Consider the following 115343-nt stretch of genomic DNA (forward strand, 5'->3'; position numbering starts at 1 on the left):
GAAAATTTTTGAGCTTTTGAGTTAGCTCAAATTTTCAGAATAACTTTTTAACTTACACACTTTATGAGATGGTACCTTGTTTTGTTTGGTTAATTACTATTGATGGTTATCACTTTTTATAAAGATGATAGCCATCAATTTTTTTAATAAAGGTTCTAAATTCTATATAGATGAATTTAAAATTTTCTGCTTTACATCATCGATGTAGGATCTACCGATAATGTATCTAAGCCCTTCAATCTCTATACTATTTCCTTCAAGAGTGTCAATTTTATGTATAGAAATAGTGAAAGAACGATGTATTCTTATAAAATCCCTTGCAGGTAATAAATTAGTGAAGTCAGTTAATGTGCTGTGAACTATATATTTACTGCTAATGGTATTTATTTTTAAGTAATCTTTTAGACTTTCAATTACTAAAATTTCATCTAGAAAGATCTTCTTCATTTTTTTCTTATCAATCTTAACAAAAATGAAGGGACGTTCCTTATTAGTTTCTATAGTATGTTTACCATTTATAGGATCCAGCCTTTTATCTACCTTGTTGATAGCTTTCATGAATCGAGGGAATTCAATAGGTTTAACGAGATAATCTAGAACATCTAGTTCATATGTTTCTAGTGCAAATTCATTGTAAGCAGTCGTCATTATGACAAGGGGAGGAGCTTCTAAACTTTTAATGAAATTTATTCCGTCCAGTACAGGCATGTTGATATCTAAAAAAATGACGTCAATACTATTGCTTTTTAAAAATTTCAAACCATCTATAGCATTATTAAATGTAGAAATTAATTCAAAATTCTCAAAATTATCTAAGTAATTTTTAATAATGTTAATTGCTAACGGCTCATCATCTATAATTAAACATCTTACTTTCATATCTTTATTATTTCTTAACTCTAGGTAGCTTTTAGAAGGAGCTTCTTTAAAGAAGTATTAATTTATTTAAGATTTAGCTAACTAACTCTTATTTTAAGCTTAACGACAAAACTATTGTTTTTATTTTTAATGGTTAGTTTATAATCATTCTTTTTATATCCTAATTCGAGCCTTTTTGTTACGTTAGCTAATCCAATACCATTTGTAGCATTAATATTTTCTTCAGAGATGATTGTATTAGGCATTGGATTTGAAATCGAAAAGTAAAGAAAATCTTCTTTTATTTTAAATTTAATATCGACTTTAACGTTTCCGATGTTTTTATTTACCCCGTGTTTAAAGGCATTCTCAATGAATGATAGTAATAATATAGGAGCAATTTTTTTGTCTTCAATGTCACCAGAAATAGCCATATTTACTTGAAGTCGATTATCGTGACGGATCCTTTCCAGATCTAAGTAGTTTTGAATACAAAGAATTTCATTTTCTAATGATTGTCTTCCATTTTTGGTTTCGTAAATCATATAGCGCATTAACTCAGATAACTTTAAGATGATTTTAGGGGTCTTATCAGACCTATCGACTGATAAGGAGTAGATATTATTTAAGGTGTTAAAGAAAAAATGAGGAGAGACTTGAGCCTTTAAAAATAGTAATTCAGTTTCTAATTGTATTTTGGTAAGATCAGCAGCTCTTTTATTTTCATTTAAAAAATCAAGCGTTATTTTTATAGCAGTAGCGAAAGTAATTACGTAAAGTTCACCTATCATAGTGTCAATAGCATATGTAAGATTTATTCGATCAATACTTTGCGGACCTTCTGGCCAAACCTTGTGACCTAATAAATAATAGGTAAGTTCAAACTTTACAACCATCATTATTAAAAGTGCCAATAGAATAGCAATAATATAGCTAAAATATTTTTTTTTGTAAACCAAGTAGGGCATTAATACAAAAATATTCAAATAACACAAAATCATATGGATAGGGAAACCCAATAAATTTGATTTAAAAGAATATAAAAAATCATTAAAATAACTGCCCCAGCGAAAAGTATTGAAAGAGAAGTAAATTAACCAAAAGATGACATGATGTGTAACTGAAATTTTGTAAAGTTTATTAGAGGTAAAATTCATTTGCTAAAATTGGATTTGTAACTGCTTTTTTGATGTTTAACATCGTTTAGATGTTGTCCGTCTAAATTTGTTTTAAGAGTGGTTAAATTTATGAAAATTTAAAGTTAAATTAAGATAGTTAACATATGAAGAGCAAGATTTTATTTATTTTAGTATCAGTGCTTATTTATAGTTGTAAAGATAATTCAACTAAAAGGGAGATTAAAAAAAACTTCACGGCTTTTGTAAATCCATTTATAGGGACGGGTGGCCACGGACATACGTATCCAGGGGCTACGGTACCTTTTGGGATGGTACAAGTGAGTCCTGATAATGGAAAGTCGGATTGGGACTGGTGTTCGGGTTATCATTATTCAGACTCTATTATTGTTGGGTTTAGTCATTTGCATTTGAGTGGAACAGGTATTGGAGACTTAGCTGATATTTTATTAATGCCAATTAATAAAAAAGTAGATTTAACTATCAAAGCTACTTCACGAGATGAAATTCCTTATCGATCATTTTACTCTCATTCTAATGAAAAGTCTAGTCCTGGTTATTACCAAGTGTTTTTACAAGATCCAAAAGTAAATGTTGAGTTAACGGCAACACAGCGTACCGCATATCAGAAATATACTTTTGCTAAAGGGGACGAGCAGTCTGTAGTAATTGATTTGGGTTATGCCATTAACTGGGATAAAGCAGTGAAAACGAGTTTGACTCTCGAAGATGAGTATACATTGAGCGGCTATCGTTTTAGTACAGGATGGGCCAAAAATCAAAAAGTGTTTTTTGTAGCCAAATTTTCTAAGCCTATAAAGAATCATATTCTTGCTAGCAATCACAAAATAATTGATGGAGCTGCTTCTGAAGGCGAAAAAACTTCAACTCAATTATTTTTCGATACTAATAATAATACCGAATTAGTAGTAAAAGTAGCAGTTTCATCAGTTAGTGTTGCTAATGCAAAAGATAATTTGGATTCAGAAACTTTTGATGTTGCTAGAACTGCAGCTGAAAATGTTTGGAATAGTTCTTTGGCTAAAATTGAAGTTGAAACTCCTATAGATTCACTTAAAACTATTTTTTACACGGCAATGTATCATGCTCAAATTGCTCCTGTAACTTACAGTGATAAAAACGGACAATATCGAAAAGAGAATGACAGCATCGTTACTGCTAAGAACTATACGGCTTACTCTACCTTATCACTGTGGGATACTTTTAGAGCTGAAAATCCTTTGTTAACATTAATCGCTCCGGATAAAGTTTCAGATATTGTAAACTCGATGTTGTCCTATTATGATACTAAAAAGATATTACCTGTTTGGACGCTTTATGCTAATGAAACTAATACTATGACAGGCTATCATTCTATTCCTGTAATAGTAGACGCGTACCAAAAAGGAATTAAAGGTTTTGATGCTGAGAAAGCATACGAAGCTATGAAAACCACAATGATGCAAAACGAGCGTGGTTTGGACTTTTATAAACAATTTGGATTTATTCCTTATAATTCGCTTGATGAGTCTGTCACTATTACTTTAGAATACGCTTATGATGATTGGTGTGTTGCTCAAATGGCAAAAGCGTTGGGTAAAGAAGCAGATTATGAATATTTCATGAATCGTTCTAAAGCATATCGCAATTTATTTGATCCAAAAACCGGTTTTATGAGAGGTAAATCTAAAGACGGAAAATCTTGGAATGAACCTTTCGACCCTAAACATTCAAACCACAGAGAACAAACAGATTATACTGAAGGAAACGCTTGGCAACACAGCTGGTTTGTGCCACAAGATGTTACAGATTTTATTTCACTACATGGAAGCAATGAAATCTTTGCTAGCCGCTTAGAAAAATTATTTACTGAAAGTTCTGAGATTACAGGTGATAATGTATCTGCGGATATTTCGGGATTAATAGGTCAATATGCACATGGTAACGAACCGAGTCATCATATTTCTTATTTATTTAATAGTGCAGGACAGCCCTGGAGAACACAGTATTGGGCACATTATATTTTAGAAACACAATACAATACAACGCCAAACGGATTAAGTGGAAATGAAGATTGTGGTCAAATGTCTGCTTGGTATATATTTAGTTCTATAGGTATATACCCTATGAATCCAGCATCTGGAGTGTATCAGATAGGAAGTCCAATTTTTGAGAAATCAACGATAACACTTGCCGATGGTAAAACATTCGTGATTGAAGCAGAAAATGTTTCTAAAGAGAATTTTTACATTCAGTCAGCTACACTAAATGGGAAGAGATTTGATCAAACGTCTATTTCTCACAAACAAATTACACAAGGTGGTGTTCTGCATTTTGAGATGGGGTCAGAGCCAAATAAAAAATGGGGTTTAACAAATAATAACAAAAGGGGATAATGGATATCATCGATTTAAGTATAATTATAATTTACATCCTGATAACTATTGGTATCGGTATTTGGATTTCTAGAAAAGCATCAAATGGCTTAGATGACTATTTCCTTGGTGGTAGATCTATAAAATGGTATTACTTAGGTTTAAGTAATGGATCAGGAATGTTTGATGTTTCAGGAACAGCCTGGATGGTAGGGATTTTGTTTTTGTATGGGGTTAAAAGTTTTATGCTAATGTGGCTTTGGCCAATATGGAATCAAATTTTTGTGATGATGTTCCTTGCAGTTTGGATAAGAAGATCTAATATAATGACAGGTTCTGAGTGGATTTTAACGCGTTTCGGAAACGATAGGGCAGGAAAGGCTTCTCATATTATTGTTGCTGTTTTTGCTATAATTTCAACGATAGGTTTTATAGCTTATTTCTTTGAAGGTATTGGTAAATTTTTGACTGTAATTTTACCTTGGGATTTAGCGGTTCATTTTAACGGATCGGTATTTTTAAATTCAGAACAGTCATATGCTTTAATAATTATCTTTTTAACGACACTTTATACCATAAAAGGAGGGATGTTCTCTGTTGTTGCGACAGAAGTGTTACAATATGGAATCATGGTGCTTTCAGGAGTACTTGTGGCAGGATATACTCTAATAAATTATACTGATATACAGATTAGTTCTGTTATTACAGAAGAATGGAAGAATGTTTTCTTTGATATGGAATTAGATAGTCATTGGTCAGGTAAATATGAAGTATTTGATAAATTAATCAATACCGAAGGCTATAAAATGTTTGGTGCATTAATAGGAATGTCATTATTTAAAGGCTTTTTTGCTAGTATTGCAGGACCTACCCCAAGCTATGATTTACAAAGGATCCTTTCTACTAAATCAGTTAAAGAAGCGGCTTATATGAGTGGTTTTACAAATTTAATTCTATTTATTCCAAGGTATTTATTGATTGGAGGAATTGTAGTGATAGCATTGATGACACTCGCTCCACAGATGAGTAATAATCCTGCATTGAGCGGAGGTGACTTAGAGATTTTGTTGCCAACAGTAATTAATTTTCATGTCCCGGTAGGGATTAAAGGATTGTTGTTAGCAGGATTATTAGCAGCTTTTATGTCTACTTTTTCAGCATTTGTAAATGCAGGGCCTGCTTATATAGTGAATGATATTTATAAAAAGTATTTTATACCAGTCGCTACAAGTGCGCATTACATAAAAGTTAGCCATATAGCTTCTTTTCTTATTGTAGGTTTAGGTGTTTTTATGGGTTTCTTTGCTGATTCTATTAACTCGTTGACTTTATGGATAACCAGCGCATTATTTGGTGGTTATGTGGCTGCTAATTTCTTAAAATGGGTGTGGTGGCGTTTTAATGGTTGGGGTTATTTCTGGGGAATGTTTGCAGGACTTGTTGTCGCTTCTTTACAATTTGTATTGGGTCAAAGTAAAGGTCATTTTACTGAAGGAACACTATTTTACGAACTGTCTGAATTAAAAGATATCTATATGTTCCCAATTATTTTTAGTTTTTCAACACTGGGTTGTTTATTAGGTACATTTTTGACAAAACCTACAGATAGTAAAGTTTTAAAATCATTTTATACAAATGTAAGACCTTGGGGTTGGTGGAAACCTGTGTATACCGAACTACAGATTGAAGATCATTCTTTTGAAAAAAACAATAATTTTTTAATGGATATGATGAACTGTGCCATCGGAATTGTATGGCAATCGAGTATGATTGTACTTCCTATATTTTTACTAATTAGAGATTATCCAAAAATGATCGTTTCCCTAGTTGTCTTTTTAATAACTTCGATAATTTTAAAGTATACTTGGCTAGATAAAGTTCGAAAAATTGAAGACTAAATATTTCTTTTTTGGAAAAAGACAAAAACAAAGATTACTAAAATAAAACAACAAAAATGAATAAAATTCCATGGCAAGATAAGCCAGAAAAGAGTACTGATGTAATGTGGAGATATTCAAATAACCCCATTATTGATCGAAATGCAATTCCGTCTTCTAATAGTATTTTTAATAGTGCTGTGGTTCCTTTTGGGGACGGATTTGCAGGAGTTTTTAGATGTGATAATAAAGCGGTGCAAATGAATATATTTGCAGGTTTTAGTAAAAATGGAATTGACTGGGATATCAATCACGAACCTATTGAAATGAAGGCGGGTAATACTGAAATGATTGAATCAGCATATAAATACGATCCACGGGTGGTATTTATTGAAGATCGTTATTGGATTACATGGTGCAACGGATATAACGGACCAACAATAGGTATTGGTTATACCTTTGATTTCAAAGAATTTTTTCAATGTGAGAATGCTTATTTGCCTTTTAATCGAAATGGTGTTTTGTTTCCACAAAAAATAGACGGTACATATGCTATGTTAAGCCGTCCAAGTGATAACGGACATACACCTTTTGGAGATATATGGATCAGTTATAGTCCAGATATGAAGTATTGGGGAGAACACAGATTAGTTATGAAACCGACTCCCTTTGAGGACAGTGCTTGGCAGTGCACCAAAGTTGGGGCAGGACCTATTCCTATTCTTACTGACGAAGGTTGGTTGATGTTGTACCACGGAGTTATCAATACTTGTAATGGTTTCCGTTATGCAATGGGTGCGGCTATTTTAGATACAGAAAAACCGGATAATGTGAAATATCGAACACAACCTTATTTGTTAGGACCAACGGTAAATTATGAACAAGTAGGTGATGTACCTAATGTGGTTTTTCCATGCGCAGCTTTACATGATTTAGAAGAGGATAAATTAGCGGTTTATTATGGTGCTGCAGATACTGTGGTAGCGCTGGCTTTTGGTAAATTAAGTGAAGTTGTTCAATTTACAAAAGATAATAGTTTATAAAATGATGCGAGATAAAAGTAAAATACTGTCATTAATTTTAGGTTGTTTTTCGTTGTTGAGTTATGCTCAATCAAAAAGCGAAATTATCCCCAAAAGCCACGTTGCTTATAAAACTCCAACTGCAATAGTTATCGATGGTGAAGCATCAGAAGCAGCTTGGGAAAAGGCAGAGTGGACGACTCCTTTTATAGATATTGAAGGTGTCAAAAAACCAAAGTATGATACTCAAATAAAAATGCTTTGGGATGACAATTATTATTATATACTTGCAAAAATGGAGGAACCTCATGTTTGGGCCAATTTAAAACAACGCGATACCATTATTTTTTACAATAATGATTTTGAAGTTTTTATTGACCCAGATGGAGACACTCAAAATTATTATGAATTAGAAATAAATGCTTTAAATACAGTATGGGACTTATTTATAAATAAACCTTATCGAGAAAAAAATGTCGTTTTAAATGATTGGGATATCAATGGTTTAAAGTCAGCGGTAAAAGTAAATGGAACGTTGAATAACCCATTAGATACAGATATTGGATTGGTTTTAGAAATGGCAATTCCTTGGGCTGCATTTAGAAAATCGTATGGAGAGGATAACGTGCCTAAAGATAATTTTTGGAGGGTGAATTTTTCTAGAGTAAACTGGCAGCATTCAATCATTGACGGTAAATACGAACGAAAAAAAGATCCGAAAGGAAAGTTCTTGCCAGAATACAACTGGGTTTGGTCTCCTATGGGAGTGATTAATATGCACGAACCAGAAAAGTGGGGCTATGTCTATTTTTCTTCTAAAGAGGTTGGGAATAAAGATTCTTTCACGGTTCCACAGGACGATAAAATAAAATGGGAATTGTTTAGTCTCTACAGAAAACAAAAAACATATCACAAAACACATAAATCTTGGGCTAAATCACTAGCTACGATTTCAAAAGGAAATATTACAGTTGATGGTAAAACTTTAAAACCAGTACTGGAAAATTGTTTGTCAGGCTATACTATTTCAATTATAAGTCCTTTTTCTAATAAAACCTTAGTTATAAAAGAAGATGGCCAATTTTTAGAAAAAAGCAATTAATTCGAATAAATCTATTTTAAATAAATCGTAATGATGACTCTTTTTAAACAATACAATACATTAATTAGATCAAGTTTTATAATCGTAATTATAAGCAGTTTTTTTGCTTGTTCTTCATTAGAAAAAAATCAGAAAAATAAAAACCAAGACTTAAAAATTATAGGTTACGTTGCGGGTTATGAAGATTTTGATCCAGCAAAAGTTGACGCCGCAAAGTTGACACATATTAATTATGCTTTCGCGAATATTGTTGATGGAGCTGTTCAATTTGAGTTAGCTACAGATAGTATAAAAATCAGTAGCTTGATGCATCTTAAAAAGAAAAACCCTAATTTGAAAGTATTATTTTCAATAGGCGGTTGGGTTTGGTCAGATCAATTTTCAGATATTGCTGCTTATAGTGATTCAAGAGAAAAATTTGCTAAAAGTGCGGTTAAATTAATGAAATCCTATGATTTTGATGGTATTGATGTTGACTGGGAATATCCAGGGCAACTTGGGGAGGATAATATTTTTAGAGCTGCTGATAAAGAAAATTTCACCTTATTATTGAGTGAATTACGAAAACAATTAGACATTCAGGATAAAGTTGCTAAAACACATTATTTATTAACTATAGCAGCGGGAGCAAATCAAAAGTACATTGATCATACTGATTTAAAAAAGGCGCATCAATATCTTGATTTTATAAATGTGATGTGCTACGATTTTTATAGTGGACCGTTTCATCAAACAGGACACCATGGTAATTTATACCCTTCTAGTGATGTGAAATTTGTTGGGAATAACGGAGCTAGTACAATTACTAGGTTACTAAAAGTGGGTATTCCTGCGAAAAAACTTATTCTAGGAATTCCTTTTTACGGTAGAAAATGGGAAAAGGTATCACCAGAAAACAATGGACTGTATCAGTCTGCCGAAACGGCAAATGATATTATCTCTTCTTGGAAAATAGCCGAAGAAATGCAGTCTGGAAAATTTAAAAAATTATATGATAAAGAGGCAAAAGCATCCTATTTATGGAACGCAGAAGACCGTGTTTTTATATCTTATGAAACACCAAAAGAAATAAAATTAAAATCAGAATTTATTAAACAGCAGGGACTTGGCGGTGTTATGTTTTGGGAATATAGCTTAGATAATAACAAAGAATTATTAGAGCAACTTTTTGAAAGTATTAAAAAATGATAAAATGAATTATAAACTAATTAATTACCATTGAAGATGAAATATACAGCAATATTTATAATTGGCTTACTTTTTATAGCGTGCAATAGTAAAATAGGAGGCGAAGATTCAAATCTAACCGAAGGCAAGGAAGAAACAAAAGAAGCTTTTCAGTTTGGTGCGTGGATAAGTGCAGATGCTAAAAAATCGGATGCTTTTTATGCAACTGAATTTAAAAAATACAAAGAGGGTGGAATTGACGCTCTTTTAATTAATACAAACACAGATGCTGAACTTCTAAGACGATTAGTTCCTGTAGCTAAAAAAGAAGGATTAAAAGTTCATGCCTGGATTATGGCAATGAATCGTCCTGGGGATTCTATTGCGCTCCAGCATCCAGAGTGGTATATGGTTAGTAAAGATGGGAAATCGTGTTTTGATACTCGTCCCTATGTGGACTATTACCAATGGCTTTGCCCTACAAGGAAAGAGTCTAGAAATCATGTACTAAGTCTAGTTGAAGGTTTGGCAAAAGTGGATGGAATTGAAAGTGTGCATTTAGATTATATTCGTTTTCCAGATATTTTTTTGCCAATAGGATTATTGCCTAAGTATAACTTAAAACAAGAGTTTGAAATGCCAGAATACGACTTCTGTTATTGTGATACTTGTATTGCTGCTTTTGAAAAATTACACCATAAAAATCCGAGAGAAAGTAAAAACACCTCAATCGATATGGAATGGAAAAACTTTAGATTAAATGCTATTAAAGCAGTGGTTGACGATGCGTACAAAATAGTACATAAACACAATAAAAAATTAACAGCTGCGGTATTTCCTTATCCAGAAATGGCAGACCACATGGTACGTCAACGCTGGGATAAATGGAATATTGATGAAGTTTACCCTATGATCTATCATAACTTTTATAATGAAGAAATTGATTGGATAGGATATGCAACAAAACAAGGTGTATCTGATTTAAAAGACACCAAAATTAGAATTAACACTGGAGTTTATATCCCTGGATTACAATCAGAGGAGGAACTGAAAGAAGCGATTGTTTTAGCTAAAGAAAATGGCGCTAAAGGAATTACATTTTTTGATGGTTCGGCTTTAACAGTGGCAAATCTAAAAACGATAAAAGAAACTAAGGCAAGCCTAAAATAAAAATAAAAAAATGAGAAAACTTGGTTTTATATTTTTAGTAGCATTCACATCTTTATTAATTTGTTGCAAGAAAAAAACAACATCTGAGCAAATTAAATTAACGAGTCTTGTTAACCCATTTATCGGTACAGACGGTCCTGGAAATACCTATCCAGGAGCTACAGTTCCATTTGGAATGGTTCAATTAAGTCCAGATATTGGTGTTCCAGGATGGGATAGGATTGCAGGTTATTTTTATAAAGATTCTATTATTACTGGTTTTTCACACACACATTTAACGGGTACAGGTGCAGGAGACTTATACGACATTCTAGTAATGCCTACAAATAGTCGATTCACTAAAAAAATTGCCGAAAATAATTATATGCCTTTTTCTAAGTTTTCTCATGATAAAGAGGAGGCTTCACCAGGATATTATACGGTAGATTTACTAGATTATGGTATTAAGGCAGAACTTACCACAACGGCTAGAACTGGAATTCATAAATATACATTCCCAAAAGACACTTTATCTCAAATTAATATTGACTTAGGATATGCGTTAAACTGGGATGCTCCTACTAAAACACATTTAAGTGTGGTTGACGATACAACTATTGAAGGATATAGAATGTCTACGGGTTGGGCAAAAGATCAGCGCCTTTATTTTGTTATAAAACTTTCAAAGCCTTTTAAGTCTTTTCAAATATTTAAAAGTGATACACTGGCAAGCAGTCCAGTAATTGCAACAAAATCAAAAATAATATTGAATTATTCGACTAAAGATAATGAAGCTATTGTTTTAAAAACAGGTTTGTCTACCGCTTCTATTAAAGGAGCATATAAATCTTTAGAGATTGAAGCTCCTGATTTTGATTTTGAAAAATATAGAGTTAAAGCAGATTCTATTTGGGAGAAGCAACTGCATAAGATAGAGGTTACAACATCTAATGAAAACGATAAGAAAATTTTCTATACAATGATGTATCAATCCATGCTAGCTCCCACACTTTTAAGTGATCATAACGGAGAATATAAAGGCGCTAATGGAAAAGTAATGAAGGCAGAAGGTTTTGATCGATATGATACGTTTTCATTATGGGATACCTACCGTGCGGCACATCCTTTGTATACAATCTTACATCCAGCGAGAGTTTCTGATATGATTAATTCCTTATTGGCACATTATAAAGAAACAGGATTGTTGCCTGTATGGTCATTGCAAGGAAACGAAACGAATATGATGATTGGTAATCATGCTATACCTGTAATTGTCGATGCCTACTTAAAAGGTATAAAGAATTTTGATGTTGACTTGGCGTATAAAGCGTGCAAAGAAAGTTCGATGGTTAATTCAAGAGAGTTAGATGCTTATAAGAAAATAGGATATGTTCCTGTAGGAGATCAAAACGAGAATTGGTCAGTATCAAAAACCTTAGAATATGCCTATGATGATTGGTGTTTAGCAGAGTTTGCCAAAGCACTGCATAAAACAGCTGATTATAATTATTTCTTAAAGCGTTCTGAAAACTGGAGGAATTTGTATGATTCTAAAAGTAAGTTTATGAGACCAAAATTAAAAGATGGAACTTTTATAAGTGACTTTATTCCTAAAGAGTATAGCGCCTATTTTTGTGAGAGTAATGCTTGGCAATATTTCTGGTCTGTTCCTCAAAATATTGAAGGCTTAGTTAAAACAGTTGGTGGTAGAGATGCTTTTGATAAAAAGTTAGATACTATGTTCAGTTTAGATCCGTTGCCAGAGGATAAACTTCCTGTTTTTAGTACGGGAATGATTGGTCAATATGCCCACGGGAATGAGCCAAGTCATCATGTAGCTTATTTGTATGATTATGTAAATAAACCTTGGAAAACACAAAAATTAGTAAGAGAAATTTTAAAGACACAATATAAAAACACACCCGGCGGACACTGTGGTAATGAAGATTGCGGCCAAATGTCTTCTTGGTATGTATTTAGTTCTCTCGGTTTTTATCCTGTAAATGCAGCACAAGGAATTTATGCTTTTGGCTCACCTTTGTTTGAATCGGCAACTATTAATTTAGAAAACGGGAATAAATTTATTGTAAAAACAATTGACAATAGTGATGAGAATTTCTACATACAATCTATTACATTAAACGGTAAAGCAATCGACAGATACTATATTACTCATAAAGAAATAGAAAAGGGAGGGACTTTGACCTTTAAAATGGGGAGTACTCCAAATAAAAAGACAAGTAATACCATGGCTTTGTCATCATCAGTTTTTTAATTGAATATAAAAAAATGCAAAAAACAAATTGATGTGCAATTTTAGATAGAGACTGTTAGTAGAGATTGTGTGATTAAAAGAACACTATTTTCTTAGATTAAAAGCGTTGTGCTACCATTTTTAAATTACACCGTTTAATTAAAAATTAATAGAAACCAAAATGAATAAAGTCAACCGCTTATTAATTATAGTGTTTATTGCAGTTACCAATGTTTGTTTAGGGCAAAAAGTATTTACTCAAAAAGAGATCCAAATCATTCCGAAACCAAATGAAATGGTGCTTTCTGATGGAGTGTTCGGATTTTCAAATGAAACAAAATTTGTCATTAATGATAATGCTCAAAGAGATATTACTTCCGCATTAATTAACAAATTAGAAAAAGCTTCGGGACTAAAATTTGCTGTTGTTTTAAAAGCACCTAAAAGTAATTTTGTTCAATTAATAATAGATGATAGTTTTGAAAAAGAAGCTTATGAATTGAAAGTTTCTAAAAAAAGTGTAGTTATTACTGCTAAAGGGAGTGCTGGATTTATGTATGGTCTAGAAACTATGAGACAATTATTGCCCATTGCAATAGAAAGTGAAATCGTAGTTGCAAATACAATATGGGAAATTCCTGCAATCGATATAAAAGACAAACCTCGCTTTCAATGGCGCGGATTGATGCTTGATTTATCAAGACATTTTTTTAATAAAGAATATATTTTAAAAACTATTGACCGTCTAGCGATGCATAAGATGAATGTGCTGCATTTACATTTAGTAGATGATCAAGGATGGCGGATCGAAATTAAAAAGTACCCGAAATTAACTGAAGTTGGTGCATGGAGGGTTAATCAAGAATACAAAGCCTGGAATGCTAGAGCAGTAAATAGTCCAACGGATAAAGGATCATATGGTGGTTTTTTAACCCAAAAAGAGTTAAAAGAGATTGTAAAATATGCACAGTCCAAGAATGTAGAAGTTATTCCTGAAATCGAAATGCCGGCGCATGTAAGTTCAGCGATTGCGGCGTATCCTGAATTGTCTTGTTTTGAAAATGCCATTGGTGCCCCCTCGGGAGGAGTTTGGCCCATTACTGATATTTATTGCGTCGGCAAAGAAAGTACTTTCGAGTTTTTAGAAAATGTGCTAACTGAAGTAATGGAAATTTTTCCTTCACAATATATTCATATTGGTGGTGATGAAGCTACCAAAGACCATTGGAAAACCTGTCCTAATTGCCAAAAAAGAATTCAAAAAGAAGGCTTAAGAGATGTAAACGAATTGCAAAGTTATTTTATAAAACGAATTGAACAATTCATCATCTCCAAAAATAAAAAATTAATAGGTTGGGATGAAATTCTAGAAGGTGGTTTAGCTCCCGAAGCAACTGTTATGAGCTGGAGAGGAACTAAAGGCGGAATTGAAGCCGCTGAGCAAGGACATGATGTAATTATGACACCGGAATCGCATTGCTATTTTAATTTTTACCAAGGTCCTCAAAATGAAGAGCCTTTAGCGTTTAATGCTTTTTTACCTTTAAATAAAGTATATGCTTTTGATCCTGTTGTGGAGTCGATGACTCCCGCAGAAGCAAAACATGTTCTTGGTGGTCAAGCTAATTTATGGTCGGAATACATCACTTCAGAAGCACTTTCAGAGTACATGCTTTTCCCCAGACTAACCGCCTTGTCTGAAGTTTTATGGAGCACAAAAGAATCTCGTAACTGGGAAGGTTTTTCTGAAAGATTAGGAACGATGTTTAAGCGTTATGATACTTTAGGAATAAACTATGCTAAAAGTGCTTATATGATAACAGCAAGTAGCATAGTAAATGTGGATGCTAAAAAAGTGTTCTTAAGTTTAGAAAATGAATTTCCTAATCCTGACATTCGATACCTGATTGGGGATAAAGATATAAGTGAAAACGCAATTAAATACACTAATCCTATTGAGGTTGCAGGAACTACATTATTAAAAGCTTCTTTATTTAAGGATGAAAAACGTGTAGGGAAAGTTTTTATTGATACCATTAAGCTTCATAAAGCGGTAGCGAGTAAACTGACTTTTAAAACACCATTTAGTGATAGTTACAAAGGTGATGGTTCTTTGAGTTTGGTAAACATCATCAGAGGAACTAAGAATTTTCACGATGGACAATGGCAGGCTTGGTTAAAAGACGATATGGAGGTAGTTATTGATTTAAAAAAAGAAAAAGAGATTCAGCAAGTGATTTTAGGCAGCTTAGAAAGTCAAGGATCGGGAATTTATTTTCCTACTGCAGTGACTGTTTCAATCTCTAATGATAATATTAATTTTGAAGAAGTTGGAAAGTTAACGCGCGCTTTTTTATCAAACGGGAATGATGAACTTAATGACTTTAAAATTGATTTTGTTAAAACGAAGGCAAGATTTTTAAAAGTGGTTGCTACTAATTTAAAAAAGAGTCCTAATGGCGGCGGAAGCTGGCTATTTGTGGACGAAATTCAGGTAAATTAAAATTTCTAAGTAATATTAGCTTAAGTTTAAGCTGAAATTGAGAATGATTTTACGACAGGTTTAATCCGTGCTTGGACATTAAAAATATAAACAAATACTAAATAAATGATATGCTTTTAATTTACAAAACTAAAGTAATAGTAAAATCTATATTTGTGGTGGTAGTGTCTATCTGCTGCTCTACTTTATATGCACAACAGCAACCCGCTGATTATGTCAATCCTTTTATTGGGACTTCTAATTTTGGGGCTACTTATCCAGGGCCTATTGCACCTAGAGGAATGGCTAGTATTAGTCCGTTTAACGTAGCGGGTGCGCAAAATTTACCTTTAGAGAAAGACAGTCGCTGGTTGTCTAATCCTTATGTTCATGAAAATACTTTTTTAACAGGATTTTCTCAGGTGAATTTAAGTGGGGTTGGTTGCCCTGATTTGGGTGTTTTATTGCTGATGCCCACCACAGGAAAAGTAGAAACAAATCATTTAAAATACGGTTCCACTTATTCTGATGAGGTGGCAAAAACGGCTTATTACAGTTCGAAGATTGATAAATACGATATCAAAGCAGAGTTTACAGCTTCAAAACGTGTTGGTGTAAGCAGATTTACTTTTCCCAAAGGGCAATCTAATATTCTACTGAATCTTGGAGTGGGCTTAACCAATGAAGAAGGCGGAATGGTAAAAGTAGTCTCGGCGACTGAGATTGAAGGCATGCGCAATGTAGGTTCGTTTTGTTATAATAGTCCAGAAGATGCTTATCCAGTTTATTTTGTGGCTCAATTTTCTAAACCTGCTGATTCATTTGGAGTTTGGAAAAAACCTGCGAAACACGAAGGTGTTGAAGCACAATGGATGGGATATAATGGTAAAATGCGCATGATGGATAACAATACTAAAATGGTTGTTGGAGATAGTATTGGGACTTATTTTACATATCAATTTGATAAAACAGAAACTGTTGAAGTGAAAATAGGTGTTTCTTATGTGAGCATTGCTAACGCCCGTGAAAATTTAGAAAATGAAACAGCAAATAAAACATTTGATGTCGTTTACAAAGAAACTTACAACGAATGGAATGACTTACTTTCTAAAATTAAGGTAGAAGGTGGCACAAAAGAAGATAAAATAGTTTTTTATACAGCCTTGTATCACACTTTAATTCATCCTAATACTTTAAATGATTCTAATGGAGAATATCCGGAGATTAAAACGGGCAAAATAGGTAAAACAGAAGGAACGAGATATACGGTTTTTTCACTTTGGGATACTTATAGAAATTTGCATCAGCTGATGTCATTAGTATATCCAAAACAGCAGTCTGACATGATAAAAAGTATGTTGGAAATGTATGATGAAAATGGATGGTTGCCTAAATGGGAATTGAATGCTACAGAAACTTTTACTATGGTGGGTGATCCAGCTAGTATTGTTATTGCTGATACGTATTTGAAAGGGATTCAAGATTTTGATGTGCAAAAGGCATACAAAGCCATGCTTAAAAGCGCTGATCAAATAGAGAATAATCCGTTGCGTCCAGAATTGAAAGATTATATCGAGAAAGGTTTTGTTACTACAAAAAACAAAGGATCGGTGTCTACTACTCAAGAGTATAATGCTTCTGATTATGCTATTTCGCTTTTGGCGAAAGCCTTAGGAAATAAAAAAGACTATGAGCGTTTTAAAAATCGTTCGTTATCGTACAGAAAATTATATGATAAAAATTTAAAATTATTGCACCCAAGAACAGAGAACGGTAGTTTTTATGAGCCGTTTGATCCATTATCTGGCGCTAATTTTGAAGAAAATATTGGTTTTATAGAAGGTAATGCTTGGCAATATGCTTTTATGGTTCCGCATGATATTAATGGATTGGTGAAATTGATGGGAGGTAAAAAAGGATTTACAAATCAACTGCAAAAACTTTTTGATAACAACTATTTTGATATGGCTAATGAGCCTGATATTGCTTATCCTTATTTGTTCAACTATGTAAAAGGAGAAGAGTGGAGAAGTCAAGAATTAGTAAAAAAATTGATAAAAAAATATTTCCAAAATAAACCAGACGGTTTACCAGGAAATGATGATACAGGTACAATGTCGGCTTGGTTAGTATATTCGATGATGGGAATCTATCCTATTGCGCCAGGCGATCCAAAATATACTATTACGACGCCAGTTTTTGATAAAATTACTATTGAATTAGATTCTAAATATTACAAAAATAAAAACATAGTTATTGAAAGAGAAGCTAATACTAATGGTAAAATCAGTAAAATAGAATTAAACGGAAAAGGCTACGATAGTTTTTTTATAACGCACGATGATTTTGTAAATGGGTCAACATTAAAAGTAATTCAAAACTAAATAGGAGTAATAAAGAAGATAACTACAGTTTAACAAGTGACTGGAAAGAAGAGAATATAAAATCGATCACCTAACATTTTATAATTTTAAAAAGATTAAGTATCGAAAAAAATAAAGACTCATGATGAATAAGTTAAACGTTTAGCATCTTCCTTAACGAATTGAACTCCACAAAAACGTCTAAATGTACTGACCGTGTAAAGAGTTTTCTAGGACCTTAATGCTATATTCAGAACAAAGTCAAATAAAGAAACAAGACTATTGAATTAAGAATGTACTAAATAGTTTAAGTTGTATATGAAAAAGGAGGCGGTGAAAACCGCCTCCTTTTATTTTTAGTCATTGTCCCGTCCTGTAATTGCGGTACACAAAAATCAGCTTAATGGAAAAACACGCCATGTGAAGTTTACTCAAAAAGAGTGCTCAATGTCTTTTAAATTACAAATTGTTCAAGAATTTGAACAAGGTCAGCTTACTGTTGTAGAAGCAATAAAGACTTATGACATTCAAAACAGATTAACCTTTTTTTATAAGAAGAGCTAGTTTTTTAAATATTCGAAAATAGTATTTAAACAGCATCTTTATCTATACGTAAAAATATTTTTTTCTCATTTCTATACTGCAGAATCCTTTAATCTTGGTGAATAATTCTCTAAAATCAAATCATTGAAAAACAGTGAAAAAAAGTTGTTACTGAAGAGCCGAATGAACCATAAAAAGGGGCTGATTATACATTATTATGGCTGCTTAAAAATGAAAATATTCTATTTTTTTTAACAAAAAATCTTTACCTAAAAAACTTTTAAGCACGACTATTTTTTGATTGATACGATTTTAGGGCAGTTTGCTTTTCTCATCTTATAATTATTTTATCTATAAAAAAAAGGAGTATTAAATGAAGTATTAACTTATTTTAAAATAATACATCGTTTGAGTTAGGGTAAAAAAGAATGTAGGGTTTATGTTTTTTTCTGGTAGAATTGATTTTTTTCAATGTGATTTAGCTGTTTTTACTCCTTGTAAGTTTGGTTATTTTTAACATTTCATTTCTGTTAAAGGAAGCCTTTTTTAACGCTGAAAATTTCTGACGAAAATAACGCTTTTAGATGCAAAATAGTTTAAAAAATGACTAACACCTTTTGCAAATTGTTATTGGTCGAAATAATATGTGAATAACGAATTATAAATTTAGTTTTAACAAACTATTAACCTTAAGTTAGAGGTTTAACTATTAATCTAAAAACTAAACTATGATTAAAAAAGTATTAAGACTACTGCTTATTTTTTGCATTTTCGGTTTCCAGTATGCCAATGCACAAACAACAGTGTCAGGGACAATTAAGGATGGGGGTAGTGGTATGACATTACCGGGAGCAACCATTCTTGTGAAGGGAACGACAAATGCGGCTTCGTCCGATTTGGATGGAAAGTATAGTATCGAGCTAAAAAATGAGAATGCAATTCTGCAATTTTCATTTATGGGTTATGTTACCAGTGAAGTTTCAGTTAAGGATAAAACTGTAATTAACGTTTCATTAGTTCAAAGTGCAGAATCTTTAAGCGAGGTAGTTGTTACCGCTTTAGGGATTAAAAGAGAAACTAAGTCACTAGGTTATTCTATAACTGAAGTAAAAGGAGATGCAATTTCTTTAGTAAAAGAAACAAATGCTATTAATGGTCTACAGGGAAAAATTGCAGGTGTAAATATCACAGGAAATGCAACAGGAGCTGCGGGCTCAAGTAGGGTTATTATTCGTGGTAATACTTCATTAACAGGAGATAATCAACCACTTTATATTATTGATGGTATGCCAATGGGGAACGACACTAATGGCTCAGCTAGTATGTGGGGTGGTAATGATGGTGGAGATGGGATTTCCAGTATTAATCCAGACGAAGTCGCTTCTGTTAGTGTTCTAAAAGGTGGTGCTGCAGCAGCTCTTTATGGATCAAGAGCAGCTAATGGTGTAATTATGATTACTACTAAATCAGGAAAAAGTCAAAAAGGATTAGGTGTGGAATATAGTTCTTCATTGATATTCGATGAGGTTAATTCATCACTTCAAGATTTCCAAAAAGAATACGGGCAGGGAACTTTAGGAGTTGCGCCAGCTACGGAAGCGATGGCTTTTGATAATCCAAATTCTTCATGGGGAGCTAAGTTAGATGGTTCTAATGTTGTAAATTGGGATGGGGAATCAAGACCTTATTCTTATGCAGGAAACAATGTAGATAAATTCTATAGAACAGGAGCAACTTATATCAATACTGTTGCAATTTCTAACTCTAATGAAAAATCTAATTATAGATTCTCTTTATCGGATTTATCAAATGATGATATTGTACCAAATTCAGGTCTTAACAGAAAAACGTTCTCTTTAAATTTAGGATCTGTTTTGGCAAATAAATTAACGTTAGGTACAAATATTAAGTATATTAGAGAGAGTACTAATAACAGACCAAGGTTATCAGATTCACCAGGGAATGCAAACTATTCTGTTGCCGTTTTACCAGCAAACGTTGATATAACAACAATGAACCCTGGAGCAAATGCAGATGGTTCAGAGAGAGGAACATCTAATAATATTTATTCTACAAACCCTTACTTCGCAGCTTATAATTTCAGAAATGAAGATCAGAAAAATAGAATTATTGCTTCTGCATCTTTGAAATATGATATTCTAGATTGGTTATATCTTTCTGGTAGAACAGGTATAGATGAATATACTAGAAAAGCTACTGCTGTAGAGCCATGGGGTACTGCTTATAAGACAGAAGGAGGAATGAATGAAGAAGAAAAAAGATATACTCAAACGGATTCAGATCTTATGATGGGTGTCAATAAAAACATTACTAAAAATTTCTCTACAAATTCAATTATTGGAGTTTCTAGTAATACTCAAGAGAGAGAGCAGTTAAAACTGAACGGAGATCGATTTATTGTGGCAAATTTAGAGACTGTCAAAAACACAAAAGATCAAAGTACAGAATATGCTTATAGTAAACAAAAAATGAGTTCTATTTATGGTTCTTTTGGATTTGATTACAAACAAATAGTCTATTTAAATTTTACTGCTAGGAATGACTGGTTTTCAACATTATCCGCTCCAGGAAAAACTAGTCCTAATAATGATTTATATACATCTGTTAACTCAAGTGTAATACTTAGCGATGCGTTTGAATTACCAAAGTGGATAAGTTTTGCAAAATTAAGAGCTGGTTATTCTGAATTAGCTGGCGGAGCACCAAATCCTTATTCATTAGGTTTAACTTACGGGATTTTTGGACAAGGACATTTAGGTCAATCTTTAGGAGGTATTTCTAATAGTAGTATTCCTAATGGAAACCTAGTTCCTTATAATGTAAATGAAATTGAATTTGGTTTAGATACTAGATTATTTGATGGTAAATTATCAATTGATTTAGCTTATTATGACAAAACTACTACCAAAGATATTGTAGAAGTAAGTGCTTCAGAAACTTCAGGATATGGAAGTTCAATAGCTAATTTAGGTGAAATTACCAATAGTGGATTTGAAATGCTTATTTCAGGGGATCTAATTAAAACGCAAAAATTCAAATGGACTTCAAGCTTTAATTTTGCTTATAATAACGGAAAGGTAGTGGCAACAAATGCAACAAATTCTGATATTAATTTAGGTCAAGCTCGTAGTCAAAATGTACAAATTAGTCATATTGTAGGTCAACCTTATGGTGTAATTTATGGAACGTCATACGCTCGAAATGATGATGGAATGATTATTTATGAGATTGATTCTGATGGTGTTCCAAGAGCAAAAGATGGTGGAAATAAACAATTAGGGCAAGGAGTTCCTCCTTACTCAATGGGTTTAAACAATTCCTTTACTTATAAAAACTTTAATGCATCATTTCTAATTGATGCTAAATTTGGAGGTCAAATATATTCAGGAACAAATGCTGGAGCAGTGGGAAGAGGTCAACATAAAATGACATTAGAAGGTCGTGAAGACGGATTAACTGTTAATGGTATTGATGATGCGACAGGTTTGCCTTTCACAACAACTGTTGCTCCTAAAAATTTAGCTACTTACTGGGGTAGAATTTCAGGTATCGCTGAGGAGTTTGTTGAGGATGCTGATTATATTAAATTCAGACAAGTAAGTATTGGGTATAATATTCCTCAACAGTTTTTAAAGAAAACATTTTTAACTAGCGCTAATATTTCAGTAATAGGAAAGAATTTGTTTTATATCCAGAGAAGTATTGATAATATTGATCCAGAAGCAGCTTACAGTAATGGTAACGCTCAAGGTCTTGAATATTATGGATTACCTTCTACAAGAAGTTACGGAGTTAGTTTAAATGTCAAATTTTAGAAGATATAATTATGAAAAAAGTAATTTTTAAATTATTACTATTATTACTAGTATTTACATCGTGTGATAATGGTTATGAAGAATTAAATGTTGATCCAACAAAATCTTCTCAAATAGATGCAGCAAGTAAATTGACAGCTACACAATTGAGAATGTCAGGGGAGCGTTACGAAGCATGGAGAGCAAACTTAATTTACCAATCGACTATGATGCAGCACATTGCAACAACAGCTAGTTATTGGTCTGGAGATAAATATTTCTGGAATAAAGGGTATGCGTCTTCATTATGGGATCGCTATTATTCAGGTCCAGTAAAGGGGATTGAGGATATTTTAGCACAGTTAAAAAAGGAAGAACAACCTGCTGAAATGATTGCTATTGCAAGAATTCAAAGAGTCGTAATTTACCAAAGGTTAACTGACTTGTATGGAGATATTCCTTACAGTGAAGCTGGAAAAGGATATTTAGAGGGGGTTTTAACGCCTAAATATGATTTGCAAAGCGATATTTATGCAGATATGTTAAAGGAACTGGAAGAATCAGCTGCTGAATTAAGTACTGGAACTTCAAAATGGGGAGCTGCTGATTTAATTTTTAAAGGAGATCAAGCGAAGTGGAAAAAATACGCTAATTCAATGATGTTACGTTTAGCGCTGCGCATGATTAAAGTTAATGCTGGCGGTGCTCAAGAATGGGCTACCAAAGCTATTGCAGGAGGAGTGATGACATCAAATAGTGACATAGCTTATATCCAGCATACGCCAGGTCCTGAAGGGATTAATAAAAATGGTAATGGAGAAGCTTTTTCAGCAGATAGTAATCCAAGATTAAGTAAAACTTTTGTAGATTTTCTTAATGGAGATCCTAGGCTACCAATTTTAGGAGCTAGAAGAAGTGACAAAAGCACTATTGTTGCTAATTTGAAAGGTCTACCTAATGGTTTAGATTCGGACCTATTAAAGGCTGCAACTGGTGAGGATAATACAAATGCATACGCAGAACCTAATAGGGCAATAATTACAGGTGAAGATGCACCAATGTTTTTCCAAACGTACGCTGAAGTTGAATTTATGTTAGCTGAATCTGCTTTCAGATGGGGGTTAGCAGGTGGAAATGTAGAATCTCATTATAATGCAGGAGTTACTGCAGCAATGAAATATCTTTCGATTTATGGATCAGCAGCGACTATCTCAGATGTGAAAATCCAAGACTATTTAACTAATAAGCCTTTTGTTGCTGCAAATGCACTACAAATGATTGGAGATCAATACTGGGTAGCAACATTCTTAAATGAATATGAAACTTTCGCTAACTGGAGAAGAACAGGTTTTCCTAATTTAGTTCCGGTAAACTATCCTGGAAATGAAACTAATGGAACCATTCCAAGACGATTGACATATACAACTAGCGAACAAGTTGTAAATCCTACAAATTATGCTGCAGCAATTGCAGCTCAGGGACCAGATGTACTTACTACAAGAGTATGGTGGGACAAATAATGAAAATATTTTCAGTTTAGTTATTAAAAAGGGAGTGGTTTTACCCTCCCTTTTTTTATTATAGACAAATATGATCAATAAAATAAACTGTTTTTTTGTTTATCACAGACCCTTAATAAAGGTTGACTAATAAACAAACTGCAGCGCAAAATAATATAGGAAACTATCCTGTTTTGAAGTAAATACCTATAAATTAAACTCAATACATTCGTTTATAAATTATTAGGAGATCTTTAATATATTCTATTCAATAAGTTAGTAATAGTGGGTATTGCAGGTCAATCACAATAATAAATAATCAAATAAATTTTTAATAAAGAATAATGAAAAATATTTGTAAGTTTTATTTTCTCCTTTTACTAGTATTTCTTACAAGTTTTACTAAGAAAAATGTTTTAACAGTACGATCCCCAAACAAACAAATAGAAGCAACCATCGAAGTTTCTGATGATGCTGTTCACTATTCTATTAAGTATAAGAATACTCCATTTATCAAACCCTCAAATCTAGGATTTGAGTTCACAGGAGTAAAAGCATTAAATAAAAATTTAGAAGTGATAGGATTTGAAAATAGTAATTCAAATACAACATGGTCTCAAGTATGGGGTGAAAATAAAGAAATACTTGATAATTACAATCAACTAAAAGTTGAGTTACAAGAAAAGGACGGGCTAAAGAGAAAAATGAATATTATATTCAAAGTTTATGATGATGGTATAGGTTTTAGATATGAAATTCCTAAGCAACAAAATATTGATAACATTAGTATAACTAAAGAGTTAACAGAATTTAATTTTATAAAAAATCATACAGCTTGGTATATACCAGCAAATTTTGATTCCTATGAAATGTTATACAAAAAAGCACCAATATCTGATGTTATTAGCGCTAATACACCCATAACATTTGAAACTACCGATGGATTTTTTGCGAGTATTCACGAGGCTAATTTGACTAATTATGCAGACATGACTTTATTGAAATCTGAAAATAATTCATTTTCTTTTCAATGTAATTTAGTTCCGTGGCCAGACGGAGTAAAGGTAAAAACTAAAGCTCCTATGGAGACACCATGGAGAACTATTCAAATTACTGATAAAGCATCGGAATTAGTAGAATCTAATTTAATTTTGAATTTAAATGAGCCTAATAAGCTGGAGGATACTTCGTGGATTGAACCTATGAAATATATTGGTATATGGTGGGGAATGCATATTGGGACTCAAACTTGGACTTTGGGTGAACGCCATGGTGCCAATACGTTTAATACTAAAAAATATATTGACTTTGCTAGTAAGCATAATATTAAAGGTGTTTTGACAGAAGGTTGGAATACAGGTTGGGAAAATTGGGGTAAAAAAGATGCTTTTGACTTTGTGACTCCTTATGAAGATTTTAATTTAAAAGAAATTGCGGAGTACGCAAAATTAAAAAATGTAAGTTATATAGGTCATGTAGAAACAGGAGGTGCCGCAGAATCCTTTCAAGAAAATTTTGATAAAATCTTTTCAATGTACCACGATTTAGGAGTAAAAACGGTAAAAACAGGATATGCAGGAGGCATACAAACAAAAGGACAGTTTCACCATGGTCAATTTATGGTGAATCATTATGATGCAGTGGTAAAATCAGCTGCAAAATACCATATCATGATTGATGCTCATGAGCCAATTAAAGCTACTGGTATTAGACGAACATACCCTAATATGATGACAAGAGAAGGAGCACGAGGCATGGAGTGGAACGGTTGGAGTTCTGGAAATCCCCCTGATCATCATACAATATTACCTTTTACAAGAGGTTTAGGCGGGCCACTTGATTATACCCCTGGTATATTTGATGTTTTATATAAAAACGCTAAGAATAGAGTAAAATGGAATGACTTAGACGATGGAACTTCTAGAGTAAACACCACTATTGCTAAACAACTCGCTTTATTTGTTGTTTTGTACAGTCCATTACAAATGGCCTCTGATCTTATTGAAAACTACGAAAATCAGCCCGCTTTTAAATTTATTGAAGATCTAGGAGTTGATTGGGAAGTTTCAAAAGTAGTAAATGGTAAAATTGGAGATTATATTACTGTTGTACGAAAAGATAAATTGAACGGTAATTGGTTTTTGGGTAGCATCACCAATGAAAATGAAAGAGACTTGAAAATACCTTTAACTTTTCTAGAAAAAGACACAAATTATCGTGCTGAAATATACGCTGATGGAGAAAATACCAATTGGAGAACAAACCCACAGGAAATAGAAATTTCTCAAAAGGAGGTTAATTCAAAGGGTGTTCTCGATATTAAATTAGCCGCTGGTGGTGGACAAGCAATCAGGTTTGTACCAATTAAATAATAATAGAAGGGCCAATTAAAAAAAAGAATGACTTAAATTTAGCCAAATTTATAAAATATTAATTTAGCTACTTCAAAAATAACTTGGCAAACGTTTAGTAAACATGTTTTAAAGTAAATCTGTGAAAATTTTCGCTTCTCATCAATTTAAAATACTAATAGGTATTAATTAAAAAAAAGTATAATGTTTCCAAAACACAGTAAAATAGCTTTCTCAGCAATTATTGCACTCAGCACATGGTTTGTTCAGCCAAGTTTAGGGCAAAACAAAAGGGATAAGCAACCCAGTTTAGATTATAGTCAATATGTAAATCCCTTTATAGGGTCCGCTGGACACGGACATGTTTTTGTAGGAGCCAATGTGCCTTTTGGAGCAGTTCAACTCGGACCCGTTAATGTGTTTGAAGGTTGGGATTGGTGCAGTGGTTACAATTATGCCAGTAATACTATTTTGGGTTTTACTCATACCCATTTGAGCGGCACTGGAATTGGAGATTTGAATGATATTTTACTATTGCCCATAACTGGAAAAGTACCACTTACAAAAGGAACAAAAGAAGATATGGGGCATGGTTACGGATCTTATTTTTCGCATGAAAATGAAATCAGTAGGCCTGGATATTATAGTGTTTTATTAGATAAATATAATATTAAAGCAGAATTAACAGCGTCTGAAAGAGTAGGGTTCCATAAATATACCTTCAACTCAAAAGAGGAATCTCATGTTTTATTGGATTTGGCTGATGGTGTGGGTTGGGATAAACCAATGAAGACATTTATCAAGAAAACGGGAAAAAATAGTATTGAAGGTTACCGTCTTTCAAAAGGATGGGCTGAAGACCAACGCGTATATTTTGCTATGGAATTCTCAGAGCCTATTGTAAATATTTCGCTCTATGACAGTATTTCTGTTATGAAGGGAAGTGAAGGGGAAGGTATTCGAATGAAAGCTGTAGTTGATTTTAATTTGAATAAAGAAAAAACATTATTAGTTAAAGTAGGGATTTCTCCAGTAAGTTCTGAAAATGCTTTGGCAAACATAAAAGCGGAAATTCAGGATTGGGATTTTGTAAAAACAACGCAGAAAGCCAAAACAAAATGGAATACTGAATTAAACAAAATTCAGATTACGGCAGATGAAAACACGAAGAATATTTTTTACACGGCCTTATATCATACTATGTTTGCGCCTTCTATTTTTAACGATGTAAATGGCGATTATAGAGGAACGGATAAAATTATATATAAAAAAGCGGGTTTTACAAATTACACGACTTTTTCACTTTGGGATACTTACCGTGCTTTACATCCTTTATTTACGATTACACAACCTGATAAAATCAATGATATTGTAAAATCGTTTTTGGCTATATACCAGCAACAAGGAAGACTACCGGTTTGGCACTTGATGGGGAATGAAACCAATACAATGAACGGAAACCATTCGATAGCTGTTATTGTAGATGCTTATTTTAAAGGTTTTAGAGACTATGATGTGGATTTAGCTTATGAAGCCATCAAAAAAACTTCAATGCAAACGCGTGCAGGAATGAACTATGTACAAAACCTGGAATACATTCCCGCTGATGTTGAGCTGGAAAGTGTAGGAAACGCATTGGAATATGCTATTGATGACTGGTGTGTTGCCCAAATGGCAAAGGAAATGAACAAGCAAGATGATTATGAATATTTTTCGAAAAGAGCCAAATTATATGAACAGTATTTTGATTCTAAAACTGGGTTCATGAGAGGGAAATTAAAAAATGGTCAGTGGCGAGAACCTTTTAACCCGCTTTCTTCATCACATAGAGAAGATGATTATGTTGAGGGTAATGCATGGCAATATACTTGGCTAGTACCGCAAGACCCATACGGTTTAATGAAATTATTTGGTGGTGATGACAAATTCACTCAGAAACTAGATACTTTATTTACGTTAGAAGAAGGTGTCGTAGGTGATAATGCTTCACCGGATATTAGTGGTTTTATTGGACAGTATGCACAAGGAAACGAACCAAATCACCACATTCCATATTTGTATGCTTACGCAGGTCAGCCATGGAAAACAGCAAAATTAATTCGAGATATTGCAGATACTTTTTATACTTCAAAAGCCGATGGTCTTTGCGGAAATGAAGATTTAGGGCAAATGTCTGCCTGGTATGTACTATCGTCTATGGGATTCTACTCTGTTAATCCAGCCAATGGGATTTATGTTTTAGGAAGTCCTTTGATGAACAGCGCTACTATAAATCATAAAAATGGAATTTCTTTTAAGATGACGGCAGTAGATTACAGCAAAGAAAATAAATACATTCAAAAAGCTGAATACGAAGGGAAAGCATATACTAAGTCTTACATCACACACGAAATGATAGTAGAAGGAGGTGAATTGAAATTATTTATGGGGAGTGTCCCTTCGCCATCTTGGGGTGTAAAAAAAGAAGATAGACCTATGTAGATTTATAAGTGTAGTGAGTTAAAATTGAATATAGCATCAACTGTAGTCCAATTAGTAAAATAAGAAACCGAAAGCATGAAAATTTTTAAAATTGAATCTTATATGAAAAATATATTTTATTTAGTACTGTTTTTTTCTCTTTCGTCCAGTACAATGGACAAATCCAGACTTGTTTTAAATGTTATGACTTTTAACATTCGATACGACAATCCAGATGATAATTTAAATAACTGGAAATATAGAAAAGAAGCAGTTGTAAAATTGGTTCGTTCCGAAAGAATTGACATTCTTGGTGCGCAGGAGGTATTAGTGAACCAATTAAAGGATATATCTAAAAAACTACCAGAATATGCTGTTATTGGAGTGGGTAGAGAAGATGGAAAAGAGAAAGGCGAGTTTAGCCCTATTTTTTATAAGAAAGACAAATTTACAGTAATGAAATCAGGGTACTTTTGGTTGAGTGAAACCCCAGAAAAACCTTCAAAAGGATGGGATGCCGTTTGTGAACGAATAGCAACATGGGCAAAATTTAAAGATAATGTTACAGGAAAAAAAGTGTTTGTACTAAATACTCATTTTGATCATATAGGTACAGTAGCCAGAAAAGAAAGTGTCGCGTTAATAAAACAAAAAGTAGCATTATTAAGCACTGGTTTGCCTCAGGTTATTATGGGAGATTTTAATGTTGAACCTGAATCGTCGGTGGTCAAAAAAATGCTTGCTGCTACAGACTCGATTACCCTTTTTGACTCAAAAGTGTTGGCTTCAAAGGTATATGGATCAGCTTGGACTTTCAATGGATTTGGAGCAATTCCGATTAAAGAACGAAAGGTTATTGATTATATTTTTGTGAATAAAGAGATAAGTGTTAACAAATATTATGTCTCTGCCGAGACTGTGAATGGAGTTTTTTTGTCTGATCATGCTCCGGTGTTTATCAAAGTTTCTTTATAAAGTTATATAAGGTTTTTTGAGAATGAATTTTAGATTATTAAAGTAAAATAATAGGTTAACAATTTATAAATAAAGGATAATAATGATAAAAAGGAATTTAATTTTATTGGCAATGTTTTTTTTGTTTTTTCAATCAAATGCTCAAACGAATAATATTGACCCAGTAGACTATGTAAACCCTTTGATGGGAACACAATCAGCACATAACCTTTCTAATGGTAATACTTACCCTGCAATTGCCAGACCCTGGGGAATGAATTTTTGGACGCCTCAAACGGGTAAAATGGGAGACGGCTGGATCTACACATATACTGCAGAGAAAATTAGAGGTTTTAAGCAAACGCATCAACCATCGCCATGGATGAATGACTACGGTCAATTCTCCATTATGCCTGTCACTGGAAAATTATCTTTTACAGAAGAAGACAGAGCAAGTTGGTTCAGTCATAAATCAGAAATTGTTAAACCTTATTATTACAGTGTCTATCTTGCGGATTATGATGTAACAACCGAGATAACTGCCACGGAACGTGCGGCCCATTTTCAATTCACCTTTCCTGAGAACGAGCAGTCGTCAATAGTTATTGATGCTTTTGATAAAGGATCGTATGTAAAAATACTTCCAAAGCAGCATAAGATTATTGGATACACGACTCGTAATAGTGGGGGGGTGCCAAGTAATTTTAAAAACTATTTTGTTCTAGTATTTGATAAGCCATTTGAAACAAATTATACTTGGAGCGGTTCCGTTCTGGAACGCAATAAGTTAGAGTTGACTGATGATCATGTAGGAGCGATAGTGAGTTTTAAAACTAAAAAAGGGGAGAAAATCAATGCGAGGGTTGCTTCTTCATTTATTAGTTTTGAGCAAGCCGAACTGAACTTAAAGAGGGAATTAGCTAATGTGCCTTTTGAGCAAACCGTTGCAGCTTCTAAAAAAGAATGGAATAGCGTTTTGGGTAAAGTAGAAGTTGAAGGAGGAAGTGATGATCAGCTCAAAACGTTTTATTCGTGTTTATATCGTACTGTCTGTTTTCCACAAAAACAATATGAAATAGATTCCAAGGGGGAAATTGTTCATTATAGCCCTTACAATGGCAAAGTGTTGCCGGGATATATGTATGCGGGTACTGGTTTTTGGGACACGTTCCGCGCCTTGTATCCTTTGTTGAATTTAGTGTATCCTTCAATAAATAAAGAGATGCAAGAAGGCTTGATTAATGATTACAAAGAAGGTGGCTTTCTACCAGAATGGTCAAGTCCAGGATTTAGAAACGTAATGGTGGGGAATAATTCGGCGTCGGTGGTTTCAGATGCATATATAAAAGGACTACGTGGATATGATATTAACACATTGTATGAAGCATTGCTAAATGGCGCGAATAATGAAGGGCCAATGGACGCGGTGGGTAGAAAAGGGGTAGAGTATTACAATACTTTGGGTTATGTTCCGTATGATGTACAAATCAATGAGAATGCTGCACGAACATTGGAATATGCCTATGATGATTTCGCTATTTGGAAATTAGCCAAAAAACTAAACCGTCCTAAAAAGGAGATAAAGTTGTTTGAAAAACGAATGATGAATTATAAAAACGTTTTTAATCCATCTTTTGGACTAATGAGCGGTAGGAATAAAGACGGGAGTTTTCCCGCCGATTTCAATCCATTTAAATGGGGTGATGCTTTTACCGAAGGAAACAGCTGGCATTACAGCTGGAGTGTTTTTCACGATATTCATGGACTTATTGGTTTAATGGGAGGGGAAAGTAAATTCACAGATAAATTAGATTCGGTATTTACTATGCCTCCGGTTTTTGATGAAAGCTATTACGGTTCTGTAATTCATGAAATTCGTGAAATGCAAATAATGAATATGGGGCAATACGCTCACGGAAATCAGCCTATTCAGCATATGATTTACCTTTACAATTATGCAGGGCAGCCATGGAAAACACAGTATTGGGCAAGAGAAGTAATGGATCGTCTCTACAAGCCGGAGCCAGATGGGTATTGTGGTGATGAGGATAATGGACAAACTTCTGCTTGGTACGTTTTTTCTGCGATGGGTTTTTATCCAGTTTGCCCCGCGACGGACGAATATGTTTTGGGTGCACCATTATTTAAGAAAATAACGTTGAATTTAGAAAACGGTAAACAGCTAATTATAAATGCTCCAAATAATTCTGATAAAAATAAATATGTCAAAGAGTTAAAATGGAATAATACCACGTATAGCAAGAACTATATTAATCATTTTGATTTGCTAAAAGGAGCGACTTTAGATTTCGAAATGGTTGAAACTCCTAACAAAGAAAGAGGAACATCGGAAACGAGTTATCCCTATTCCTATTCAGCACAAAAAAAATAGAATGCCATACAATCACGTAAAAGTTATTAAAAAATACCCGGGTTTTATCAGCAGGCTTACTGGTAGTACAGGCACAAGTTTTACCTATACATTAGCCATTATATTCTTAAATAATAAGCATCAGGTACGCAGTTGTTGTGACTGTAATACTGACAAAGTACTATTCCATTAGTTTATAGTTATAAAGGCTCAATTTTTTTTACAGGGCACTAAGTTTGAAAAATGAAATTATAGTTAATTAAAAATAATAAGATGAGTAATCGCAGAAATTTTATAAGAACAGCAGCAGTGGCTTCAGTAGCAGTTGCATTGAATTCTTTTGGAGGGAAGCCCGAAAAGGAAAATGTAGTGCTAAAAAAAATAAAAAAACCTATCGTGCTGTCTACTTGGAGATTTGGTATTGAAGCTAATGAGGTTGCTTGGCAAATTTTGAAAAATAAAGGACGTGCTTTAGATGCTGTTGAGGCGGGTGTAAAAGTTCCAGAAGGTGATCCGAAGGAGCGAAGCGTGGGCTATGGCGGACGTCCCGACAGAGATGGGCGAGTAACCCTCGATTCTTGTATTATGGATGAGCAGGCTAATATTGGTTCGGTTGCTTGTTTAGAATATATTAAACATCCTATTGCTGTAGCTCGTGCGGTGATGGAAAAAACACCTCATGTGATGCTAGTGGGTGACGGCGCTTTACAGTTTGCATTATCTCAAGGATTTAAGAAAGAAAATTTATTGGTCGAAGAGTCTGAAAAAGAGTGGAAAGAGTGGCTGAAGACAAGTCAATATAAACCTATTGCCAATATTGAAAATCATGATACCATTGGGATGATTGCTTTGGACGCTAACGGTGATCTTTCAGGAGCTTGTACTACTAGTGGGATGGCGTACAAAATGCATGGACGAGTTGGTGATTCTCCTATTATCGGCGCAGGTTTGTATGTTGATAATGAAATTGGCGCGGCGACTGCGACTGGTCATGGGGAAGAAGTGATTCGGATTTCTGGTTGCCATTTGGTTGTCGAATTGATGCGTCAGGGAAAATCGCCACAAAAAGCATGTGAAGAAGCTGTTGACCGAATCGTAAAATTGACCAAGAAGAGGAACAAGGAACTAAAAGATATACAAGTGGGTTTTATAGCCTTAAATAAACAAGGAGAATATGGCTCTTACTGTATTCAAGGAGGGTTTAATTATGCCGTTCATGATGACACTGGAAATCGATTAATTGATGCTAATTATTTTATGAAATAAAGTGAATGTACCTGATTTTTAATGTATTGAGATTCTAATAAATTTCATTTGAACTTTAGAATAAAATAAATAAGTATCGATGAAAAAGTATCAACTGGAAATCGCGTGTTTCAATATAGAGTCAGCACTGATTGCACAAGCAAACGGTGCGGATAGGGTAGAATTATGTGCTGAAAAGAATGAAGGAGGTACAACTCCTGATTTCAAAACTGTTGCAGCTGCCAAGGAGCAACTTGCTATAAAATTGAATGTAATGATTCGTCCTCGTGGAGGAGACTTTGTTTATTCCTATGATGAATTTAAACAAATGAAAGCAGAAATTATTGCATTTAAAAAACTGCAAGTAGATGGTTTTGTTTTTGGGATTTTAGATAAAGATGGTAACGTAAATAAAGTACAAAACGCAGCATTAGTAAAATTAGCCTATCCGTATCCTTGTACATTTCATCGCGCTTTTGATGTAGTGAAAAATATTGATGAATCTTTAGAAGCGATTATTGAATGCGGTTTCACAACTATTCTGACTTCTGGGCAAGAAAAGAATGTTGTGGAAGGGATTGAAATATTATCTGAACTAGTTAAAAAAGCAAACAATAGAATTGTGATTATGCCCGGAGGCGGATTACGTTCGTCAAATATTGGTTTATTAAAGAAAAATACAAATGCCTTCTTTTATCATTCTTCTGCTATTGTCGATTTAAGCGAAACGGCGGATGGGGATGAGATTAGGGTAATAAAAAACATTTTAAAATTGTAATTATCCATCTTTCAAGTAACCTAAGTTTCAAAAGAAATAGAACCAAAATACTATAGAAATCATAAAATGTATTTGCTATAAAAGTGTCGGTAATTAGGGGATTCGTATTAAGATCCGAGCGCTCAATTTTTTTGACTAAATAATGTGATGGTTTTGAAATGGTACATATCAAACGTAAAATGTTTTAAACGATTTAAGAATTAATTATAGTTCAAAAAAACAGGATAGTAAATTATGAAAAATATTTTAATGTTATTACTTGTTGCTTTTGTATCAAATGCTCAAATTAAAAAAGAGCAACTGGATTTGATGCCATGGCCTCAAAATATAAATCTAAATGAAGGTGTTTTTACCCTAACAAAAAACTTCAAAGTTAATATTACCGGGGATCCCAACTCGAGGGTTTTCGTGGGTGCCACCCGTTTTTTGCGCAGGCTAGATGGTAGAACTGGATTATTTCTGGAGCAGGGATTCGTTACAAATACCAATGAGTTTCCATCGGCTGAATTACAAATAAACTGCGAGAGGAGTGGTGTCTTAGGATTAAATGAAGACGAAAATTATGTATTGAAGGTGGAGCCTAATATAATACGGATTAATGCTACCAATGATCTTGGCGCACTGCATGCTCTGGAAACCTTACTACAACTACTGCAAAACAGCAGTACGGATTTTTATTTTCCAACGGCTGTTATTTCGGATAAGCCACGATTTGCGTGGAGAGGATTGATGATCGACGTAGCCCGACACTTTCAGCCAGTCGATGTCATCAAAAGAAATCTTGATGCTATGGCTGCTGTTAAAATGAATGTTTTTCATTGGCATTTGGTCGATGATCAGGGTTGGAGAATTGAAGTGAAAAATCATCCGAAACTTACAGAGCTGGGGTCAGATGGAGATTATTATACTCAAGAAGAAATTAGAAGCATCGTAGAATATGCAGATGAAAGGGGTATTATGGTTGTTCCAGAAATTGATGTTCCTGGACATGCGTCGGCGTTATTAACTGCATATCCTGAATTAGGGAGTCAAAATAATAATTTATCGAAAGGGATTTCAGAACCCAACGAGCAAACGTTAGTGAACTATTCGATCGAAAGAAATGCGGGTATTTTTACACCTACGTTAGACCCTTCGAATCCCAAAACATATCAATTGTTAAGTGAAATTTTTGATGAAGTTTGTCCTTTATTCTCCGGAGACTATTTCCATATTGGAGGCGATGAGAACGAAGGAAAAGATTGGGATAGCAATCCTGAAATACAAGAGTTCAAGAGGGAAAATAAGTTATTAAATAACCACGAATTACAAACCTATTTTACGATGAAATTGGTTCCAATGCTAGGAGAGCATAACAAACAACTAATGGGGTGGGAGGAAATAATGACAAAGGACATGTCTAAAAGCGCTATTATTCATTCGTGGAAAGGAGTAAACGAAGGGCTTTCAAAAGGTAGTTCTATTTTAGCAGCGGCAAGAAATGGTTACAAAACAGTTTTGTCAAATGGATATTATCTTGATTTGATGCAAAATATTGAAGATCATTATTTGAATGATCCAATACCTAAAAATACCGTTCTAAGTTTAGAAGAAAAAGAACGAATATTAGGTGGAGAGGCCACCATGTGGAGCGAGTTAGTAACTTCTTTAACGATAGATTCTAGGATTTGGCCTAGAACGGCAGCAATAGCGGAACGATTATGGTCGAGTCGTGATATTACTGACTTGAATAGTTTGCACAAAAGGATGAAAGCGGTTTCCTTCCATTTAGAAGAGCTAGGAATAACACATTTGAAAAACAAAGAAGTACTCTTGAGAATTATTAGTAATAATCAGGAAACTAGTGGTCTCAAGGACTTTTCTAATGTTTGTGAACCATTAAAGATTTATACACGAAATAGTGGAGGAACCGAATATCAGACCTATTCACCATTTACATTATTTGCAGATGCCTGTACTGCTGACGCTTCTGATGCCTATGATTTTAATGTAGTTGTAAATAATTATTTGGCGGATAAAAGTGTCGAAAATCAAATTGCACTAACTAGTTATTTCAGGAAGTGGATTAGTATGAATTCGGATTTAGTGGAGGTGAGTGCCAATGCACCTTTGGTTCAACCACTTTTGCCTTTGTCACAAAGTCTAAGTGATATTTCAGTGCAAATTTTATTGGCCCTTGAGAAAAAGAAGACGGACTCTTCTGTTCTGAGTAATTTATTAGAGGAATGCAACGCTAAAAACCATGCAGATGTAGAACTGGCAGTGTACTCCGGTTTAAAAAAAATGGTGACATATATAAATTTAAGTGACTGAAAACCAAATATAGAAATTGCATTAATGGAAATTTACAAATTCAACTATTGTTTAATAAGTCAAACCCCTTCATTTAAATTCAAATAAACAATAATTAATTGCTGATGCGAGATGGTCAATGCGTAAAGGTTAAATAAAGGCGACTTTAAATATTGAGTAGTGAATGTTTGTGTCAAACTTTCATTCTAAAATAAAGTTTCTTTAATGCACATCGAACATTTGGTTTTAAAAGATACTTTGGAATGTAATTTAAGAATGTTTAGCCAAAAAAATAAGTGTCTGGGTACTGATAACATGTTCATAAAAAAACAGAACCGTTAAACAATTACGGTAAAGTTACAGGATTGACATTAGAGACCTATATACAGTTTTTCAATTCGATAAAAATAATTGTTTGCGTCCACTAAACACAATGATATGATAATGAAATTAGTTTCTTCGTCTATACTTTTTTTTGTACTGCTGTTTTCAGGCACTATGTGCTCACAGAAAATTATTACTACTATAGACGGCCCTAAAGAGGTAGGACCAGATACTCTTTCTCATTGGGTTAAAAAAAATCGCATTGGATTTGATATCTCTGAAATTGCCTTTGTTAATTGGAATGCAGGTGGAACTAGCTCTATTTCTGGATTATTAAAAGGTAAATTTAATAGGGTATATACGAAAGACAATTACAATTGGACAAACGAATTAATTGTACGTTATGGCTTAAATAAACAAGATGGAATTGAATTGCGAAAAACGGAAGATGTACTGCAGTTAAATTCTGCTTTAGGCTACCGTCATGACACTGTGTCGAACTGGTATCATACAGCCAAATTTAATTTTTCTACCCAATTCACGGATGGGTATGCGTATCCAAATAAGGAAATATCTGTATCGAGACCTTTTGCACCTGCTTACATTTTTTTAGGGATTGGAGCAGAATATGCTACAAAAGACAAGCACAAATTACTTTACTTATCTCCTTTTACTTCCAAAATAACAATGGTGTCTGACCAAAGATTAGCTAATCAGGGTGCTTTTGGTGTTAAAAAAGCACTGTATGATCTGGATGGAAATTTAATTACTGAAGGAGAAAAATCAAAATTGGAACTTGGTTTTCTGTTAACAAGCTTTTATAAAAAAGAAATATTAAAAAACATCACTATTGAAAACAGAATTAGTTTGTATTCGGATTATATAAATAAATTTGGCAACATTGATGTAGATAATGACCTTTCATTAGAATTAGTGGTAAATGAACATGTAAAAACAAACATTGGAATTCATATTATCTATGACGATGATATAAAAGCCAAAGAAGAAATCAATGGAATGCAAGTTACCTTAGGACCAAAAACGCAATTAAAACAAGTTTTAGGAGTGGGAATAATTTATAATTTCTAATGAAAGCTTTTTTCTTTTAATCTGTAATCTCATTATGAATCACTTTCCGGCTCCAATATTTGTCGGTTATAGTCATATTCTAGATATACAAACTAAACTATAGCTTAAGTTAAGCTACAGTACAAAACTAGAAATTGAAAAATCACTTTATTCAAATTTGTAATTATAGACTCCAATGTTAAATTTTGAAAGCGTAAAAAGGCAATCAAAGAAAAGTATTATGTTTGTGTTAATTTAATAATAGTAGTCAACAGAAGGAAATATAACTTCTGTCTCTTTAAGAAAAATCTTTGAAAATCACTTTAAAAAACAGCTATTCTGGTCGTAACTTCTTTATATTAGGAATTGTATTTATAATTCTTACTGTAATTTCGACATATATATTAAGCGGCTTAATTACTGAAGTTTCAGAGAAGTCAAATGCAGAAAGTACGAAGCACAGTTTTATAAAAAGACAGGAGGTAATTGCACAAGAATTTTCGCGTTTACTACTCAATCAAAAAGAAATTGAAAGAGTCATCGAGGTTAGTAGTCCCGAAAAATTGTCTGATAATTTAAAAGTAGTGATTGCGATACATGCTGGTGATAGTATCATAAAGAATAATTGGTTTCAAATAGATAGTAAGAATATAGAATTTACAGCTTTAGAGAACGACCAAAGTTCAAAAGCAGATCTAAAAGCTTTCATTGATACAATAGGTAATAAAACAGCGTTCAATAGCATAGTCAATACTAACAAAGTTTTTTTATGGCGGATTTATTTTAAGACATCTGCAGCAAATGGTACGATAGTTAAGTACGGATACGATGTTGATTTACAGTCGCTTCAATCTTATTTTTATACTGTGGATCAAAATGAGTTTAACTACGCTTTCGTATTCGACAAAAACGGAACAGTACTGTATCACCCAGAAGCAAAATTTTTAAAACAAAATATTTTTAAAATCACTAATCTTTCAAGACGTGATACTACTTTTCAAAATGCAGATAGTTTTAGTAAAAAAGTAGCGCTTTCAGAATATCTTAAATTAGATATCGTGCGTTACACTAAAAGGTTGAATATAAAAGGGACTCACTGGTACGTAAGTGCTAATTTCCCTAAAGAAATCGTAAAAGAAGATGTGAATTTAATAAAAAAATATGCTTCTTCTATCTACTTTATTACCACAGGAATACTAATCGTTTTTTTTTACTTGTTTACCATTTTTAGTCGTAGAAACTTCCGTGAAAAGGAAGTTTTGATAGAAGACCGAAACAAGCTTCTAGTGGAAAATGAGATCATACACAAAGAGAAAGCACTGATTCAATTACAACAGTTAAAGGAACAAATTAACCCTCACTTTTTATTCAATTCATTAAACTCTTTGTACATGCTTATAGACAGTAATACTGATCTAGCACGTAAGTTTACATTGAACCTTTCTAAGATTTACCGTTATTTAATTAATCCTCCCATTCAAAACGTTGTAACACTTAAGGAAGAATTACTTTTTATCGAGAAATATATATTTTTACAGCAAACTCGTTTTACGACTGAGTTTGTCTTTACTATTACTATTGAAGACGAGAGTGCGTTAGCGAAAAAAGTACCGTATTTAGCTTTTCAAATTTCGATAGAGAATGCTATCAAGCACACAATTGCCTCTGAAGAACATCCTTTGAAAATTGCAATTACGATTAGGGAAAAAGAGGTGATTATCAGCAATAATTTAAACGAGAAACAAAACTCCTATCAACAATCCAAGTTTGGTCACAAATACTTAGACAGTATCTATAAATACTACTCTACAAAAGGTTTTAGAACCTATAAAGAGGATGGGTATTATATCTGTATTTTACCGCTTATCTAGGAAATAAAACACTCACTCCCAAAAAAAAGCCACTCACTCCTTTTTGTTTTTTTTAAAACAATAGATACAATATTTTAGCGATAAATTAACCTAAAATTAACTTAAATGAGGGAGATATCATTGTTGTTTAATCTAAAAAATATTATTCTACTTGCAATTATACTGAGCAGTAGTTCGATAGTTGCTCAAAAAAAGAACAGAAAAGATAAAGAGGATCAAAAAGAACAAGTTAAAGATTCTACAAAAACTCCAAAGGGGAAAAAATACGATGATCTTATCAAGGAAGGTAAATTCAAAAAAGGACTTTTCAATACCATACAAGTAAATACAGACCTTTATTTTGAAATTAATGATTCACTTTTTGCGAGAGAATTTTTAGTTGTCAATAAAATTTCAAATGTTCCAATGCCTGTTAACGAAGCGGGTTTAAATAAAGGAATGAATTATGAAAATAAGATTATCTCTTTTCACAAAGATCTTGTTGCTAAAAAAGTTTGGGTAAAAGCATCAGTTCCAAAAGTTTCTTCTCCTGTAGGCGATGTAATTACAGCATCTGTAAATGATAATTTCTCAGGCTCTATAATTGAAGTTTTTGATATAGTGAGTAAAAATAACGATTCTACTTCTATAGTCATCAAAGCCAATAAAGTTTTTGACGGAAAAGAAAAAAGTTTTAATGATGTTTTGAATAATATAGGTTTTGGAGGTTCAGTTAAATCAGAGTTATCCTATATAGAAAGTGTAAAAACGTTTCCAAATAATATTGTAGTAAAATCGCAGTTGACAACTTCTGTTAATGAGGGCGGGCCTGCGCTATCGGTTACGATTGGTGTAACAAGTAATATTGTTTTATTGGATAAAGTTCCAATGAAAGCTAGATTTTCCGATAATCGAGTAGGGTATTTTACAGAGAAGCATTGGTATTTTAACGATAATCAGCAAGCAATGAGTGAAAAAGAACTTATTACGCGCTGGAGATTAGAACCTAAAAAAGAAGATATCGAGAAATATAACAATGGCGAATTAGTAGAGCCTAAAAAACCTATTGTGTATTACATCGACCCATCAACACCTAAACAATGGCGACCTTTTATTATTGCAGGAGTTAAGGATTGGCAAATAGCTTTCGAAAAGGCAGGTTTTAAGAATGCTATAATTGCAAAAGAACCTACTGAAGCAGATACGGATTTTGATATTGATGATGTTCGTTATTCTGTTATTACTTATGTGGCTTCGCCAAAAGCGAATGCTATGGGACCTTCTGTTATTGACCCTAGAAGCGGCGAAATAATTGAATCAGATATCATTTGGTGGCATAACGTAATGACTTCTTTGCAAAGTTGGATGCGCATACAAACAGGTGCAATTGACCCGAAAGCCAGAGCAAATAAGTTTAGCGATCAACATATGGGAGAAGCAATACGATTTGTGTCTTCTCATGAAGTTGGTCATACTTTTGGGCTAAAGCATAATATGGGAGCGTCATTTGCTTATGATGTTGAATCGTTGCGTTCTAAAGAGTTTACAGCAAAAATGGGAGGTACAGCTCCATCTATTATGGATTACGCGCGATACAATTACATCGCCCAACCCGAAGATAATGTTGTGGCAATTACACCAAAAATAGGACAGTATGACCAGTATGCTATCGAATGGGGATACAGATGGTATTCTAACGAAATGGAAGAACATAATGCATTAAATAGCTTGATTACAAAACATCAAAATGATCCTATTTATTTTTATGGTGAACAACAACCAATGGACCAAACAATTGACCCTAGATCACAATCTGAAGATTTAGGAAATGATGCCATGAAAGCGAGTGAATATGGACTTAAAAACCTAAAAAGAGTAGTTAGTCATATTCTAGAATGGACGTATGACAAAGATGAATCCTATTATCAAACTGGAAAACTTTATATAGGAGCAATTGGACAGTGGAATCTTTATAATTATCATGTTTTAAGTAACCTAGGAGGTATCTATTTGAACACAACAGTTCATGGAGATAATAAACCGAGTTATGTTTCTGTACCAGCTTCAATACAAAAAAGAGCCGTTTCTTATCTGTTAAAAAACAGTATTACAATTCCACAATGGTTGTTTTTTAATCCAATTCTAGATAAAACTAATCCATTGAAGGATTCACCTCTGGGACCATATGAATATACCCCATATACCTTAGCTAGAGAATTGCAATACGGCATCCTTTATAATATGTTAAGCGATGATCGTTTATTAAGAATGACCGAAAACGAATTATATCAGCGTAATGGTACTAAAGAAAATGTGTTTACGGTAACAGAGTTATTCAGCACGATGCGTCAAACAATTTTTGCTTCGACCATGCAAAATAAATCACTAAGCATAATGGAAAGAATGACTCAAAAAAATTATGTTGATGTTCTAATCGTTTCGACAAATAAACTTTTTGAAAAAACAGATCCTAAAAAAAGCATTCTATTTGATCAAAATTTAAATATGCCTCATTTATGTAACTATCTCGACGAATCTACAATGGCAAGAAATATTAATCAGTCGTCATTAAAAAGAGTCACAGAGGTTACTTCTGATAAAAAAGGAGAACTAAATCAAATACTGCAGTTACTTAAATCTAAGAAAAACATAGGGAAGCAAGAAACTAAAAACCACTATTTTGACTTGATTCAACGTATTGAAAAAGCATTAAACACCACTCTATAATCTATTAACAAATTCTAAAAACAACCAAATGAAAAATTTATTTTATATCCTGAGTTTCTTTCTCGCTCTGACTGGATATGCGCAAGATACCAGAACAATCACCGGTAAGGTGGCCGATGCCAAGGATGGTTTACCTATTCCTGGAGTAACGGTTTATGTAGAAAATAGTTCTGTGTCAAACAGTACATCACAAAAAGGAGTTATTGAGAGTGCTAGTATTGGTACTGTGACCGACTTCGATGGTGCTTTCGAATTAAAAATTAATAATAACACAACTAAGATAAGAGTTAGTTACATGGGGTATCAGCCCTATACGATAGAAATCACGGCTCAAAAAGCATATAAGGTTTTTCTAAAATCGGATATGAGCGAACTTGACGAAGTTGTTGTAACTGGGTATCAGAAAATCGAAAAAAGAAAACTTACATCTGCTATTGCAAAAGTAGAAATGGCAAATATACAACAAGCTGGTGTGGCAAGTATCGATCAAATGCTTATTGGTCAAGTAGCGGGTGTAGCAGTTAGTCAAGCCACAGGAGCTCCTGGCGTTGTAGCTAAAATTAGAGTTCGTGGTACTGCTTCTCTTTCTGGTTCGCAAGACCCTTTATGGGTATTAGATGGTTTACCATTAGAGAGTAACGATGTTCCTAAAAATTATGATAAAGACAATATAGATGTTTTAACTAACTTTTCTATCGCCGGATTAAACCCCGAAGATATAAAAGATATAACCATATTAAAAGATGCTGCTGCAACTGCAATTTATGGAGCAAGAGCTGCAAATGGTGTTATTGTGGTAACGACTAAAAAAGGAAAAAAAGGAAACATGAGAGTGAATTTTACAGCTAATACTTTCATTACACAACGACCTGATTTTTCAAAATTAAACTTATTGAACTCTTCTCAAAAAGTAGATTTAGAACTAGCATTGGCTTCTAGAGAGGACTTAACATATAGAGACAACGGCGGACAAATTTCCCGTATTCTAAATCAAGCTGATGAATTAGTAGCTTATAGATCGGGAGGTTTTACGTCCTTGACTCCAGAGAGTCAAAGCTCAATTAACGCTTTAAGAAATAACAATACAAATTGGGGTGATTTAATTTATCAAGATGCCGTAAATCAACAATATGGGTTAAGCCTTTCTGGTGGTGGCGAAAAATCAGATTATTACTTCTCTTTAGGAGCTTACAATGAGGAAGGAGCTACTATAGGAACAGGGTATGACAGATACAACCTTACATTGAAAAATAATTTTGAAGTAACGAATAAATTGAATGTTGGTGTTGGGATTTTTGGTACTGAAAGCACGACAAAATCTTACATTACTGATACAGACTCCTTTACAAGTCCGTCTAATTATTCTAGAAATGTAAATCCATATCAAACGGTATTAAATCTTGACGGAAGTTATAATTACGATCAAGATATTAGTGGGTATTCAGATCGCTATGTTCCATTTAATATTGTAGAAGAAAGAGAAAATACATCTTACGAATTAAAAAGCAGATCTATAAAAGCTTTATTTGATATCGATTATCAAATCACAAAAAAATTAAAAGCAAGTTCTCAAATCGGTTTACAATTCGATAATACCTCTACGGAGAAATTTGCAGACAAAGAAACCTATTTCACTAGAAAAGAAAGAGAAAAAACACGTAGATATAGTAATGGAGGTTATAATTATTTTCTTCCAGAAGGCGGTATTATTCAAAATACCAACGTAGATTTCTTTCAGTATAACTGGAAAACGATGTTAAACTATGCTACCGTTTTGAATGGTAAACATGAAATTGAAGTTATGGCAGGAAGCGAATTGAGAAGAAATTATAATACTTCTATCGCTACAAAAGGATTTGGTTTTGACAAAACAACATTAACGACACAACAAATCATTTTTCCTAACCAAAGTGTTTCTAACGAAGCAGCCTATAGAACTTATCAGAAAACAGAAAATGAAAATGCATTCGCATCATTTTTTGCTACAGCCTCTTATACTTATAATAAAAAATATACTTTTTTTGGAAGTGTTCGTTATGATGGTTCTGACTTATTTGGTGCAGATCCTAAATACAAATACCTACCATTGTGGGCTGTTTCAGGTTCTTGGTCAGTATCTGAAGAAGATTTCTTGAAAAATAACGAAGTGATTTCTAACTTAAGATTACGCGCTTCTTATGGTTTACAAGGAAATATAGACAAAAACACCTCGCCATTTGTAGTTGGAGAATTTAAAAACACTACTATTTTACCAGGTCAAACAGAACCTATTATTACCATTCTATCACCTCCGAATGATAAATTAAGATGGGAAAAAACAAGTAATACCAACTTAGGGATGGATCTAGGTCTATTCAATAATCGTATTAATATAATTACAGATGTTTACGGAAGAAAAAGTACTGATTTAATAGGTTTACAATCTCTTCCTCTTGAAAACGGCTTTGAATTTACAAACGCTAACTGGGCGCAGGTAACAAACAAAGGATTTGAAATTTCGTTAGCTACTCAAAACATCAGCCATCCTAACTTTAAATGGCGTACAAATATAAATTTATCACATAACAAAAGTAATGTCGACCGTATTCAGGTAAGATCTAACAGTTATTTACCGTCAAGAGAAGGACTTCCTGTTAATGCTGTTTTTGCATTAAAAACTGCTGGAATTGACGATAATGGATTCCCTTTGTTTCAAAACAAAAAAGGAGAAATCGTAAATACTCAAACCTTTTTTGCGTTGTTTGATCCTTATGCTGATTTCTTCCCTGGTGAAATATCACAATCTACTCTTTCGGCCGAGGAAACAAGAGATTTGTTTACCTATGTAGGTGATTTAGATCCAAAATTCACCGGAGGTATAACCAATACTTTTAAACTTTATGATTTTGATTTAACATTTGCCGCTTCTTTTAACCTTAAGCAAACTGTTGTCGAGAAACCTTCTTATAATGGTACAATTGTAGATCGTAGTCAAAACTATTCTATTGATATTTTGAATGCTTGGTCACCAGAAAACACAAGTTCAAACTTTCCCGGAATAACAAGTAAGACATCTGGAAGTGGAGACTCTTGGATGGCACAGCAATGGTATTCTGGTGGAAATCCGATTGGAACTTATGATTTGTTAGATACTTGGGTCCACGAAATGAGTTATATGAGATTAAGTAGTATTCGTTTAGGATATTCACTACCTAAAAATGCCGCTAAAAAAGTATTTATGGACAATGTTAGATTCAGTATTGAAGGCAGAAACTTATTTGTTATAAGCTCTGATTACAATGGCTATTTTGATCCCGAAACTTATGGAAACATCTATTCACAACCTATAGCGAGATCATTTTCTATAGGATGTAACTTAACTTTTTAAACTGATTCAAAATGAAAAATATATTAAAATACATATTCTTTTTTGTAGCAACAACCACTCTTGTGAGTTGTGATGATTACCTAGACATAAAACCCGTAGGAAAAGTAATTCCTGAAACTTTAACCGACTATAGAGCTGTGCTTACAAAAGGATATGATGTTTATCCTAATCATAAATCATTAACAACAGTAAGAGGTGATGAATTACTTCTTAACGAGTATAATGATGATTTGATTTACTTTAAAGATATTTATACTTGGAACGATGTAAATCCGGATCGTATTACAACCACTTTTCAATATGCGGATTTGTATAACACTATTTTTTATACAAATGTAATAATCAACGAAGCTTCTAATAAACTTGAAGCTTCCACTGCTAAAGACCAATTAATTGGCGAAGCTTATGCTTTAAGAGCAATGGCTTATTTCGATTTGGTAAATTTATTTTCTAAACCCTATAATGATGCTACTGCGAATGCAGATCGAGGTGTTCCATTAGCGTTAGAAATAGATTTAGAACATATTTATACACCAGAAAATGTTAAAGTAATTTACAATCAAATTATTTCTGATACAGAAGAAGCAAACAAACTATTAAATGTAGATGCACAAGCTAAAGGAATTAATTATCGCTTTTCTAAAGCGGCATTGTATACAATGGAATCTCGCATCTTCCTTTACCAAAACGAATGGAGCAAATCATTAGCAGCAGCTGAAAAAGCACTTGCACTAAAAAGCACTTTAGTAGATTTAAATTCAACAGCAGTTCTTGCTAATAATTATGATACTGTTGAATCTATTTTGGCACTTGAAGACGTTTTTATTAATAGATTAAAGAGTGCTTCTTATGCGTCACCAACATTGACAAACGTTTATGACAAAACAACTGATTTACGTTTTTCATTGTATTTTGAAGTTAGTGGCAGCCGTTTTAGATTTAATAAAGGTGGTGAATTATATCAAAAGTGCTCTTATAGAACCTCTGAATTATACTTAACAAAAGCGGAGACATCGGCACATTTAAATGATCTTGCCACTGCCAAAACAATTGTTTTATCTTTTATTAAAAACAGGTATACTTTAGCAGGAATTAACAATTTAACGAACTCAATCAATGCAATGTCACAAACGGCACTTTTAGATTTTATTGCACTTGAAAGACAACGTGAATTTGCTGTAGAAGGTCAACGCTGGTTTGATTTAAGAAGAACAACCCAAAAACAAATAACACATACGCTAAATGGAGAAGAATATACGCTGATAAAAAACGATCCGCGATACACTTTGCCTTTTCCGGCTGATGCCCGTTTAAACAATCCTGAATTGTAAATCTTAAAGCTCCGTTTTTTAACGGAGCTTTTTTTTTAACTTTGTATTAAAAAAAACAAAATGAAAATAGCAATTATCGAAGATGAAAATCTTGCATCAAGCTATCTGAAATCTATTCTTGAACGACAGACAATACTTTCTATCTCTGAAATCTATATACTGAAGTCTGTGAAAAATGCTACCATTTTTTTTAAAGAAAATAGCGTTGATCTTGCTTTTATGGATATCCACTTAGGAGATGGTAAAAGCCTTGATATTTTTGAACAAACAACTATTTCATGTCCTGTTATTTTTATTACTGCTTATGATTCCTATGCGGTTAAGGTGTTCAAGCACTTTACAATAGATTACCTTTTAAAGCCTTATGCAGAAGAAGAGTTGTTAGAATCTTTGATGAAATATAAAAACATAAAAGACACTTTTAATCCAGTATTAATTGTTAAGTCTTTGACTGAAATTGAAAATAAAAACAATATTCAGTATAATTTTTTGGTAAACCATAGAGACAAACTTATATCGATAAATGATTCTACAATAGCTTATTTTTTTGCTACGGGGAAACATCTTTTTATTCATACCAATACGGGGCACAGTTATTTATATAATAATAATTTGAAAGATTTGGTCAATACAATTGATTCTGTTCTTTTCTTCAAAGTAAGTAGAAAATACATCATCAACAGAAATCATATTCAGGAGATTGTTAAACATAATAGTCAAAAAATAGAGATACTGTTAAACGTAACGCTACCAGATTCAGACCCACTTATTTTAAGTAAAAAAGAAATTAGTAATTTTAAGAATTGGTTAAATTCTTAAAAGTATAAAACACTAAAAAGCAAGTAGAAAAGGATGTGTGTAAATTAGGTACAGTAGAACTCAATTTAAGTTTTATAATCCTATATACAATTCTTAGAAATTAGTAGACGTTTTGTGTGGAATAAAAAGAAAAACGCATCTCAATCTATTTATGTTAGTACTGCTTAATTTCTATCACAATTTCTATAAAACGATGTCTTTGGATTTATAATGATGACGTTAGTGGGGGAATGTTGTTTTAGCGATTAAAACTGCATTTAAAAAAATCGTAAATTTTATTGCAAAATTTTGATGAGCCAGATAGGGCGGTGTGGCTACAGTAGCAGTTATTAAAAACGATAAATAATCCCTGAATACAATCCAATAAAAACAGGTTTTAAATTTCCTGTTTCGCTAGAATAAGTATTGAGTTGGTACTTCAGCATGGGTTCAAAATTTAACTGAAATGATTTAGCAAATTGGTATTTAAACCCCAGCCCAAAATTAGTGCTGAAATGTATCGAATTTAAATTAGTTGCTTCTCCCAATTTGAAATTAGCTTCAGGAGAAACTAATGCTATTTCGTTTTTTTTCAAAAATAAAGTACTTATTCCACCAATGATATTGATACCAATTTTTTTATCCAAAACAGCATAAGAAAGTTCAAGTGGAACTTCATAATACCCCATTTTTTGATTGATAGAGCCGGTGCTTGTTTTTTGTAAATTTTTTTCAAAAGAAATTAGGGAGTTGTAATTGTCTTGATTTTGAATTTCTATGTCTTCAGTGGTTGTATATTTAAGATTTTGTAAGCTATTAATATTTAAGCCTGCACCATACGACACGTCATTAGTGTTATAACCTACCGAAAAGGTATTAATTCCTGATCGTAAGGCGATTTTATTACTCAAAGCATAATTGATTCCAATACCATAGCTAAAGCCGCTACCAGACGTTTTATTGTTTTGGGACAATTGCGGGTCCATGGCAGATCCAGATGAATTTGTGTTGAGGTACATTGCCGCAACATTAGGAACTAATTCCCATTTGTTTTTATGAATAAGAGTAACTATGTCCTCTTTTTTACCTTCTTTCTCTTTTAAAAGTTCTTCGAGCTCATTTGGACTAGAAATTGGAGATTCAATTTTTTCTGTATTAGTTTGAACAACTTTTGAACCTTGTTTATCTTTTAGAAGTATTGCGGTATTATTTTTATTTAAAAATGATTCTTCTAATATTAGATCTTTCGTATTGCTTTTGTCAACAAGAGCCCCATCACTATTAAGTTTTTCCTTTACTATCTTATTTTCTTCTAGCGGTCTATTATATTCTTTTTGATAAACCGTAGTACTATTTTGATATTTCGCTTCAGAATCGTTGGTTTTTGACTTCGTTTCTGTAGAAAATTGGTCTGTATTTGTTCGGTTTGATTTAGATTCTTTATCATTAGTAATAACTATTTTAAGTGTTTTTCTTTGATCTGTTTTTTTGATACCTTTTCTGGTTTTAGTCGTGGTAGAGTCGACACTAGAATTGGGTATAGTTACCATTTCTTGTTCTAAAACGATAGTTTTTGTAGGTTCATTAGTCTTTTTTAAACTAGTATCTAAAGCTAAGAAACCAAGAAATAATGCCGCAGCAATACCTGCGTATTTAAACCATATTGGTATAATTCTTCTATCTTTTTTTTCCTCATTCAAAGCAGCTTGGATGTTCAGCCAAGTTTGATCATTAGGGTCTGTTTCAAAATCTTTGAATTTTTCTTGAAAAAATCGGTCTATGTTTTTTTTGTTTCTCATTTTACCGATGATTCGTGTTTAATTTCGGTTATTTTTTCTATTTTTTCTTTTAAGATTAATCGCGCTCTAAAAAGATTTGATTTTGTAGTTCCAGTAGAAATATAGAGCATTTCGCTAATCTCTTTATGAGAATATCCATCAAGTACATATAAGCTAAATACAATTCTATATTGATCTGGTAATTCGTGAATAATTTGCATTAGAAAGTCGAGAGAAATATTATCATGATCAATATCAAGTTCGACATCGGCGATCGTATCATCTAAAACCTCCATAAATCGAACTCCTTTATATTTTTGAAGGACATTATTTATAATTATTCTTTTAGCCCAGCCCTCAAAAGAACCTTTGTTGCTAAACTGCCCTATTTTTCTAAATATAAGTAAGAATCCGTCTTGGAGATTATCTTGTGCGTCCGCATAACTAGATGAATATTTTAAACATACCCCAAAAAAATTTTTGGCGAATAATAGGTACAACTGTTCTTGAGCCTTAGGGCAGTTCTTTTTACACTCATTAATTAATTGTTCTAATACCACAGAATTACGTTATTTTTAGTCAACAACTTGAATTTCTACATTTTCAAATAAGTCTTTGCCCTCCAAATCTTTCCCTTTGTAAAACTTAAAAATATAAGAACCGGAATTTGTTGGGTAAAAATCAAATGAAACTTCAGATTCTGCAGGAACCACATCAGTGCACACTTGGTCGTTTTTTACAGCGGCCTGTATGGCAATAGTTCTAATGTTTGAATCTTTACTATAGTAAATACCTTGATAAAGATAACATTCTGTGGGTTTACGATACTTCAATTTTATTGTATAAGTTTCTCCTAATTTGAAGCTTTCAGGAAGTAAATAGCTTTCAATAGGAAGTATTTCATACTGATAGTTATCTTCATAATCGTTATCGATACTGCAGCTAAAAAAAGTTGTTGCTAGTACGAATAGTAAAATAATTTTTTTCATCTTTCAATAATTTAGTACATTATAAATAGGAGTTTTATTAGTAAATAAGTATCCCTCTTTTTTAAAGATGCTGAATTTTGCAAAAGGTTGCGTCAAAAAAGTTTTTTTTAAAATTAAATTTCAATTACTGCAATTTTCAAATGCAATAGGAACTTTTTGAACTTTATATTTTATGCAAACTTTAGTAAAAAAAGGTGGTTATAAGACCGTGCTCATCATTATTAAAAACAAATTTTAATTTTTATAACACTTTTGAGTTCAGTCTACATTTAATGAATACCATTTTTAGAAATTTTAACCAATAACAGACGGTTCGACCTGTTATATTTTAAACCTTGTGTATTGGGAGAATTCTTCTACTAACACAAACTCACTATGGAGCTTATTAATCTCCCTTCTTATGTTTTGTAATAGTCTGTTTCTTTGGAGAAACGGTTTGTTTGTTCATTAAGCAAAAACATTACCTCTTAGCCACTCTTTTAAATTTATGGTTTGATTAATATATAAATTTAAAGAAAGAGTACTTGTTTCCCATAAACATTAGCTATTAACGATTAGTTAACAATATCGTGCTGATTTGATGGTATTGAAAACTAGGGGTATTTCTTTTATTTTGACTCCTATAAGTAAAGAGAATTTTTATGTTGAATGCTAGTCAGAAAGAAAAAAAATGTGTGAGGTATCTTGCCAATGAAATGTCGAAAGCAGAGCGGTCTGTATTTGAAATTGAATTGTCTTTAGATGACGATCTACTTGCTAATTTTGAAAATTTTAAATCAATCTGGATTAGTTATCCCAATAGTGATTTCTCCAAAGCAACTAATTCCTTTGGACAAATCATTAAAAAGTATAACAAACCAGAAAAGGAAAAATCGTTAAAGGGTTCATTTAATTATAAGGTGCTTCTTTCTACTGCTTTACTTTTTGTCTTTTGCACGATTTTTTATTTTGTTGCAATACCAAATTCTGAATATACCAATCATAAAATTGCTTCTAAAGGAGAGCGACTCACTTTTACGCTACCAGATAGCAGCACCGTTATTTTAAACTCGGGAAGTGAGGTTAAATACTCTAGTGATTTTGGAAAACAGAGAAATATTTGGTTAAAAGGAGAAGCTTTCTTCAAAGTTACAAAAAATATTAATTCCCCTTTTAATGTTCATACTACTGATTTTGATGTGAAAGTTTTAGGAACAGAATTTAATGTTAATAGCAGTGTACTTAACCAAACAATTTCATTAGTAAAGGGGAAGGTAAACGTATTACTGAAAGAAAGTAAGGATGAAATTAACCTAATGCCAAATGAAGAATTGGTTTGGAATGCCAAAACAAAGTGTGTCATCAAAAGAAATTTTGATGTCAATAAAATTTTAGCTTGGAAAGATAATATACTTCTACTCGACGATGTGAAAATTGAAGATGCTCTTGCTAAAATTAATCAATTCTATGGGGTGAATTTTGTAATTAAGGATGCTGTAATTGCAAATAGGCATATCAAAGGGGCTTTCAAGAATCAGTCTATTGATGAATTTATAACTTCTCTAGAATTTATTTTAGATGTGAGTATAACAAAAACTAGTCAAAACAACTTCGAAATAGCAAAATACCATGAAAATTAACCAAGTAAAAATGGGCAATAGTGATTGCTTTTCGGATGATTATTTATTTCAGCAAATTCGAAATGGTCAATACGAAGCCATGGAACTTTTCTTCAATAGATATTATACTCCTTTGTGTCGTTTTGGATTGAGTTATGAATCTAATTCTTGTCTTGTAGAAGAAAAAGTAGCTGATATTTTTATTCAGTTGTGGAACAATAGAAATCTTCTTAATAAAATTAAAAATCCTAAATCTTATATCTATGTAGTAGTAAAAAACAGTTTAAAAACAGTACGGAAATCAGAGCAGTTTCATCAACAAATTGATGAAAGTAAAACTAATAATACAATGTTTTCTCCCAGTAGAGAGCAGGAGATTATTGAAAATGAACAAAAGGAAATTAATACCAATTTGATACGTGAAATATTAGATGTTATCCCTAAAAAGTCACGGCAAGCTTTTGAACTCAGTAGAATAGACGGATTAAAATATAAAGAAATTTCAATAATTCTAAACGTCACTCCTAAAACGGTTGAAAATCATATAGCTATTGCACTCAAATATATTAGTAAGGCTTTGGACTCTCATAAAAAAGATAGAGTTATTTAACTCTGTTTAATAATTAGTAGAAAACTAACTTTTTTAAAATCAGGTTTAGTTTGTTAAAAACAACATTAAGTAATCACAGATAAAATGAAACAAAAAATTATTCTAACCTTATCATTATGTTTTCAGTTGGGTATTGGGACTATTTATTCTAATACTCCAATAATAAATGAAACCGTAGAAAATATAGCTGTAAACGAGAAAATTAATTTGAATCTAAAAGATGTTTCCATAAAACAAATTTTTTCTCTAATAGAGCAGCAAATTGACAAAAAGTTCATTTATAGGTCAGACCAGAAATTTCTTCAAGAAAAAATTTCTATTACGACGAGTAATCAGGATTTAAATCAAGTATTAGCTGTTTTAAAAACCAAGGTGAGTCTTGATTTTAAGATAACTAAAAATGGGATTTTAGTAAAAGAACTTGGTAATTCAAGTCAGAATAAGACTCAAGAAAACAGAAAAATTATTGGAGTAGTTTTAGATAATTCTAATTTACCTATTCCTGGAGCATCTGTTTTTGTAGCAGGAACTGCAATAGCAACCACTACTGATTTTGATGGGAAATTTATGATTAATGTCCCTGAAAACACAAGCAGTTTATCTTTTAGTTATATAGGGTTTGAGACTAAAGTAATCAATATTGAGAATAAAACCGAAGTTAAAGTAATTCTTTCTGAATCAACTTCTCAGTTAGACGAAGTTGTAGTTGTGGGTTATGGTACAGAACAAAGAAGAAATGTTACCGCTTCTATTTCTACTGTAAAAATGAAAGATATTAAATCACAACCAAAGGCTAATGTAGTTGAAATGCTTGAAGGTCGCTTGCCTGGTGTTCAAATCATGAGTGATAACAGCCCAGGAGGAGGTTCTTCTATTAGGGTGAGAGGTTTTAGTACCATTAACAATAATGATCCATTAGTAATTATAGATGGGGTTCCGGCTTCAAATGGATTAAATGGTATCAATCCATCTGATATAGAAACTCTTCAAGTATTAAAGGATGCTGCATCTTCTTCTATTTATGGTTCTCGTGCTGCTAACGGAGTTGTCGTTATTACGACAAAAAAAGGTGGGAAAAATGGAAAAACTGAAATACAATTTGATGGGTATTCTGGTGTTCAATCGTCCTTTAACTTACCTAATATGCTTAATGCGCAACAATATGGTGATTTACTTTGGCAAGCCACAAAAAATGATGGAAAAGTACCAGCAAGTGGGATTTACGGAAGCAATCCTAATTCACCAATAATTCCTGAGTATCTTAATTCTAGTAAAACCATTCCAAGTGATGATGTAAAATGGATTAATGAAATTATGCAGCCCGCCGCCGTTCATTCCTATAATTTATCGCTGTCAAAAGGGGATGAAAAAGGCCAACACGCTTTCTCTCTTGGCTATTTTAATCAGGAAGGAATTATAAAGCATACCGGTTTTGAACGTTTTTCGGCTCGATTTAATTCCAGTTATACCATTAAAGACTTTTTGACTATTGGTGAAAACTTTACGTCTTCGTATACTGAGCAAGTAGCAACAGGAACCAATAGCGCTTTGGGAAGCATCGTTTATGATGCATTGCAGTTCCCTTCTATTGTTCCCGTTTATGATAATAATGGAGATTTTGCTGGAAATCCACTCAATGATATTGCAAATCCACTTGGGAATTTAACTCGTGCCAAAGACAATAAGCAAAAACGAATTCAAGCCTTAGGGAATGTATTTGTTAGTGCTAAGATCAGTGATTTCACTGTTAAAACCTCTTTAGGATTGGATTTTGAGAATTATAATTACAGAGGTTTTTCACCTGTTTACAATGAAATCCTTTCGCAAAATGTGAAAAACTCATTAACCACTAACAATAGTTTTAATTATCAATTAACAATATCAAATACTTTAAATTATAAGAAACAGATTGGTAGTCATAATCTAGACATTCTTCTGGGTCAAGAAGCTATTAAGTATTATTACGAAGGGTTTGGAGCTACTCGTCAAAACTTCCTTTATGAAGATCCAAATTTCAGGTATTTAAGTTATGGTACCGAAAATCAATTAAACACAGGTACTGCAAACGAGTGGGCTTTGAATTCTTATTTTGGTAGAGTAAATTATAATTTTAATCAAAAATATCTATTAAGTGCTACAGTAAGAAGGGATGGAACTTCAAGATTGGCCAATAACAATTGGGGAACTTTTCCAGCAGTTTCGGGAGGTTGGAGAATAGACAAGGAGGATTTCTTTGATTTTGGAGATAAATTCAGCTCGTTTTTACTGCGTGCTAGTTGGGGACAAACCGGAAATCAACAGCTACCTTCTTATTCTACTGTAGATAGCTATTTTAATAACAATAATTATTCTGATTATGCCATTGGTGGCGGTCAAAATGTGACGGAAACAGGATTAACACAAACACGCGTTTCTAATGCTGATTTATCTTGGGAAACAACTACTCAGAGAACAATTGGAGTTGATCTCGGTTTTTTTAATGATAAATTAAATGTTACGGCAGAATATTACAATAAGGAGACTAATGATATTCTTGTTTATAATGTGGTTCCATTGACCTATGGAGGGACTAATGATGGACAATGGATTAATGATGGGCAAATGAAAAATCATGGTTTTGAACTAGATTTAAATTTTGCAGATAAAATAAGTGATTTCTCCTATGACCTTGCTTTGAATTTGACGGGTTATAAAAATGAATTGACAGCTTTAAATAGTGTGGCTTATTTAGGGATTCCTAGTTCTTCTTTACATACGGTTAATTTTGATCAGGAAATATCTAGAAGTGCAGTTGGAGAACCTATAGGATCCTTTTATGGATATGTTTCTGAAGGTTTATTTCAAAGTCAACAAGAAGTTTTAGATTATGGTTTGCAACCTAACGCACAAGCTGGAGACCTTAAGTTTAAAGATGTCAACGGTGATGGAGTAATTGATAGTAAAGACAGGACTTTTATTGGTTCTCCACACCCTGATTTGATGCTAGGTTTTAATATCAACCTTAAATACAAACAGTTTGATTTAGGAATGTTTTTTAACGGAAGTTTTGGAAATGATATCTATAATCTAACCAAGTACAAAACCCATTTTTTCAATCAAGCATCCTACAATAAAGATGTTGCTTTATTAGATGCTTGGACGGTTGATAATCCAAATTCTACTATTCCAAGATTGTCACTAGACGATAGAAACAATAACATTCGTGCTTCTTCCTATTATGTTGAAGACGGTTCTTATTTCAAATTAAATAATTTACAATTAGGCTATACTTTTCCTTCGCAAGCTTTAGCCGGAATGAAATTGCGTTTATATGGACAGGCTAGTAATGTTTTTACTATAACTAAATATAGTGGTATGACCCCTCAAATAGGTCTTCAAAGTTATTCTTCAAGTAATAGAAACCTTGATATAGGTATTGATAGAGGAATTTACCCCCCTTCAAGAACGTTTACTTTTGGTTGTAATTTAAACTTTTAAATTTAAAAATGATGCGAATAAAAAACACAATAAAAACAGTTTTCCTATTGGCTTTAGGCCTTCAGATGAGTTCATGTTCTAATGATTTTTTAGAGGAAGTTACCTACGGTGAAGTTGATCCTTCTGAAATGACAAAGCCTGCAAATGTAGAACGTGTCATAATATCGGCCTATAGTGTTCTTAACGGTCAAATAGATGGGGCTAGTAATGCTTATAATTCTCCCGACTCTAATTTTAGTTTTGGAGACATAACTTCTGATGATAGTTATAAAGGTGGTGGTGGAACAGGTGATCAGAATAACATTCACCAAATGGAGATTTACAATGAAAATGCAACTACGGTAGATATTGAACGCAAATGGATGGCGCTTTATGAAGGTGTAAAGCGTTCTAATGAAGCCATGCGATTGTTAAACGCTTCGACTGATTTTGAAGCTTCTTTAAAAGTGAAGAGAATGGCTGAATTACGTTTTTTGAGAGGTCACTTTTATTTTGAATTAAAAAAGATATACAATCAGATTCCCTATATCGATGAAACGGCTACAACCGTTGCTGACTATGCAAAATCAAATACGACCTTTACTTCAGATGAGATTTGGACAAAAATTGAAACTGATTTTCAGGAAGCTTATGCCAATCTTCCAGAGACGCAAAGTGAACTGGGACGACCAACTAAAATAGCAGCTAAAGCTTATTTGGCAAAATGTTATTTATTTGAAAGTAAATGGCAACTGGCTTATGACGCTACTACTGAAATAATGAGTAGTAATTATGGTTTATTGACAGATTTTCAGCAAGTATTTTTACCAGAGAATGATAATAATAAGGAAATTATTTTTGCAGTTCAACATTCGGTAAATGATGGACAGCCTAATAATTATAATGGGAGTATCGGCGATAGATTGACTGCTCCAGGAGGCCCATTTTATTCCCAATATGGTTTTCACCGTCCTTCTCAGAATCTAGTGAACGCTTTTAAAACAGATGCCTCAGGTTTACCCTTAGAAAATAATGTAAACGTTGTTGCTAGTGATAATGTAGATCCCCGATTGGACATTACCGTTGGACGTCCCGGAATACCTTACAAAGATTTGGGTGTTCTGTATCAGGAAACTTGGGCTAGAGATTTGGCAACTTATGGCGCCTTTTCTCCAAAGAAACGTATAGTTTCAGCAAAGTCACCTTATTATGTTACGGTTTGGCCATACGTAAATGCGTTAAATTATTACATTATCCGTTATGCGGAGGTTGTTTTATGGAGGGCAGAGGCAGCAGTAGAAATAGGGAAATTAGAAGAAGCGAGAACGTTAGTAAATCAAATTCGAAATCGCGCAGCTAATACTGCCTTTGTAAAAACTTTAGACGGAAGTGTCAATGCTGCTAACTATACTATAGCGCCGTACAGCACAGTATGGACAAGTAAAGTTTTGGCTAAAACTGCAGTACATTTAGAAACTCGTTTGGAAACAGCAATGGAAGGGCATCGCTTCTTTAACCTAGTTCGATGGGGAGAGGCAGATACTGTTTTAAATGCGTATCTTTTGATTGAAAAAACTAGGAGAACACACCTAACTAATGCCGTGTTTGTCAAAGGTAAAAACGAATATTTTCCAATACCACAAAGGTATATTGATGGATTACCTATAGGAATGGTTACTCAGAATAATGGTTATTAAAAATTAAATAAAATTAGGCAATCTTATCGATTGCCTAATTTTTATATAAAAAAGATGAAAAAACTAATTTACATATTAATTACGCTTGCATGTATTTCAGGCTATAGCCAAGAAGGCAAAGAATTTGATTTGAAGTACAAATCATCTAAATCATCTTCGCTGGTACAGGATAAGAATTTTTATTTGCTGACAGCCATTCAAAACGATAAAGCAGTTAGTCAACTTCTAGAAAACAATAGTGTTTTAAAAAGCATTTTTAATAAACAGCAACAAGAAATTGGTTCCAAGCTGAACTCTTGCAAAGACAGCCTTTCCTGCTTGATTAGTGGCTATCAATTTAAAGAAAAAGAACTCAAAAGTATTGAAAAAGAACTTCAGCTTTTGATGAAAAATAAAAAAGATCTGCAAGATTTTGTGAAAAATAATTTACGTCCTTCAGGAAAGTATGAAAATTTTAAAAATAATACAGATACCGAATTACTGCTCAAAGCGTGGCAAGTTTGCGCTCAAGGAATGAATCGGATTATGAATATTTATGGAATTGGAGAAGCCCCTCAGTATGCTACAATAGATTCTGTTTCTTATGATGTAAAGTCTAAATTTTATAAAGGATCTGTTTTTATGTGGTCTGACCTGCTCCACAATAAAAAACCTAAACTGAATACTTTATTTTTTCAAGAAAGCTTGGATTTTAGTTTGTCACTTTTGTACATGAACCATCGTGATGAGGTGGCGCGTTACGAATCGTTAGAGGAAAAGGAGAACAAAAAAGCAATTGATCATATAAAGCAAATAAATTTTAATGCTTTTGATTATGCTTCTATTTTAATTTTGGGAAATGGACCAGAGAATTATCAAGATCGATTGTCCGCCGTGGGAAAACTAAACATACAATTAGGAGTGTTAGAATATGAAGCTAAGAAAGTCCCTTTAATTATTGTTTCCGGAGGACACGCCCATCCTTTTAGAGCTCCTTATTGTGAGGCTATTGAAATGAAAAAAGAATTGATAGGTGTGTATCATATTCCCGAAGAAAACATCCTTATTGATCCTTTTGCAAGGCACACCACAACTAATTTACGTAATGCCAGTAGAATGATGTTTGCTTATCAAATGCCAACTGACAAAAAAAGTATTGTAATTACGAATGTTAGTCATAGTGATTATGTAGGAAGCCCGAATTTTAATGCACGTTGTATAGAAGAATTAGGCTATTTACCTGCCATTATTCTAAAGAGACTTAATTCGACTGCAATAGAATTTTTACCAAAAATAGAATCTTTGCATCAAAACCCAATCGATCCTTTAGACCCATAAATTTATTATCATGAAAAAAATACTAGTTATACTACTTGTTTTTTTTGCAATTGCTTGCCAATCTTTAAAAAATAATGACGCCAAACTAGCATCACCAGTTGAAAGGGTAAATGTGTTTTTAGGTACATCAGGAGATCATGGACAAATGTCACCTTCAGCATCTTCACCTTTTAATATGATGAGTATTGGTCCCCAAACTTATCCTCATATTCATTCTGGATACGAGCATTTGGCCAAGGAATTTTTGGGATTTACCCATAGCCGTATCGAAGGAGTAGGCTGTATGGGAACTGGAGGAAATCTACTTATTAAACCTATTTTTGATGGAGATGTGAGCACGGCATTAATCAAAAAACAAGAATCAGCATCCCCAGGTTTTTATGGAGTAACATTTGAGAATGGGATTAAAGCCCAAATGAGTGTAAAACATAATTTTGGAATTCATCATTATGAATTTCCGAGAAAAGGGGCAGAGCTTTTTATTGATTTGTCCCATGCTTTTGTTAATCGATTTGTTGCTGAAGAGCATGAAGTTGACAGCAATACTATAAGTGGCTGGATTGATACTCAAACCACTTGTGATAAGGGAATATATCGTATTTATTATATTCTGGAGTTCTCAAATTTAGCTACTATAAAGCCATTTAAGGAACATAAGTACCTTATTTCGGGTCTTACAGACGCTACCGAAATGGAAGTTCGAGTTGGTTTTTCCTCCGTTAGTACGGCTTACGCCAAAGCTAGAATAGAGGTGATGCCCTTGGAAGAGTTAAAGGCGCGAACAACGGAAAAATGGAATCATCTTTTAAATAGAATAGAAGTAACTGGCGAAAAAGATAGAGAAGATTTATTCTACTCGCTTTTATACCGAGGATTACAAGCACCATTTTTAGTTTCGGAATCGGATGGAAGCTACAAAGCCATTGACGGTTCGATTCAAAAATCGAGGAGTCCGATATACAACGGTTGGGCCATTTGGGATAATTATCGAGAGCAATTACCCATGCTTTCATTGGCTTATCCAGAACGTTTTGGCCCCATCGTGAAGTCTATTGCTAATTTATATCCGTATGGGAAGAATAATTGGGCTACGAAACACGAATCCTCGCCTACAGTGCGCACGGAACATGCGATTGTAGTTTTATTGGATGGATATAAAAAAGGATATCCAGTAGATTTTAATACTATTAAGGATTCTTTAATTGCAGAAGTAGACCGATTGGAGTACAATTCGCCTGACACGGCTTTGGAATCCTCTTATGACAGTTGGGCTCTTTCTGAAATCCTGAAAATTACCAAAGATTCTATGTTAAGTAACCAATATTTGAATAAGGCTTTAAAATATAAAAACTATTGGAAAAAGGATTTTGCCGATTTATCTAAGGGAGATCTCGATAATATGCCAGCTCGTGGAATGTATCAAGGGACCGTTTGGCAATACCGCTGGTTTGTTCCTTTTGATGTGTTGGGTTTAAAAAACTTGATAGGAGGCGAAGATTCATTTTTAAAGCAATTAGATCAATTTTTTGCAGAAGATAATTACAATCATGCAAATCAACCAGACCTGCAAGTTCCTGGTTTGTATAATGCGAGTTCACAACCTTGGAAATCACAAAAACTATTTAGAAATATTATGTTAGATACCGTGGTGCAAGCTTATTTTAATGACAATAGTAAAGGAATTGATTCTTATATTGGAAGGATTTATAAGAATGAACCCCAAGCTTATGTTCGCACTATGGATGATGATGCAGGCACAATGTCTTCTTGGTTTGTGATGCGAAGTATGGGGCTGTCCCCAGCAAATATTGGTACTCCCATTTATTATTTGACCGCTCCTATATTTAAGAACGTAGATTTAAATTGGGAAAACGGAAAGTCTTTTCACATTGAAGTCAGAAATTATAATAAAGATCACTTTTATATTCAGTCGGTTTGGTTAAATGGGCAGCCTTTATTTAGAAATTGGTTGACGCAGGAAGAGATTAGTAATGGTGGAACTTTAATAATCGAAACTGCTGCATTGCCTAATAAAAAGTGGGGAATTGAGGATCGGTGGATTTCAAAGACTGAGTAGTTTATAAATTAATAACGGGTAAGTATTGATTGTTTTTATGATTTGCGGTATCTATTCAGATTATTAATTTAAAAGGATTAAAATAGTTTTCTACCGAAGCACCAACAACTGTAAGGGACCTTTGTTGCCATCTTCAAACGTGTTATTTACAACAGACAAGGACAATTTGGGTTAGCACTCCAAAAAGAACTGCCACACTTTGTTCCATCACTTTTTTGGCTAAGTCTACTATTTACTTTAGCTAATATTCGAATACCGGTTGCTGTTTTGTGCCGAAATATTCCAAGTTGCACTGCTAATGAAAATCACCAACAGTATTATCGGTTAGTTTTATAACATTAGAGACATTTCTTAGACATCTTCATTTGTTATTGGTTGAAAACTTACTGCTTCGATGCAATTTTTACAACAGGCGAGGAGTGAGCCCATGCGATCGTTTGGATTTATTTTTCAGTTTGTTTGAAACTATATGCTGCAAACTTCCCTCCGTTATCAAACTGTCTCGTCCTGAATAACCGATACAGATTATTAGACAAAAATATTTAATTAAACACTTGCAGAAACATTTTTGCAAGTGTTTTTTGTTTTATATGTCCTCATTTTAATTTGATTTTGTAAATGCATTTTGTTTGGAGTCAGCATATAGTTAGAATAGTGAGGTCTTAATTCATTGTATATAGTGACTGATTCTTTAACAATCTGTTTCATGATTTTTAAATCTAGGTTGTATTTATCAATCATGAATTCCTGTTTTAATATTCCGTTTATTCTTTCAGCTACAGCATTCTCATATGGGTCAGAGTTTTGCGTCATACTTGGCAATATTCCGTTTTTATTTAGCGTGTTTTGATAATCATTAGCACAATATTGCAATTCTCTGTCTGAATGATGAATCAATGGTATTTCGTTGTTCTTTCTCTGTTTTATAGCCATATTAAGAGCCTTAACACTACTTTCTGTATTCATATTGTCAGCAACATAATATCCCATAATTTTCTTAGAATATGCATCTGTAACAATGCTCAAATAACACGGTTTTTCTCGTTTTCCAATATATGTTATGTCTGAAACCCAAACTTGATCGGGCCTATGTATTTCTAAGTCAAGAATTTGATTTTGATGTTTTCTAAATCGATGATGAGAATTAGTTGTTACATGATAACTACGTTTTGGCTGTATCAATAAATGATTAGCCCTGAGTATATCAAATAATTTATCTCTTCCAACTTTCATCGGCTTAAGAACATTCATTAGTATGTGATATGATTTCTTACCACCTAGCCTGGGCATTGTTTTCCTAACTTGATTAATCATTGACACGACTTCAATTGCTTTAGCTTCCTTGTTACTTTTTCTTTTAATTCTTCGATAATAAACCTGTCTGTCTATCCCGAACAAATTACAGGCGAACATTATTGTTTGCTGTTCTTTGTGTTTAAAATGGTCGATTGTTCGGGTGGAGAGTTTTTTCGTATGTCAATTTTATATTCTTCTTCTGCGATATCGATCATCATATCAAAAATGATTACTTTTTTATCTGCAACAAAGGCTTGTCGTTCCAAAAAGGACTTCTGCTTCTCTAGAAGTTTTACCTTGGCTTCAAGCTCCATGATCTTTTGTTCTGGCGACTTTGACATAGTAAATGGTGTTTGATTTTCCCAATCAAAGTTACCGAATTTTCGGAGCCATTTAACAACAGTGGATCTATTTTGAATGCCATAAGTCTTTGTGGATTCCGTAACTGTAAGTTCTCCTCGTTCAATTTCTTGAACAATTTGTAATTTAAAAGACATTGAGTAATCTTTTTGAGTTCGCTTAACATAGCGTGTTTCTTCATGTTTTTCCATTAGGATACTTTTTGTGTATCGCTATTTCAGGACGGGACAAACCTTCAAAAAAAGGAAATAATCGTTTTTCGGTGTAGGCTTTTAATTGTACTGGAATGGTCAAATTAATGCTTTCTTTTGGGTGCTCTATAATAAAATTTTCATCGTAGATTTTTAAAATGAGAACTATAATGGCATCTTAGATGATGTCTTGCTATTACTTATGAATTTCGTTGACTTCTTAATTTACTAATGAAATAGGTGGGAGAAAGGCCTGTTTGATTTTTGAAAGCTCGAGTAAAGTTTTGCGTGGAACCGAAACCAGCTTCGTCACCTAATGCCTTATTGGTGTAATTGCGATATTTGTTTTCGTTTTTGAGTAATTCTATAATATGGTCAATCTTTAAATAGGTGATATATTCAACTGTTCCTTTTTTTCGATAGCGTGCAATAATTTTAGAAGCATATTTCGTATTGGTGTTTAGTAATGACGCTATTCTTGCCAAAGTCATGTCTTTTTCGAGGTACTTTTTATTGCGCTCAAATTTTTCGATATTTTTTAGAACTGCAGTAATTAGTTCAGGATTGATATCGAGTTCTTTACTGGTATTGTTTAATACTAATGATTGGGCCGTGTCGGGTTTGCGATTCATTAATTCTTCAAATAATCTTTTGCTTTTATAGTGTCTGTGTACCAGAAACACAATGATTATTAACATTATAGTTATTATAATGGAGACCACAACTGTCCAGTAGTGTTCATTGTTTATTTGAGTTTGAAGTATTTTTTTGCTGTCGTATTCTTTGTATATTTTGCCTGAAAGGTATTTGTAATCCTTAAGTAACTGCTGATCTACTTTTGACAGGGTGCTGAAGTAGTATAGTTCTAATTCCTTGTTGTTTTGTTCCCGATAGTAATCAATTAAGAGTTCATAAGCCTCCCGTAAATCAGGGCGGATGTACTTTTGTTTTTGGAAAGCTTCATCTATCTTTTTTAAGTAGGGTACTGCCTTTTCCTGCAACTTGAGGGCCCAGTAGCTTTTACCGATGTAAAAATAGGCCGTCGTTTCGTTTGTAAAGTCTTTATTCTCTTTTAAAGCAGGCAGTGCCTTTGTCAATTTCTTTATTGCGTCAGGATAATTGTGTTTGAAATACTGATTTACGCCTTCGGAATGGATGAAGTAGGACTGCATTTCTAGGTTTTTAAGACGCAAGCCCTCATTCAGCCCCAGCTGATTCATTTGGCTGCATAACTTATATTTACCTATGCGGTTGTAAGAAAGGCCTAATGAATGAAGTGTATTCAGATAAGCACGGTTATTTTCTTCCTTGAAATAGCCCAAGCACTCTTTAAATAAGGCTATTGCCTCATGGTAAAATCCAAGGTAATATTTGATCTGAGCAATGCCATATTTTACTTTGTGAATTTGATATTGGTTGTTTGTTTTTGAAATGTATTCGTCTGCCATGAGGTAGCTGTCCAATGCCTTCATATGCTCTTTACGATCGTATTGGATAACCCCTTTCGTGATGTAACCCGATCCGATTAATGTAAAATCAGCTGTTTTTTTTGCCGCTATCAACATACTATCGGCATAGATAAGTTGTAGCTTTTTATCGCTTGTATAAATTAAGGCTTTATAGGACTGCGCCTTTTGACCATAGTTTTTCTCCCGTTTTGCTTTGGCTAACCATGCCTGCGCATACAGCATTTCTTTGATACTATCTTTTTCCTCATAAAGTATGTTGCTGCTAAAATATTCATAGTCTTTGGTTGAAAGACTGTCCGGAATGACAAAATTCCTTTGTTGCGTATACGCGTAATTATAAAAGAATACCCATACTATAAGCAAGTGTTTTTTTGTCATATTCCTAAGAGATTGGCACTTATTGATTAGAAATCACAAGGTTAATATATCTCAATACACTACTCCTGCAAAATAAATGTAACTAAAATAACTATACAGACGCAAGAATTTACCTAGTAAATAATCTTATTGTCTTTTTTATGGTAACTATCTGAATATATGTTGCTTATTGAAAATTGTAGTGTGTTCAATTCGGGAATTACATATTGTAGATTCCCGAATTGAACAGTTGTTGGCTTGCAGGAGGGGAAAGGTCCCATTAGTTTTGCCCTGAATTCAAACGGTTTTGTTATGAGCAAAACCACCATCAAAATTGTTCAGATTATCCCGGGAGAAATGAACTGATTAAAAAGTAATCAGTAACATTTAAAACATTATCAAAGATGAAAAAATTCTATTTAGGTTTTAGTACATTAATTTGTTTATCGGTTCTATTTGCACTTGCTTCCTGTACAACCGATAGTCCTCTTGTAGAGGGCGATACGATAGGCATGTCAGATGCGAAGAAGGAGAATTTTTATTATACTCCCAGAAAAGGGGATACAGTGCTCGCTACGGAAAGTTTATCGACTAATACAGTTACAATGCAGGCAGATGAAACCGTTGATCCAGACTGGAAAAAGCTTATCACCCATTTTACAGGAACTACAGGGAGCAACGAGTAGTTGAATCCAGGTTTAAGATAGGAGTTATTACAATCAAAACTAGAAGGCTGCTCATTTTAGTGTGAGCAGCTTTTTTTTTAATTTTCATCTGCATCATCCATGCGGATTATGAGTTTGTTTTTGAGTGTATTCATAAATTTTGTCCTATCGGATTTCCTGTTGCGGATTTCCAGAAAAACCCTGTTGAATTGGCCCAATTCGATTTCTAAAGAAGATTCGAAAAAGGTTATGACTTCTTTGAGCCCTGTGGCTCCATTATTAAAAACGCCTTCTGAATGCAGAGCATAAATTAATTCTATCAAATCTACTTTTGATCCTGTCCATTTTAGGCTTTTAGAGAGTGGGTAAGGCGATTGTGTTGTTATTGCCTTTCTTTCTAGTTTTTCCATTTGCTCCAGCAGAAAAATTTTTATTTCATCGTTCGCTATTATGCGAGCCATCTTATAGTCGTGAGAGGTTGCGAATCGATGGTCTATTTGAAAATAAATACTGTCCATCATTAATTTAAGATCGTATTTTTCGCGTATAAAATATTTGCTATCAAGACAGTTGTTAGCTGTGCGACAGTAGCGGTAAAACTCTTGGTTGTCGCGGAAGAACACTTTTAATTTAAGGAGTTCTGCTTTATAATATCTACTAATTTCTTTGTGGGAACCCAGTGGCTTATTGGTTTCAATAGTATAGATTTCGCAGTAGTAAATCAGTTTGCTCGCAAACTTTGGTTTGATGTCGCGAAAGAATTCTATTTCCTCCTTTTTGTTAAGCCCTTTATATTTTATGAAATAGGTTTTCAGTCTCTCTAGGGCAGCAACGCAGCTTTTGATGGCTTGTTCGGCCGATTGTATAGGGTTTTCTGTTTGCAGATGGATCATTTTTAATTGCTGCTCTAATTGGGACATCAAGGATTCAGAAAATGATTTCATTGAAGCGGTTTAAGATTTACAAATTAACTTATTTGGTAATTGGATTGTGCTGTAAATATATTTAATGGTTGCTAGGCTTGCAAATGGTGTAGTGTTCAATTCCCGAATTGAATAGTGAAATTCCCGAATTGCATACTTTGTTTTTTGGACAAATGCGGTGATTCTGTTTTGTATTTACCGCAAAAATGCGGTGATAAATAGAAATAATCAGCGCATAGTATTCTATTTGTGGCTACTGACTTTAACCCACCGCAATAATAATACTTCGACTTCTTCTTGATGATTTTTTTGAGAAGCTTACTGTTTCTAAATATGCCTAAATCACTAACGTTTCTACTGATACTTCTCTTAGAGATACTCAAGATTTAATGGGTAAAGGTATTATTGAACAAGGCGGAAGCGGTAGAAGTACTTCCTATATGTTAATTACTATTTAAAAGTTTATTCTCTATTTTTTAATTGTTTGTTGAAGATTTTGCATTCGCATGACCACAGTAATTTTGTTTCGTAGCTAAATTGCCAGTTTTTAACCTCTAATGTTTGGTTAAAGATAAAAGGTACTGGTTGAAGGTTGAGAGAGCTCGAAGAGCCGGGTGATAATGATTTTTATTATAATCTTGCAACCCACTTGCCAATCTCAGCAAGCATTTCGTTAAAATTTGGTTGGCCTTTATAATACAGTGTTGCAGTTTTTTCATATCGTTGTCTAAAACGATTCCTAAGTTCCTTATCAGTTAGCAAGAATGCCTCATTTTCTGCAATAGGAATATTGTAGTCTGTTTTGGGAAACCTTGCTGTTTTGTGTGCCTGGTATTCTTCTGAGGCAATGAAGTCCTGAACCTGCTTATTTTCTAATAGACTATATACATCATAATAGTGGCGCATTAAATTTTGACGTTCTTCGCCAGTTTCCTGTTCCTGTCTGAATTTAGTCGCTATGGTTTGCAATTTTTCGACAAAAGTATAACCAGGATGGTAGCAGGCAATATCTTTTGCTTGGTTATCAATTATATCAACACCTTGCTCTATAGCTCTGTCATAAGCCCATGAAGAAATGGAGAGATTGTTGTTAGGGGTGACTGTATCAAATCCTGCTTCAAGAAGAATACCTTCCTTGACACCATCTATACCTTCCGATATACTATTATAATTCAACCTGATGCCACCACTTCGATAATATCTGGTATCGTCAAAGGCAATGTCTCTTTTTACATCTATAATCCCATCTATTTTTATGTCAGCTGCCAGTCCATCATAGAAGTGTCTTTTAGCTTCAATATTTGCCGGTTTTTCTTTTTTTGGATTTTCATCAATATTCAAGTTGATTGGAGGTTTTATATGAATATCGATATCTTCGGAGAATCGGTGAATAATACCATAACCTTTAGATAATGAAGTTCCGCCTTTGAGTTCAAATTTATAGCCTTGTTGCTTTAGACCGTACAAGACATGCATAATCCAATAATCTTTTTCAATAAGACCTGGTTCAATGCTCAATTCCTGACCGACTATTCGAAGCAAGGCAGCAAAATCTTTATGGTTGTGTAAGTAATCAGACATATCAGGCTGTTATAAACGGTTCTAACAGCTTTTTTGCTTTGGCACTGCCGTATTCCCTGAGCGAATATTTTAGTTTTTTAGCATCCATAGTTACAGCCCTCAACCGTACTTTTTTGAGTACGTCTTTTGGATTTTCTGCGAGCTGATCCAAATTGTTGAGCAGGTCTACCAACAGAAACTCCGGTGTGGCTTTTAATGGGAAATGCGGTTTTATCCTAAAATAAAATGTTTTCCCTCCGAGGTTAAAATCACCATGGCGTTTGTGATTATACACGGTTTTACGGTTGTAGAGCTGTGTGGTTCCTACACCCAATGTGTTGTAAGCGTTTAAAGAAGTAACTAAAAAGCGGTTGTCTTTGAGAAAGGACTGTATCAATACTTCTTCTTCCGGAGGTACCTGTCCAAAAACAGTTAGCTCAGGATAGGAGTAAAGCCCCTGAGATAGCTTTTGTAAAGTTCCTTCCTTTACAAGCTCTTCCAAGTGGCGGTCAACCGATCTGGACCACTTAGACAAATCAGCCCTGCGGTATACCTTTCCTCGTTTTAAATGCTTTTTTAGTTCCTGTAATTTATTCATGATTACAAAGTTAGGAAATAATATTTATTTGCAGACATTTTAATTTAAAATTCATGCAAATATTATTTATAAATAGTTTGTTTAGAATGTTTTATCACGGATAATTAGTTATTTAAATTAGATATTAAAGCTATTTATTAGTAGCTGTATTTTTAATTTAAATGGTTCAAAAGAGGGAGAGCTCGAAGTGCTGTGGTTCAATTACTCTTCTGTAGTCCTGTCATTTTTATTCTGCTGAAGCACATTGTTTTAAAGAAATACTACTATATTTACTATAAACTACTATAAATTGTATGATTGACATTCTCAAGGTTAAAACAGAACTTTTATTGGAAGAAACAAAAACATCAGGTCATGCTCCTTTAAAGTTTATTTGTAATGATAACAATTTGTATTACTGCAAATATTTAGTGGATTTTGATCCAAATGAAATTAATTGCCTTGCTTATGAAATAGTTTCGCATTATCTACTGAAAGTCTTGAATATCCCTACTCCAGATATTGCTTTGGTTCAGGTTGCTGAAGGAACTTTGGATAAAAGTAAAATCATAAAAAACAGACGTCTTCGTGTAAACCATATTTGCTTTGGTTCTAAAGGAATAGATCCTTCAGAAGAAATTAACGAATTTGAAACCTGTACTAATAAAAGAGAATACAATCGAATTGTAAATCCAGAAGACGTGATCAAAATTGCTCTTTTTGATTTGTGGATTAATAATGTGGATAGAGGGCGATTTATCAATCCAGGTTTTAATTACAATTTATTGGTTGTTAGATCTGGTAGCAAACGTAAAATAATGGCATTTGATCATGCTTTTGTTTTTGGTGGAGTTCACCAAATTGGAGTTTTTAATTCAAAAATGCCTTTCGAAAATCAGGATAAGTTTCATCAATCGGATTTTTACAAGAGCTTTATTCATTATATGGACGAAGAAGAAATAATTGAAATTGTTGATAATTTCATACCTTTGTTGAAAATTTCCTATAAGGAGGTTATTGATGCCATTATTTTTCAATTACCTAATGTATGGAAATTAACGCCTAATTTAGCGGACCGAATACAAGAATATTTGTTTTGTGAAGAACGAATTGATAAAGTAAAAGCAGTTATATTGAACAGTAAATCCATTTATTAATATGAAAACATTTTTTAGCATTGTCAGCATTCAAACTAACCCTATTTCTTCGGAAAAAGTGGTTATGGGCGTATTGGCAATCACTGAAAATGAGATTTATTTTGATTATTCTAAAAGCAAATTGGGATTATTGGATAAATTCGCACCAACCAAAATAGGGATTGGAAGCATGGCTAAAAATGCCTTGCAGCAAATCAAGCAAAAAGTGGCTGAGACTAATAAAGCTTTGACCAAAGACCAACAGCAATTAGTATTTGCAAAGTCGATTTTCTCTAAAGATTATATTTCTTATTTGAATAAATATAATAATGGCATTTTGCATTTTACGGAACCTGCTTCTTTGCCTTTTGATTTTACTGCGGAGAAATTCTTGCAGTATTATTACAACTTTATAGGGGAGACGGTAGCTATAGAAACCAAAAAAGAAATTGTGACTTTTGCCAAAAAGATAAAACCTGCTTTTGAAAAAGAAGGTCTTGACGAAAAAGCGGATCTAAAATTTACTTTTGACCCTTTTACTTTCAATGGTATTCTAAAAGAGACACATATACCGCTGATTACTAAGAATGGAGCTATCAGTGCCATTCAAATCGTTGATTTTAGTTTAGGAGAGCAAACGGTGGTTCATCATTTGTATGAAACAAAAATTATAAAAGAAGCTTTGAATGTCTTTGCCCAAAAGGCCAATACTACAGTAAAAAAAATTAAAATAGCTTTTGAAGAACCCAATCAAGGGACATTACAGCATGATTTGTTTGATTTGAGTATTCAAAACTACAAAGATGATTTTGATTTTATTACGCCAGATCTATTAGAAAAAGAAACTGAAGTGATTTGTAACTCTGATAATATCAAGTTTTCTGATTTTCTTTTGACTTTAGAATCATAAAAAGGGCTTTTCAGCCCTTTCTTTTTACAATACGTTTTCTGCTATTGTTCTCTAAAATATTTTAATCGAACTTTAAAAGAAGTCACGAAAAGCAATTCCGCGCCATCGGGGATTGTATGTGTAGTTTGTTATAAAGAACCACACGAAAGGATTCGTGCGGGAGCGGGGGTTTGAGGTTAAATTAAGCCCTATTTTCGGATTTGCCACCCGAGCGATAGCGAACAGGCGAAGCAAATCAATTCAGATACAAAACCAACTTCCCAAATCCGTTGCGGTAGCTGTTAGTGGCTGGCTTATAGTTCTTTTAATGAGTTTACAATATCTTCAATCGTATGAATTGAAGTATTTAAAGCCATTTTGTCGGCAAGCGATGGACTAAATTTTAAAACTTCATCTTTAGAAATTTTATGCCAAATTGGTAATATAACTTTATGCCCATTCATTTCTCGTGCAACCATCCCATTTAATTCGTATTCCGTCCAGTTCTTTTTTACAAAAGATGGTGAAATTATTGCAATTCCAAATCTCGATTTAGAAAGTCCATTATCTATTTTCTTTCTTAAACTGTCGCCAATTTTCAATTCAAATTCATCGTACCAAACTTCAAAACCGTTTTCCTTTAATGCGTCTGCCAAATCTCGAACAATTTCGTCTTTGTCTTCGGACGCATGAGAAATAAAAAAATCAAATTCTTTATCAGATTCTTCATCCTGATTGATTGTAATTTTAGAAGAATAATTTTGATTAACTAGAAACTCCAATTGACTTTTTTGATCATTAATATCTCTTTGAAGTTTTTTCTGAAAATCAAGTTGCTCTTTTTGAAACTTTTTCTGCTCAGTTTCCTCTGACTTTCTCAGATCTTGTTTCTTTCTTCCTAGCTCAATAGATTTGTTTGCAATTTGTTTTTGGTAATCGGCAATTTTCTTTTTGCAGTTATAAATATCATTTTGATAACCCTGAATTTGCCGTTGTTTGCTTTGTAAAGTTGAGAGTGGAGTACTTTTATTGATTGATCTATTCACAGAATCAATTTGTTTTGCCTTATCATTTTCCTTTTTATTTTCATCGGCGATTTTTTTCTGTAAATCAGCAACATCTTTTTCGATTCGGCTAATTAGATTTTGATAATATGATGAGTTCATAGAGTTGATTTTCACGATGATGTTTTCAAAGCTTGCCACTAACGCCAGTCTGTGAAAAAACTATCGTTTGTTTCTTTCAAATATAATGTATATTTCGAATATTAAAGCAAGAAAAGTTGTATATTTAATGATGCAACACATCACAGGCATTGCTCGCAATCAGATGGTTTTTTCTAGTTTAGAAGACACTATTTTACCGGAAAACCCCGTTCGTTTTATCGATGCTTTTGTCGAAGCATTGTCATTACAAACTTTAGGTTTTTCTGTTCAAACCATTAAAGCTGAAGGCCGCCCGAGCTTTGATAGTAAAATCTTTCTTAAAATTTATTTGTATGGTTATCTAAATGGTCTTCGGAGCTCAAGAAAGCTGGAAAAGGAGTGCGCTCGCAACATCGAATTGCAATGGCTTTTGTGTGGAATTGTACCGAACTACCATAGTATTTCTGATTTTAGAAAACAGAATCCATCGGGATTGAAAAACTTGTTCAAACTCTTTGTTTCATTCCTTAAAGATGTGGACTTGATTGCCGGTGAAACCATTGCCATTGATGGTACTAAAAGTAGAGCGCACAACAGCAAGAAAGCTAATTTCAATCAAAAGAAAATTGATAGACATTTAGCTTATATTGAGGAGAAAACTCAAGAATACTTAACCGATTTAGATCAAAACGATTTACAAGACAGCGGTATTAAGATAACTAAAATTCAAGAAAAAATAGAGCGTTTAAAAACTAATAAAATCGGTTATGAAGTTCTGCAAGAAAAACTAAAAGGGAGTGGACAGCCCCAAATAAGCACCACTGATCAAGACGCACGAGCCCTTTTGGTACAAGGAGTAGTAGTCGAGATAAGTTACAATATCCAAGCAGCAGTTGATAATAAGCACAATTTGGTCGTAGCCACTCATACCATAAATCGTAACGATCTTAACGCTTTAGGAGCTATCGCTTTGGAAGCAAAAGAAAATTTGGGCGTAGAGACTTTCACCGTTTTGGTAGATAAAGGCTACCATAATAGAAGGGAAATTGCCCAATGCATAAACCATAACATCACCACCATTGTAGCCCATCCTACGCCAGGAACAAGTAAAGAAAGCGTCACACAACCAGATTATTTGGTAGCCAAATTCATCTACAATAAAGCCGATGACACTTACACATGTCCCCAAGGAGAAATTTTAAAAACGACGGGAAGATGGCATAAAAAAAGTGGTCGAACAGAACAAAGCGGATATCAATTTAAGAAATACCGAACACCATCTTGCAAAGAATGTCCCGTAAAACATCTTTGTACTGCAAGACCTGCAGGAAGGGAAATAGACCGTAGCGAGTATGCTAGTGCCGTTGAAGAAAATAACAAACGTTATCGGGAAAACCCACAATTGTACCGCACACGGCAAGAAATCAACGAACATATATTTGGAACCATCAAGAGACAATGGGGCTACAATCACACCAATTTGACGGGCCTCGAAAAAGTAAATGGGGAGCATAGTTTAATTATGCTTGTCTACAACATCAAACGCACGATAAATATTCTTGGTGTACCCGATTTAATTGCCAAAATCAAGAACTGGAACACGCCCTACAAAGCAAAAGCTTGTATTGTCTTTATTACGAACTATTTTAGGGTTTATAAAGACATTATTAAAAATGAGCTACAATTTGCTACCTAAAAAAGAGCTTGCGGTAGATCGACTATATTTCCGTTTAGGTGTATGTATTATTTACAAAATTATCAGGAAAGGAGGTTTTTTCACAGCCTGACGCTTTGCCACTTTGAGATGGCTGGAAATTCGTAACTTTTCAGTTTTCGGTTTAACGAAAACGTAATGCGAAACGATAATTCCACTAATTTCCAGATAGCTCTATGGCTTTTGACTCCTGGCATATTTTGTTATTGTTTGAATTTTCTGTTTAAATAGTTTAAAACTGTCTGTGCTGAATTTATAACAAACATCGCTTCGTCTTCTTCTAATAGCTCTTCGTTTGGATGTGATAAACTTGCTTTATTCCTAATTGGATTTAGTTTGTCAAGTGTATTACTAAACGAACTAATTATTTGATCAATGTCGTTTTGTCTATGTCCACCTAATTGCAATTTTGGATGATTTGCTTTAAGTTTTTTAAATACTTGTGTTAAATTTTCATCATCTGTCAAAACAATTCCTGCTTTTTTACAAACTTCTTTGAGATAACCGTGTAATGCTGTATGAATCCTGTCAACACCACTTGTTGCACCATTTTTTTCTATCAAAATTTTTGTGTCTTGAATTGCCCTTTCAACCGTTTCGTTAGTTATTGTCAATTGTTCAGAACCAACTGCTTGTGCGCTTTCCAGTCGTTTAATTATTTCACCAATTTCATCTGCTATTTTATTTTTAGTTTGTCTGACTTCCTCTGGAAAAAAGTCAACAGGATATTTTTTAACTATACCTTTTAGTATTTTAGCTTGTGTTGGTGCATCTGACTTTTCAAGAATTATCAAAAATCTTTGTCTTGTTGTACCTTCATACGTTTCTGGTGAAATATCTACGTCGCAGAAATACGGATAAAATTCTTTGTGTGTTGAATATGAAAAGTCTCCAAGATAACCACCGCTTACTCCGATATAGGAATTTGTAATCATAAAAAGTTCAGGTCTTGTCAGCATAATTTTTATCTATGTATAATGTTTTAGGTTTTCATATAACGTTATGCTACTTTGATATGGTTGGAAGTTCGTAATAGCTCAATTTTCGGCTTAACGAAAACTTTATGCGAAACGATAATTCCACTAAATTCCAGTTAGCTTAAAATGGTGGTTAGGCGTTGCCGTTTTATGTTCTGTTATTCGTAGGTTTTTATTGTTGACAATAATTCAGTTTTAAAGTCATAGATTTCGTCTAAAGAAGAAATTAGCTTTTTCTCTCCGTTATCTTTTCCGTTATGGAAAAGTTCAACGTATTTATTTGCGGAATTAAAATGTAATCGACAAATCGGTTTTCTGTTATTATCATCTAATAAAATACCAAAATAAGATTGAGTATCTCTAAATGCAATCCTTGAAGAAGGTAAAACTTCTCTTAAAATTGCTTTTATGATTTGTGAACCTTCAATTTCTTCTTCTGTTGTGATAAATTTTGGAGTTTCTACATTTTCGTTAATCGCATTTGTTTGTTCAGTTGCTTTTGAAGGAACAGTTTCAGATATATTTAAAGCATTTTTTAATCTAAAGTTTATAGTTTCATTTATTGAAGTAGAAAATGCTTTTTTAGTATATTCCTTAAACGAAACTAATCTTGGAGCAGTCAAAGGTTTAGTGAAAAATCGATTTACTAAAAGACGCACCATTTCGTCTGAAGGTTCTTGTATTTCTTTTTCAAATTCTTTTCTAATTGCTTTTATATATTTTAATCCTTCTGCTGAATCTAAAATTTCTTCAAGGTTATAACCATTTTTAGAAAAATTTTGTAAAATTTTTAAACTTGTTTCTTTCAAGTCTGATATGTCTAAAGTAAAAAATGGTTTTTCATCCATAATATTAGGTTTCTCTAAATCGGCATAAAAGTTATAAATATGACCATTTGTTAAAACACCAAAACGAGATTTTGAAGCGTGATAATATCTATGAAGTTGAGAATTATGAGCATCAACATTTTCATTCCATTTTTTACATTCAATGATTAAAATAGGTTCGCCATCTTTTTTAATTACGTAATCTATTTTCTCTCCTTTTTTAGTACCAATGTCACAAATATATTCAGGAATTACTTCTGTTGGATTAAAAATATCATAACCCAGTATTTGAATAAAAGGCATTACAAAAGCATTTTTAGTCGCTTCTTCTGTATTTATTTGGTCTTTTAAAGAATCAACCCGTTCATGTAGTTGTTGTAATTTTAATTTTAAATCTTCCATTGGTTTTTATATTTTATATATTTTTAATAAGCACTATTTCTCTGTTTTACGGTACGGTTACATCTAACGTTCCCACGCTACAAGCAGTTTGGAACTAAATTAAGCCCATTTTTCGGATTTGCCAAATCATCCAAAATACAAAACCATATTTAAATTAAGCCTAATACCCAAATTGCTTGTAGCGTGTGTTATGCGTAGTTCTATCTGAGTCCAGTTTATAATTTAGATTTACGAATAAATGCAATTAAATCGTCAACATTATTTACAACCTTTTGAATTTTGCCATTTTCGTCTACAAAAAGATGTGTTGGATATAATTGAACCCCTAAAGACTGTTTCATATAAATATCCGAATTTGGTATTACAGCATAGTTAAACTGCTTTTTTTTAAGAAAATTTATTAAATCATTTTTGTTGTCACTTGCCAAGCTTAAAAATATAACATTCTTGTCTTGTTTATAGTCTTTTACTAATTGATTTAATTCGGGAAATTCTTTTACACAAGCTACACAATGTATAAACCAACACTTTAGAATAAGAATTTTTCCCTTTGTATTTGCCCTGTTATACACGACTCCATTCAAATCAGTAAAATTAAAATCTGGTAGCTTTTTACCTTCCATTTTATAATTTGAAATCTCGGATGAAGCCGATTGCATAATTGTTGAAGTAATAGCAGAATCTTTATTATTAAGTTTAAATAGCTTATAACTTGGGATACTGTCTTTAAGAGCTGTTTTGATAGCAAAAAATTTGCCAGTAAGTAACTTATTCAAAAATTGAGTCTTATATAAAACTGTAGAATTTGTGTCTAATGCAATAAAGTCTTGGGCTAATCGAATATTGTAATAATCGTAATCATACCATGTTATAAAATCCTTTAAGATGTCCTCAGGTTTGGTGTCATATGAGATGTCTTCAGGCTTGGTAACATCGTTTTTATTTTTTAGCTCTAGTTTTGCTTTTTTTTGGGTTTGTTTACTACTATTATTACACGCTGATGTGAATATCAGAGTGCCTAAAATTAATGACTTAATAATTGTTTTCATCTTATGATTTTTATTGTACTGCGTGCTGCGAATTACGCATAACTTGTATATAACATCAACAAGTAACGCTTTTTTTAAGTTTTACCATATTTCAAGCTATATATTCTAGTTCGTAAATAAAGACTTTTAAAACTATTGTTACAATACCCACATTTAGTGATATTTTGACTTTATTTAAATAGGATAATAGTAAGCTAATTCTATTGCGGCATTTTTTCATTTCTTTCTTCTAGTTCTCCAGCTATCATTATAATGCCTATTCCTCATACATTCATAAAACTTCCCTCTCAGATATAGACCTAAAACCCATACCACAACAAACCCAATGATTTCATACCATTCCATATTTTGAATCTTTAAGTAAGGTCAAAATAGGGGTTTAAATTTTTATATAATATGCATTTTGGGAATTTCGATATGCAATGTGGGAATATCTATAGACATAAAAAAAGATGCCTGAGCATCTTTCTACATATTGTTTTCATATTTTGAGGATAACGTAACCCTTTAAATAATCACAAATCTACTATTTGTCACTTTCGTTTAGGCGGTTTTAATGAAGGTGTATTACCAGGAGTGTCTTTATTATCACGTTGGCGTTTGTCTGGCTGTCCTGTTGATGTTGCCGTTCTTTTTGGTCCTGGTTTAAGTGCCATAATTTCAGAGTTTTAAGTTGTTAAATCCAAATATATAAAAAAAGTCAGAATAATAAAAATGTACAATTAATTTCATGAAATCTTTGGCGATGGGTGCTTAGTTGTGGTATTTGCACTATCTAAACTATTCTTTTTCTAAATCTACTCTAAAATCAAAAAACTCCTTAGGCTGTATTTTAAGTCCATATGATAAATTAAGTATTGTTTCTAATGTTATATTTTCAGTTCCTTTTTCAATTTTACTAATAAAACTTGCGTCGAGATCACAATTTTCAGCAATCTTCCTATAACTTAGACCTTTCTGTTTTTTTATTTCTCCGAGCCTTTTACCAAATTGCAGTAAAAATGCACTTTTTGTAGTTTCATTAATCATAGCCTATGTTTTAGGCAATTTCTTTAAATTTAAAGAAATTAATGTGGCAATATATTACCACGTTAATGTTTTTTAGTATATTTGTTTTATCATTACATTAAAGTAGTGTATTTTTGCGATTCTTCAAATACAATATTGAAGCATTCGCTTTGAATCTCGTTTCAGAAAACTGGTAATTTTAACACACGAGAAGATAAGTACTATGCTCACGTCCCATGGCGTGGGCTCACTTATTCGTGTGTAGGGTATACCAGTACCTCTGAAGCGTTTAAGATGAGTTCCATGCCATTTTTTATGCTCCCTATTTTGGTATTTACTCCACTTCATTCTTAGCGCTTTATCTTCATTTTTATAGTCTCGCAGCAGTTTAAACCGCTAAAACTTGTATGCCTATGATTGAATAAATGAATACTCCCTATAAAACACCTGCACCGAAAGGTCCATTGAATAATCGCCTAGTTAATTTATTTTGAATTTGTTAGTAAAAGGTGCAGGCTTGTTTTTTTGATGGTGAATTAAGACCAAAGGAAATAGATCCACTTATTTGAAATAACTCATAACCTAAAAAACAAAACCCATGACCCAAAACCCATTTTATAACCCCCATAAATTAATAAGATGAAATACTACAGACAAATTCAAGCTGCATTAATAGTGGCATTAATAGTATTGATATGTCTTTGGATTTATGGTTGCCACAGTTGTACCTAGTAAAGAAAAAATAACAAAATATAAATCCAATTAAAACCCTGCCTATGATAGAATAAAAAGTAAACACAAAAAGCCCTTCGACTGTACTTCGGCTTCGCTCAGTATAAACTAAATCAGGGTGACAAAAAGTAAGTGCAAAAAAAAGGCCCTCTAACCGTCTGGACAACTGAAAAGAGGACCAATGCTAACAAAAACATTCATTTACATTAACTAAACCAATATTATGAAAAATATTTCATTAAACAAGGGTAGGGCGGTATTGTGGTATCTGCTTATTTGCATACTACTGAATACTAGTGTTACTCTTGCTAATACGCCCATAATCCCTACGACTTTGCTCAAAGTGGGCAATAGCTTGCGAAAGGAGAATCTGAAACAAGTTCAGATTGAACAAGTTCAGATTAAACAAATTACGGGAACAGTAACGGATAAAGGAAATCCTTTACCTGGAGTTACCGTACATTTAAAGAGAAATAATACGACAGTCCTTACTGATTTTGATGGACACTACTCCATAAATGCTTTACCTACAGATGTACTTGTGTTCTCCTTTATAGGATACAAAACGATTGCTGTCGCTGTCAATAATCAAACAATACTTAATATCCAGCTTCAAGAGGACGCTACCAACTTACAGGAAGTTCGTGTCAATGCAGGTTATTACAGCGTAAAAGAAAGTGAGCGTACAGGAAGTATTGCTAGAATTACGGCGGCGGCTATTGAAACGCAACCGGTCACAAATGTGCTTGCGACTATGCAAGGAAGGATGGCGGGTGTGAATATTGTACAGGAAAGTGGGATTGCAGGTGGCGGATTCAGTATCAACATTCGGGGGTTAAACAGTCTTCGTGAGGGTGCGAATGCTCCACTCTTTATTATTGATGGCGTGCCCTATTCGTCTGATCCTATTAGCGACCGCCAAACGTCTACGTCTATTCCTGGGGATGGCAACCCATTAGGGAGTATTAATCCTGGCGATATTGAAAGCCTTGATATATTAAAGGATGCAGATGCCACAGCAATTTATGGTTCTCGTGGTGCCAATGGCGTAGTGCTGATTACCACTAAAAAAGGCAAAACGGGTAAGACAACCTTCACAATTAACAGCAATCACAGTAGCGGAACGGTCAGCAAGATGATGCCTATGATGAATACCTCGCAGTATTTAGCGATGCGTCAGGAAGCTTTTGCCAATGATGGCATTGTTAGCTATCCCGCAAATGCCTATGATGTGAACGGTACTTGGGATCCGAGCCGATATACCGATTGGCAAAAGAAACTGATAGGAGGGACGTCTGAAGTCATGGGATTGCAGGCTTCGGTTAGTGGTGGTTCTGAACAAACTAAATATCTCTTTAGTGGTAATTATCGAACGGAAAGCAGCGTATTCCCCGGAGATTTTTTATATAAAAGAGGAGGTGCTCGACTTAGTTTTGACCATGCTTCCGAGGACAAAAAGTTTCGCATTACTTTTTCGGGAAGCTATACCGCGCAGCACAACGACTTACCATGGATTGACTTTGTAACCTTATCGAGGCAAGTTGCACCGAATGCTCCCGCACTTTATGATGCGGATAACAAGCTGAACTGGGAGAACAGTACTTGGGAAAACCCATTGGCCAATTTAGAAAGCAAAAATATCGCTCAAACCACTGACCTTATAGTGAATAGTTTACTTTCTTATACATTGGCCAAAAACTTGGAATTTAAGACGAGTCTTGGTTTTACCGACCTTCATAATGAGGACAATCGTTCTATACCCTCTACTGTGTATAATCCTGCTTATAATTTAGGCAGTCAGTATTCCTCCATTTATAGCAATACCTTGAGCAGGCGGTCTTGGATTATTGAGCCACAATTGAACTGGAGAGGGGATTTTGGGAAATCAAAAATTGATGTATTGGTAGGAGCCAGTTATCAAAACCAAGATAGCGAAAAGCTACTTAGCCTCGCCAGTGGATTTACAAGTAATAGCTTGCTATCTGACTTGGCGTCGGCATCGGTGACACTGATTTTGAATAATAATGCTATACTTTATAAATATCAAGCTTTTTTTGGACGAGCTAATTACACCTTTGTCGACAAGTATATTGTAAATTTCACCGGTAGGAGGGATGGTTCTAGCCGTTTTGGACCAGGAAAGCAGTTTGCTACTTTTGGAGCCATAGGCGGGGCTTGGTTGTTTTTTAAAGAGCCACTGCTAGCTGAAAATAGTTCATGGCTCAGTTTTGGAAAACTACGATCTAGTTATGGTACCACTGGAAATGATCAAATAGGGGATTACCAATTTCTAAACACCTACAGTTCCTCTGGATATCAATATGGAGGTACCAATGGTTTGCAGCCTGCGCGACTTTATAATGCTGATTTTGGTTGGGAAACTAATAAAAAATTTGAAGCTGCGCTAGAGCTTGGATTTTTTAATGATCGTATTTTTTTGACAACCGCTTGGTATCAAAATCGTTCCTCCAACCAGCTGGTTGGTTTACCTTTAGCAGGAACCACAGGTTTTAGTAGCATCCAAGCCAATTTAGACGCGACTGTTGAAAATACTGGTTTTGAAGCTACGCTGCGCTTAGTACCGATTAAAACTAATAATTTTTCGTGGACGACTAATTTTAATATAACCAGCGCGACCAATAGATTGGTTTCTTTTCCTGATTTAGAATCTTCTGGCTACAGAAGCGATTATGTAATAGGACAACCTACGACAATAAGAAAACTATTTCATTTTACTGGAGTCGATCCACAAACTGGACTGTATCAATTTAAAGATGTGAATGGCGATGGTGCTATATCGTATGAAAATGACCGTGAAACAGTTAGGGATTTTAACCCAAAATACTATGGTGGACTGCAAAACCTATTTGTTTTCAAAAGCTTACAATTGGATTTTCTATTCCAGTTTGTTAAACAAGAGAATTTCAATTTTGCCAATACGCAGCGCTTTGCTGGATTATTGAGTAATCAACCATCAGCTTATGTCAACAGCTGGCATCAGGCTGGGGATTTGGCTCCATATCAGAGGTATACTACTGGCACTGACCAACAAGTTATGCAGGCTAGTGAATATTTTGGTTTGAGTGACGGTGCTGTAAGTGATGCCTCTTATATACGGCTTAAAAACATTTCGCTCTCTTACGATTTTCCACGTGAATTGTTGCCACAGTTGGGGTGTCGTTTGTCACTACAGGCACAAAATCTCCTAACTATCACTTCTTACAAAGGTGGAGATCCTGAGTTTACCCAAGGCGGTACTTTACCTCCTTTACGTGTTATTTCAGCTGGAGTGCAACTTACTTTTTAATATTTAAAATCCAAACACATGAAAAATCAAATAAGAATTCGGAACTATTCTATAAAACTACTGGCTCTGTCTAGTTTTCTTTTCATTGTAAGCTGTGATGATTTTGTTGCAGTCGACCGACCTAATTCGCAGTTGACCACGGACGCGGTTTTTGAGAACGCGACCACGGCCAATGCAGCTATGGTTGATGTTTATGCACAAATGAGAGAGAACGGACTGTTAACCGGAAAGTCTTTTGGGATTTCTTGCCTGTTGGGTACGTATGCTGATGAACTAGTTTCTTATGAAAATGGTGCTTACACGACAGCCGATTTTTATAATAATTCTTTACTAGCTTCAGATGCTTTTGTTTCCCTATTATGGAACAGTTCCTATAATCAGATTTATGCTGCCAATGCTATTTTTGAAGGAGTAGGTAATTCTGCTTCATTAGCGCCAAGTGATAAAAATCAATTACAGGGTGAGGCACTTTTTGCAAGAGCCATAACGCACTTTTACCTCGTAAATCTTTTTGGGGATGTGCCTTATGTAAGTACAACCGATTATGTTTACAACAGTACAGTGCCGAGAATGGCGACCGAAGTCGTTTATAAAAACATCATTGCCGATCTTGAAGTCGCTATTACCTTACTACCTTCAGACTATAGTAAAGCAGACCGAACTCGCCCCAATAAGGCGACAGCACAGGCATTGCTTGCACGCGTGTACTTGTACCATGGTGATTTTGCAGAAGCAGCGAATATGGCCTCAGCAGTATTGAATGATACTTCGCTTTATATATGGGATGATAATCTTGACTCCGTATTTCTAAAAGAAAGTACTAGCACTATATGGCAACTTGCTTCTGGAAGTGAAGGTGCGAATACAGATGACGGCAGCACCTTTATTTTCTTTTCCGGTCCGCCAGAGTTGGTTGCCTTGTCAGATAATTTTGTATCCCAATTTGAGACCAACGATTTGAGAAAGAGTCATTGGATAAAGACGGTTACCGAAGGAGGTGGCCTTTGGTATCATCCTTATAAATACAAGCAAGACATTGCTAGCGGTTCCTCATTAGAATACTCCATTATTTTCAGACTAGCAGAGCAGTACCTGATTCGGTCAGAAGCACGTGCTAGGCAAGGAGACATGATAGGTGCCAAAGAAGATTTAAACAAGATAAGACATACGGCAGGCCTACCAGATACGGATGCTACTACTCAAACAACCTTACTCGAAGCCATCTTACAAGAACGCAAGGTTGAATTATTTACCGAGTACGGGCATCGTTTTTTTGATCTGAAGCGTTTTGGGAAGCTGGATGCTGTCTTGGGTACGAAACCTGGATGGAATGCAACCGACCAATTATGGCCTTTGCCACAGTCTGAATTACTAGTAAATCCATTTCTAAAACCTCAAAATACTGGATATTAATATGATCAATTACAACAACGGTACTCTACGGTTAATCGATAGAAAGACCAATACGACACTATTTGGCAGTATTTGCCGATGGGTTAATTTTTTATTTTTTTTGTTAGTTGCTTGCCCGAATTACGGGCAGGTACTACCAAAAAAAGCAGTTACAGAAAGCGATTATCATTTGTGGGGAACGCTTTATACTGACAAAATATCTGATAAAGGGAACTGGGTAAGCTATGCAATGCGCTATGACGAAAGCCCTGATACGCTTTTTGTGAAGCGAAGTGATGGAAAGAAGATGTATACTTTTGCAAAATCGAATGCGGGAGCATTTAGCGGGGAACGTCAATTTGTCTGCCTTGATACTGATGGACGACTATCTCTTCTTGATTTGGAAAAGGATAAGATCAACGTAATTGAAGAAGTGGAAACGTATTCCTTTTCGGGAAATGGTAACTATTTGATTACTGTGGAAGGAAAAGCGAAGCAGCGTGTATTACAGCTCAGGAATAGTGGAGGAGAGCTATTGCAAAGTATTGCTGGGATTGATCAATTCCGTATGAGTAGTTCCAAGGATGCGCTTGTCTGTACCATTGAAAACGGTGGCGTTTACCAAGTACTGATGGTGACCTTTGGGTCAACTATAGGGAAATCAGTAGTAGCTGAAAGTGGTAGTGCGAAATTTTCGCAACTGATATGGAATGCTGATGGTCAATCTGTTGCTTTTCTAAGAGAAAATAAAGATAGTATCAGTGGAATTAATCGTCCGGCTGTTTTCTGTTTTTCTGTAAAGAATACTACATTATTTCAGTTGGAGCCCAATAAAATTCCAGATAGTTTCTATGTGGAAAGCGAATTCGCGAGTGGTTTGACGCTTTCTCCTGATGGTAAAAGGGTATTTTTTACTATTAGAAAGGAGGTTGCCATAGCAGAAAAATTTGATGGGGCACAGGTATGGAATGGCAATGATGCGGTTGTTTATTCTGAAAGGCAGACTGTGGAAGATCTCGAATTTAATACCAGAATCGCTGCATGGTGGCCGGAGCAAGATCGTTTTATGCTAATTACCGATCAAAGTAAACCCTTCGGTTTTCTGAATGCCAGTCAAGATTTTGCTATTACTTATAATAAAAACGATTTAGGACCGCAATATATAATGGAGCGGAATGTAAACTTCTTTGTTACTGATCTAGAAACGGGACAGAGAAATTTACTTTTAGAAAACCAGTCTACACAACTAGAAACATTAAGTTTGTCACCTGGCGGAAAATATTTTGCTTATTTTAAAGATAACGATTGGTGGGTTTATAATTTTTTGACTGGTGCCCATTCTAATGTTACAGGGCGGCACGAGCTTCAATTAGCGGACTGGGAAGATAAAATTTGGCCAATTAACTACCGGATTGTAGGCTGGGGTGTTCATGACGAATATATTCTAGTTTATGATCAGTTTGATATTTGGCAAATAGATTTTAAAGGAAATAAAGCTGTTCGACTTACTAGAGGGAAGGAGTCGGGAATTACATTTCGGATAGCTCCGCCAGTTGATAGGGAATTTTTTGTACCCTATTTTACTGGACATATTGATGCAGCGATCAATACTAAAAATAAAATAATGTTAAGTGCGAAAAGGAATAATGAAAGTGGTTACTTTATTCTTGGTCCAAAAAAGAACGTAGAACCGATTTTTTTTGGTGATTTTCTTACTACAAAAATACTAAAAGCCAGCAAAGCGAATGTGTATGTTTATGAATCACAAAAATATAATAGTCCGCCAGAATTAAGCATAAGCATGGGCAAGGAAGAAACGAATACAAAACTCTATCAGAGTAATTTACAGCATTATAAATATGCGTGGGCAAAGCAGGAAAAGATCTATTATCGGGATTCAAAAAACTCTCTTTTAACTGGGATCTTGTACTACCCTGCAGCTTATAGTCCAGAAAAGAAGTATCCAATGATTGTACATATTTATGAAAAGCAATCCTATTTACTTCATTATTACATCAATCCATCGCTCCATAATATGGCAGGATTTAATACCTCTAACCTAACTGCTCAAGGTTATTTTGTGCTGCTCCCTGATATTGAATATGAGTTGGGAAATCCAGGGGTATCAGCTGCAGATTGTGTCATTGCTGCCACCAAAGCGGTTGTAAGTAAAGACTTAGTCGACAATTCTAAAATTGGATTAATTGGACACTCTTTTGGCGGATATGAAACCAATTTTATACTGGGGCAGACCAATTTGTTTGCAAGTGCTATATCAGGGGCTTCTGTTTTTGATCTTGCTGGATGGTATCTTTCTATCGGTTGGACTTTTGGAAGACCAGAGATGTGGCGATTTGAGAGCCAGCAGTGGCGTATGGGAAAATCTTTGTTTGAAGATAGGAAAGGATACGAACGTAATTCGCCGCTCAACTTTGTCGATAAAATAGAAACGCCTGTACTCATTTGGACAGGAGAAGAAGACAGGCAAATCCATTATTATCAAAGTATTGCTTTTTATCTTGCGATGCAACGATTGAAAAAAAGCGCCATCTTACTAGTGTATCGCGGAGATGGTCATGCATTGGTAAAAAAGGAGAATCAACAGAACTTTGCTCATCGAATAGAAGATTGGTTTGGCTATTATTTAAAAGGAGAATCACCCAAAAAATGGATTGCTGAAGGAGTACAATAAGAAATGCAGGTCATAAGAAATTATGACCTGCATTAATTTTACCTTAAAAGGTTATTTAAGGTTTGTGGGTTAATAATACAGAACAGTCCGCTGTTGGCGAAGGTTTCGCATACATTTGATCTGTTCCGTCAACACAAAGCACAACTCCGATGTTGTTACAGATTTTTTGTGGCTGACAATTGAATGGAGTTGTACGTTTAAAACCCTGCACGCCAGCGCTTTCAGAGTTAGTTGTCGAATCACTAGTGCTTACCGCACCTGCCGATGCCAACACAAAGGCGACAACGGGGAACATCATTTTAATTGCTAAAGATTTCATAATATTAAAATTTAAAAATTAACTAATGTGATCTACTCTTTTTTACAGGTTTTCGATCTAACCCCTGATACTGGCCGGTATGTCTTTCAATTAATTATTGTATTTATTTTTCAATGCTGCAGCTAGTTTGTAAGAAACAATGTTGGACCCTATTATTGCAAAAAAATGGGTATTGGTTACTATAAAATCATCAATTTTTTCACCGTCAATTTTGTAGATGTAAAAGCTCATTAAATAGGATTTCGTTAGAATGTCGTATACATCGATAACATTTGCATTTTTCCACATTTTTATTTCATCATATCTCCCAGGTAATGTTGAGTTTACGAACAACAGGTTATTATGGATTGCGCTAACTCTGTTTACCAATAATGGGGGTGCTGAAAATACCCTCTGCTTCTTCGCCTTTACATATGCAATTTTGATTTTAGCTTTAGAAGTGGTATCAATTGTGTTTCCGCGATGCACAAGGTTAAGATATTGATCTGTAACCGTATATTGATTGCGGTAGTAGTATAAGTAAACAAATTTTCTTTGCTGTTGACTGTACTGCATTGTTCCATCTGTATCGAATAATCCATCAATTTGTTTCTGAAGAAGTTCATGAGCCGATTTTTTAATTTGGCCATCGTTGAGGTTTACAGTTGCTAAAAGATTTTCTCGAGTATGGCTGAGCGTTCGAATTATGATGGTTGCGGAATCAATGAGTACTGCTTTTGTGAAACCGGGGATTTTTCTGGATTGTAAAACGGCTTTTCCATCACTTAAATTTCCTTTAAAAATTATGGGAACTGTACCGTCGAATAAATAAAAGTGGGGTGGAAGTACTCGTAATTGAATATTATGGAATTTGAACAACGTATCCGTAATCTTGATGTGCTGGGTTGTGATCACTTGAAGTGCTGTGTCCAATGTAGTTATCAATGCTGGTGCCGAAGTATTTCCCAGAAATAGCTTACCATTGCTTTCGCCAGCAAAGTAAAAGGAATTGAATTTCAGGTTTTCTACAGTAATTCGTTTGGCAGGAAAGGGAGGAAACCTTCTCACAAAGTTATTGCGATGTTGCACCATGTCTTCAGAAATAAGAAACAGCCCAGCCATTAAAACTACACTTAGTAGCGATATTGCTACAAGACGTATGCTGATATAAAATCGCGGTTTATTCTGCCAATCATTGGAAAGATACAAAGCTGTCGCTGCAAGTATTACCATTGCAATATTGAAGATAAGATGCTCTGTCCAGTTCATGTTTTCAAGGATGCCTCCGCAAGAGCAGGGTACAAATGAGCTGTAATTGAGTATTATGTAGATATAAATTGTAAATAGTAGCATCAGTCCAAATGCCGAGAACAAGCCTATTATTCTGGTTTTTGGTATTGATAGCAAAATAGCTATTGTAAATTCTACTGTTAGTACTGCATAAGAAATATATGTAGCAAAGGCAGTAAGTAAAGGAGATTGAGCAAGCTGTATCTGAAAGTTGTGAAAATCCAGTAGTTTACTGACTGCTGAATAGATGAAAAGCAGTATGAATAAGTAACTAATACTGATCGTGAATTTCTCTTTGAATGTAGCAGTTACTTTCATTGTACTGTTTTTTTTAGTACTGTAAAATTGTAAATAAAAAACATATAACATTATGCAAATCAGGCATTTCGTTATTCAAAAAATAAAACAGTGCAAAAGTATTAGGGTAGAAGATCTTCTTCGGGTCTTGATAGATCACTTGGTTTGTAGCCAAATCTTTTTTTGAAGGCTTTATAGATGTTAAGATAGCCCTTAAAGCCGTTCAGATATGCAATTTCTTTTAAAGAAACAGCTGTTTGCCGGATCATTAGATTTGCTCTTTTCAAGCGTTCCTCTTGATAAAAGTTATAGACACTTGTTTTGAAAAAAGTTCTAAAACCATTTTTTAATATGTGTTCTTCAATAGCAAATATTTGTGCCAAGTGATGTAAAGTGGGTAAAGGTTCATCCAGATGACTTAGAATATAGTCATGTAAATTTTGTACCGCAGTCACTTCATTGTGTTTGCGAATTTTTGAACCAGAGAGACGGTCATTAATGTCACGCATCTCTTCAAGTATGGTTGATACTGAACTTACAATTATTTCATCGCTATATAGTAATCGTGATACTGTGCAAAATGATGGCAGTAGGTGATTATCACCAGTAATGAAAATTAATTGCAAAGTAGTGGTGTAATTGGAGTTTTTATCTAATTCATCAAGAATACCATTCCAAAGATCTTTCGATTGCTGATCAATCAATTTTCCAAAATCGGTATTGACAATTATATCTGGTTTATATTTAAGAGTGTGTGGCACCTCATTATTAAAACTCAATAAAACAAAATCATTATCCAATACAAATGTTAATTGAATTAGATTTTGGTCTGGATAGTAAGTGCTGATATATCCTGATGCCAGACTTATTTTTTGGAGATCTTCTGCAATTTTATTTAATGCGACAGCAATATTTTTTAATTCATCATTACTATTATCCTGGATGCGGAAGGTCATATTTCCAGTTGCCATTTCGAACAGCATTTGGTAAATACGTTTAATCCGGACCTGATTAAATTGGTCTGACATAAATATATAATTTGAAGTGATTTGCTGGTGGAAGAAAAGGAAAAAACTTTACAAACGTATCAAAATAAATTATTTGAAGCTAAAAGTATAGTGTTCAATTCGGGAATTGAATAGGTGTTTTTTAGAAAAAAGTGAGCGGTAAATCGTTTTTTAATTTCATAATTAAATAATAATATATCGTTGTGATCTTTTTATAAGGGCAAAAAGGAAGTTGTACTGAACCTTTATATCGTTGCTAATTTCCTTTAGCATTAGGAAAATCTAAAGGGGATAGAAAATATCAGATTGTTTTTTGTTCCTTTTTTGCTTTAATCGTACAGAATTTGTCTCTTAGAATTTTCATGTCTTCACCTACTTTTTTATCTAAAACTTTGGCATAATGTTGTGTGGTTCTCAAGTTTTTATGACCAAGCATTTTGCTAACACTTTCAATTGGGACGCCATTTGTAAGTGTTACAGTGGTTGCAAAAGTATGACGGGCAATATGGAAAGTGAGTTCTTTATCAATCCCGCAAACGCCCGCAATCTCTTTCAGATAGGAATTCATTTTCTGATTGCTCAAAATAGGGAGAAGTTTGTCTTGGTTACAGCATTCTGGATGATTTTCGTATTTATCGATAATCATTTGCGTAACCGGAAGAATTGGGATTTTGGATGCGGTTTCTGTTTTCTGTCTGTGAGTGAAGATCCATTTCTCCCCATCTATACCCAAGCTTATATGTGATTTTGTCAAGTTTTTGACATCAATGTACGCTAATCCCGTAAAGCAGCTGAAAAGAAAGATATCGCGTACGAGGGATAGTCGTTCCGTTTTGAAATCTTTGTTGATGACGGTCTCGATTTCGTCCTCTGATAAATACACACGTTCGACTTCTTTTACTTTGTAATTGCTGAAAGGGGTTCTATATAGCCAATGATTGGCTAAACAGATCTTGATTATTTTACTGAATTTCTTGATGTATTTCAGTGCGGTATTGTTTGTACAATTACGCACGCTTCGTAAAAAGAATTCATACTCCATTATAAAGGCATGATCTATTTGCTTGATGTTGATATCTGATACTTTGTATTTCCATTCCAGAAATTCGACCGTATGCTTTAAAGAAGTGTTGTAATGTTCGAATGTTCCAAGAGGATATTCCTTTCCTAGCAAGTCCAGGCTTATTTTTTTTAGAGGAAATATGTTTTATTACTTTTTTGATTTAAAATATTCTTTTCCGTCCTAAAATAAATCTATCACAACTTGTGAAGTGCTTGTGAAACTCATCCATTTTTTATAATAAAATTTGCTCCATCAAAAAAATATTGAAGCAGTTTAGAACCTAGTAGGTCATTAATATTTATCTAGAGAATTTTAAAATTTTAAGTTAATTAAAAGATGTTTTTTTTAATCAAATAAACATAGTTAAACAGCAAATTCAAATGTGATAGCTAATAATGATCTTGTTGCGAGTAAGAATATTTTTGAAATGCATCCTTCAAAAATATATTGGGATTTATAAGTTTTAACCTTTATAAGATAGGCTCATGAATATAGATAGAATGGAATTTATAGCGTGGATGGAACGAATCATGGATCGTTTTGATGTTTTGAATGAAAATATGAATGAAAATCAAAAGAAACGAAATAACATTGACGGAGAGGAATTGCTTGATAATCAGGACCTTTTGCAGATGCTGAAAATTAGTAGTCGTTCACTTCAACGTTACCGTTCATCAGGTAAGTTACCTTATTACACAATCAGTGGGAAGATTTATTATAAACTAAGTGATGTCCATCAATTTATAAGGGATAGTTTTAGTGCCCCTCTCAAAGAAAATAGACAAAACAGGACAAGTCAAGCCAGATGAAGTCATTATTTGATTAGAAGTTTCCTGTCTCATTATTTTCGGATAATGAAATTTTAAATAATGTTGTAATGAACGAACAACCAATTGATAAACCAAAATTTATAGGACAACTTTCAGATGTCTTATTAGTAATCGATACCAAAAAAAAAGAAAATTGAAGAGTCCAAGGATATTGGAAAGGATCAAGAGCGGCAAACGGTAGCGCCTAAAAAAAAGAATGAAAACCAGTTCGTGCGTATAGACAAACACGGAGATGTGTTTACTAATTTTTTCACCAATTTCTACCATCAATTTAAAGATCCTACTCATTTTTCCTTTTTTAGCTTTTCAGCACAGCAAGCAATTGCTGTAGCTAACGAGATAAAAAAAATGACTAAAAATCTTAGCAAAGATGTAGAAAAAATAAAACCCAAAAATGAAATAAAAATAAATTATAAACAAGAAAATAAGAATACTATGGAAACAACAAAATCAACAACGGAAACGGAAAACCGTTACAAATTAGAACAAATCGATTGGAAATCAATGGCTAATCTCGGATTAACTAAAGAACGACTTGAGAAAATGAATGTCCTTGAACCTTTACTAAAAGGCTACAAAACAAATGAATTAGTTCCTGTTACTCTTGATTTAGGGACATCAATTACTAAAATGGATGCTAGGCTTTCGCTACAAGCAAAAGAAGATGGGCAAGTAGTATTGGCAATCCACGGAATTCGAAAAGAACCTCAACTGCATTTTAAATTCTTTGGTCATGAATTTACAAAGGAAGACAAAGATAATTTGCTGAAAAATGGAAATATGGGGAGAGTTGTTGACTTGACAAATCCCAAAACTGGCGAGACAATTCCATCCATTATCAGCGTTGACAAGTTAACCAATGAGCTCATTGCGCTACGTACAACACTCATTAAAATTCCAGAAGAAATCAAGGGAATTAAGCTTGATGATCAACAAAAACATACATTGTCAGAAGGTAAATCGTTGTATCTAGAAGGTATGATTTCTAAAAAGGGAGAGCCATTTAATGCTTCAGTACAGTTTAATGCAGACAAGCGATATGTAGAGTTTTTGTTCGATAGAGGAAATAGCAACAAGCAAACAGAAAAGCAAGATATTGAAGCTCCAAAAGCTTTTCGAGGGAAAGAATTGGATACTGCGCAATTTGAAAAATTCAAAGAAGGACAGACCGTGTATGTAAACGGATTGGTTGATAAGAAAGGCAAAGAATACCAAGGTTATATCACATTCGATAAAGATACAGGAAAAACAGATTTTTCTTTTGACAATCCTAATAAATTAAAAGAGAAAGCACAACCAAAAGAGGAAAATAAAACACAAGTTGCTGTAAATTCAGAAGGTAAAACCAACGAGGCCACTAAAAATAGTAAAGAGCCTCTGAAAAGCAAACAGAGTAGCCCTGAAACTGAAAAGCAACAAGAACTGCAGGAGAAACCCAAAGAAGCCAAATCAAAAGTGCGAAAAATGTAATTACGCTAAAGACTTGTTCAGATGAAAGTAGTAATTGCAGAAAAACCAAGTGTTGCTCGGGAGATTGCTCTCTTGTTAGGAGCTACAGAAAAGGAAGAAGGTTACTTGATGGGAAATGGGTATCAGGTAACCTGGGCGTTCGGGCATTTAGTGTCTTTAGCAATGCCGGAAGATTATGGAATTAGTGGGTTTCAAAGAGAGGCTTTGCCTATATTGCCTAATCCATTCTTATTGACAGTACGTAAAGTAAAAAAAGACAAGACTTATAGTCGTGATCTTGGGGCATTGAAACAACTCAATACTATTGATCAACTATTTAAAAACTGCGATAGTATTATTGTGGCTACCGATGCAGGACGAGAAGGCGAGCTTATTTTTCGGTACATTTATGAATATTTAAACTGCTCTAAACCTTTTGAACGGTTATGGATTAGTTCGTTAACTGAAAAGGCAATTCTTAAAGGATTTGAGAATCTAACATCAGGAAAAGACTTTGATAGTTTGCATGATGCAGGAGTAGGAAGGAGCCGTGCAGATTGGTTAGTAGGAATCAATGCGTCGCAAGCACTTACTGTTGCGAGTGGTAGAGGTGTTTTTTCGTTGGGTCGAGTTCAAACACCTACACTTGCACTAATTTGTAAACGATTTTTAGAAAACCAGGCATTCAAAATTGAAGAATATTGGCAAATTGAATTAGAGCATAACAAAGAATACATTGATTTTAAAAGTCTTTCCATACTTAAATGGGATGAAGGTAAAAAGGCTGAGTATGTATTGAAAACAGTGCATAAGCATGGAAGGTTTTCAGTGATTGCCAAAGAAACCAAAACTGTTAATGAGCAGCCACCATTATTATTTGATCTTACCGCATTGCAGAAGGAAGCTAACACAAGGTTAAGTCTAACGGCTGAGGAAACGCTCAATATTGCTCAAAGTCTTTATGAAAAGAAATTCATTAGTTACCCACGTACTGGGAGTAAATTTATTCCTGAAGACATGTGGGAAGAAGTTTCTAAGTTGATAAGGATAACGGAAGAGATTGAGAAATTCAAACCTATAGTTGCTAAAGTGAGATTAAACCGTTTGAATAAAAGGATCGTCAACGATTTAAAAGTAACCGATCATCATGGTATATTGATCACTGATAAAATTCCATCGGCTTTATCAGCAAAGGAGAAGGCAATTTACGAAATGATTGTGTATCGATTATTAGAATCAGTTTCTCCTGTTTGTACTAAAGAGATAACGAACATTGTACTACAGGTTGCACATTATGATTTTGGATTAAAAGGAATTAAAATTCTTGATGCAGGTTGGAGAGTTATCAAAGGTGATTTTATTGATGAAGATAAAGATCCAATTCAAGAATTACCAACTCTAAAAATTGGTGATGAAGTAAAGATTAAGACAGCAAAAATAGTAGCAAAGAAAACGAAACCACCAATTATTTATACGGAAGCAAGTTTGTTATCTGCAATGGAGAACGCCGGGAATCACATTGAAAACGAGCAGGAACGCAAAATAATACAAGGTGTAGGAATTGGTACCCCAGCAACTAGAGCAGCCATTATTGAAACACTTTTTAAGAGGGAATATGTCAAACGCGATAAGAAATTACTGCTGCCGACAGAAAAAGGATTAAAGGTCTATGAATTGGTAAAAGACAAAAATATTGCTAATGTAGAATTGACTGCAAACTGGGAACTAGCTTTGCAAAAAATAGAGAATAAGGAATCTAATTTAGCAACTTTCCAGAAAGATATAGAAACTTTTACAAGGTCTTTAACTCAAGAAATACTTGATTTAGCAATAGCCGTAGAGAGCCAACCGGAGCTACTTTGTCCAAAATGTAAGGTGCAAAAATTGATTATTCGAGACAAGTTGGTTAAATGCAAAAAGGAAAACTGTAATTGGGTTCAGTTCCGAAATATATGCGGCATACATCTCAGCCTTGTGGATTTGGAAACTTTAATAACTAAAGGAAAGACCAGTCTTTTGAAAGGAATGATAAGTAAATCAGGAAAGAAATTCGATGCTTTTATAGCTATGGATGAAGGAGGAGAGACCTCTTTTATATTTCCCCAAAAGAAGAAAAGGAAATAAATTAGTTGATGGATCTCTACTTGTTGTAGTAAAAAGTAACTATTACTAAATCTGCAATTCTCGCAGAAAAGATGAATCTAAGAAATTTGAGTAGCAACTCAAATTATAAAAAGGAAGGCTATAAGCAGGATAGGGCTGGAATGCAGTGGAGCGTAGGAACGGAGCGTAAAGCAATGAAGCTTTATCCTGCTTATATAAGCCTGACCGACCGCAAGGAATGAACGTGCGGAGCTGAGGAACGGAACAGCGTAAAAGAAACAGCTGCTTATTTTTAGAGGGCACTGAAAAAGTCTTTTTAGGAATTAATTGTTAATAAAAAGGAGTAGAAAACTATAGTTTTTTGCTCCTTTTTTCGTATTTTTAATGGTACCCAAAAGGCTTTTAGATGTTAGTTCAACAACAAAAAATTCAATTCAGTCCGTACTCTTCGTTATATGATTTAATCGTTCCCAAGGACAATATGCTAAGAAAAATCAATGAGTTGATAGATTTTTCATTTATCTATGATGAGTTGCTAAATAAATACTGTACAAATAATGGTCGCACAGCAGAAAGTCCTGTGCGTATGTTCAAGTATTTACTTCTGAAAACAATTTATACCGTTTCAGATGTTGATGTAGTGGAGCGTTCCCGTTTTGATATGTCCTTTAAGTATTTTTTGGAAATGGCACCAGAAGAAGATGTTATCAATTCTAGTACGTTAACAAAATATAGAAAACTACGTTTGAAGGACACCGACTTATTAAATCTATTGATTAGTAAAACGGTGACTATAGCCGTTGAAAAGGGCATTATCCGTTCTAAGTCTATTATAGTTGATGCCACACATACTTTATCGAGATCAAATCCATTTTCGGCAATTGAAGTATTGCGTGAGCGTTCAAAACTACTGCGAAAAACGGTTTATTTATTTGATGACCAATGGAAAGAACGTATGCCAGAGAAGAACAATACCAATGAATTAGAAATGGAATTGGCCTATTGTAAAGAGTTGGAGAGACGGCTAGAAAAAGAACAATCTTTAAGTTCTATACCTGCGGTGAAAGAAAAATTAAACTTGCTTAAAGAAACGATAGAAGACACTCAGGAAAATTTTACCTTATCAAAAGATACAGATGCTAAAATGGGGCATAAATCCGCTGATAGTTCCTTCTTCGGCTATAAGACTCATTTAGCGATGACCGAAGAGCGCATCATTACAGCAGCTGTAGTCACATCAGGCGAAAAAGGAGATGGCCCGGAGTTACCTAAACTTTTAGAAATTAGTCAGGAAAACGGAATCGATGTTGATACAATTATTGGCGATGGAGCCTATACAGGAAAAGAAAATCTCAAACTCACAAGTGGGCAAAATATTAAAGTGGTAGCGAGACTAAATGTTACAATAGCTCAAGGGGCTAGAAAAGACGAAGATAAATTTGATTACAATAAAGATGCCGATAGATTTATTTGTCCTGCTGGTCACATGGCTATACGAAAGGCTCGCCTAGGCAAAAAAAATGTTGGAACCAATCAAAAACAAACCTACTATTTTGATGTGGAAAAATGTAAGACCTGCTCTTTAAAAGAGGGTTGTTATAAAGAAGGAGCCAAGACAAAAACATATTCGGTGTCCATAAAATCGGACTTACACCAAGAACAAATCAGCTTTCAAGAAACTGACTATTACAAAGAAAAAGCAAAACACCGATATAAAATAGAAGCGAAAAATAGTGAGTTGAAAAATGTACATGGTTATGATAGAGCAATATCATATGGCATTACCAATATGCAAATGCAAGGTGCAATAGCAATTTTCGCAGTCAACTTAAAAAGAATACTCAAATTAATGTAGGAAAATCAAAGCTACATGCGCATACACTCAATGAGCCTATAAAAGTCAAAAATCGACTCATATAACCTATAATAAAAAACAGTTGTAAAAATTAAAACGCTCATAAAGGATCTTTAAAATCCTGTTATAAGCGTTTTTTTATTGTCTAAAAAACGACTCTAATCAAAATAAGTGAAGTTTTTCAGTGCCCTCTATTTTTAAGCGGCTGTTTTTTTTATGGGCTGTGAAGTGCCTGCGAAGGGTAGGTATGCCGAAAAATAGATTTTGTTTACACCTTAATCATGAAGGCATACCGACGGGAGCAGCCGAACGGAGCAAAGTGAATAACTGGAGTGAGACTGACTTAATACTTCTTTGACTAAGAGCTTATCGCCTTAGAGTAAATGAAGTTGGATCTATCTATATATAACACATTAAGCCAAGTGTATATATTGCTTAAGGATGTGTGTCACTGGGAAAAGCTTCCATAATAGTTTGGATTGGGATGCTATATAGCTCAGAAATTAAAGTGTTTTAACGATATTTCCAATTTGAATTTGTAGATATTAAAATACTCAATTAAAATAAGTAAAAACTCCATTTTAAAGTTTTATGAGCAACATCTAGGCAGATGGGTATATATGTTTGAATTCGACCATATCCGACTAAAAAAAGGAGATAACGGTCGTTTCTGCAATTCAAAAAGGTAAATCAACAGATTCGTCGTTTTTGCTTACATCGTTATAAAAATCAGATAAATTATCTGTTTCATCTTGTATAATTGAATAATATTTTTCGATCATTTTTACTTCATTAGAAAAGCCTTTACATGTTAAATTTTCTATTAATTCTTTTCGACCTATAATTGTCTTTGAATTTTCAGATCTATATGTGCTGTTATCCATTTCTTCAATGAAATCTTTTGTATTTTCCCAATAACCAGCAGATGTAATGAAAATAGCTTTTAGCTTGTAATTTTTTGGATTTTTGTCTTTGTAAAATTCTTTAGCAAGCCCCATAGATTTATTAAAGAACCATTTTAATGTTGCTTTAGTTTTAGTGTCACCTAAGGAAACAAATGTACCATCACGTAGCCCTTTTAGTTCAACAAAAATAATCTCTGGTGGATGGCTTGAATTTATTATATAATCAAATTCATGTTTTCTTAAACCCATTTTTAAAATTACATTCTGTTCAAATGTAGCTTGCGGATATAAAACCTTTAAAAAAGGATACATCAGATACTCAAATAAAGTACCCCTAAGATCTTTTAGTGCACCTTCCTGACCAGAGTTTTTAATAGATTCTAAAATGGATTCCACAGATTGATCTAAATTTTGATCATTTTGTAGAAGAAACGGCAGTTGGTTGTATTTCTTAAGGATTTCGAATATTTTTGATCCAAAAATGGCACTCAAATTAAAAGAGATTATTCCATTTTTTCGCATCGTAAAAAAAACTTCTTTACTGCATTCACGATAAATTATTATCGGTAATGTTTTCCTTTTGTCCTTTTTTACAGAATTAATATTAATTTGAATTCTTGCTAAAAATGCATCCAAATGTATTTGTGAATATTCCGTTGCCAAAACAATATCTAAAACCACTAGCGTTTGCTTTTCCTTAGATACCGCTTTAGCTCCTAAAATCTCATTTATTCCGGTACTTTTTGTATATGCACAAGCATCCCAAAATAAATTGTTGTGAATAATACCAAGTGCAGGATTCCTTTTATTCCGATATATAAAAGATGTGTTATCAATAATATTTGAATTGACAAGCCAAGACATGATGTCAGGTATTAAGTTACAATCCATAATCATTTTTTGATAATGAGTGCTCATCATAAAATACTCATGAGGAGCATTAAACACTTCCTTAGACTCCTTTTGAATTATATAACGATTATTATTTAAATCTCTCTTTTCATAAATAAAATCCAATCTGGTTAATATTTTTATAATATCGTCTAATGAACTAATTTTCGTCGAAGCGTCTTCACTGGGAGCTGCAGTTATTTTTAATGCTTCGTAGTAAGACACAATACCTTCATTTAATTCGAGTAGAATAATCAATCTATAAATCGGTGGCCTAGTTCTTTCTGCGATTTTTTTAATCGAATCACGATCTAATTCGTAGGTATTGCAGTAATATATAAATTGCCCATTACCAAAAGTGGATGGTTTGGAAGATTTAATGATATTTTTTGCTACAGCTCTTCCAACAATTTTTCTCGAATAATCAGCAGAAATTTCGAAATGGTCAATTAGTTTTTCATGAATATCTTTTGCAGCCAGATATAAATATTTCTTAAGTAGTTCATCCAGAAATGAATTGTATTTATCTTGTAATGATGTTTTTTTGATTTCCATTTGTCACACTGCCCTTATATAATTATTTTTATTATTACGCTAAGCTTTTTTTTTTTTAATCGGATACAATTCTAATATGTAAACACATTGTTTTCAATGTATTATTTTTTTTAAGTTTAAATAATAGTAGTAATATAATTGGAACATCAGAATTCTTTTGTCCGAAAGTACATGAAATAAATGATATTATTTACTTGAAAAGGAATATAACACAGTTATGGTTATACAAATATAACTAAATGAATTACGTAGTTCATTTTCTGAAAGTGTTTACTACAGCACATCAATATTCATTCTCTTCAGAGTTAATAGACAATTGAATATTAAGAAAGAGAAACAGTTTACTTACTATCTCAAATTAATTGTTTTAGAAAAAAAAGATATTATTTTATGACTTCTTTTTAGGAGGTTTTAGTGAAGGCGTGTTACCTGGTGTGTCTTTATTATCTCGTTGACGTTTATCAGGTTGTCCAGTAGATGTTGCTATTCTTTTTGGTCCAGGTTTAAGTGCCATGTTTCAGTTTTGTAATTGGTTGTTAATCAAATTTATAAAAAAAACTTAAGTTTTACTATCATCTTAGTAATATTAAAAACAATTTTTTTAAAGAAATAATCTTAGGTTCAAAACAAATATGTGGGATGAATTACGGTTTAAGATTAAAAGCCTTTTCCATCATTTCCAACTCTGCTCTAGAAATTCCTATTTCTGTGGCTATCGCTTTCCAGTTGCTTGTAACTTGGGTGACTTCTTGAATAATGTTTTCCATTTGTGAAGTATTCAATCTAAAATACTCCCCAACACTTTTAGCTAATTCAAAATCCAACGCATTATTATCCATATCAATATTAAGAGCTAAACCATCTTTGTCTATGGATGGGTTAAGGTCGTAAGCAGGGGAGAGTATCCAACCTCCTTTGGTTAAAATAAATCCATGGTTACGCAAATGATCATCGGTGTTTGAAATAGCGATATTAAAAATGATTCTGCGCCATAGTTGGTGTAAATTTTCTTCGACGTTTGCACCTTGATTACTGATGAATTCGGCAATATCTAAATAACTTGCGGGATTATCTCTTATAGTATCTTCATTGTTGCCTGTCATTGTCATTGCCGAAGCAAAATGAATTCTTTCACCGTTCTCTCTGTCAAAGCGTTTGGTAAAGAAAGTATTGTGCTTGCCCATGATTTTTTCAATTCGACAGGGCGCCATTTTGATGCCCGCATTGGTAGCCAATTTATAGGCTAAAAATTCCCAAGCTGCTTTGTCTACAGTATCTGTCTTGGAGGGGAATTTAGCAATCCAAAGACTTTTATCGTTGTCTAAAATATTGGCTTTGGGTCTAGCACCTCCCAATGAGGATCCCGGTGCCATAAGGACCGATAACCATTTATTGACCTCTTCATTATCTTTGTCATTTTCGAAATTAGCTGCTGCATTTTGAAGTTCTCTGATGGAGGACCAGGGCGGGGTGGAAGTAGTTTTATTATTATCTAAGAAATCTCCATGCGGGTCGGTTTTAAATCGTAATGCTCCCATGCGACTTTCATCATATACACCTAGTAGAAAATCAATATCATAGAGTGTTTTTGGCTTTTCGTTCCTTTCTCTAGCAAGTTGGGCTTCTAGACGTTTCATTAAGGTTCGTCCCCAAGTATCAGGCATGCTGTCTAAAAAAATGCCGAAGTTTTCTTTTTGGTTCGGGTATTGTGGACCACCATATAATTGAATGTCTGGATCCAGAAGGAATTTTTGTTCTGTTTTGAGCCAGTTCCTGTCGTATTCAAAACTAAATGCTTTTTTACCTTTGGCTTGTTGTGCTGATAAGACACCTATTAATTTTGGTTCCTGCATTTCTTGCCAATGGGCGTAAACGTAGATGTCGGTTTTACTTTGTGACATGTTTTGTGTTTTGAATAAGTGATCAGTTTAATTTGTTTCTAGCAAGTGATTACTTTAATAGGTCGAGGTCTTGAAGTTTTCTTCCTAGTTCGTCATCAGCGGCTATTTTTAAAAAATCGTCTTGCAAACCTAGTACTCTCAGAACATTAAAATAGGCACCTATTGCCACACTTGAGTTTCCTTTTTCTATTTGGTATAAAGTAGTTCTAGCAATATCTGCTCTTTCAGCAATTTGTATTGCAGTGAGCTTTCTTCTTTTTCGAGCCAATTTAATATTCTCCCCCATTTGCTCTAAAAGGAGTTGGTGTTTAGGGAATAAGACCTGCTTTCTTGCGCTCATTTTAAAAACGTTCATTAATATGAACAAAAATAGCGAATATGTACATAATAACAAACATTTAATAAAGGTTTATTCTATTTACGATAATTTATTTCACCTCTCTTGCACCAAATGTTGCAAATCAGGATCGTTTTTAATGCGTTCCAATTCACTTTCTATAATAAAAACAATATCTCGTTTTATCTGTTTATAATTAGCCTCAATTTCGATTTTCATATTATCTTGACCGTTTTCATCAACGAAAGGTAAAATAACGGGTATCTTTTTATAAGCTTTAGTTTCTGAAGCTACTTTTTCATTGTCTACCACAATTTCAGAATGGAAAATTTTCTGTTCTATGCGTTCGTCAAAGTTATCTGAAACAGCTCCCACAAACACACCCTGCGTAAGCGTGGAGATTTTTGATGATGGTATCAAGCTGTCTAATTGTGTAGAAATTGAGGTTGATTTGTCATTTCGATTGATAGTTAAACTCTGGCGTTTCTGTAATACTTTACCAAACCGTTCGGATAAGCTTTTGGCCGTTTCTCCTACAACCTGACCACTAAAGATGTTGCCCACCGTATTTTGAATGACCTTACTTTCCTTATCACCATAATCACGAGTCAATTGCGAATAATCTTGAAATCCCAAACATACCGCTACTTTATTGCTTCTAGCTGTGGCAATTAAATTATCTAAGCCTCTAAAATAAATCGTTGGTAACTCATCGATTATCACCGAACTTTTTAATTTTCCTTTCTTATTGATTAGTTTTATGATTCTCGAATTGTACAAACCCAAGGCAGCAGAATAAATATTTTGTCTGTCGGGATTGTTTCCTACGCAAAGAATTTTAGGTTCATCTGGATTATTGATGTCCAACGAAAAGTCATCTCCAGTCATCACCCAATAAAGTTGAGGTGAAATCATTCTAGACAACGGAATTTTTGCGGAAGCGATTTGTCCTTGCAATTGATCTTGAGCGCCACCTTGCCAAGCATCCATAAACGGTGACAAATAATTTTCGAGATCAGGGTAGGAAGTAAGGATAGTAAAAACATCAACATATTTCTTGTTTAGTAACTCTATGGCATGTGGAAACGTACAATGCTTTCCATTGTCATAAATTTTTAGAAACCAGATGATAGCGGCTAGTAATATAATGGGAGACTCCACAAAGAAATCGCCTTGTTTTTGTATCCAACTGCGGTTAAGATTCAACATAATGGTATAGGCAGATTCATAAGCATCTGAGATGTCTGTCATAAAATCTGGATTGATGGGATTGCAACGATGGCTTCTGCTAGGATCATCAAAGTTGATAATGTAGAATTTTGGTTTAACGGTATACTTGTCCGAATGCTTAAGTAAATGATTGTATGCAATGGTAGAAAGATCATCGAATTTGAAATCATAGATGTACATCGAAAATCCTTTCTCGATATGCTGCTTGATATAGTTGTTTATAATGGCATAACTCTTACCAGATCCTGGTGTTCCTAAAACTATGGAAGCTCGAAAAGGATTTACCACATTAATCCATCCTTCATTCCATTTGCCTTTGTAATAAAATTTGGTTGGCAGGTTAACGGAATATTCGTTTTGCATCAATTTGGTTTCTTGCATGAAGCTTTCATTCTCATTATTAAAAACATCGCTCATAAGATTGGTTCGTAGTATTCGACTGGTCCAAACTCCAGCCATCATTAGGGAAATGTAACCAACTGAAGTAGTAAGAATATACAACGAAATAGCTAAATCAGCAGATAACTTTAGCAATGGTGTGTTGAGGAAGAAAAGTATAAATCCAATGACTAAGGCAATGGATATTTTAGACCAGCTAATTTTTTCGTTTTTCACACCTTTTGTCCCCAAACAACTTAATGCTAACAATACCAAAGCAAAAATCTTGGTGTAGATGGTATGAGAGAATAGACTTGCAGTACGTTGAAAATTACCTAGAATCTTGTTAATGACTTGCAACGTCCAGCCCTTTTCTAAGAAAAAACTATAACAAAACCAGTAAAAGTGCATGAGTACTAGAAGGATACTCACAGCGCGCATGAAAGCCATTATTTTGGCGAGTCCTCTTAAATCATCTTCTCCTTGCATAATTAAAAAGTTAAAAATGTAACGAGCGAAAGTAGATCGAACGTAAAAGAACCTAAGTCAATTGACTTCCGTTGGCATCAGTTGGCGTTGGTTGTCTCGCTAAACTATTTCTTGCCTCGTTGATTGTTGCGTATTGTCCTTTTCTTTATTTGATTCGCAAATACTTGTTCTTCATAATCTTCACCTTGAGCATTTGGTAATAAAGTTCCAAGGCTTTCTATAAGTCCGAAATTAGTATTAGAATGGGTTGAATGATTTCCATTAAGAAAATCAAAAAGAGCATGCGGTTTTTCTGTTTGAGGTTTGGATTCAGTTTTATTGTTTTTTGATGAAATTGTTTTGGTATGCGGTCTCTCATTCTGAACTTTTTGAGTCCCTTCATTTTTCCATAAATCATTAAAAATGTTGGCAGATAAATTTTTACTTAATTGGGATCCATTCCACACAGTACGAGATTCATGGTCAATAAAAGTCATTCCGTATACACGGCCTTGATCATTTCTTCGAACAATTGTATTAACTCCTTGATCGACTAGTTGTTTTTTAAAATCAGTTTCATTATTCGTGGTATGCGTAGCCACCTCTATCGAATTTTTCAGGATGTCTTTAGAAGGTGCTGTTTTCATCTTCTCTTTAGCTTGTTCGAAATTCTTTTGCAAATTATCCATACCGGCCTGTTTTCCAAAAAGAGAGGATTTGAAAGGATTAGTTACCTTTTTTCCTTTCTCATTCACTGCAAAATAAACAAGTCCTTGCTTAGACTGACCGTGTATTTCTCCGGTTATTTGCTCAGCGGTAATATTAAAAAGAGAAAGTAGTGCATTATAAGCTCCTAAACTTTGATACTGATAATACCTTGGCAGATGTCGAATTACCGATGCTATTTGACTTTTTATATTGGCTACTTTGTAATCAACTGGTTTAAAAATTACTTCCTTCGGTTTTTGATTCTGTTCAGTTGCAGGAAGTAATTGATGTTTTTGCTCCAATGCACGGCACGCATTCATGGAACGTAATTTCTCATAGGAATCAGATAACTTTTTTCCGTAACGATCAACGCAGGTCGAAACGATATGAATGTGAGTTCGTTCAATATCGGTATGCTTAAAAACAACATAAGGCTGGTCGCCATAGCCCATAAGCTCCATATAGTCTTGTGCGATTTTTTTAAAGTCTTCATCACTTACACTATCTTTTGGGTTTGGGTTAAGAGAAATATGCAAAACAGGTTTTTCTGTTCGCTTGTTTGCCATTAAATACGGTTCGAAGGAACTATATAATTGGTTAACAGTAAACTCTCCATTGACTGTTTCTCTTATTCTATTAGTCATTAATATTGATCCATTTTCTTGATCTACTTTAAGTTGGTTATAAGAAAGTGCACCAATTACGTTTGCTCCACGACCAATTTTTGCTATCATTTTTCTCCTTTTTTCAGATGTGTTAATTCGAATTCTTCTGTTAATTGCGTTATGGAACGGCATAACTGAGCCAACTCGATTGTTTGTTTTTCCAATTTAAAGAGATAGGCTGCAGCTTTCTTTTCAGAAAAATTGCGGTACAATATCTTGACAATTTGATTGTAATTAACACCAATAGCACGAAACTGACCGTACAAAGTGGTTAAGCGCATGTAATAATCCATTGCTGCTAGATCTACTTTTACCGTTTTTATTTGCTTTTCAAATAACAGAGAAGTGATAAATAGTGCTTTATTATCCGCTCCCGAAGCTTCAAAAAGAGAAAGGAATTTAGCATTTTCCTGGTCTGTTAGTCGAAATACATAACGGTGGATGCTAGGATCCTTTTTAGGATTCCTACCGCCTTTGTGCTGCTTTTTGTTTTGTTGATTCTCCATCATCATTCTAATTTTAATTTTTAGAAAACCCCGACTTCGGAGGGTGTTTTAGCCCCGCGGCGGCGGCAAGTTGTTTTCAGGCACGGAATTCATTTCGAGTGCCTCAAAACACAACTTGCTCTGTTCTGGTGAACAGATAATCCGTTCGCCTGTCGGCGGAACAGATTTAATACAGCAGGGAAAAACGGCTTTAAGCCGTTCCAGTTCTTATTCAAATGTAGATTTGGGACTTTCATACTCTCATTTATTTACTTCTATAACAAAGTAAATCATTGATTTTTAGAATGGTGTAGTAGTAAGTATTGCCAAACATTGCCTTTGAACGCCAATGAGTTCATCGTTCTGAGATGGTTTGGAGTTACCAGCTTTCTTTGTTTCAAAGTTGTAAAAGGATATTTAAAAACAATTCTATATCCAATTTCAAACACAAATATCAAGGTTTAAGAGTAAGCAAGTATTTAGTAAAATAGTAAAGTATAAAACGATACAGTTGTACAACCATAAAAATGTAAAAGCATAAAAGCAGTAAAACAAATGAGCTTACATAATACCAATAAACAAGGCATAACTGTTGAAAATTGTATGAATCTACAATTGTAGATAAGTACATACTTAAGGCAAATTAATAGGGCAAAAACTTGTAAAGAAATACAAGAAGGTATGCAGCCGTACAGCAAAGCAATTTAGTAAATAGATAATTTTAAAATTATAAGTAATGGAAACAATAAATAAAACTTTCAAAATTAGTTTCTCAACTCAAAAGGGTGGAGTAGGGAAATCAACAATGACAACCTTGTTAGCTAGCGTGCTTCATTATCGATTGGGATTTAATGTATTGGTTTTGGACTGTGATTTTCCGCAGCATAGTCTCAGCAATATGAGAGATAGAGATCTTAAAACGGTGATGCAAAATGAACATCATAAGAGAGCGGCTATGAAGCAGTTTCAGTCGATTGATAAAAAAGCATTTCCTGTCATTCGTTGTAAGGCCGAGAATGCGCTAGAAAAAGCGTCAGAATATATAGATCAATCGAATAGTGATTGGAATATTATTTTGTTTGATCTTCCAGGAACTGCCAACACCAAAGGAGTTTTGACCACTCTAAAAGCAATGGACTTTATCTTTTCTCCCATTACTGCCGACCGTTTGGTAGTAGAAAGTACTTTGGGATTTGCCAAAGCATTTTTACAACTTCCAGAAACAGATGGAGGGAACAAGAACTTACAATTTTGGTTGTTTTGGAATCAAGTAGATAGGAGGGAAAAGACTAGTTTGTATAAGGCCTATCAAAGTGTAATAGAAGCATTAGGCCTTTCTATAATGGAATCAAAAATAATGGATAGTAAACGTTTCCGAAAGGAAACGGATGACACTAGTAATTATATCTTTAGATCTAGCCTGCTTCCTGCTGAGCCTAATTTGATGAAGATAACTAAGCTTGATCTCTTTGTAAATGAATTTCTCAAAATCATAAACACTTAAATCTTTTCTTATATGGAATCTGATAAAAAGCACAACCGTTTTCAAAAACCAGTTGTAGATGAGGATTACCTCATGAATATTATGAGTGGGGATGAAGCGATCAACAAAGATAAAAACACAAGCCAAAGTGTCGAAGCTACCGAAAATAAGCCCAAAGAGAAAATTCGTGTAAGCGCTTCAAAGAAACGGAATTATGAAGAAGTATTTCTCACTAACAGATATCCATCCGGTCGCAGTGGTAAAGTGGTGTATATAAGGCCTGAATATCATGAAAGACTCCTTCGAATTGTTCAATTGACAAGGGAAGAGAAAACAACATTGTATTCCTATATTGATAATATTTTAGAACAGCATTTTAATGATTTTGGAACCGAAATTCAGGAATTTTTTAATGAGAGAAACAAGCCGATTTTTTAATCAATGTATAATACTAAATAGAATGGAAACTGTAATTGTAATTTGTTTGCTCATCGTCATTTTCCTTTTGGCAAAGGATAAAATTGTCATTAAAAAATATAAGGAACAACAGCCAAGACAAGAGAAAAATAACTCGAGTCTCCCTGATATTATGGGGCAGCCTAAGCCTCAAAGAAGCCTTTCTGTTCCAAAGAAGTCCAATGACAGTCAAGAGCAAAAAGAGGTTCGTTTTAATGATAATTTTGATATAGAAATCGACGAAGATAAAGTCGAATTACAAATTCGAAAAGAAGAGCTAGAGGAAGTTTTTGGGAATGTACCTGATTTTGAGAATGAGGAGGAAGAACGGAATAGTTATGGACTATCCGATGGCGATAATGGTTTTGCCCAAGGGGTTACCTTTGAAGAGTTAAGTACTGTAAAAACGTTGTTAAATAAAGAGAAAATGAGACCCTCTCAAAAGGAAACAGCAACAGTCCTACTTCAGAAAATACAAGGAACCGAATTATTCGACCTATTGGAAAATTCCATCGAAGATGCTTCTCAAAAAATAGCCAAGCTGCTAGATGGTACACTTTCTTCAGAGACGGATTCTGGTTCTTCTATTTTGCTGAAAAATGATTTAGAGGAGTTTGATATTGGGGAGTTTGTGTGAACTACCCAATATCATTTTAACTTTTGGAAAGATTTATAATTTCTTGATTACTTTATGGAGGTTATCCAATCGTATAAGTTTATATTTATCACTTTCTATATTTTCTATAAGCATATCTAAATCAATTCGTTCATCATCATTTAACTTCTTATCAATTGAAGTAAAAATTATTATTTGTCTTTCTTCTATTTCTGAGCATGTCTTTAATAATGCTTTTAAACTATTTAAATTAGTTCTGTGTTGCCCTGGTTCATCAAACATGATTATACCGGGGTGGTTAATTCCATTTTGCAATAAAGCTAAAGTATAAGCCCAAATATTACGTACAAAATCAGAAGCTGAGGAGTTTATACGGACAGACTGAGGAACATTATCTTTTCTGTGATTTTTATAGACTGGAAAATATTTGAAAGGTTCTTTCCTATTAATAGATATCTGGTATTTTTCATTGCTTTCATAACCAAATCCGAAGAGAAAATCCTTGTATTGTGTCTCAAAACTAAATAGTTTATCCTCATCCTCTTGTTCTGATTTTCCTAGACCTCCCATCTTAAGATCATTATTATGGGACTTATTTGCGAGTTCAATTAATTCTGCTTTTAATTCTGCAATGGATTCTTTAAGCATTTTTAAATTTTCAATCTCTCTTTCAAGTTGAAGCTTTCTAACAATCTCTGATTCTGAGAAAGCTCTATCATCAGAAATTAAATCTTTTGAAATTGATTTAATTAATATTTCTTTTTGACGTAAGTTGTTTTTAAAATATGTAAGAAGTACTTCTTTTTCATTAATTATTTCGATTAAACTTTTAATTGAGGTTTGTATTATTTTTTTTTGACTTCTTAAAAAATTAGTATTCTCAGAAAGAGTAAGCTGTGGTATTTTTATATTTTTAGTGTTGATCAGATTTGTTGATACTGGCTGCGTACAAGTCGGACATTGATTTGTCCCATATTCATTAATAATATTTTCACTAAAAACTTTTTGTAGATTTATATGATCTATTATCTCAACTTCAACAATATTTAATTGGTTTTTTAAACTATAATCCTGCTGTTTATCAATACGTAGTTTACTTTCAAATTTTTCAATATACTCTTTTAGTTCAAAGTACTCTTGCTTTTGTTTATTGAATTCTAATACTGTTTCTTCACGATTTTCTTTTATAGTAGAAATTGGCCTGTTTTCTAATTCTTTGACCAATTCTGTTTTTCCCGTAATAAATTGATTAAAAGTAACTTTTTCATTTTCAGAGGTAGAAAAAACAACATTTATTTTGTCAATTTCTGATAAGTCTGTTGTCAATTCTTCGGGAACATTTATAATACTTGAACTTGTTTGTTTTTCTAAATATGAAAACGCTTTTATTTTTCTTTTCCAATCTTCTATTATAAGATTCTTTTCCTTATTAAGGATATCTTTTTCTGTAGAGAGGTGAATTTCATTTAAACCTAATAAAAATTCAACTATTTTTTCTTTTGCTTTAGTAATACCAAAGAAAGGCATTGTAGCAAAAAAGTCAGACCAACCTTTTGTTTGTTCAATGAATAATGCAGAGAATATTGTTTGAAGGTAGAGAGGGCTATAATTATCTGTTCGCGAACTATTACTTACGATAGGAAGTTCTACATTCATAAAACTACTTAACCAATTATAGAACCCATTTGCAGCTTCATTATTTCCCCTTGAATTGACAAAATAAACAAATTGTTGGATAACATTATTCTCATCATCTTTTAAATCTATAGATGAATTGTAAACGGTGATATTAGATGTTTTTACATCTTCTGAATTTGTTGTGATATATCTTTCTAAGTAAACAATCTCATTATTTTCATTTTCAATCTCTAATAAAATTTTAGATGATAGTACTTTATAATTTATTCCTTCATCCTCATCATTGAGCTTAATTGTAAATTCTTCTTTTAGAGCTTTATCTAATGCTTTTTCATTATGAGCACCGAGTAATTCCTCCATTCCTAAAGCATAATAAATACAAGTATTGATTGTTGTTTTTCCTCTGGAATTGGGTCCTGCAATTATATTTAAACCTCTTTTAAATTCAAACTCAAACCCATATAAATCTGCAATGTCTTCACTTCTGTCTGATAGAATTTCTGCTTTTAATTTATTTATTTTAAACATATATCTTTCTATAATAGTTTCCAATTAGCGTTTGCTGCTGTTAATCTTGATTTGGGTAATATTCCAATATCTCTTATTTTCTGTAATTCATCTTGAAAAAGTTCAAACTTATTTATTGAATTAATAATATCAATGCCCACATTTGTTATTTTTATCTCTAGTGCTTGACTTACAATAACCCTCTCAATATATCCATTAATTAAACCCAAAGCTAAAACCTCTTCTATTCCGTGTTCAAAAGTCCATGGGATCAGATCTTTTCTTACTTGATTTGATAAATCAAGTAAAATTTGATAATTATTTTCATTACGTAAACTCCAAAAAACAATATGTATTAATTCTAAACTGGCTTTTTTGGCAGTCGCGCAATGGTTAATTATAGCCAACAGTAAAACAACTTTATAATATCCATTATATCTTATGGATACAGAGATTGGCTTTTGATCTAATTTAATATCAATCATTATTCGTGAAATTTAAAGTACACATTCCTAACCATTCAATAATTTGGTATTCAGATAAATCTAGATTTGTATAATTTGGTAATATTTCTAATTCTCCCTTCAATTCATTTTGTAACTCTCTTTTTAAATCGATAGCCTCAGTATTTATATTTACAGCTCTTGAATATTCATCTTCAACTTGATCAACAAATCTTTGAACAATATTTTTGAAATTTGTGTAAAGTAGAGGATAATCATTTTCCATAGTTCTAATATTGTCTTTCATCGCAAGGAATTTTCTAATCTGCTTTGCTGTAACGCTATTTGCTTTTGCAATCTCAGGATACAATACTTGATTTTTTCTGTAAAGTTTCTCGAAAAAATCACTATTTTCAAATTTAAATGCGTCGATTTCTCGTTCTGTGCGTTGAGTTTCTATATTTTCATTCCATTTCTTTAAATTTTCAAAATCAGATAAATCAACATATTCCGAGATGTATTTTGCAATGTGTTTTATTGAACAGCACTCGATATCATCGTTCCACGCTTTATTAGAAATTACAGATTTTAATATTCCAATTAAAAAAGGGGAATTATGTCTATAAATAAATACTCCACTTCCTGATAGTCCTTTTGCTACGTAATGTCCTTCTTCTCCTGCTTGATCAAATGTTTCATTTTGTAAGGTAATTTTAAATCTACCTAAGTAATCACTCACGGATAAAACCTTTCCATTAAAAGGTCGATATTGATTAATATTTAATCCTTGGTAACCACAAAATTTTATTTCATTTTCAGCTAAAACACCCGTCCCTAATTTATACTGGTAAAGATGCTTCTCTTCGTCAAAGAAATCAATTTCTATTACGGCAAAGTCATGCTCTTGATTAAATTCTTTGATTTCTACACTTGTTATTTGATTAAAATCTGAAGAATAGTCATTTTGTTTTTCAATTATTATGTCTTCGATATTAGGCATACTGTCGCCAAGACAATGAGCTGCAGTTAATACATAAAAAGTTTCTATACCAGGAAGAAGAACTCCACTGCCAGTATGTCCATTACATTTAATTCGAACACAATATTTTTCAGTTTGATTATGTATCATATAAGTTCTAAAATCTATTTTGATTTATAGCATTCCAATTTCCATGCTCTAGATCATTTTCATTAATAAAATCACCAATTTTTTCTCTTAAACCTTTTAAATCATAATTAAAAAAGATGTTCAATTTTTTCTCATTTCTATTGCGATTATATACTATTCGAGAGATAGTTTCTCTTGATGGATGACGATGATTAGCAGATCCACCATTTGTAGATATTAAATAATTATTACTCATGATTAAATCCATGAGTTCTTGAGAAGTATTATTTAAGCTTCCATGATGCGAAACTTTTACATAGTCAACAAAAAGAGGATTGTCGTTATTGATCCCAATTCCCTTTAAACTCTGTGTTATAATTTCTGGACGAGAATCAGCTAGTAGTAATATTGAAATATCAGGACATTTCAATAAAAAAGAAATGGAAGAGGCGTTAAATATATCTTCGTTAATCCTTTTATCAGGAGAGAAAGGTGTTTTACTTAAATCTTCTAATGATTGCAAATAAGAATTTCGTACTGAAGAGATATTTGATCTATTTTCTTGCTTTTCTAATTCTTTTAGTGCTCCCCACTGTACATATAACTCATTTACAATATCAGTTGTGGGAGATAGAATAGTAAATTCAATTCCTGAGTGATTAATAACATTATCTAAGGTAGAAATTTGAATGAGTTTCGTTTTTGGCTGCTTCTCTAAAATTAAATTTTTTAAATTTCCTCCTTGTTTTACGCTAATAAGCTCTCCATTATTTATTTCAACTAAATCAGGATTATTCATCCATATTTCATCAATCTGAATTTCATTAATTAAGCTGTTTTTGAAAAAAGCTATTAGTCCAGCAATATGATCTGAATCAATATGTGTAAGAATAAGAAGATTTATCCTAGAAATATTTTTAAGTTCGTCCTTTAAAGAATAACGAAAGGTTTGAGAAGTTCCTCCATCAATAAGAATGATAAATTCATCATGCTCAATGTCATATGTCTTAATTAGAATACAATCACCATGGAATGCAGGTAAGACCACAAAGTCAGTTTTATTTCTTTTCATAAGCTTACAAATCAATTCTAAAGCCTTGTCTAAAAGTTAAGCTAAAAAAGCTAATGTAATATATTTCTTTTTTTAATTGATATTTAAAGAGAAATAATTCCACTGATTACTAATTAAATGACACATTTACTCATAAAACTTGTAGGTTAATTTAAATCAATATTGCAAACTTCTAATTTGTTCTATTTTCTCCACAAACAATTGAAATCGGTCCTCTCAAATTGCATATTGCGATTTGTAATATAGGAGATGTTTATTTGCTTAAATAAGTGATTTTATTATCCCAAACTAAGTTATCAAGTCTTCTTCTGCCAAACAATTCCACTTAACGACAACTTATTAAACGACAACGGTTTCCACATGATATTTGTTCTTAAATCCTGCAAAGTGCGGGAATATAGAACATTTTAATCTATTTAAATCATGGAAAATCAAGTTAAAAAAGTAGTGTTGGTGGTGACTGTACTATCAACAATTAGTGCAATGGCCCAAGGAAACGGAACAGCAGGAATAACGGAAGCAACGCAAATGGTCACTTCTTATTTTGATCCTGCTACCCAACTTATTTATGCTATTGGAGCAGTAGTGGGTCTCATTGGTGGCGTGAAGGTCTATAACAAGTTTAGTAGCGGTGATCCAGACACGAGCAAGACGGCGGCGAGTTGGTTTGGAGCTTGTATCTTTTTGATTGTAGCGGCAACTGTTTTACGTTCGTTCTTCCTTTAGTATTTGCGGTATGAATACGTATAATATTAATAAAGGTATTGGAAGAACGGTGGAGTTCAAAGGACTGAAAGCACAGTACTTGTTCATCTTCGCAGGTGGTTTGCTCGGGATGCTTATCCTGATAATGATCTTGTACATGACTGGAATCAATTCTTATCTGTGTCTGTTTATAGGAATCGGTGGAGGATCGCTATTAGTATGGCAAACTTTTTCATTGAACAAAAAGTACGGTGAACATGGATTGATGAAAGTGGGAGCGAAGAAGCGACATCCACGATATATCATCTGTCGCAAGCCTGTGCATCGCTATTTTCAGTTGAATTCCAAAATGTATCAGCTATGAGAAATAAATCAAAAGCGACAACACTGGAAAGTAAGTTTCCGTTGCTAGCAGTAGAAAATAATTGTATTATCTCAAAGGATGCTGATATTACAGCTTGCTTTCGAGTACAGCTACCAGAGCTTTTTACAGTGGCTTCTGCGGAATATGAAGCCATTCATTCGGCATGGCATAAGGCTATAAAAACCTTACCTGATTATACGGTCGTGCACAAACAGGATTGGTACATAAAGGAAAATTATGCTCCTGATATTGCCAAAGAAGATTTGAGTTTTTTGGCAAAGTCCTACCAGCAACATTTTAATGAGCGTCCGTTTCTCAATCATTATTGTTATCTGTTCCTCACAAAAACGTCCAAAGAGCGTATGAGAATGCAGAGTAATTTCTCTTCGCTTTGCAAAGGGGTGCTGATTCCAAAAGAACTAAGAGATAAAGAAATCCTTTCTCGCTTTATGGAATCGGTGGCGCAATTTGAGCGAATTGTGAACGATTCCGATTTTATAAAATTGGAACGATTAAGTGAGGAAGATATCATTGGAACAGATGACAAACAAGGATTATTGGAACAATACCTAAGTCTTTCAAGAGAGGAGGGAACACCAATGCAGGATATTGCATTGGGCGGAGAAGAAGTTCGCATAGGAAACAAAAGGCTTTGTCTGCACACCTTGTCCGATACCGATTATTTGCCTAGTTCAGTAGCAGCAGAAACTCGTTACGAAAAGTTGTCTACAGATAGAAGTGATTGTTTGTTGTCTTTTGCTGCGCCAGTTGGATTGTTGTTAAGCTGCAATCACATCTACAACCAGTATCTCTTTTTAGATAACAGCGAAGACAACCTACGCAAATTTGAGAAGTCAGCAAGAAACATGCATTCCTTGGCACGGTATAGCCGAGCCAATCAGATCAATAAGGAATGGATCGAACGTTATTTGAATGAAGCACATTCTTTTGGACATGCTTCTATTCGGGCGCACTTCAATGTAATGGCATGGTCCGACAATCCAGTGGAATTAAAACAACTAAAGAACGACACCGGTAGTGCTTTGGCATTGATGGAATGTAAACCAAGGCACAACACTACAGATGTAGCGACGCTCTATTGGGCAGGAATGCCAGGCAATGCAGGAGACTTTCCGAGTGAAGAAAGCTTTTACACTTTTATAGCACCTGCACTTTGTTTTTTCACTGAAGAAACCAATTATAAAAGTTCGCCTTCCCCTTTTGGAATCAAGATGGCCGACCGATTGACTGGAAAACCCATTCATTTGGATATTTCTGATTTGCCCATGAAGCGCGGTATTATCACGAATAGGAACAAATTCATATTAGGACCATCAGGTTCAGGAAAGTCCTTCTTTACCAATCATATGGTGAGGCAATATTACGAACAAGGCGCACATGTGCTGCTGGTGGATACAGGTAATTCGTATCAAGGATTATGTGAATTAATCAAAGGAAAAACCAAAGGAGAAGATGGTGTTTATTTCACCTACACCGAAGACAATCCTATAGCTTTTAACCCTTTTTACACCGATGACGGCGTGTTCGATATTGAGAAAAGAGAAAGTGTTAAAACTTTGATATTAACCTTATGGAAAAGGGATGATGAGCCACCTACACGGTCCGAAGAAGTGGCACTTTCAAATGCAGTGAGTGGTTACATTGAACGAATCAAGCAGCAGGATGATTTTCCTTCCTTCAATGGGTTTTATGAATTTGTACAAGGAGATTATAGGCAAGTCTTAGAAGATAAAAAGGTACGAGAAAAAGACTTTGATATTGCCAACTTCTTAAATGTATTAGAACCTTATTACAAAGGAGGTGAATACGATTATCTATTGAATTCCGAAAAGCAACTGGATTTACTTTCGAAACGATTTATTGTTTTCGAAATAGATGCGATCAAGGATCATAAAATCCTGTTTCCAATTGTGACCATCATCATTATGGAGGTTTTTATCAATAAGATGCGTCGCTTGAAAGGAGTACGAAAGCTAATCCTGATTGAAGAAGCTTGGAAAGCGATTGCAAAAGAGGGGATGGCAGAGTACATCAAATACCTTTTTAAAACGGTACGAAAGTTTTTTGGAGAAGCCATTGTTGTAACACAAGAAGTAGATGATATCATCCAATCTCCCATTGTAAAAGAAAGTATTATTAATAATTCGGATTGTAAAATACTGCTGGATCAAAGGAAGTACATGAACAAATTTGATGATATCCAAGCCATGCTTGGTCTGACTGAAAAAGAAAAAGCGCAAGTACTTTCCATCAACATGAATAATGATCCCAAGCGACTTTACAAAGAAGTTTGGATTGGACTAGGAGGAACGCATTCGGCAGTATATGCTACAGAAGTTAGTTTCGAGGAATATTTAGCCTATACCACTGAAGAAACAGAAAAGTTGGAAGTCATGCAACTGGCAAGCCAATTAGATGGAAACGTAGAACAGGCAATCAAAAGGATTGCTCTTGAGAAAAGGGAAAA

The 115343-nt window shown here is 33.7% G+C and carries 78 protein-coding genes and 1 pseudogene (1 of these 79 running past the window's edge); 47 read left to right on the forward strand and 32 right to left on the reverse strand.

Features of this window, described 5'->3' with window-relative positions:
* Nucleotides 1–162: 162 nt before the first annotated feature.
* Nucleotides 163–879, reverse strand: a complete 717-nt coding sequence (locus QO182_RS09180; protein WP_371538499.1) for a LytR/AlgR family response regulator transcription factor — start codon at nt 877–879, stop codon at nt 163–165.
* A gap of 77 nt (nt 880–956) precedes the next feature.
* Nucleotides 957–1757 (reverse strand): sensor histidine kinase, encoded by an 801-nt coding sequence (locus QO182_RS09185; RefSeq protein ID WP_371538501.1) that lies wholly within the window; start codon nt 1755–1757, stop codon nt 957–959.
* A gap of 383 nt (nt 1758–2140) precedes the next feature.
* Between QO182_RS09185 and QO182_RS09190 the strand changes: the two genes are divergently transcribed.
* From QO182_RS09190 to QO182_RS09305, 24 genes are all read left to right on the forward strand, one after another.
* The gene (locus tag QO182_RS09190) at nt 2141–4390 is read left to right on the forward strand and encodes a GH92 family glycosyl hydrolase (protein WP_371538503.1); all 2250 of its coding nucleotides are present in this window, start codon (nt 2141–2143) and stop codon (nt 4388–4390) included.
* Nucleotides 4390–6267 carry a sodium:solute symporter family protein gene (locus tag QO182_RS09195; RefSeq protein ID WP_371538504.1) on the forward strand — a complete coding sequence of 626 codons (1878 nt, stop codon included), beginning with the start codon at nt 4390–4392 and terminating at the stop codon, nt 6265–6267. Before QO182_RS09190 ends, QO182_RS09195 begins: the two co-directional genes overlap by 1 nt.
* A gap of 56 nt (nt 6268–6323) precedes the next feature.
* The gene (locus QO182_RS09200) at nt 6324–7289 is read left to right on the forward strand and encodes a glycosidase (protein ID WP_371538506.1); all 966 of its coding nucleotides are present in this window, start codon (nt 6324–6326) and stop codon (nt 7287–7289) included.
* A gap of 4 nt (nt 7290–7293) precedes the next feature.
* On the forward strand, nt 7294–8370 hold the full coding sequence (locus QO182_RS09205; RefSeq protein WP_371538518.1) for a carbohydrate-binding family 9-like protein: 1077 nt from the start codon (nt 7294–7296) through the stop codon (nt 8368–8370).
* 30 nt (nt 8371–8400) lie between these two features.
* Entirely contained in the window at nt 8401–9558 is a 1158-nt protein-coding gene (locus QO182_RS09210) for a glycoside hydrolase family 18 protein (protein ID WP_371538507.1), read from the forward strand.
* Between the two features lie 36 nt (nt 9559–9594).
* Complete coding sequence (locus QO182_RS09215) at nt 9595–10707, forward strand: family 10 glycosylhydrolase (RefSeq protein WP_371538509.1); 1113 nt, start codon at nt 9595–9597, stop codon at nt 10705–10707.
* A 10-nt stretch (nt 10708–10717) separates the two neighbouring features.
* A complete protein-coding gene (locus QO182_RS09220; protein WP_371538510.1) occupies nt 10718–12961 on the forward strand; it encodes a GH92 family glycosyl hydrolase in 2244 nt (747 codons plus the stop codon).
* Between the two features lie 160 nt (nt 12962–13121).
* Entirely contained in the window at nt 13122–15443 is a 2322-nt protein-coding gene (locus QO182_RS09225) for a family 20 glycosylhydrolase (RefSeq protein WP_371561142.1), read from the forward strand.
* Nucleotides 15444–15553: 110 nt separating this feature from the next.
* Nucleotides 15554–17806, forward strand: coding sequence for a GH92 family glycosyl hydrolase (locus QO182_RS09230; RefSeq protein ID WP_371561144.1), 2253 nt, complete (start codon nt 15554–15556; stop codon nt 17804–17806).
* A 1250-nt stretch (nt 17807–19056) separates the two neighbouring features.
* Complete coding sequence (locus tag QO182_RS09235) at nt 19057–22164, forward strand: SusC/RagA family TonB-linked outer membrane protein (RefSeq protein ID WP_371561146.1); 3108 nt, start codon at nt 19057–19059, stop codon at nt 22162–22164.
* An 11-nt stretch (nt 22165–22175) separates the two neighbouring features.
* The gene (locus QO182_RS09240; RefSeq protein WP_371561148.1) at nt 22176–23663 is read left to right on the forward strand and encodes a SusD/RagB family nutrient-binding outer membrane lipoprotein; all 1488 of its coding nucleotides are present in this window, start codon (nt 22176–22178) and stop codon (nt 23661–23663) included.
* Between the two features lie 323 nt (nt 23664–23986).
* Nucleotides 23987–26014 carry a glycoside hydrolase family 97 protein gene (locus tag QO182_RS09245; protein ID WP_371561150.1) on the forward strand — a complete coding sequence of 676 codons (2028 nt, stop codon included), beginning with the start codon at nt 23987–23989 and terminating at the stop codon, nt 26012–26014.
* 183 nt (nt 26015–26197) lie between these two features.
* Nucleotides 26198–28474: a GH92 family glycosyl hydrolase gene (locus tag QO182_RS09250; protein ID WP_371561152.1), complete on the forward strand. Its 2277-nt coding sequence runs from the start codon at nt 26198–26200 to the stop codon at nt 28472–28474.
* Nucleotides 28475–28576: 102 nt separating this feature from the next.
* Entirely contained in the window at nt 28577–29428 is an 852-nt protein-coding gene (locus QO182_RS09255) for an endonuclease/exonuclease/phosphatase family protein (protein WP_371561154.1), read from the forward strand.
* A gap of 82 nt (nt 29429–29510) precedes the next feature.
* Nucleotides 29511–31799, forward strand: a complete 2289-nt coding sequence (locus QO182_RS09260; RefSeq protein WP_371561156.1) for a GH92 family glycosyl hydrolase — start codon at nt 29511–29513, stop codon at nt 31797–31799.
* Between the two features lie 252 nt (nt 31800–32051).
* Nucleotides 32052–33044: an isoaspartyl peptidase/L-asparaginase family protein gene (locus tag QO182_RS09265; protein ID WP_371561158.1), complete on the forward strand. Its 993-nt coding sequence runs from the start codon at nt 32052–32054 to the stop codon at nt 33042–33044.
* A 79-nt stretch (nt 33045–33123) separates the two neighbouring features.
* Nucleotides 33124–33801: a copper homeostasis protein CutC gene (locus QO182_RS09270; protein WP_371561160.1), complete on the forward strand. Its 678-nt coding sequence runs from the start codon at nt 33124–33126 to the stop codon at nt 33799–33801.
* Between the two features lie 234 nt (nt 33802–34035).
* Entirely contained in the window at nt 34036–36114 is a 2079-nt protein-coding gene (locus QO182_RS09275; protein WP_371561162.1) for a beta-N-acetylhexosaminidase, read from the forward strand.
* Nucleotides 36115–36537: 423 nt separating this feature from the next.
* Nucleotides 36538–37506, forward strand: coding sequence for a DUF3078 domain-containing protein (locus tag QO182_RS09280; protein WP_371561263.1), 969 nt, complete (start codon nt 36538–36540; stop codon nt 37504–37506).
* Between the two features lie 290 nt (nt 37507–37796).
* Nucleotides 37797–39356, forward strand: a complete 1560-nt coding sequence (locus QO182_RS09285) for a sensor histidine kinase (protein ID WP_371561163.1) — start codon at nt 37797–37799, stop codon at nt 39354–39356.
* Nucleotides 39357–39461: 105 nt separating this feature from the next.
* The gene (locus QO182_RS09290; protein ID WP_371561165.1) at nt 39462–42062 is read left to right on the forward strand and encodes a zinc-dependent metalloprotease; all 2601 of its coding nucleotides are present in this window, start codon (nt 39462–39464) and stop codon (nt 42060–42062) included.
* A gap of 28 nt (nt 42063–42090) precedes the next feature.
* On the forward strand, nt 42091–45429 hold the full coding sequence (locus QO182_RS09295; protein ID WP_371561167.1) for a SusC/RagA family TonB-linked outer membrane protein: 3339 nt from the start codon (nt 42091–42093) through the stop codon (nt 45427–45429).
* 11 nt (nt 45430–45440) lie between these two features.
* The gene (locus QO182_RS09300) at nt 45441–46760 is read left to right on the forward strand and encodes a RagB/SusD family nutrient uptake outer membrane protein (protein ID WP_371561169.1); all 1320 of its coding nucleotides are present in this window, start codon (nt 45441–45443) and stop codon (nt 46758–46760) included.
* Between the two features lie 60 nt (nt 46761–46820).
* Nucleotides 46821–47579, forward strand: a complete 759-nt coding sequence (locus QO182_RS09305) for a LytR/AlgR family response regulator transcription factor (RefSeq protein WP_371561171.1) — start codon at nt 46821–46823, stop codon at nt 47577–47579.
* Between the two features lie 329 nt (nt 47580–47908).
* On the opposite strand, the gene QO182_RS09310 is transcribed toward QO182_RS09305, so the two are convergent.
* From QO182_RS09310 to QO182_RS09320, 3 genes are read right to left on the reverse strand one after another with little or no spacing between them, the layout of a single operon-like run.
* Nucleotides 47909–49357 carry a hypothetical protein gene (locus QO182_RS09310; RefSeq protein WP_371561173.1) on the reverse strand — a complete coding sequence of 483 codons (1449 nt, stop codon included), beginning with the start codon at nt 49355–49357 and terminating at the stop codon, nt 47909–47911.
* Nucleotides 49354–49896 (reverse strand): RNA polymerase sigma factor, encoded by a 543-nt coding sequence (locus QO182_RS09315; protein WP_371561175.1) that lies wholly within the window; start codon nt 49894–49896, stop codon nt 49354–49356. The genes QO182_RS09310 and QO182_RS09315 overlap by 4 nt, the downstream gene beginning before the upstream one ends.
* A 15-nt stretch (nt 49897–49911) precedes the next feature.
* A complete protein-coding gene (locus QO182_RS09320) occupies nt 49912–50325 on the reverse strand; it encodes a hypothetical protein (RefSeq protein ID WP_371561177.1) in 414 nt (137 codons plus the stop codon).
* A 641-nt stretch (nt 50326–50966) separates the two neighbouring features.
* Between QO182_RS09320 and QO182_RS09325 the strand changes: the two genes are divergently transcribed.
* The 6 genes from QO182_RS09325 (at nt 50967) to QO182_RS09350 (ending at nt 61080) form a co-directional block, all read left to right on the forward strand.
* Complete coding sequence (locus QO182_RS09325) at nt 50967–51944, forward strand: FecR family protein (protein WP_371561179.1); 978 nt, start codon at nt 50967–50969, stop codon at nt 51942–51944.
* The gene (locus tag QO182_RS09330; RefSeq protein WP_371561181.1) at nt 51934–52533 is read left to right on the forward strand and encodes a sigma-70 family RNA polymerase sigma factor; all 600 of its coding nucleotides are present in this window, start codon (nt 51934–51936) and stop codon (nt 52531–52533) included. Before QO182_RS09325 ends, QO182_RS09330 begins: the two co-directional genes overlap by 11 nt.
* Before the next feature lie 84 nt (nt 52534–52617).
* Nucleotides 52618–56010: a SusC/RagA family TonB-linked outer membrane protein gene (locus QO182_RS09335; protein ID WP_371561182.1), complete on the forward strand. Its 3393-nt coding sequence runs from the start codon at nt 52618–52620 to the stop codon at nt 56008–56010.
* A gap of 11 nt (nt 56011–56021) precedes the next feature.
* On the forward strand, nt 56022–57686 hold the full coding sequence (locus tag QO182_RS09340; RefSeq protein ID WP_371561265.1) for a RagB/SusD family nutrient uptake outer membrane protein: 1665 nt from the start codon (nt 56022–56024) through the stop codon (nt 57684–57686).
* 54 nt (nt 57687–57740) lie between these two features.
* A complete protein-coding gene (locus tag QO182_RS09345; RefSeq protein WP_371561184.1) occupies nt 57741–59003 on the forward strand; it encodes a YdcF family protein in 1263 nt (420 codons plus the stop codon).
* 10 nt (nt 59004–59013) lie between these two features.
* On the forward strand, nt 59014–61080 hold the full coding sequence (locus QO182_RS09350) for a glycoside hydrolase domain-containing protein (protein ID WP_371561186.1): 2067 nt from the start codon (nt 59014–59016) through the stop codon (nt 61078–61080).
* A 546-nt stretch (nt 61081–61626) separates the two neighbouring features.
* Here the strand turns inward: QO182_RS09350 and QO182_RS09355 are convergent.
* The 3 genes from QO182_RS09355 to QO182_RS09365 all read right to left on the reverse strand — a co-directional run bounded on the left by QO182_RS09355 (nt 61627) and on the right by QO182_RS09365 (nt 64774).
* Nucleotides 61627–62493, reverse strand: coding sequence for an IS3 family transposase (locus tag QO182_RS09355; protein WP_371543333.1), 867 nt, complete (start codon nt 62491–62493; stop codon nt 61627–61629).
* Nucleotides 62493–62927: a transposase gene (locus tag QO182_RS09360; RefSeq protein ID WP_371543336.1), complete on the reverse strand. Its 435-nt coding sequence runs from the start codon at nt 62925–62927 to the stop codon at nt 62493–62495. Before QO182_RS09360 ends, QO182_RS09355 begins: the two co-directional genes overlap by 1 nt.
* A 200-nt stretch (nt 62928–63127) precedes the next feature.
* On the reverse strand, nt 63128–64774 hold the full coding sequence (locus QO182_RS09365; protein ID WP_371561188.1) for a helix-turn-helix domain-containing protein: 1647 nt from the start codon (nt 64772–64774) through the stop codon (nt 63128–63130).
* A gap of 383 nt (nt 64775–65157) precedes the next feature.
* On the opposite strand from QO182_RS09365, the gene QO182_RS09370 reads away from it, so the two are divergent.
* On the forward strand, nt 65158–65439 hold the full coding sequence (locus tag QO182_RS09370; protein WP_371543342.1) for a hypothetical protein: 282 nt from the start codon (nt 65158–65160) through the stop codon (nt 65437–65439).
* Between the two features lie 77 nt (nt 65440–65516).
* On the opposite strand, the gene QO182_RS09375 is transcribed toward QO182_RS09370, so the two are convergent.
* From QO182_RS09375 to QO182_RS09385, 3 genes are all read right to left on the reverse strand, one after another.
* Nucleotides 65517–66362: an RteC domain-containing protein gene (locus QO182_RS09375; protein ID WP_371543345.1), complete on the reverse strand. Its 846-nt coding sequence runs from the start codon at nt 66360–66362 to the stop codon at nt 65517–65519.
* 609 nt (nt 66363–66971) lie between these two features.
* Nucleotides 66972–67922 carry a nucleotidyl transferase AbiEii/AbiGii toxin family protein gene (locus QO182_RS09380; protein WP_371543348.1) on the reverse strand — a complete coding sequence of 317 codons (951 nt, stop codon included), beginning with the start codon at nt 67920–67922 and terminating at the stop codon, nt 66972–66974.
* A gap of 1 nt (nt 67923) precedes the next feature.
* Complete coding sequence (locus QO182_RS09385; protein WP_371543351.1) at nt 67924–68499, reverse strand: hypothetical protein; 576 nt, start codon at nt 68497–68499, stop codon at nt 67924–67926.
* Nucleotides 68500–68792: 293 nt separating this feature from the next.
* Between QO182_RS09385 and QO182_RS09390 the strand changes: the two genes are divergently transcribed.
* Both QO182_RS09390 and QO182_RS09395 read left to right on the forward strand, forming a co-directional pair.
* Nucleotides 68793–69635, forward strand: coding sequence for a HipA family kinase (locus QO182_RS09390; RefSeq protein WP_371561190.1), 843 nt, complete (start codon nt 68793–68795; stop codon nt 69633–69635).
* 1 nt (nt 69636) lies between these two features.
* A complete protein-coding gene (locus QO182_RS09395; protein ID WP_371561192.1) occupies nt 69637–70524 on the forward strand; it encodes a hypothetical protein in 888 nt (295 codons plus the stop codon).
* A 293-nt stretch (nt 70525–70817) separates the two neighbouring features.
* On the opposite strand, the gene QO182_RS09400 is transcribed toward QO182_RS09395, so the two are convergent.
* Nucleotides 70818–71669, reverse strand: coding sequence for a TIR domain-containing protein (locus tag QO182_RS09400; RefSeq protein ID WP_371561194.1), 852 nt, complete (start codon nt 71667–71669; stop codon nt 70818–70820).
* 85 nt (nt 71670–71754) lie between these two features.
* Between QO182_RS09400 and QO182_RS09405 the strand changes: the two genes are divergently transcribed.
* Complete coding sequence (locus QO182_RS09405) at nt 71755–73344, forward strand: IS1182 family transposase (RefSeq protein ID WP_371561196.1); 1590 nt, start codon at nt 71755–71757, stop codon at nt 73342–73344.
* Between the two features lie 221 nt (nt 73345–73565).
* Here QO182_RS09405 and QO182_RS09410 read toward each other — a convergent pair whose 3' ends face one another.
* The 5 genes from QO182_RS09410 to QO182_RS09430 form a co-directional block, all read right to left on the reverse strand.
* Nucleotides 73566–74321 (reverse strand): abortive infection family protein, encoded by a 756-nt coding sequence (locus QO182_RS09410; RefSeq protein WP_371561197.1) that lies wholly within the window; start codon nt 74319–74321, stop codon nt 73566–73568.
* 176 nt (nt 74322–74497) lie between these two features.
* Entirely contained in the window at nt 74498–75568 is a 1071-nt protein-coding gene (locus QO182_RS09415) for a type I restriction endonuclease (protein ID WP_371561199.1), read from the reverse strand.
* Between the two features lie 215 nt (nt 75569–75783).
* Nucleotides 75784–76617, reverse strand: coding sequence for a TlpA family protein disulfide reductase (locus QO182_RS09420; protein ID WP_371541062.1), 834 nt, complete (start codon nt 76615–76617; stop codon nt 75784–75786).
* A 533-nt stretch (nt 76618–77150) separates the two neighbouring features.
* Nucleotides 77151–77273, reverse strand: a complete 123-nt coding sequence (locus tag QO182_RS09425; RefSeq protein WP_255673695.1) for a hypothetical protein — start codon at nt 77271–77273, stop codon at nt 77151–77153.
* A 124-nt stretch (nt 77274–77397) separates the two neighbouring features.
* On the reverse strand, nt 77398–77646 hold the full coding sequence (locus QO182_RS09430) for a helix-turn-helix domain-containing protein (protein ID WP_371561201.1): 249 nt from the start codon (nt 77644–77646) through the stop codon (nt 77398–77400).
* 934 nt (nt 77647–78580) lie between these two features.
* On the opposite strand from QO182_RS09430, the gene QO182_RS09435 reads away from it, so the two are divergent.
* Genes QO182_RS09435 through QO182_RS09445 form a run of 3 tightly spaced genes read left to right on the forward strand, consistent with a single transcriptional unit; the run spans nt 78581 to nt 85748 of the window.
* Nucleotides 78581–81664, forward strand: coding sequence for a SusC/RagA family TonB-linked outer membrane protein (locus tag QO182_RS09435; RefSeq protein ID WP_371561203.1), 3084 nt, complete (start codon nt 78581–78583; stop codon nt 81662–81664).
* Between the two features lie 18 nt (nt 81665–81682).
* Nucleotides 81683–83077: a RagB/SusD family nutrient uptake outer membrane protein gene (locus QO182_RS09440; RefSeq protein ID WP_371561205.1), complete on the forward strand. Its 1395-nt coding sequence runs from the start codon at nt 81683–81685 to the stop codon at nt 83075–83077.
* A gap of 1 nt (nt 83078) precedes the next feature.
* Entirely contained in the window at nt 83079–85748 is a 2670-nt protein-coding gene (locus QO182_RS09445) for an alpha/beta hydrolase family protein (RefSeq protein ID WP_371561207.1), read from the forward strand.
* Between the two features lie 55 nt (nt 85749–85803).
* Here the strand turns inward: QO182_RS09445 and QO182_RS09450 are convergent, their stop codons facing one another.
* The 4 genes from QO182_RS09450 to QO182_RS09465 form a co-directional block, all read right to left on the reverse strand.
* Nucleotides 85804–86046, reverse strand: coding sequence for a hypothetical protein (locus QO182_RS09450; protein ID WP_371561209.1), 243 nt, complete (start codon nt 86044–86046; stop codon nt 85804–85806).
* Nucleotides 86047–86157: 111 nt separating this feature from the next.
* Entirely contained in the window at nt 86158–87654 is a 1497-nt protein-coding gene (locus tag QO182_RS09455; protein WP_371561211.1) for a MauE/DoxX family redox-associated membrane protein, read from the reverse strand.
* A gap of 101 nt (nt 87655–87755) precedes the next feature.
* Complete coding sequence (locus tag QO182_RS09460) at nt 87756–88661, reverse strand: helix-turn-helix domain-containing protein (RefSeq protein ID WP_371561213.1); 906 nt, start codon at nt 88659–88661, stop codon at nt 87756–87758.
* Between the two features lie 280 nt (nt 88662–88941).
* Entirely contained in the window at nt 88942–89814 is an 873-nt protein-coding gene (locus QO182_RS09465; RefSeq protein ID WP_371541054.1) for a tyrosine-type recombinase/integrase, read from the reverse strand.
* 374 nt (nt 89815–90188) lie between these two features.
* On the opposite strand from QO182_RS09465, the gene QO182_RS09470 reads away from it, so the two are divergent.
* The 4 genes and pseudogenes from QO182_RS09470 to QO182_RS09485 all read left to right on the forward strand — a co-directional run bounded on the left by QO182_RS09470 (nt 90189) and on the right by QO182_RS09485 (nt 95940).
* Nucleotides 90189–90512, forward strand: a complete 324-nt coding sequence (locus QO182_RS09470) for a helix-turn-helix domain-containing protein (protein ID WP_371541053.1) — start codon at nt 90189–90191, stop codon at nt 90510–90512.
* Between the two features lie 68 nt (nt 90513–90580).
* Nucleotides 90581–92003 (forward strand): annotated as a pseudogene (locus QO182_RS09475) (DUF3945 domain-containing protein).
* Between the two features lie 21 nt (nt 92004–92024).
* Complete coding sequence (locus QO182_RS09480) at nt 92025–94106, forward strand: DNA topoisomerase (RefSeq protein WP_371561214.1); 2082 nt, start codon at nt 92025–92027, stop codon at nt 94104–94106.
* Nucleotides 94107–94491: 385 nt separating this feature from the next.
* On the forward strand, nt 94492–95940 hold the full coding sequence (locus QO182_RS09485; protein WP_371543618.1) for an IS1182 family transposase: 1449 nt from the start codon (nt 94492–94494) through the stop codon (nt 95938–95940).
* 677 nt (nt 95941–96617) lie between these two features.
* Here QO182_RS09485 and QO182_RS09490 read toward each other — a convergent pair.
* The 7 genes from QO182_RS09490 to mobA all read right to left on the reverse strand — a co-directional run bounded on the left by QO182_RS09490 (nt 96618) and on the right by mobA (nt 104490).
* Nucleotides 96618–98291: a hypothetical protein gene (locus QO182_RS09490; protein WP_371561215.1), complete on the reverse strand. Its 1674-nt coding sequence runs from the start codon at nt 98289–98291 to the stop codon at nt 96618–96620.
* A 388-nt stretch (nt 98292–98679) separates the two neighbouring features.
* Complete coding sequence (locus QO182_RS09495) at nt 98680–98805, reverse strand: hypothetical protein (protein WP_371561217.1); 126 nt, start codon at nt 98803–98805, stop codon at nt 98680–98682.
* Nucleotides 98806–98935: 130 nt separating this feature from the next.
* Nucleotides 98936–100192 (reverse strand): type II toxin-antitoxin system HipA family toxin, encoded by a 1257-nt coding sequence (locus QO182_RS09500; protein WP_371561219.1) that lies wholly within the window; start codon nt 100190–100192, stop codon nt 98936–98938.
* A gap of 49 nt (nt 100193–100241) precedes the next feature.
* Nucleotides 100242–100532 (reverse strand): helix-turn-helix domain-containing protein, encoded by a 291-nt coding sequence (locus QO182_RS09505; RefSeq protein ID WP_371561221.1) that lies wholly within the window; start codon nt 100530–100532, stop codon nt 100242–100244.
* A 93-nt stretch (nt 100533–100625) separates the two neighbouring features.
* The gene (gene mobC, locus QO182_RS09510; RefSeq protein ID WP_371561223.1) at nt 100626–102626 is read right to left on the reverse strand and encodes a conjugal transfer protein MobC; all 2001 of its coding nucleotides are present in this window, start codon (nt 102624–102626) and stop codon (nt 100626–100628) included.
* Nucleotides 102627–102730: 104 nt separating this feature from the next.
* Complete coding sequence (mobB, locus tag QO182_RS09515; RefSeq protein ID WP_371541048.1) at nt 102731–104047, reverse strand: conjugal transfer protein MobB; 1317 nt, start codon at nt 104045–104047, stop codon at nt 102731–102733.
* Complete coding sequence (mobA, locus tag QO182_RS09520) at nt 104044–104490, reverse strand: conjugal transfer protein MobA (protein ID WP_371541047.1); 447 nt, start codon at nt 104488–104490, stop codon at nt 104044–104046. Before mobA ends, mobB begins: the two co-directional genes overlap by 4 nt.
* Before the next feature lie 709 nt (nt 104491–105199).
* On the opposite strand from mobA, the gene QO182_RS09525 reads away from it, so the two are divergent.
* The 3 genes from QO182_RS09525 to QO182_RS09535 are packed head-to-tail and all read left to right on the forward strand — an operon-like array spanning nt 105200 to nt 107039.
* Nucleotides 105200–105967, forward strand: a complete 768-nt coding sequence (locus QO182_RS09525) for a ParA family protein (protein ID WP_371541046.1) — start codon at nt 105200–105202, stop codon at nt 105965–105967.
* Nucleotides 105968–105979: 12 nt separating this feature from the next.
* Nucleotides 105980–106384, forward strand: a complete 405-nt coding sequence (locus tag QO182_RS09530; protein ID WP_371541045.1) for a DUF3408 domain-containing protein — start codon at nt 105980–105982, stop codon at nt 106382–106384.
* Between the two features lie 22 nt (nt 106385–106406).
* A complete protein-coding gene (locus tag QO182_RS09535) occupies nt 106407–107039 on the forward strand; it encodes a conjugal transfer protein TraD (protein ID WP_371541044.1) in 633 nt (210 codons plus the stop codon).
* A 33-nt stretch (nt 107040–107072) separates the two neighbouring features.
* Here QO182_RS09535 and QO182_RS09540 read toward each other — a convergent pair whose 3' ends face one another.
* From QO182_RS09540 to QO182_RS09555, 4 genes are read right to left on the reverse strand one after another with little or no spacing between them, the layout of a single operon-like run.
* Entirely contained in the window at nt 107073–109184 is a 2112-nt protein-coding gene (locus QO182_RS09540; RefSeq protein ID WP_371561225.1) for an AAA family ATPase, read from the reverse strand.
* An 8-nt stretch (nt 109185–109192) separates the two neighbouring features.
* Nucleotides 109193–109648 (reverse strand): hypothetical protein, encoded by a 456-nt coding sequence (locus tag QO182_RS09545; RefSeq protein WP_371541042.1) that lies wholly within the window; start codon nt 109646–109648, stop codon nt 109193–109195.
* Nucleotides 109641–110735, reverse strand: a complete 1095-nt coding sequence (locus tag QO182_RS09550) for a trypsin-like serine protease (protein ID WP_371541041.1) — start codon at nt 110733–110735, stop codon at nt 109641–109643. Before QO182_RS09550 ends, QO182_RS09545 begins: the two co-directional genes overlap by 8 nt.
* Nucleotides 110736–110742: 7 nt before the next feature.
* The gene (locus QO182_RS09555) at nt 110743–111786 is read right to left on the reverse strand and encodes a ComEC/Rec2 family competence protein (RefSeq protein ID WP_371541040.1); all 1044 of its coding nucleotides are present in this window, start codon (nt 111784–111786) and stop codon (nt 110743–110745) included.
* Between the two features lie 423 nt (nt 111787–112209).
* On the opposite strand from QO182_RS09555, the gene QO182_RS09560 reads away from it, so the two are divergent.
* The 3 genes in view from QO182_RS09560 to QO182_RS09570 are tightly spaced (at most 10 nt apart) and all read left to right on the forward strand, a layout consistent with a single transcriptional unit that may run on beyond the window.
* Nucleotides 112210–112512, forward strand: a complete 303-nt coding sequence (locus tag QO182_RS09560; RefSeq protein WP_371561227.1) for a DUF4134 domain-containing protein — start codon at nt 112210–112212, stop codon at nt 112510–112512.
* Nucleotides 112513–112522: 10 nt separating this feature from the next.
* Nucleotides 112523–112855 (forward strand): DUF4133 domain-containing protein, encoded by a 333-nt coding sequence (locus QO182_RS09565; RefSeq protein ID WP_371561228.1) that lies wholly within the window; start codon nt 112523–112525, stop codon nt 112853–112855.
* Nucleotides 112852–115343: the 5' portion of a TraG family conjugative transposon ATPase gene (locus QO182_RS09570; protein WP_371561229.1), read on the forward strand. Its footprint extends 13 nt past the window's final position; 2492 of the gene's 2505 nt are visible here — the first part of the coding sequence; its start codon is at nt 112852–112854; its stop codon lies beyond the right edge, outside the window. Before QO182_RS09565 ends, QO182_RS09570 begins: the two co-directional genes overlap by 4 nt.

It is taken from the genome of Flavobacterium sp. Arc2, from assembly GCF_041431385.1.
Lineage (GTDB): Bacteria > Bacteroidota > Bacteroidia > Flavobacteriales > Flavobacteriaceae > Flavobacterium.

Excerpts from the sequence above, each read along its gene's own strand:
- QO182_RS09180 (WP_371538499.1), bottom strand. The coding sequence starts at position 879 with ATGAAAGTAAGATGTTTAATTATAGATGATGAGCCGTTAGCAATTAAC.
- QO182_RS09185 (WP_371538501.1), bottom strand. The coding sequence starts at position 1,757 with ATGATGGTTGTAAAGTTTGAACTTACCTATTATTTATTAGGTCACAAG.
- QO182_RS09190 (WP_371538503.1), top strand. The coding sequence starts at position 2,141 with ATGAAGAGCAAGATTTTATTTATTTTAGTATCAGTGCTTATTTATAGT.
- QO182_RS09195 (WP_371538504.1), top strand. The coding sequence starts at position 4,390 with ATGGATATCATCGATTTAAGTATAATTATAATTTACATCCTGATAACT.
- QO182_RS09200 (WP_371538506.1), top strand. The coding sequence starts at position 6,324 with ATGAATAAAATTCCATGGCAAGATAAGCCAGAAAAGAGTACTGATGTA.
- QO182_RS09205 (WP_371538518.1), top strand. The coding sequence starts at position 7,294 with ATGCGAGATAAAAGTAAAATACTGTCATTAATTTTAGGTTGTTTTTCG.
- QO182_RS09210 (WP_371538507.1), top strand. The coding sequence starts at position 8,401 with ATGATGACTCTTTTTAAACAATACAATACATTAATTAGATCAAGTTTT.
- QO182_RS09215 (WP_371538509.1), top strand. The coding sequence starts at position 9,595 with ATGAAATATACAGCAATATTTATAATTGGCTTACTTTTTATAGCGTGC.
- QO182_RS09220 (WP_371538510.1), top strand. The coding sequence starts at position 10,718 with ATGAGAAAACTTGGTTTTATATTTTTAGTAGCATTCACATCTTTATTA.
- QO182_RS09225 (WP_371561142.1), top strand. The coding sequence starts at position 13,122 with ATGAATAAAGTCAACCGCTTATTAATTATAGTGTTTATTGCAGTTACC.
- QO182_RS09230 (WP_371561144.1), top strand. The coding sequence starts at position 15,554 with ATGCTTTTAATTTACAAAACTAAAGTAATAGTAAAATCTATATTTGTG.
- QO182_RS09235 (WP_371561146.1), top strand. The coding sequence starts at position 19,057 with ATGATTAAAAAAGTATTAAGACTACTGCTTATTTTTTGCATTTTCGGT.
- QO182_RS09240 (WP_371561148.1), top strand. The coding sequence starts at position 22,176 with ATGAAAAAAGTAATTTTTAAATTATTACTATTATTACTAGTATTTACA.
- QO182_RS09245 (WP_371561150.1), top strand. The coding sequence starts at position 23,987 with ATGAAAAATATTTGTAAGTTTTATTTTCTCCTTTTACTAGTATTTCTT.
- QO182_RS09250 (WP_371561152.1), top strand. The coding sequence starts at position 26,198 with ATGTTTCCAAAACACAGTAAAATAGCTTTCTCAGCAATTATTGCACTC.
- QO182_RS09255 (WP_371561154.1), top strand. The coding sequence starts at position 28,577 with ATGAAAAATATATTTTATTTAGTACTGTTTTTTTCTCTTTCGTCCAGT.
- QO182_RS09260 (WP_371561156.1), top strand. The coding sequence starts at position 29,511 with ATGATAAAAAGGAATTTAATTTTATTGGCAATGTTTTTTTTGTTTTTT.
- QO182_RS09265 (WP_371561158.1), top strand. The coding sequence starts at position 32,052 with ATGAGTAATCGCAGAAATTTTATAAGAACAGCAGCAGTGGCTTCAGTA.
- QO182_RS09270 (WP_371561160.1), top strand. The coding sequence starts at position 33,124 with ATGAAAAAGTATCAACTGGAAATCGCGTGTTTCAATATAGAGTCAGCA.
- QO182_RS09275 (WP_371561162.1), top strand. The coding sequence starts at position 34,036 with ATGAAAAATATTTTAATGTTATTACTTGTTGCTTTTGTATCAAATGCT.
- QO182_RS09280 (WP_371561263.1), top strand. The coding sequence starts at position 36,538 with ATGAAATTAGTTTCTTCGTCTATACTTTTTTTTGTACTGCTGTTTTCA.
- QO182_RS09290 (WP_371561165.1), top strand. The coding sequence starts at position 39,462 with ATGAGGGAGATATCATTGTTGTTTAATCTAAAAAATATTATTCTACTT.
- QO182_RS09295 (WP_371561167.1), top strand. The coding sequence starts at position 42,091 with ATGAAAAATTTATTTTATATCCTGAGTTTCTTTCTCGCTCTGACTGGA.
- QO182_RS09300 (WP_371561169.1), top strand. The coding sequence starts at position 45,441 with ATGAAAAATATATTAAAATACATATTCTTTTTTGTAGCAACAACCACT.
- QO182_RS09305 (WP_371561171.1), top strand. The coding sequence starts at position 46,821 with ATGAAAATAGCAATTATCGAAGATGAAAATCTTGCATCAAGCTATCTG.
- QO182_RS09310 (WP_371561173.1), bottom strand. The coding sequence starts at position 49,357 with ATGAGAAACAAAAAAAACATAGACCGATTTTTTCAAGAAAAATTCAAA.
- QO182_RS09320 (WP_371561177.1), bottom strand. The coding sequence starts at position 50,325 with ATGAAAAAAATTATTTTACTATTCGTACTAGCAACAACTTTTTTTAGC.
- QO182_RS09325 (WP_371561179.1), top strand. The coding sequence starts at position 50,967 with ATGTTGAATGCTAGTCAGAAAGAAAAAAAATGTGTGAGGTATCTTGCC.
- QO182_RS09330 (WP_371561181.1), top strand. The coding sequence starts at position 51,934 with ATGAAAATTAACCAAGTAAAAATGGGCAATAGTGATTGCTTTTCGGAT.
- QO182_RS09335 (WP_371561182.1), top strand. The coding sequence starts at position 52,618 with ATGAAACAAAAAATTATTCTAACCTTATCATTATGTTTTCAGTTGGGT.
- QO182_RS09340 (WP_371561265.1), top strand. The coding sequence starts at position 56,022 with ATGCGAATAAAAAACACAATAAAAACAGTTTTCCTATTGGCTTTAGGC.
- QO182_RS09345 (WP_371561184.1), top strand. The coding sequence starts at position 57,741 with ATGAAAAAACTAATTTACATATTAATTACGCTTGCATGTATTTCAGGC.
- QO182_RS09350 (WP_371561186.1), top strand. The coding sequence starts at position 59,014 with ATGAAAAAAATACTAGTTATACTACTTGTTTTTTTTGCAATTGCTTGC.
- QO182_RS09355 (WP_371543333.1), bottom strand. The coding sequence starts at position 62,493 with ATGTTCGCCTGTAATTTGTTCGGGATAGACAGACAGGTTTATTATCGA.
- QO182_RS09360 (WP_371543336.1), bottom strand. The coding sequence starts at position 62,927 with ATGGAAAAACATGAAGAAACACGCTATGTTAAGCGAACTCAAAAAGAT.
- QO182_RS09365 (WP_371561188.1), bottom strand. The coding sequence starts at position 64,774 with ATGACAAAAAAACACTTGCTTATAGTATGGGTATTCTTTTATAATTAC.
- QO182_RS09370 (WP_371543342.1), top strand. The coding sequence starts at position 65,158 with ATGAAAAAATTCTATTTAGGTTTTAGTACATTAATTTGTTTATCGGTT.
- QO182_RS09375 (WP_371543345.1), bottom strand. The coding sequence starts at position 66,362 with ATGAAATCATTTTCTGAATCCTTGATGTCCCAATTAGAGCAGCAATTA.
- QO182_RS09380 (WP_371543348.1), bottom strand. The coding sequence starts at position 67,922 with ATGTCTGATTACTTACACAACCATAAAGATTTTGCTGCCTTGCTTCGA.
- QO182_RS09385 (WP_371543351.1), bottom strand. The coding sequence starts at position 68,499 with ATGAATAAATTACAGGAACTAAAAAAGCATTTAAAACGAGGAAAGGTA.
- QO182_RS09390 (WP_371561190.1), top strand. The coding sequence starts at position 68,793 with ATGATTGACATTCTCAAGGTTAAAACAGAACTTTTATTGGAAGAAACA.
- QO182_RS09395 (WP_371561192.1), top strand. The coding sequence starts at position 69,637 with ATGAAAACATTTTTTAGCATTGTCAGCATTCAAACTAACCCTATTTCT.
- QO182_RS09400 (WP_371561194.1), bottom strand. The coding sequence starts at position 71,669 with ATGAACTCATCATATTATCAAAATCTAATTAGCCGAATCGAAAAAGAT.
- QO182_RS09405 (WP_371561196.1), top strand. The coding sequence starts at position 71,755 with ATGTATATTTCGAATATTAAAGCAAGAAAAGTTGTATATTTAATGATG.
- QO182_RS09410 (WP_371561197.1), bottom strand. The coding sequence starts at position 74,321 with ATGCTGACAAGACCTGAACTTTTTATGATTACAAATTCCTATATCGGA.
- QO182_RS09415 (WP_371561199.1), bottom strand. The coding sequence starts at position 75,568 with ATGGAAGATTTAAAATTAAAATTACAACAACTACATGAACGGGTTGAT.
- QO182_RS09420 (WP_371541062.1), bottom strand. The coding sequence starts at position 76,617 with ATGAAAACAATTATTAAGTCATTAATTTTAGGCACTCTGATATTCACA.
- QO182_RS09425 (WP_255673695.1), bottom strand. The coding sequence starts at position 77,273 with ATGGCACTTAAACCAGGACCAAAAAGAACGGCAACATCAACAGGACAG.
- QO182_RS09430 (WP_371561201.1), bottom strand. The coding sequence starts at position 77,646 with ATGATTAATGAAACTACAAAAAGTGCATTTTTACTGCAATTTGGTAAA.
- QO182_RS09435 (WP_371561203.1), top strand. The coding sequence starts at position 78,581 with ATGAAAAATATTTCATTAAACAAGGGTAGGGCGGTATTGTGGTATCTG.
- QO182_RS09440 (WP_371561205.1), top strand. The coding sequence starts at position 81,683 with ATGAAAAATCAAATAAGAATTCGGAACTATTCTATAAAACTACTGGCT.
- QO182_RS09445 (WP_371561207.1), top strand. The coding sequence starts at position 83,079 with ATGATCAATTACAACAACGGTACTCTACGGTTAATCGATAGAAAGACC.
- QO182_RS09450 (WP_371561209.1), bottom strand. The coding sequence starts at position 86,046 with ATGATGTTCCCCGTTGTCGCCTTTGTGTTGGCATCGGCAGGTGCGGTA.
- QO182_RS09455 (WP_371561211.1), bottom strand. The coding sequence starts at position 87,654 with ATGAAAGTAACTGCTACATTCAAAGAGAAATTCACGATCAGTATTAGT.
- QO182_RS09460 (WP_371561213.1), bottom strand. The coding sequence starts at position 88,661 with ATGTCAGACCAATTTAATCAGGTCCGGATTAAACGTATTTACCAAATG.
- QO182_RS09470 (WP_371541053.1), top strand. The coding sequence starts at position 90,189 with ATGAATATAGATAGAATGGAATTTATAGCGTGGATGGAACGAATCATG.
- QO182_RS09480 (WP_371561214.1), top strand. The coding sequence starts at position 92,025 with ATGAAAGTAGTAATTGCAGAAAAACCAAGTGTTGCTCGGGAGATTGCT.
- QO182_RS09485 (WP_371543618.1), top strand. The coding sequence starts at position 94,492 with ATGTTAGTTCAACAACAAAAAATTCAATTCAGTCCGTACTCTTCGTTA.
- QO182_RS09490 (WP_371561215.1), bottom strand. The coding sequence starts at position 98,291 with ATGGAAATCAAAAAAACATCATTACAAGATAAATACAATTCATTTCTG.
- QO182_RS09495 (WP_371561217.1), bottom strand. The coding sequence starts at position 98,805 with ATGGCACTTAAACCTGGACCAAAAAGAATAGCAACATCTACTGGACAA.
- QO182_RS09500 (WP_371561219.1), bottom strand. The coding sequence starts at position 100,192 with ATGTCACAAAGTAAAACCGACATCTACGTTTACGCCCATTGGCAAGAA.
- QO182_RS09505 (WP_371561221.1), bottom strand. The coding sequence starts at position 100,532 with ATGAGCGCAAGAAAGCAGGTCTTATTCCCTAAACACCAACTCCTTTTA.
- mobC (WP_371561223.1), bottom strand. The coding sequence starts at position 102,626 with ATGCAAGGAGAAGATGATTTAAGAGGACTCGCCAAAATAATGGCTTTC.
- mobB (WP_371541048.1), bottom strand. The coding sequence starts at position 104,047 with ATGATAGCAAAAATTGGTCGTGGAGCAAACGTAATTGGTGCACTTTCT.
- mobA (WP_371541047.1), bottom strand. The coding sequence starts at position 104,490 with ATGATGATGGAGAATCAACAAAACAAAAAGCAGCACAAAGGCGGTAGG.
- QO182_RS09525 (WP_371541046.1), top strand. The coding sequence starts at position 105,200 with ATGGAAACAATAAATAAAACTTTCAAAATTAGTTTCTCAACTCAAAAG.
- QO182_RS09530 (WP_371541045.1), top strand. The coding sequence starts at position 105,980 with ATGGAATCTGATAAAAAGCACAACCGTTTTCAAAAACCAGTTGTAGAT.
- QO182_RS09535 (WP_371541044.1), top strand. The coding sequence starts at position 106,407 with ATGGAAACTGTAATTGTAATTTGTTTGCTCATCGTCATTTTCCTTTTG.
- QO182_RS09540 (WP_371561225.1), bottom strand. The coding sequence starts at position 109,184 with ATGTTTAAAATAAATAAATTAAAAGCAGAAATTCTATCAGACAGAAGT.
- QO182_RS09545 (WP_371541042.1), bottom strand. The coding sequence starts at position 109,648 with ATGATTGATATTAAATTAGATCAAAAGCCAATCTCTGTATCCATAAGA.
- QO182_RS09550 (WP_371541041.1), bottom strand. The coding sequence starts at position 110,735 with ATGATACATAATCAAACTGAAAAATATTGTGTTCGAATTAAATGTAAT.
- QO182_RS09555 (WP_371541040.1), bottom strand. The coding sequence starts at position 111,786 with ATGAAAAGAAATAAAACTGACTTTGTGGTCTTACCTGCATTCCATGGT.
- QO182_RS09560 (WP_371561227.1), top strand. The coding sequence starts at position 112,210 with ATGGAAAATCAAGTTAAAAAAGTAGTGTTGGTGGTGACTGTACTATCA.
- QO182_RS09565 (WP_371561228.1), top strand. The coding sequence starts at position 112,523 with ATGAATACGTATAATATTAATAAAGGTATTGGAAGAACGGTGGAGTTC.